Raw genomic sequence first — 115,343 nt, 5'->3', positions numbered from 1 at the left:
GATAGCCGGTTTATTATTACAGTTTATTACTCTGCTTTCCCAGAAAAATATCAGAATATATCACGAGAAAAAAGGCGATACTTTAACCCTTTATGCAGATAACCTGGAGACCTATCCGATGTCATTGGTATTTTCAGGCTCTCCGGAAGTTGAAAATATGAAGATTCCTGTACTCTTTAAAAAGATACAGGTAGTTTCTGCGCAATCCAAAAAGAATACGATAGCTTATTTTGTGGTTGACGATAAGACAAAAGGATGGAAAGTGAAAAAGGTTCCGGGATATGTAATGTACATCGGTGATGTCACACTGAAAAATTATCATAAAGAGTACCAATATGACCTGCCTTTCAGAAAAGGGAAGTCTTTTAACGTCTATCAGGGATATAATGGCAGCTTTTCCCATCAAAATGAAAACTCTGTAGATTTTTCCATGCCGGAAGGAACTGAAATAATTGCTGCCAGGGAAGGAGTAGTGGTAGACTTTGTAAGCCATAATAATAAAGGCTGCCCTACAAGAAACTGCATTGATCAGGCGAATTATATTACCATTTTACATCCGGACGGAACTTTTGCCCAATATTATCATTTAAAGCAAAACGGAATTAAAGTAAATATTGGAGATCAGGTAAAGAAAGGAGATATGATCGGGTTGAGCGGAAATACAGGCTGGAGCAAAGGTCCGCATTTACATTTTGTATGCTACCTTCCCAGAGTAGAAGAAGAGAAATACAGGGAAACCCTAAAGACCCTTTTCAGAACAGGTAATGGAACTAAAGCAGAATTTTTGGTTGAGAAAAAAACGTATTCAAAAGGATATTAAAAAAATACGGGGTTAAGAAACGCAGATAACTCTGATTTTATACATTATATTTTCCGATTTTTGTTTCAATCTTTCAGAAATACTTTGTAAATCATGGAAATAAGAATAGAGACCCCTTCCATTTCATATTTTTCTTCAGAATCTGTGACTGAAAACTATCGTGTTGTTCTATGGAAAGGTTCCGGTGTTTTTTGCGTGGATGATATCAATTATGCCTACTCTGGACATACTATTTTATTTCTTGCTCCTTATCAGAAGCTGAAACTGATTCCGGAAACTGATGAAAATGTCAATGTGCTGTTCTTTCACGGTGATTTTTACTGTATAGAATACCATAAAGAAGAAGTAGCCTGTAACGGTTTGCTTTTCAATAACATCTATTTAAATCCGGGAGTAGCCCTTACAAAAGAAAATTATGAATATATTCTGGAACTTTTTAACCACATCAAAAAAGAAAAATCAGAAAAGCACCCGTTTTCCGAATCCATTATTAAGACCTATATACAGCTGATCCTTGCTATTGGCAGTAAACAGAAAAGCAGTCCCGGGAATGATACGGTATCTCATGATAAACTGCCTAATAAAAATGCTGCTGAATTTCAGAAATTACTGGAGATCCATTTTAAAAGTGAAAAAGAACTTGCATTTTACAGTGATAAACTTAATATAACCAATAACACCCTAAGTAAAGCTGTAAAGAAAGAGTTTTCTAAAACACCTACCCAGCTGATCAATGAAAGAATTATCCTGGAAGCTAAAAAACTTCTTCACCTTACGTATCGCTCCGTAAAAGAAATTGCTTCGGAGCTGGGATTCTCTGATGAATTTTATTTCAGCAGGTATTTCAAAAAAGCAGTGGGGTGTTCTCCCAGGAATTACAGGGAGAAGGTCGGGATTTCCATTGTGGCGAAAATGTCCATGTAATGTCCTCAAATATCTATGGTAAAGCATTCTGTCTATGGATACCTTTGTTAAAAAAAGTAAACATATGCAGAACAATAGAGTATACAATCAGTTATTAAAGCTCGATACGTATTTTTTTAACTTCCTTAGAATTTCAGTTTTTATTGTGATGGCCTGGATTGGCGGGTTAAAAGCATACCAATATGAAGCTGACGGAATTGTACCCTTTGTAGCCAACAGCCCTTTAATGAGTTTTTTCTATAAAAATGCAGGAAATAAAGTATTGAATGAAGATCAGAAACTTGTTTCGGAATATACCCTTTATAAAAATCCGGAAGGGAAAGTGGTAAAGAAAAATATAGACTGGCATAAAGAAAACGGAACATATCGCTTTTCCTATGGTCTGGGAACAGTGATCCTATTGATCGGTACTATGGTTCTGCTGGGTATATGGTTCCCTAAAATAGGAGCTGCGGGAGGTTTGTTAACTTTCTTCATGTCGATGGTAACCCTGTCATTTCTGATCACAACTCCGGAGGTATATGTTCCCAATCTTGGTGGTGATTATCCTACGCCGCAGTATGGATTCCCTTATTTATCAGGTGCCGGGCGTCTGGTGCTGAAAGATATTATCATGATGGCGGGCGGACTGATCCTTTTTTCTGATAGCTTAAAAAAGGTAATTAAACTGTCTGTAGTATAAAATTAACCTTAAAGCTTCTTTTGGCGAATTGTATTTTGTGCTGAATCAGAGAATGGCAATGGAGTGATTTATTCTATATGCACAAGATGAATTAACAAAAATTAATTGTCTTAAAATCGCTCTGAAATTTCTGTATTTCTCAAAAAAACACGACATTTGTACCTCGAAAAATCGCCCGGTATGTTGGGTGAAATTTCAAATAAAAGTTTCAAAAAATAGTGCAGATGAGACCTTTCGTTTCGTTTGCAGAATTAAACAAGTAGATAGATAAGCAAATGAAAATATCAAACAACTGGCTGAAAGACTTTGTAAAAACGGAATTGAAAACTGAAAGAATCGGTGAATTCCTTACAGACATAGGTCTAGAGGTTGAAGGGATAGATAAATTTGAAAGTGTAAGAGGCAGCCTGGAAGGAATTGTTGTAGGTAAAGTTTTAACCTGTGAAAAACATCCGAATGCTGACAAACTGAAGAAGACAACAGTAGACGTAGGAAACGGGAAAGTACTGAACATTGTTTGCGGAGCTCCTAACGTAGAGGCAGGACAGACAGTTCCCGTAGCCGTTGTCGGAACTAAAATCTATGACAAAACCGGAAACTTTTTTGAAATTAAAGAAGCCAAAATCAGAGGGGAGGTTTCCCAGGGGATGATCTGTGCAGAAGATGAGCTTGGTCTTAGCGAAGATCACGGAGGAATTATGGTTTTGGATGAAACCCGATATGAAGTAGGAAAAAACTTTGCAGACTATTTTGAATTAACGAATGATGAGGTTTTTGAAATCGGGCTGACTCCCAACAGGACAGATGCAATGTCTCACTATGGTGTTGCCAGAGATTTACATGCCTATCTTTCTACAAACCAACTGAAATCCCAGTTTAATAAAGTAGCTTCTGAAGCTTTGAATAACGAGGGCTCTCATGATTTCAAACTTGAAATTGAAGATGCTGAATTATGCCCAAGATACATCGGAGCGGTGATTGAAGGAGTGAAAGTAGCAGAATCACCGTCCTGGTTAAAAGACAGGCTGAAAGCGATCGGATTAAGCCCGATCAATAATGTTGTAGATATCACCAACTATATTCTTCACGGTTACGGACAGCCGCTTCATGCTTTTGATGCAGATAAAATTGCAGATAAAAAAGTGAAGGTAGGCGTTGTAAAGCCGGGAACCAAATTCACTACACTGGATGGAGTGGAAAGAACCCTGAATGGTTCTGAGATCATGATTAAAGACGGTAAAGATAACCCGATGTGTATTGCCGGAGTTTTCGGTGGTGAGAATTCAGGAGTATCTGAAACTACCCAGACCGTATTCCTTGAAAGTGCTTACTTTAACCCGGTTGCTGTGAGAAAAGGAGCGAAGGCACACAGCCTGAACACTGATGCTTCTTTCCGTTTTGAAAGAGGAGTAGACCCGAATCTGACAAGAACAGCGATTACTCATGCCATCAAAATGATTCAGGAAATTGCTGAAGGGAAGCTGGTAGGTGAATTACTGGAAGAGTATCCTAAGAAAATTGAAGATAACTATGTGATCCTGAGATTCTCAAAAATCGAACAGATTTTAGGAACAAAGATTCACAGAGAAAAAGTAAAAGAAATATTAAAAGCATTGGAAATTCAGGTGCTGAATGAAATTCCAAATGGTTTTGAAATCTCCGTTCCTGCTTACAGAGCGGATGTAACAAGAGAAATCGACGTTATCGAAGAGATTTTAAGAATCTACGGTTATAACAAGATCGATGCTCCGCAGAAAATTTCATTCACCCCTGTTAAGCTGAGTGCCAACGATCAGGATGAGTTGGAAAACAGTTGGGCAAGAGCTTTGCAAAGCCTTGGTTTCAATGAAGTCATGAACAATTCCCTGACGTCTGTAAAAGATGAAACGGATGCGGTAAAACTGCTGAACCCTTTAAGCGGTGATCTTGCATTCATGAGAAAGTCTTTATTGGAAGGCCTTCTTCAGAATACGGTTTACAATATCAACAGGAAGAATCAGGATATCAAATTCTTTGAATTCGGAAAGATCTACCACAAAAAAGAGAAGTACGAAGAAAGAAAACAGCTGGCTGTCATTGTTTCAGGAAGAGATGTTGCAGAAAACTGGCTTCAGCCTAAATCTGCGGTAAGCTTCTATAACCTGAAAGCATATGTAAAAGTTCTTTTGGAAAGACTTGCTGCAGATTATAAAGAAGTGGCCTTATCTGATGACAGATTCTCTGATGCATTAGCCTATGAAGCAGATGGGAAAACTTTGGTAAGAATCGGAAAAGTAGCGCCTGCTTTACTGAAAGATTTTGATATTGATCAGGACTGCTTCTATGCAGAAATTGAACTGGAATATGCTCAGGAATTACGTTCTAAAAATGAACTGAAGTTCAAAGACATCCCTAAATTCAACAAGATCAGAAGAGACCTTGCTTTACTGATTGATAAAAGCGTCAACTATGAAGACCTTTATCAGACTGCGAAGAAGAATAAATCTCCGTTCATTAAGAATATTAATTTATTCGATGTGTATGAAGGAAAAAATCTTCCTGAGGGCAAAAAGTCTTATGCCATGAGCTTCGAGCTGCTGAACGAAGAGAAAACACTGGAAGAAAAAGAGATCACAGAAGTAATGGATTCCCTGATCAAGTCTTTCCAGAAAGAATTCAACGCTGAGTTGAGATCTTAATATTTGAAAATACATTTCATAAATAAATAGAGACGGACTTTTTTAAGTCCGTTTTTTTGTTTTATTGTTTGTTGTTAGGCTTGGGCTAAAGCCATTGGTATGTTTGTATTTTAAACAAACGGGCTCCCTTCTATTAAGCTCAGGATTATAGCCCGTTCCTGTTGAATGGTATCTCTCTGGGATATTCTCTTTTGGCTTAGTCTATTCCAACTTTGTCACTCCGCAGGAGTTTCAATATATTTTTATAAACCAATTATAGTATAGATTCCTTGCTTTGCTCGGAATGACAAAGGTTTAGTATTAAAATTTTATCGAAGATAAAACCTTGTGTTTTAAACTCTTTGCATATTAACAAATCTGTGTCTTTGCGTTTTCCCATTTACAGGAATAATGATAGCTACTGTTCACAAAAATAGCCTGGAAAAATATTCAAAAAGCAAATGTTAAAGAATAATAAAATTCACTGCATCCCGTTTAAATAATATAAAATCCGTAAATTTGGGTTAATTCAAAAAGAAAAAAATGAAAAAGCTTTTTTTAAGTATATGTACAGCAGCAGTATTGGCTTCGTGTGGTACCATGAGCAGCCCGTCTGCCTCTAAAGTAGGGAAGGCTCAGCCAGCTCTTGTCAATACAAAATGGACACTGGCTGACAATGTAAAAGGAAAAATTCCGACATTAAATATTGAAGGGGAAAAAATCACCGGGAATGCAGGCTGCAACAACTATTTCGGAACGGCTACCATTGATCCTTCTACCGGAGGTTTCTCTGCAGGGCAAATGGGGTCTACGAAAATGATGTGCAACAATATCGGGGTAGAGCAGAACTTTATGGATATGATGGGAAAAGCTAATAAATATGTGATTTCCGGAAATACCTTAGAATTGTATAAAGACAATCTTTTACTATTGAAATTCAATAAATCAGAATAAAAAAACAAAAGGAACTCAATTGAGTTCCTTTTTTATGTTTAGAGTGTTATTAATCTTCCTCTTCTTCGTCGTACTTAGCCAACTCTTCGTCGCACCATTTGAACGCTGCTTCTACTACTTTAGTCGCTTCGTCTGCCATAGTTTCTTCATCATCACCTTCAAGATCATCTAACCACTCAACTTCTTCTTCCTCAACGTTTAAGATAAATCTTGGATATTCTGTATGAACTACAAATAGATCTTCTGGAAATTCCGAATTATCTGCTAATAAAAACTTTGGTAATTTCATTTTTTTAATGTTTTAACTTTCTCAAAGATAAATAAAATTATTGACTTAAAATCAGTTCAAAAACATTTTTGAAACTTTTTCAGCTTTTTTGCTTTCAGAATAATCATAGAACCCTTCACCTGATTTTACACCAAGTTTTCCGGCTGTCACCATGTTTACAAGCAATGGGTTGGGAGCATATTTAGGATTTTTGAATCCGTCATACATTACATTCAGAATGGCAAGACATACATCAAGACCAATAAAATCTGCCAGCTGAAGTGGCCCCATCGGGTGAGCCATTCCTAATTTCATTACCGTATCGATTTCTTCCACACCGGCTACACCGTTATAAAGCGTTTCGATAGATTCATTGATCATCGGCATTAAAATTCTGTTGGCCACGAAACCTGGATAATCATTTACTTCTACCGGAACTTTTCCTAAAGTTTTGCTCATCTCATAGATCGTATCAAAAGTCTCTTTAGAAGTAGAATATCCTTTAATGATCTCTACCAGCTTCATGATAGGAACAGGATTCATAAAGTGCATTCCGATCACCTTGTCTGCTCTTTTGGTAGCAGCAGCAATTTTCGTGATAGAAATAGAAGAAGTATTGGTAGCCAGGATACAACCTGCCGGAGCCAGCTCATCCATCTGTCCGAAGATCTTTAATTTAAGATCCAGATTTTCCGTAGCTGCTTCTACAATAAGATCAGCAGATCCTGCGGCATCATTCAGAGCCGTAAAAGTGGTAATATTTCCTAATGTTTCAGCTTTCTGCTCTTCAGTAAGATTTCCTTTTGCAATGATTCTGTCAAGATTGGTAGTAATGGTTTTCAGCCCTCTGTCTAAAGCTTCCTGTGATACATCTACAAGATTTACTTTGAAACCGCTTTGTGCGAAAGTGTGTGCAATACCGTTCCCCATGGTTCCCGCTCCGATAACAACAATGTTTTTGATCATTTTTCTTTTATTTTTTATAGATAGTTAAATTTTTTGCATTCATAAGATCAGATTGATGTACAATCATCGCCGAATCAAAGTTGATGGCGCCTTTGCTGTCCTGCATCCTGCTGTTATTCTGGTTGGAAATAGTAGCCATCAGCCCCCGCACAAGACGGTTTCTCTGATTGGAAGAAAGATAATCTGTCCCTATATACAAAGCAAATTCACCTTCTTTGCCCAGGCCTCTCTGCTGAAGAATTTCCAGATTTCTGATCCGGTTCTTCTTCCTGAACTCTTTCAGATAGCTGATAACGGGTTTTTCAGATGGCGGACCGCAGCATATGCTTGTGTAGCCGATTTCCAGGTACTTTTGACTTTTCTGTGAAAAGAAAAATGTAAAACAAAATACAGCTGCAGCTGCGATTCCTTTTTTCATAAATGATTGACTCAATTCTATGCGCTAAAATTAAGCTTATTATTTTACTTATTAAAATCTTCCCAAATCAATTTCAAAGATTTATAAACGCTTGTATTCTGTGCAGTCTGATACCTTTGAAAAACCTCCGTGATCCAGGATAATTATTCCTGTTTTACTTCAAAATAATTCAGGTTTACCCCATCATTTTCAAAAATAATTCTGATCTTGTTTTCTCCTTTCCGAAGCTGGATATTTTTAGCAGAAACAGTAGCCCAGTTTTCATTTTTCCCTGTTGGCTTTAATGGGACAGCAGCCAGTAATTTTCCTGAAGCATCCTCCAGTCTTATGGCTGCAGGCTGTAGGCTTGAGTATCTGATGTCAAATGTATACTTCTTATCTGCTTTGGAATGAACCGTATACTGGATCCATTCTCCGGTTTCCGTTTTTCCTACGTAATACTGATTGGTGATCTTATCGTTGCATACATAAATATCAACCCCGTCATTTCTCATCTGCTGGCCGGAATTCCATTCCGATCTTTTAGCAGGATCACTTACCCACAGATTGATAAAATCATTATCCTTATAGGCAGAACCCATTCTTCCCAGATCGTATTCTGATGCAAATACTCTCCCCGGAATCTGGTGATTTTTAAATGGTTTTGAAGAAGCATCCGTCACTTGTCTGAACATGGCATCAATCACATCATTTTTAATTTCTGTATTGCTGAATTTATAGTGGTCTGCAATCTTCATCAGAGCTTTTCTTGCATCTTCTTTTGAAGGTTTTTCACCGCCGTTTTTCCAGTAGTCCAATAGTTTTTCGTATTCGGGAGTTGTTTTTACATTGGCAATTCCGGCAATATTATCAATTTTTTTCATAGGCCAGAACGCATACCCGATATTGTGTTGATCAAGCAGCTGGATGAGCTCTGTAAACCAAACATTGGAATTTTCTCCGGTTTCTCCCAGCCAGATCGGGATATTATGCTTTTTCCTCAGGTCCAGTGCAAACTGTATTGTTGCATCATCATTGTAGTTCCAGTACTTATGAAAGCTGAAAGCCATATTGTTATCCCAGACCGGAGGCAGGCCGTTGTAATTATTTCCCCAGCCATTTCCTTCAATAAAGATCAGGTGCTTCTGATCAACCTCCCGGATTGCAGCGGTGATGTCTTTTTGTAATTTCCACAGAGGAGCATTCGACATTTCGTCTGTTCCGTTTGGGTTTTTACCTGTGAAATTGATATTAGGCTCATTGATGATATCGTAACCGCCAATCCATGGTTCATTTTTATAGCGGTCTGCAAGTTTCTTCCAAAGCGCAACCGTTTTCCTTTGATTTTCTTCACTTTCCCAAAGTGACGGCTTGGTTTTGTCATTATCAGAAATGTTGGCATCATTCCCCTGTCCGCCAGGAGCCGCATGAAGATCCAGGATCAGATAGATTTTGTTGTCTTTACACCATTGAAGTAAATCATCCGTCATTTTAAAGCCTTCTTCCAGCCAGGTATCTTTCCCTTTCACAGGTTCTTTTTCTATAGGAAGCGTATACAGATTATAATGCATGGGAAGTCTGACAGAGTTGAATCCTGCTTTTGCCAGGAAATCGATATCCTGTTTGGTAATTCCGTTTTTCAGATAAGCCTTATAAAATTCCTTCATTCCGTCTTCGCCGATCAGTTCAGCTATTTTCTCCTTGATTTTATACTGTGGGCCTGCAAAATCTGCTGTTTTCAGCATATAGCCTTCCTGAAGCATCCAGCCGCCCAGACCAAGGCCTCTCAGTTGAATATTTTCACCTTTATCATTGACAATTTTTTGACCGGAAGTCTTTAATAATTGTGATGTCCCAAATTGAGACAATAATAATGCGGATAATACAATAGCTCTTTTCATAATTAATCTGATTTAAATGAAGGAAAAAATGGGATTTAATGATAATAAACTGAAACGTCAAAATAAAAGTGTGCATTCAGCCTGTTTATTTTGCCGGAAATCCATTGGGTATGTAAAACAAAATCTTTCAATACTTTGTTGAATTATTCTTCAAATATATCGTTTTTTTGTTTTGAAAAGGGATTTTTAATAATAAATCAATATTGATTAATGAAAAATTTTTATTTTATCGTTGGTTTTAAGGGCGAAGTATGAATTTGGTTAATAAGTCTAAACTTCATTAAAAATGCTATCTCATAACCATTATTCTGATTATAAAATAGCATTGTATGTATTGATGTTTAAAAAACAGTATTTTTAACTGATAAGCTTCATGATTTCCAAGGCTACCTTCAGGGCTTCAGTTCCGTCTTCAAGGGAAACTTCCACATTTTTACCGTTTGTGATGGCATCAGCAAACGAATTTAATTCGTCAAGAATAGCATTGTTAGGCTGAATATTCGGATATTCAAAGAGGATCTGATTCTTTTCACCTTCCGCATTTTCTATGATCATATCAAATGGAGTAGGGTTTTCAGGAGCGTCTTTCATTCTGATCACTTCTGCTTTTTTCTCAAGGAAATCAACCGAAATATAAGCATCTTTCTGGAAGAACCTGCTTTTTCTCATCGCCTTCATAGAGATTCTGGAAGTGGTAAGGTTGGCAACACATCCGTTTTCAAATTCTATCCTTGCATTGGCAATATCCGGAGTCTTGCTTACTACGCAGACGCCGCTTGCATGGATGTTCTTTACTTTAGATTTAGCAATACTTAATAAAATATCAAGATCGTGGATCATCAGGTCCAGCACTACAGAAACGTCCGTTCCGCGAGGATTAAATTCTGCAAGCCTGTGGATTTCAATGAACATGGGATTGCTGATGTATTCCTTAGTCGCAATAAAAGCAGGATTGTATCTTTCTACATGTCCTACCTGTGCTTTGATTCCCTTTTCCTGGCACAAACGAAGAATTTCTTCCGCCTGTTCAAGCGTCTGGGTTACCGGTTTTTCAATAAAGAAATGCAGGCCCTTTTCTATGGCTTTTAAAGCATAATCATAATGATAAATCGTTGGGGTTACGATGTCCAGCATATCGATCTGCTCCAGCAATTCATCAAAATTTTCAAAATATTTATACCCGAATTCGGCTTCTAATTTCTTTCCGTTTTCAACATCTTTATCGTGGAAACCTACAAACTCATACCGATCTGACTGATTAAGAAGTTTTAAGTGTATTTTTCCCAAGTGTCCGGCACCTACCAAACCTGCTTTTAACATAGCTGTATTAAATTTTTGTAAATATAGTGAATGTACATTTATAAAAACACATGACTTTTTACTTGGAGAATCCTGAAATTGATAGGTAAAGCTAAAGTTGCAGATCTATTCGTGCATTAAAGAAATTACAGTAAATTCACGGTCAGAAAAATAACCATGAAAAGAATAATTTCGATGCTACTCATCTTCGTGTTGTGTACTGCAGGATGTTCAGGATTAGGAGAAGGTACTGAACATGAGGTAAAGATAGATCCGTCCAAATGTGAAACGCCTATAGATTTGAAATTTGAATACGGAAATAATCTGTTTTCCTGGAATAATAATAACAGTCAGAATCCAGGCAATTTTGAAGTGCAATATGGGAACCAGGGTTTTTCTTTAGGAAATGGAACCATAGCGGTAACAAACAGCACTTCCTTTAGCATTCCTCTCTATAAAAACAGGAAATATGATTTGTATGTAAGAAAAAATTGCGGTACAGACAATGTAAGAAGCCACTGGGCTGGACCTCTAAGTATTTTGACCACCAATGCAACCCTTTGTGAAACGCCGTACTATGCAAATTATTCAAAAATGACGTCCTCGGCATATGCTTTTACTTTTGAAGCTAAAGTATCATGGGAAAATGACGGAATTTCTATGTATGAAGCGGTCTTAACGACGAGTCCGGTCCCGCCGGTAAACGGAGATTTAACTGCGCCGGGCCATATTTATACAGGATTAAACAAAATGACAACCTATAATTTTTTTGTCAGAAAAAGATGTTCTGATAATTCTGTGAGCAAATTTTACGGGCCTTTAGTCATAAAATGGAACTGACAGGTCGGATAAAGCTTTTACTTTAAATCACTTTATTTTTTGTGGAATAAAGGAAGAAAAGGAACAGGCTTTAGGTTGATCAGTATAGATTGTTTCGTTACTTTTGTAAATCTAATAGCGGTAACCCTAATAACTATTATCTAAATAATGATGCGTGATTCGTTTGTACATAAAGGAAAAAGAAAAAATTTAGTGGAGTATCTCCGATACAGGATCGGGATTTCGGATGAAAATGTACTTTCGGCCATGAATGAAGTTCCGAGACACCTTTTCATCGAAAGTATCTTTGAAGACTTTGCCTATGAGGACAGAGCTTTCCCCATTCTGGCCCATCAGACCATTTCACACCCGTCTACAGTGGCAGAGCAGTCAGAATTGCTAAAAGTAAAAGCAGGTGAAAAAGTATTGGAGATCGGAACGGGCTGTGGGTATCAGACGGCTGTTCTGATGGCCATGAAAGCACATGTATACACCGTGGAAAGACAGAAAGACCTGTTTGATTTCTCAAAAAATAAACTGAGAGAGCTTCATATGTTCCCGAAATTTCAAAGCTTTGGAGATGGCTTTGCCGGGCTTCCCACTTTTGCTCCTTTCGATAAGATTATCGTTACCTGTGGTGCTTCAACATTACCGACTGAATTATTAAAACAATTGAAAGTAGGCGGTATTATGGTCATTCCGTTAGGTCCCACCGATGAGCAGGTTTTATACAGATTCACCAAAGTAGGTCCTACAGAATTTGAAAAAGAAGAATTCGGGGCTTATAAATTTGTTCCGATGTTAGGAAGTACGAATCAATAGGAAATCTGCCTGTCAACGTTTTACTATAAAATTCTGCGGAATTGGCAGGAGAACTGGTCTCAAATATTTTTTAAGATTTTTTGCAATTAAGACATCTGGATTTCGTGTCTTTGTTCCTTCACATATTTTAATGTTTTTTAATAAATTTTTGTTCCGCTTCGGAATGAAAATTGAATTCTTTAAGGAACAGAAACCACTTAAAATCTTATGATTATGGATACGAACAGATTCAAGGCATCACACGATTTTAGTAATCTTCAGAAGAACCTGCACAATAATCCGGGTTATAGTGTAGAAAGCTATTCCCAACAGGTGAAAGATTACATTCAGGACATGAAAAGTAAGAATCAGGAGGCAACAAAACAGGGGTTTATGAGCCATGCACAGAAATCTGCAAAAGAGGTCTGGGATGAAATTCAGGAGATGGCTTCAGAAGCCTGGGAGAAAAACAAACACGATTCAGATGAAAAAAAATAAATTTTTAATATTAAAGTTCAATAACCTTACTTTTGCCGGTAAGGTTATTTATTTTTAAACCAATATTATGATAATGAAAGTTTTTATCAATAAAAAAATACCTGAAACAGGAACAGATATGCTGAAAGAAGCCGGATTACAGATCGTATGGCCGGACCACGAGAACCTTTCATATGAAGAATGGCTGAATTACTGTAAAAATGCAGACGCCATTGTAAGCATTGGAGCTGAATTTAAATACGACCACAGTTTTTTCGAGGCATGTCCGGATATTAAAGCCATAGCTCTGTATTCCGTAGGTTTTGATCATGTGGATATTAAGGAGGCAACTCACAGAGGAATTCCGGTTGGCAATACCCCTGATGTCCTGAGCAAGGCTACTTCCGACGTAGCTTTTCTGTTGATGCAGTCGGTCGCAAGAAGAGCCAGCTATAATTTCCGTAAAGTAAAAGAAGGTCATTGGGGAGCTTTTGATCCCTTACATGCCTTGGGCCAGGAACTTTATGGGAAGACGCTGGGAATTTTCGGATTAGGACGTATTGGCTATGAAATGGCTGAAAAATCAAAGAAAGCTTTTGGTATGGATATCATCTATCATAACCGTCATCAGAATGTACAGGCAGAAAAAGAGCTGGATGCAAAGTATGTCTCTTTTGATCAATTAATTGAGCGTTCCGACGTATTGAGTGTTCATGCCAGCTTTACCCCTGAACAGGAAGGGCTGTTCAATGATTCTGTATTTAAAAGAATGAAAGCCAATGCCATTTTTATCAATACGGCAAGAGGAGGATTTCACCGGCAGACCGATCTTTATGATGCACTGGCAGACGGGCAGATTTGGGGTGCAGGTCTTGATGTAACCAACCCGGAGCCTATGTCTGCAGATGATCCTATTCTGGAGCTTTCAAATGTATGTGTTCTGCCTCATATTGGCTCTGCTACTGTGGAAGCAAGAAATGGGATGGCAAGACTCGCAGCCGGCAATATCATTGCTTTTTCAAAAGGAGAAAAAATGCCGTATTGTGCTAATCCTGAAGTTTATTCCGGGCAGTGATACTATCTTGGAATTATTTTTGTTCTTTATATATCAACTTTAAAACCCAAATGTCATGGCACCGGAAAACAATATTAATGAACAGAACAGAAAACTGGAGCAGATGGATTATAATCCCAATGAAGATATTTTTAAAAAAGAAAAACATATTTCGCTGGACGGAGACGGAAATCCAATTCCGGATGAAGATCTGGATGAGGATAAACTGGATAAAGGCCTGGATATTCCCGGAGCTGATGAAGATGATGATATGGAAGAAATAGGAGAAGAGGATGAAGAAAACAACTATTGGAGTCTCAGCGATAATGAGGACGACCATGAAGAAGAGAATGATGACGTACTGACGTAAATTTTTGAACCGCAAAAGATATGGGCCTTACTGATTTTCAGTAAGGTTTTTTATTGAAGTAGCTATTATTTTATACAGAAAAATTCCTTCCTCCGGAGAGGTGGAAGGAAGGGGTGTCTTTTCAAATATAGGATTAAAAGATGGCCGTTATTCTTTACGTGGCAAAATTCTATAGGAATTGATACTGTACCTGTGTATTTTCTTTCTGCTTTTCACCTTTCATTCCTTTTTGTTGCAGGGATTTTATAATTTGAATATCTTTAAAACTTCAAACATTATTTAAAACATAGAACTTTAAATAGCAATATGACATTCCAAGAACAAATTCAACAGGGGATCCCTCATCAGCTGCCACAGCCTAAACCATACGAAACGAATATCAACCATGCTCCGAAACGCAAAGAGATTTTAGGAGAAGAAGAAAAAAAGCTGGCATTGAAGAATGCTTTACGTTATTTCGATCCCGGATTTCATGCAGAACTGATTCCTGAATTTAAGCAGGAACTGGAAGATTACGGAAGAATCTATATGTACCGTTTCCGTCCGGATTATGAAATGAAGGCAAGACCCATCACCGATTATCCGGGAAAATCCGAACAGGCTAAAGCCATTATGCTGATGATCCAGAACAATCTGGATTATGCCGTAGCACAGCATCCTCATGAATTGATTACTTACGGTGGAAATGGTGCCGTATTCTCCAACTGGGCACAGTACCTGCTGACGATGAAGTACCTTTCTGAAATGAGTGATGAGCAAACGCTGGTAATGTATTCAGGACATCCGATGGGGCTGTTTCCTTCCCATAAAGATGCTCCGAGAGTAGTGGTGACCAATGGGATGATGATTCCCAATTATTCAAAGCCGGACGACTGGGAGAAATTCAATGCGCTTGGAGTAACCCAATACGGTCAGATGACTGCGGGAAGTTATATGTATATCGGCCCGCAGGGAATTGTTCACGGAACAACAATTACCGTTTTAAATGCATTCAGAAAGATTAAAAAAGAACCGAAAGGAGGCCTTTTTGTAACTTCAGGATTAGGAGGAATGAGTGGTGCCCAGCCAAAAGCAGGAAATATTGCAGGCTGTGTTACAGTATGTGCAGAAGTAAATCCGAAAATCACCAGAATCCGCCACGATCAGAAATGGGTGAATGAGATTCATGAAGATCTTGATGCACTGGTAAAGAGAGTAAGAGAGGCACAGGAAAATAAAGAAACGGTTTCTTTGGCTTACCTTGGAAATATTGTTGAGGTTTGGGAGAAATTTGATCAGGAAAATCTGAGAATCGATATAGGTTCAGACCAGACTTCACTTCACAACCCTTGGGCGGGTGGATATTATCCTGTAGGCCAGAGTTTCGAGGAATCTAATAAAATGATGGCTGAAGATCCTGAATTATTTAAAGAGAAAGTTCAGGAAACTTTAAGAAGACACGCCGCAGCAATCAACAGGCATACAGAAAAAGGCACGTATTTCTTTGACTATGGAAACGCTTTCTTACTGGAAGCTTCCAGAGCAGGAGCTGATGTAATGGCAGACAACCCTACATTGGGCAGGGAGTTCAAATATCCAAGTTATGTTCAGGATATTATGGGACCTATGTGTTTTGATTATGGCTTCGGGCCTTTCCGTTGGGTATGTACAGCCGGAACCCCTAAAGATCTGAAGAAAACTGATGATATCGCATGTGCTGTGCTGGAAGAGATGATCAAAAGCTCTCCTGAAGAAATTCAGCAGCAGATGAAAGATAATATTCAGTGGATCAAAGGAGCGCAGGAAAATAAACTTGTAGTTGGTTCACAGGCGAGAATCCTTTACGCGGATGCAGAAGGAAGAATGAAGATTGCAGAAGCTTTCAACAAAGCGATTAAGAACGGAGAAATAGGGCCTGTAGTATTGGGAAGAGACCATCATGATGTGTCGGGTACGGATTCTCCTTACAGGGAAACATCCAATATCTATGACGGGTCAAGATTTACAGCAGATATGGCCATTCACAATGTAATCGGTGACAGTTTCCGTGGGGCTACCTGGGTTTCCATCCACAATGGAGGCGGAGTAGGCTGGGGAGAAGTGATCAACGGAGGTTTCGGAATGCTGCTGGACGGAAGTGATGACGCTGACAGAAGACTGAAGTCTATGCTGTTCTGGGACGTGAACAACGGAATCTCAAGAAGAAGCTGGGCAAGAAATGAAGGTGCTGTCTTTGCAATCAAAAGAGCCATGGAAGCAGAGCCTAATTTAAAGGTAACCCTTCCGAACCTTGTAGATGAAAATTTACTGTAATTTATAAAATCAGCTTTGGCAACGATCAACAAAAAACTGTTTTCACATCTGAACGTAGAGGATAATGATCCTGTATGGGAAAAGTTTGTTGAGGTTGAATTTCCAAAGAAAAATATATTTCCGGACCACAAAGCCTATCTTCTTGAGGATGGGCTTATCCGTAAATATTACCTTCACAATACATCAGACATAGATACTGAGATCTGTGCAGAATTTTACTTTCCCGGGGATATTTTTACCGTTGGTAAAGGCTCTGAAGGTATCTATGAATCAATAAATGAAGGCCTGGCATGGGAAATCACACTGGATGAGGTGAAAAATCTGTTTGCTGTAAACCCGCACTGCCGTTTCGTACAGAATTACTATCTGAGCAGAAAGCTCAATGCGGCCATGAAAAGGGAAATGCTTTTATTGAAAAATACACCCCAGGATTTATATGAATATCTTCTAAAGCATAAACCTCATTATATCCAGAATATCCCATTAAAATACCTGGCTTCCTATATCGGGATTACCCCAATCTCCTTAAGCAGAATCAGAAAGAGGATTCTGTAAGAAACTGGAAGTTGCTAAGACTATTTTATTTTGCTGAGTGAAATGCCTTTGCGAACATCTTTAAAGTATTTAATTCAAAATCACTGCGAGCACTTCGATAAAGAATCTAATAATTAGTTACCTGTAAACTTACCACTTAACAAACAAAAACTTTGCATGGTTTTATAAACGCAAAGCATCCATTTTAAACCTGCATTATTTTAAGTGAGCAAAATGTGACTCGATTTTCAATCGATTTGATGAAGTGTACTTTTACCATTAGCTTAGTCAACGGCTTTTCTGTCATCTTTGCCTGCTCAGAATCTACAGTTAATAAAATAAAATCTTTGCGTTAAAAAAATCCTCACTATTCAATTCAAAGAACAGCAATAGAAACTTAAGACTATAATAACTTCCAAATTCATCTCCCTCACTGAATTAATTAACTTTTGTTTATTGACTGGCCCTTCGTAAGTTTCTTCCTTTGCTGAAAAAAGAATATGGAAATACAGAAATTAAACTGGGCAGGCATTAAGCTTACTTCACAAAATAAAACGATCTTAATTGACGCTGTAGAAGATTTTTCTTATTACAAACCTGTTTTAGGTGATGCTGTTGAGGATGTATTGTTGTTTTCAGATCATGTGCAGGCAGATTATATCCTGTTTACGCATATGCATTTAGACCATTTTGATAAAAGTGTTATCAGGAAGTGTCTGAAAAAGGAGGGTAAACTGATTGTCTATTCCGGTTTGGAAAAAGTGGTACGGAAAATAATAGGAGATGTTGAAATGATCATATTGGATCTGGATGAAACCTTTACGGAAAGCAATATCACCTTCAAGCCTGTATTTGCAATGGATGGAGTGGGAGAGATACAGTCTTCCTGGATTGTGGATGACGGAGAGACAAAGATCTTCCATGGCGGAGATACTATCTGGCACAACCAGTTCTGGAAGCTGGGAAAAGAAAATGAGAATATTGATTATGCATTTTTACCGGTGAATGGCGTGGTCGTCAATTTTGAAATCATAGGCCTGGAATACAGCCCTGTTCCGGCTTCCCTCAATCTGAAAGAAGCTTTTGCTGCGGCTCATTTGCTTCATGCAAAAAAACTGGTTCCTATACATTATGGATTGTTTAAGCATGAGAAATGCTACATTCCGCAGGTGTTTGATGATCAGGATTTGGAAAACGTTTCAAAAGAAGTGGGACAGGAGTATATCGTTTTGAAAGATGGAGCGGTGCTGATAGAATCTAGCAACAATAGAAACGGGCTTTAGCCTGTTTTTTTCTTTTCAGGAAAGTATTTGCACTTCATTATCATTCTGCAGGAACCAATGTTTTTACTGAAAAACTGAGATTCTACGCTACACTTCGTTTCGCTCTGAATGACAAATGGTCTGTACATTTAATTTACATGGTCAACGTACCACTCTTTGCCCCTTTTATGTCATTCCGTAGGAATCTCAACAAATAAAAACCTGCTGTGAGGCAGGTTTTTATTTGTTACATTTCTTCGCTTCTATCTGTATATAGTGTTAATTTGTATTCTATTTGTCCTTGAAATTCATTAGTTAATTCGAATGTTTTCTTTAATTTAAATATTAATTCTTCTAATTGTTTCATGAGATTTCTTTTCGATTTATTTAGATCTGATTGAATATTTGGAAGTTTGATAGTTTCATTATAGAAGCCAATCATTCCATTTATTGCTGAAGGAATATTCTCTTTTAAAGCAGAAACAGATTCGTATGTTCCCTTTAGGCTTTCATAATTATCATTAATATTATCTTTATCAATTAAGCTAAGATACTTTAAACCAACATTAATTGCTTCCTCAAAATTGTCATAAAAATTTGGTGTTTCTAATTTTATTCTATCTGAATAATCATTAATACTTTTTGAAGTACGTTTAAAATATTCAATGACAATAATTTTATTTGGGTTTGGAAGTTTTGATATTCTTGTAATTTCTTCGGCTTTCTTTTGTAAGTCTTCGCCGATTTTTACAGTACTTTCAGAAATATTTGTCAAGGCAATATTTGAATCAGCTAAATAATCTTCTAACTGAAAAATATAATCTAATAAACCAAAATCATCTTTAGTTTCTAGTAATTCATCTTTTTCTTGCAGATTATTCTCTATCCCTACTACTTCTTTTGAAATATTATAATTCGCTTTAGAATTTAAATCATCAATTCTTCTAGGAATATGCATTCTTAAAAGTGTTTTAAGTTCTTCAACAGTATTAAAGTTCCAATATAAAATGTTATTTTCTTTAAGAATTTCTTTAAAATTATTAATTCTGTTTAATTCTTCTATATTGATTTGATCTAATGATAAAGGAGGAACTGTTTTAAAATAAAATAGAATTTGTAGGTTTTCGCCACTTTTAAATCTTTTAACTGCTCTAAGAAACTCTTCTTCTGTTCCTGAATTGGCTACTTCAGTTTTTGTTCCAAATTTTTGCCAAATCATTCCAATAAATATATCGTAGTCATCTCCGATATCTTTATTTATTAAGTCTTGTGTATAGGTTTGAGAAATTCCAGGAGCAGAATGTGTTTCCCATTTTATAAGATCTAAGTTTATAGAATTTTTACTTGCATAGCTTATATTAAGTTCACTAATAATATTATTAATTTCAGTTCGTTCGGTATCTAAATCACTAGGTGAACCTAAAAATATTGAAAATTGAGTGATATTTTTTGCCATATTTCTATTAATATTTTAACTCAAATTTATGGGGCTTAAAAATTAAAACATTACGGAAACCCATAATGATATTTAATAATTTTAATTATAGCCCCAAAACTTCCCAACACCCACCTGTAACCTTCCCAACCCCTCCGAAACTCTAAAACAATATCAAAACAAATCTCCCGAGCCCTCGGTTTGTTAAAAACAAGTATGTTTATGACTTCCCGAGATCTCGGGAAGTCACCTGCAAATTGCGGGAAACCTCTGGAGGAGTCGGGAAGGGTGTTTTAAATTTGTTTGTAACTAAACAACTTTTTTATATATTTGATTGTTATTCATTAAAAATAAAAAACACACAAATGAAAATTGCACTCACTGAACTGAGTACTAAAGATCTTGCGACTTTAGCTCAAAGAATTATTTCCAATGCCCTATCCGGCAAATATCCTGTTATCACAAATCATCCTCTTGTAGGAGCTTTAGGAGCCTCATATGCAGAATATGATAAAGTGTATACCAAACAGATCTACAGTGGAAAAGGAATAGACGTGGCAACAGCAGACCAGGAAAGGGATATAGCCTACAGAAACCTGAAAGCTTTCCTGAACGGTTACAGAAAACTATCATCAGCAAAGAATTATCAGGCCGCAGAAGAGCTGTATACCGTGTTTAAAAGTTTTGGACTAAACATTGACAGGCTGAGTTACTCTTCCCAGACTGCTCAAATGAAAAAACTGATAGAAGAACTGGAAACCCCTGAAAACAAAAAAAAGATAACTCTTCTTGCTTTAGAAAATGCCTTTGCAGAAATGAAAGGCAAGCAGGAAGCTTTTGAAAGTCTGTTTGCAGACCAGGCAGTAGCCAATGCAGATCTTCGGCAGATGACAAGTGCCAGCGCCATCCGTAAGGATCTGGAGAAAAATTTGAAATCTTATTTTAATCTGCTGACAGCCATGAAAGAAGTATCTGGCTGGGAACTTTTTTATAATGATACCAATGAGCTGGTGAAGGCAGCAAAAAACTCTTCGCTAGGGAAGAAAGAGGGTAGTGATACAGCACCGGAAAAATAAGCTGCTGATTTAGTAAACGCAAAGACCTAAGGTTTTAAAAATTTCCAGTGTTCAATTTTATCGGAGATAAAATCTTTGCGCCTTAAAGCGGTATTTCTCTTTATTATTTGCGCCTTTGCGATTTCCAATGATAACATAAAAACTCAGCATATCGCTGAGTTTTTATTATTTCTTCTTAATGGTTTTTATTTCTTCCTGCAATCTTTGGTTTTCCTTTTTCAGAAGTTCTATCAATTCTCTCTGACTTTCCAGAAGGAATTCAGGAACATTACAATAAAGATTACCATTGATATTATTTCCAAAGCCACTACTTCCAGTAACATTATCAAAATGATTAACCTGTTTAGCCTCCTCTTCTTCATAGATTTCCTCTAAAGGAACTTCCAGGAAATGGGCAAGTTTTTCCCATTCTTCTTTTCTTATAGCTACATCTCCGCTTTCTTTTCTGCTGTAGTTAGAGACATCTGTAGCAATGAAATCAGCAACCTGCTGTTGTGTGAAGCCTTTTCTTTTTCTTACGCTGCGTAGTTTTTCTTTTTGCATGACCCGTATTTTCTACAAATATGCAAAATATTACCCAAAAAAAACAATCAATTTTGAAGGGGATATAAATAAAAAAATGGAAATATTTTTATTGGCGTTGGTTATAAGTTATTAGAAATCGCAAAGGGAGCAAACCTCTTTCCAACCTTTTTCATTCCGGAAGCATCTTTATAAGTAAAAAGAGATCCTATGAAAATTATGATACCAAAACCCTGTCATGAGAACTGGGAAAATATGACAGCAGATGAAAGAGGAAAATTCTGCAGGGTGTGTGCTACAACGGTCCACGATTTTACCGCCTCCTCAGACGAAGAACTGATCAATAACTTCAGTTCAGCTCCCGATATATGTGGAAGGTTCCGGGAAGATCAGTTGGGACGAAGTCTGAACTTTCCACTTTCAGGTAAGCTGGCCATAGGGCTGCTGATTGCTGGTGGAGCGTTAGGGACAGTTAATGCACAGGAAGCCAAACCTCAGGAGGTAAAAACTACAGAACTTCCAAGGATAACAGGTAAAGTTGCAGTTGATCAAACCGTTTACAGAAGTGAATCATTCAGGATAGGAGCTTCAGTTTCAAAACCGCCAGAAAGAGCTATGGTTGTGTTGAATGGTAAGAGGGTTTCAGAAGATAAGTTAAGAGCATTACAATCTGAAGATATAAAAACAATCAATACGCTTTCTCCTAAAGATGCAGTACGACAATACGGTAAAGCAGGTAAAAACGGAGCGATTATAGTGACAACCAAAAAGAAAAGATAACCGCATCACCAGAAAACTTTGAGAATTAGAATCAAAACCTGCCGATTGGCAGGTTTTGATATATTACAGGTATTTTTTTTGAAATGATATTTGCTGATTTTTCAGTCTGTTATAAAATAGCTCCGGCGATCGAAGATCGCCGGAGCTGTTAAAATATTTTTTTAAACAAAAACCTATGATTTCACAGCTGCAATTGCCGCTTCATAGTTCGGCTCCTGTGAAATGTCCGGAACCTGTTCTTCATAGATGATTTTTCCTGAAGGATCTATTACCACAACAGCTCTGCTCAGCAGCCCTTTCATGGATGAATCTATCATTTCCACCCCATAGTTCCACCCGAAATCAGATCGGAAATCTGAAAGCATCACTACATTTTTGATCCCTTCTGCACCGCAGAACCTTTTCTGGGCAAATGGTAAATCTTTGGAAATACAAAGTACTACCGTATTGGGAAGGTTGCCCGCTTCTTCATTGAAATGATGCACTGAGGCTGAACAGACGCCCGTATCTACACTGGGAAAGATATTCAGGATGACATATCTGCCTTTGTAGGAATCCAGAGTCTGATCATTCATATTGATATCGGTGAGGGTAAATTTAGGAGCCGGTTTATTGAGTGCCGGCAAGTGCGAATAAGTACGTACAGGTTCTCCCCGCATCAAAACCGTATTGGGGGCTTGGGAATTTTGAGCGAAAGCCGCTGCAGAGAACAATAATAGGGTACTGAAAACTAGTTTTGAAAACATGAAAATTTATTTTTAAACAAAATTATTCTTTTTTCAGGAGCTGGGATTAATTTTTATTTAAATAGAATAAATCTATTAGCAGCCTCTTTCATGCCATCTATTTTACATCTACCTTTATATTATCAAATCCTGATGAACCTTATTACATTAAAAAAAGAAAAATTTATGAGTTCAGAAAATACAGCATCATTTCATGATATCTTTAAAAGCGAAAACGAAATTCCTGAAGAATTCAAGGTTCCGGAAATCCATCAGAAAGTATACCTTCTCAATGGTGAACTGGTAGAATGGAAAGGAGAAACTCAGAATATTTACTCTCCGGTCTGCATTCCTACGGAAAACGGATTGGAGCGGAAATTATTGGGAAGCATTCCGAATATTGGTCCGCAAGAAGCGATGGAAGTTCTGGAAGCATGTGTGAAAGCTTATGACAATGGCCTGGGAGAATGGCCTACAATGTCTGTGGAAGAAAGAATTAAATGCATGCAGAAATTTGTGTATCTGATGATCCAGCAGCGAGATCTGATCATTAAACTGCTGATGTGGGAAATTGGTAAAACACTGGCAGATTCTGCAAAAGAATTTGACCGTACAGTAGATTATATCAACCAGACCATTGATGCTTTAAAAGATCTGGACAGGGAATCCTCCCGTTTCCAGCAGGCGGAAGGTACCATTGCACAGATCAGAAGAGCTCCGCTTGGGGTAGTGCTGAGTATGGGCCCGTTCAATTATCCTTTGAATGAGATTTTTACCACGCTGATCCCTGCACTCATCATGGGAAATACCATTTTGTTTAAACTTCCTAAACATGGGGTATTGGCACATTATCCTTTATTGAATGCCTTCAAAGAAGCTTTTCCGAAGGGAACTGTAAATACGCTGTACGGAAAAGGTTCGGAAATTATCACTCCGATCATGGAAAGCGGAAAAGTGAATGTGCTGGCTTTTATCGGGTCCAGTAAAGTAGCCAACGGATTGAAGAAACTGCATCCGAAAGTAAACCGCTTACGGGCAATCCTGAGCCTGGATGCTAAAAACGCAGCCATTGTCACAAAAAATGCCAATCTGGATGTGGCGGTAAGTGAATGTATTCTGGGGGCACTTTCTTTTAACGGTCAGCGTTGTACAGCTTTGAAACTTATATTTGTACAGAAAGAAATTGCTTTAGAATTTACAGAAAAACTGAGTGCTGCCGTTTCTGCGCTTAAAGGAGGACTGCCATGGGAAAAAGATGTGAAAGTGACTCCGCTTCCGGAAGTGAATAAGCCTCCTTATTTAAAAGAATGTATTGAAGATGCACTGGCGAAAGGAGCCGCAGTACTGAATAAAGACGGAGGATATACAGAAGAATCTTTTGTGTTCCCGGCTGTAGTGTATCCGGTAAACAGTGATATGAAACTGTATCATGAAGAACAGTTCGGCCCGGTGATTCCTGTTGTTCCGTTTGAAGATATTGAAGAACCGATAGACTACCAGGTCAATGCATCTCACGGAATGCAGGTGAGTATTTTCAGTGAAGATCCGCAGGAAGTGGCCAGATTGATCGATCCGTTTGTGAATCTTGTAAGCCGTGTCAATATCAACTGCCAGGCTCAGCGTGGGCCGGATGTATTTCCGTTCACCGGCCGTAAAGACAGTGCAGAAGGTACACTTTCTGTTTTTGATGCGCTCCGTTCATTTTCCATCAGATCTTTGGTGGCTGCAAAGCTGACGGAATCTAATAAAACACTATTGAACACTATTGTCAGAGAACATGATTCCAACTTTTTAAGTACTGATTATATTTTTTAATACCAGTGCATGGTGTATTTAACATAAAATAAAAATCCCTAATAAACTTCTCTGTTTTTTAGGGATTTGTTAACTTGAAGCCTTGAATTTTGATAATTTTTTTACAAATAAAATAATGTTTTTGTAAATATTACTCAAGGATTAGTACCCCATGTCTTCACTGGAAAAAGAATTTTTGGAGAAAATTGAAAAGCATAAAGGTGTTATTTTCAAGATCTCTAAAATGTATATGGATAATAAAGATGATCAGAATGACCTTTATCAGGAGATCATCTATCAGGCCTGGAAATCATACGGTGATTTCCAGAAGAGAAGTGATTTCTCTACATGGTTGTACCGTACTGCCCTCAATACTGCAATTGTCTTTCTGCGAAGCGAAAAAAAACGTAGTTTTATAAGAAATCAGGATATTGATGGATTGAGTACCCCACAGGAACCTTACAATGATACGGATGATAAAAACATGAAACTGATGTTTGATGCGATTCATCAGCTGAGTCCTATTGATAAAGCCCTGATCTTTTTCTTTCTGGAAGATTTTCCCGGGAAAGAAATTGCTGTTCAGCTGGGAATTACTGAGGTGAATGCCAGGGTAAAACTCAAAAGAGCAAAAGAAAAACTAAAGGAGATCATTGTGAAACAACAAAATGCCAACACAAATTAAAACACAATAATGGAGCTAGAAAATTTTAAAGAACTTTGGAATAAAGATACAGGCCAGGAGTTGCCTGAAATTTCCCTGGAAAAACAGCGTGAGATACATTCTCCGCTGCAGATGCTTACCATCAACATGAAAACTGAATTTTGGCTGATGATCGTTACCCTGCCACTGCTTTTAACCAGCTTTCCGTTTGCTTCTGCCGATTCCAATATCAGAACTATATCTACGTTCGTCACCATTCTGACAGTTGCTTTTATGATGTATTTCTATTCCAGATTCCTGAAACTTTATAAATTACTCCGGAAGAACAGTATCAATACGAACTATGATCTGTTTAACCTTAAAACCCAGCTTCTTATATCGAAAGAAATTTACATTTCATACTATATTTCCTATATTCCTTTAGGATTTCTTTTATCGTTGATCAAGATCAGTTTTCATTTTGATATGGAATACAATCTTGCTATTTTCGGAATCAGTCTTCTGATCACATTAGGATTGGTATTTTTTATGATCAGGTACTGGATTTATTATATGTACGGAAGATATATTGATGATGTGGTACGCCTTGTAGATGAACTTAACGGTATTGAACCTAAGGATTCTGATGTCAAAAAGAAAATAACATGGTTTGAGCGGTCTCAGAAATTTTTTATGAACAAATGGGGTGTCAGTGGAAATATCCTGAATACCGTTTTATGGTTTATATCGATGTATTTTTTCATCATTGCTTTCCTTACCCTGATTCTTCTGATCTTCATTATTATCGGCATTAAATTAAACTTCATTGATGCAATTACTTTACAAAGGGCTTTAAACAGATTGAATTGAAATAATCCGGTAATGCATTCCTTCTGAAGATACTGATAGAGATTTCATTTGGAATGGCCTCAGATTCCTTACATTTTGAACTGTCATCGAGGATGGATGATATATACAATATACCGGCAGAAATTTCTGCCGGTTTTTTTTGAAAAAAAAATGTAACATTTTTACTTTTTCTCTACTAACTGTGAAAATATAATGTAAAAATATAGTCTGATTGCAATGTTGTACTATTGGAATTGGCTTTTAAGATAAAATCCCACAAAAATTTATTTCGTACAAATGCTATCCTAAAAATAGTAGAAGTTAAAAACACACGATGAAAGCCTGACAGTATTTCCTGTCGGGTTTTTTATTTTTTGTAATTTCTGTAACAATTTTTCTGAACAGAAACTAACTCTATAGAGTAACAAGTCATGATCTCATTAGAACAAGAGTTTATAAGTAAAATTGAAAAACATAAAGGAATCATCTTTAAGATTTCCAAAATGTACATGGCCGAAAAAGATGACCGCAATGATCTTTTTCAGGAAATTACCTTTCAGCTCTGGAAAGCATATCCCAGCTTCAGAGGTCAAAGTGAATTTTCAACCTGGCTGTACAGAATTGCTTTAAATACTGCCCTGATCTTCCTTAAATCTGAGAAAAGAAGAAGCTTTATTGCCAACGGAGATTTTTCCGGCTATGCACTGGCACAGGAAGACTATGATGATCAGAAAGAAGAACGGCTGACTGAGATGTATCAGGCTATTCATCGGCTTAATCCGATTGATAAAGCTTTCATATTCTATTATCTGGAAGACTTCTCCGGAAAACAGATAGCCGATGAAATGGGAATTTCGGAAGGAAACGCAAGAGTGAAAATGAACCGGGCCAAAAATAAATTAAAAGATATCTTAAGCCAACATAAAAAGTAAAACAACATTTAAATCAGTAATCCAATGAATATCGATGAATTGAAAAATACCTGGAATGAAGATATGACGGAAGAAACTCCGGAAATAAATATAGAGCAGAGAAATAAGATCAACCTTCCCCTTGAAAAAATTCGTAAAAATATGCGTATGGAATTCTGGTGGATCATAGGAATCTTTGTTTTTGCCTTCATTGTCTGTTCTGTTTGCCGGCCTTTTAAACTTCAATTGTATATAACGGTTTTGGTCGCATCCATGCTTATTGTTACCGTCTTCTTTTATAATAAGTTTTTTAAGCTCTACAATGAGATCAGTAATCCTGTTCCCAAAACCTATGATTCGCTGAAAGATCTGATCATGCAACTCAATCTTAATAAACAATATTACCTGTCCTATTATATCAGTTTTGCCCCGTTTCTGGTGTGCGAAATCCTGATTGTGCTTGAGTTTATACCGTGGCGAGAGCCTCTAAGTGAAATTAAAATTGCAGCCATACTCATTGGTACAGTGACCGGAGGACTGTTCCTGTTGTATCTTTCCGGGAAGTTCTGGTTCCATCGCTACTATGGAAGATACATTCAGCATATTGAAGGGCTGCTGGAAGAGTTGAAGAAGTAAACCGGTTTCGGCGGGCTGAAAGCCCGCCGAAACCGGTTGATATCCATAAGCATAATAGAAAAACGGTTGTCCGATCTCTCTAAAGATGCTTATTCTTTATTTTCTTTAGAGATCTCATTCTTTATCCAATCCAGTTGGGGATCTTTTTTGTCAATAATATCCTGCATGGTTTCATGCACAACGATATCAGGCGTTACCCCCTTTTTGGAATCTGAAAAATCAATATTCGGCTGCACAAGAAGCAATCCGATAGGGAAACGGATTTCTGAATTGGGAAGCTTCTGATAAGAATAAAAGCCTGCTACTGTTCCGTCATTTGCACCTCCGGTTTCTTCTCCTACAAGAGTTGCTCTTTTATCATTCTTTAGTTTAGCCGTAATAATAGAAGAGGCAGAAAAACTGCCGCCGTTGATCAGGACAAAAACTTTACCGTGAAAAGCACTTTTGTTGGGCTTTGTAGGCTTATCAGCTTTCATTTTGTAGAAAACCTTACCGTCTTTTTTATACGTGCTGAAAGCCTGGGCAAAAAAGTAACTGGGGTAGGCGATACTTTTAAGAGCATACTCAAAAGGGCCGCTTTTTCTGAAATAATTGGTCCGCAGAGGAATATCTCTGGAGGTAACCTGGGATGGCTTGATCAGGGTAAATGGCTTGTCAGTCAGATAAGAGTACAGATTGTTGATCTCGTACAGGGAACCGCCATAATTGTTCCGTACATCTATAATCAGATACTTTGATTCTGCATTTTTGATCTTCGAAAATGTCTTCTTATAAAACTCGTCCGAATATTCCCTTGAAAAACTTTTTACCTTTATATAAGCTATGGTGCTGTCTTTATCCAGGAATTTAAAACTCCGGTTGTAAGAATTGCTGGCAGCAACATAGTCATTCAGTTTCTTCTCCGCTGTCCTTTTCTGCATTTCCTTATCTTTTTCAAGATCCTTATCTGATTTGGACTCCCGGTTGAGAGTATAGGTATGCTTTTCCCCATTATAAAGAGTGGTAAGTGTTGCCTGACTGGTAAGTCCGTTTTCGGCGGTATAAAAAATAAAAAAAAGGTCCTTTAAAAAATAAGGATGGAAAGTAGTATTATACCCGTCACTGCTGATCAGGCCACGGTATTTTTTGATATAATCCGAAACCGGTACCTGGTTGATGGATAAGATTTCAGTACCGGGTTTTATATTTTCGATAGAATCCGGGTTCTGAACAATATACATTCTGTCACCGTCAACATAATATTGAAAACGGCTGAAAAGTCCCTTTTGATGTTCAAATTTCTTGATTTCCTTTTTAGTGAATTTCTTTCTTGGAATCCTTAAAGAGAGATGCCCTTCACGGATTCCTGCAATTACCGGCTGTAATTTGAAATAAAACTGAAGCGGCGTAAGCGGTTCATTAAGGGTTTGTTTAAGGCTGTCAAACTTGCGTTCCAATTCCTGCTTGGGAATATACCAGTACAATTGAGGGTGCATTTGCTTCAGTTTGGCATAGGCATAGTCTACGTCTTCTTTGAGCTGCTCCGGGGGAATACATGAAGCCCGCTGTTCGTTGTGTCTTTTTATAGATGCACAGGACGAAAGGATAGCGAGAAGAAATATTAACGAATAATTTTTCAATTTACTTTGAGTTTTTAAGCTGCTAAAATAGAAAGTTTTAAATTAACCATCACTTAAATGAATGATAAATTTTCCGAAAGACATGATAAATTTAGTTAAAAAGATGTAGCCCAACCATTCATATTTTCATTTAAAAACAAAAGTCAATACCTTTGAAGTTTATTTTTTGCAAATGATTTACTGGCTTATTACGTGTGTGGTTATTTTAACTGCGACCTTTTTTATTGTAATCAATATGAAAGCGTTCGGGGCCGTGCCTAAGGGTAGGCGGCTGCAGCGTATCAGGCAGTCAGAGCTGTACAGAAAAAAACAGTTCAGGAATATCAGCTATACCCCTTCTATTGCCGAAGGATATAAAATGTCTAAAGTAACCTACGATTTCTTTTTGGGTAAGAAACATCCCTTACTGAAACCTCTTAAAGCCATTCCTTCCGTTCATACAGACCTCAGAAGCATCCCCAAGAATAAGGATGTATTTATCTGGTTAGGTCACTCTTCTTATTACCTTCAGACTGATGGCGTTTCATTTCTGATAGACCCGGTATTGAGTTTATATGGTTCTCCTTTTAAATATTTTAATAAAGCATTCAACGGATCTGATATTTTCAAGCCTGAAGATATTCCGGACCTGGATTATCTGGTGATTACCCATGACCATTTTGACCATCTGGATTATCCTACTGTAAAAGCCATCAGAAACAGGACAGGTGTGGCTGTTGTTCCATTGGGAGTGGGAGCGCATCTGGAAAGGTGGGGATATACAGAAGATCAGCTTATTGAAGAAGAGTGGGGAACAGAAATAAATCTGAAAAATAATATCAGAATCGTTTTTACACCTGCCAGGCATTTTTCAGGAAGAAGAATAAAGCAGAACGATACCCTTTGGACCTCTTATGTCCTGATAACCCCTTCAAAGAAAATTTTTCTGGGTGGAGACAGCGGGTATGATACCCATTTTAAAATGATCGGTGAGAAATATGGTCCTTTTGATTATGCCATTCTTGAAAACGGACAGTATGGGGATGCCTGGAGGTATATTCATGCAATGCCCGAAGATGTTATTCAGGCAGCTGTTGATATTCAGGCAAAGCATATTATTCCCGTACACGCTGCAAAGTTTGCATTGGCCCTCCATCCCTGGAACGAGCCCTTGCAGAAAATAACAGCTTTTGGAAAAGAAAAGGAACTTGATATCCTTACTCCAATGATAGGAGAGGTAGTAGATCTGAATCTGCCGGATCAGCAGTTTACTGTCTGGTGGGAAGACTGATCAGGCGTGCCAGATATCTTTATATCTTCTGGGATGATTTTCAAACTGCTGGCGTACAAAATCACATTCCGGGTCTACAAGCAAATCTTTTTCTTCCGCATAGCGAACAAGCTCGTCCAGAAGCAACTTGGCATATCCTTTCCCTTCACGCTCTTCGTTCAGTTTCGTGTAATATACAATCAGCAATCTTCCGTCAACCTCTATGGACATATAGCCTGCTTTTTCACCATCTATAAGTAACTGCAGTTCGTCCTGGTATGGAGTTACTTTAAACTTTATATTTTCCATAATTACTCAGATTTGGTTGATTAAAAAATATAACAGAGAATACATTCTCCTTTTTAAAATTACGAAATTAATTGATATGAAGTAATAGTTTCCCGGAATCTTAACGAATTTTATAATTATAAAGAGAAAAGATCATTAAACAACTATTACTGATATTCATCCACACCTGATTTGTGAAAATCTTTGATTTCAGCTTATGTAAGCTTTTCTCCGGTTCCATTCCGGCCTTACCGTGAATTTAATTGTTTAAAATAAAGACTTTTGTGACTTTTATGGTTTTGTAAAGCTCAGACGGTCTTAAAAGCAGTTTAAATCTACTTATTGTGTAATTTATCTTAAAGATAATCAGTTGTTTATGATTTTTTAACAAACCTTAGCATTTTTAATTCATCATTGGCACTTTAATTGACTAAACCATCATGTTTAATTTAAAGAGGAATGAAATGAAAAAGTTATTGTTAACTGCATTATTGATCGGGACGTTCAGTATGAGCTATGCCCAGTCAGATTATTATAATGATTACAGAAGGAGTATTTCGGATGTGAACTGGCAAACTGTTGTTGCTGATCTTTTATTGTCTGCCACTCAGGCTAACCAGATTAATGCACTGAACGACAGATACCGTGATTATGATACATGGAACAGGGTATATGTGGTAGATCCGGGAAGATGGAGAAACGACCGCTATTCAGAGCTGGAAAGAATTCTGGGAAGAGAAAAATATATCGTATTTAAAAAGAAATACTACAGAGGACAGAATCCTGTGATTGTATACGGAAGAAATAAAAATGATTATAAGAAATACCGTAAACAACAGGAAAAATATTATAAAGAAAAAGAAAAATACTACAAAAAACAGTATAAGCACGGTCATGGCCACGGTCATGATGACTAAAGAGTAAAACTATTCAATTATATATTCAATTTTTAAGTGACCGGTACAAGTGCCGGTCACTTTTTTTATAATAGTGAATAATAAAATCAGCAAAAACATCTGCATGAATTCTCTGAAAAAAGATTTTTCGAAAAACTCAAATGTTACCTAAACGACTGCAACAAACTTCCATCCTCTCTCTTCCAGCTTCCCTCTTAAACCATCAACTATTTTATCCATTATTTGTTTGAATTTTATAACTTTGATCTATGGAATCAAGCGAATCAGTCAAAAGTTTTTATGAAAGAAATGCTCCTGAGCTCGGTTTTCAGTGTAGCGGGGCTCATGGCATGGGACATTTCAATGTATTTTCCCGGGAATTTTGTTCCCTGATCAGCCCGTACAGCAGGCGCGATTATTATAAAGTTTCTCTGATCATAGGAAAAGGAAAACTTCATTATGCTGACAAATGGATCTGTGTAGACCGTCCGGCACTGCTATTTTCCAATCCTATTATCCCTTACTCGTGGGAAGCTGATGACGAGGATCAGAAAGGCTGGTTTTGCCTTTTTACAGAACAGTTCCTGCATAATGGAAGCCGTCTGGGAAATCTTCAGGATTCTCCGCTCTTTAAAATCGGAGGGACTCCGGTTTTCTTTGTGAATGAAGACCAGCAGAAAATACTTTCTGATATTTATACCAAGATGATGGCTGAGATTCAGTCCGACTATATTCATAAATATGATATGCTGAGGGCTTATCTTCATCTGATGATTCACGAAACCATGAAGATGCAGCCTGCAGAAAGTTTTGAACCTTATCAGAATGCCTCACAAAAGGTCGCGTCGTTGTTTATGGAGCTGCTGGAAAGACAGTTTCCGATCGACAGTCCTGAGGTCTCTTTAAAATTAAAGACTCCGAATGATTATGCACAGAGCCTTTCCATTCATGTCAATTCCCTGAACCGTTCGGTAAAGGAAATGACGGGGAAGACTACAAGCCAGCAGATTGCAGGAAGAATAATTCAGGAAGCCAATGCCTTACTGAAACATACTGACTGGAATATTGCTGAAATTGCTTATGGATTAGGCTTTGAAGAACCTTCTTATTTCACCAATTATTTTAAAAAGCAAACCGGTCAGACGCCCAATGCGCTCCGGGCAAATCTTGTTTGAATTTTATAATTCTTAGTTTGAATTCTATATCGTTGGTGAGTGGCAGGTGTTCTAATTTTGTCTTCAATAATTAAAATCAATACCATCATGAAATTTAGAAAATTAGGAAATACCGGAGAGCTGCTGTCTGCTATTGGTTTAGGATGTATGGGGATGAGCTTTGCTTATGGCCCGGCAGATGAGCAGGAAAGTATCAATACACTACACAGGGCGCTGGATTTAGGAGTTAATTTTTGGGATACTGCAGATATGTATGCCAACGGAGAAAACGAAAAACTGATCTCTAAAGTTCTGGTTCCAAACAGGGATAAGATCTTTATTGCTACCAAATTCGGATTCAGGTTTAAAGACGGTAAAGCAAGCCATAGCGGTGCGCCTGGAACCTATTTTGACGGTTCCCCGGAATGGATCAGGCAGGCTGTAGACTTAAGTCTTCAAAGATTAAAAATAGATACTATCGACCTTTATTACGCACACAGAGTTGACCCGAATGTGCCTGTAGAAGAGACGGTAGGAGCAATGGCAGAACTTGTAAAAGCCGGTAAGGTAAAATATATAGGATTATCTGAAGCATCAGCAGAATCGATCAGAAAAGCCAATAAAATTCATCCCATTAGCGCTTTGCAGTCAGAATACTCAATCCTTACCAAAGATGTGGAAAAGGAAATTCTTCCAACCATCAGGGAATTGGGGATTTCTTTAGTTCCTTATTCACCGTTGGCAAGAGGTCTTTTTGCCAATATCAATGAAGTGCAGAATCTTGGTGACGATGATTTCAGAAAATCATTACCCCGTTACCAGCAGGAATACCTTGAAAACAATACAAAGCTGGCGAATGAAATCAACGAATTTGCGGCTTCAAAAGGCGTAAAAGGAACCCAGCTTGCACTGGCCTGGGTGCTGAATCAGGGAGATGATATTATCCCGATTCCGGGTACCAAGCGAATCAAATACCTGGAAGAAAACATTGCAGCAGTCAATATTGAACTTTCCCAATCAGATCTTGAGACCATTGATGCCATCCTGAAAAAGTATCCGAATGTAGGAGAGCGGTACAATGAAGGCTCCATGAAACTTGTCAATAACTAAAGATACTATACTACTGGGTTCCTGTCTGACGGGAACTCAGTTTTTATTGCGATCAAAAATTACATCGTCATGAACAGAAGAGAACTATTAAAAAACGGATTATTGGCAGGAACATTAAGCATGATTCCTTTTTCCGGCGTGCTGGCTGAAACAAAGACTGTTGCTGAAAAGAATAGGGAAGACCTTTCGGGAGTAAAAAGAATAAAACTCGGAGAGCTGGATCTGTTTATTCTTACCGACGGTTACATTCACGAAGAAGATCTGAATTCATTTGCTCCCAGAGCTACTGTTTCTGAACTGAAAAAAATTCTGAAAGATAACTTCCGTCCGGATACTTATATTGATATGGCTGTCAATATTCTGCTGGTCAAAACAAAAGACAGACTGATCCTGATGGATTCAGGAATGGGAATATTTGCAGATGAAAGAACAGGATTTCTGTTGCAGAGTCTGCAGAAAGCAGGGTTTACCCCTAAAGATATTACCGATGTTTTTATTTCCCACGCCCATCCCGATCATATCGGCGGAATCGTTAATAAACAGAATAAACCTGTTTTTCCTAATGCCTCTGTTTTTATTTCCAGGGTAGAATATGATTTTTGGAGGAATGCTTCCATTAAAGATTTTAATAACAGTGCATTGAAGAAGCACCCGGAGTTTCTTAAACAGATCATTCCTTCCATTCAGAATATTTTGAAAGCCATTGAACCGAAACTGAAATTTTATGATCTGAATAATACGCTTTACAGTCATTTCAGCTTTCAGCTGGCTCCCGGACATACCCCCGGTTTAACGGTCACTACATTATCTTCCGGAACTGAAAAACTGGTATATATTGCAGACCTTATTCACTCGGATGTTATTCTTTTTCCTCATCCTGACTGGGGCTTTTCCGGAGATACAGATCTGGATACCGCAACGGCTTCGAGGAAAAAATTTCTTAAGCAACTGGCAGATTCCAGAACCAGAGCATTGGCGTCCCATTTGCCATGGCCGGGATTAGGTTTTACAAAAATAAAAGATCCGGCGTTTGAATGGGTCGCTGAAAGTTTTATGAATTGAGGTGGCAGGTAAAAGATGTTAGGTAGCAGGAGTTAGATATAAGACAAATAGATAGTGCTAGTAAGAATACCTGTCTTTATTTGTATGGGCGGGTTTGATGGGAGTAAGAGGGGATCAGAATTTGTAACAGGATTAAAGAAATAGGCAATAAAATAGCTTTAGCTAAACTTAAATTAATTCCTTAAAATACAAAAGCTTCCGAAAGAAGCTTTTGTATTATATTAAAAATTATACTTTATATTAAACCCTGTAACGAAGTAAGCTTTCCTTGGGCCGGGATTTACATCGGTATAAACCGAAGCATTATTGTACTGATTATCTGCGTCTGTATCATTGATGCTGTTTCCATAGAATAAGAAGGTGTAATTGATCTGATTGGTCAGGTTGTTTCCTATGACAAAAACATCCAGGTCCCATTTGTTGAAGCTGTGTTTATATCCAATTTTTGAGTTTAAAAGTCCAAAACTTCGTACCTTATTCGTATTGGCAAAGTCGGTGTAGACTCCTCCCATAAAATTATAGGTATTTTGCCAGTAAAGTCCAAAATGGGTTTCAAAATCCAATCCGGCAGATAATTTGGTTTGGGGTACTCCTACGACATTCTTGTTGTCATAAACATTCACTTTTGCAGGTTGCTTATCTTCCTTTAAATACGTGCTGAAATCGGTATATTTAAAATCGTTATAAGTATAATTGAGAAAGGGCTGAATCTTTGAAACAAAAGAGCGGACAGGTTTGTAAGAATATCCTATACTCATTTCCAGTCCTCTGTTTTTTTGATTTCCGGTATTGGCCCAAAACGTATAAGGTGTTTTTTCCGGATTAGACATTGTGGCTCCCAACTGTGTAAGTTTATCTTTAATATTGATACTGAAGAGCGAGAACTGATAATCTATGGAAGTATCTTCAATTAATCCCTGTACACTGAAGTCCCACATTTTTGCTTTCTCTGCAACCAGGTTATCATTGGTCACATTGAGCCCGGCTATAAAAGCAGTGGCAGAAGTAGGAGCATTATACCCTTCACTGTAGCTTAGATTAAATATTTGATTTTTCCATACTTTCTGAAGCGCAAAATGGGGAGTGGCTACTGCTTTAAATTTTTTATCAAAGGACAGGTCTTTTTTATCTATATTGGCTGCAAATAAACCAGGCAGGGCGAGAAGATCTTTTCTGTTATACCCAATCTGACTGATGCTGACCCCGGCAAGCAACATCAGATCCCACGGCTTATAAGTGAACTTTTCAACTGCAAAGTAGTTGTTCTGATGATTGATGTTTTTAAAATAAGATCCGTCAGAAAGAGGTCTCAGAACAGGCGGCTCGGTATTTTTTACACTTTTATACCGGTAATTGGTGATGGTAGACTGTGACTGCTGTATTTCGATTCCAAACTCTGTCTGACTTTTAAAATCATCCCATTCTTTATTGAAATTGAATACAGATCTTAATCCGTAATTAGAAAGGGAAGAAGTTTCGTAAGCTCCTGCAGCAATTCTGTCGCCGGTAGTTCCTGTATAGAATACGGTTGTATGATTTTTTAAGTCGGGGGTGATTTGCCATATATGACCTAATCCTACCCGGGAAGTAACGAATTTTGTCTTGGCACCTCTTCTGATATAAGCGAAATTTCCGTTATCAATTCCATTATAATAATCATCATAGGAGATCTGGCCGGAAACCTGTTCCAGGGAATTTCCATGGGTAGCGAGTAAAGTGATCTTCTGCTTTGAGTTCAGCTTAAACTCTCCGTTGATGTTATAAAAGTTTTTGATGCTTTTACCTTTAGGACGGTATCCGTCGCTTCCAATATGTCCGTAGTTGGCTGTTATGGAATGATTGTCACCTGCATTAGTTACAGATGTTGAACTTTGAAACAATCCGAAAGAACCTGTATTGAACTGCTCAGAGATAGAAGTACCTTTTTTTGTTTCAGGCTGTATGTAAAATCTGACCGCCCCTCCGGAACCTCCTCCGTATAATGTGGCGGCAGGCCCTTTTATAACTTCTATACGGTTAACGAGCCCGAAATTGACATCATCTAAAACGGTAACCCCGTCTGCTCCGGTAAGAGGAATATTGTTGAGGTACATCTTAATTCCCCAATTGTTAAACTTCTGGTCGTTTCCGTATCCTCTCACCACAATCCTCTGTCCGCCCAGTTGGGTTCTTTTTTCTACCTGAACACCGGCCATTGTCCCAAGGCTCTGTTCCATAAATGCAGGATTATTACGGTTTATTTCATAATCAGAAATAACCTCTGTAGACTGTGCGTGCCTTTTAAATTCTTCCCGTTCTTTGGCTACTTTTGCTCTTGCATGAATCTCTATTTCATCAATGCTTTTTTCCTTTTCCTGGGCATGGGCATACCCCATTAATGATAATGAAAGAGTGATAATATAGTTTTTTTTCATCAATCCTACTGTTGAATATTAGAAAGCAGAAAGATAACACCATGTTGACCTTTCTGCTTTTATATAAAAATTTTTAAGAATTATTTTCTGATAATTACCGAAGTGTATACCATACTGCCGTTTTGTAAAGCTTTCAGTACATAATCTCCTTTGCCAAGGTTGTCAATATTGAATTCTTCATCAGATTTAACATTTTTCTTTGTCATAACGAGCCTTCCGGAAGCATCATAGATCTCTATATCCATCGGTTTGCCGTTTTCAAGTTTTACATGAAGAGGTCCTCTGCTTGGATTAGGATACACACGGTTGTTGAGCATATTCCGGTTTGATTCTGAAGTCGCTAAAGTCGTATTGCTGATTCTGGTAGTAAACGCTCCTCTTCCGTAAGTCACCGCAAGAATTGTCTTATCTGATGGACGGTAATCAAAGTGGTTGATTTTAAATTTTCCTAAACCATCGGAATATAAAGCCCATGTAGGAGAAGAAGACTGGAAATCTGCAGTTCCCCATACGCCGTAATAAGTTCCCAGAATCACTTCATTGTTGTCTTCAGGGTTCATAAATATCGCTTTAACAGGAATATCCGGAAGATTCCCTTCTTTAGATACCCAGGTTGTTCCGGCATCAGTAGTATAGAAGACACTGGTCTTATTGAAATTGGAAATTGTAACCATGATCTCACTTTCGGACGCTCCGAGTTTAACATCAGAAATATAACCTCCGAAATTATAATTGATTAATGAAGTTACCGGCGTAGTGTCAGCATTGGTCACCTTATATAATTTTCCGGATGAGAGTCCAATGAAAAGAGTGCTGCTGGCTGTAGTATAAGGAGATACGAGAATATCCGTAACAAATTCACCGGCGGCTACACTGGCAATGGTAAGCTGGGTTCTTGTAAGGCTTAATGGTACACTGGCGAGCCCGCTTACTCTGTTCAGTACAATTGAGGTTGAGCTGGATGCATTGGCATTGCTGTAAGCTATGTCAAGATTTCTGTCTACAGCAAGGGGGTTTATAAACAATCCTGGATCCCTTTGAGCGGAAGCCAAAAGATAATAGCTTCCCTGCGGATTGAAAAGAAAATGGTAATTGTAGACATAAGATGCAATATAGTACTTATTCTGGTCATCGAAGGCCGTATAGGCCCCATCTCCACCATATACATCCGAAGTGTTATAGAAATTATTGGCCAGAGCAACTCCGGAAAGCCTTTTGGTTCCGTTATCCTGAGCCCCTAAAATCATATCTTCATTGGCAAATGTAGAAGAAGGATTTAATGTTCCGTGATAGAATTGAGTTACATTAAACCTTTTATTTCTCATTCCGATAGCTGTAGTACTGGCAAGGTTACTTTTATCCGGAGCAAAGAAAATTCCTCCGTCATTACCCATTACAAACTGGCTTGTGTTTTTTGGGTTGAAAACAAGAGCGTGCTGATCGGCATGCACCAGTGAAATGTTGGTACTTCCCATCACATTGTTGTTGGACCATTTGGTATATTGGGTCCATGTAGCACCTCCATCTGTACTCTTATAAGAATCTACTCCTCCTACATATACATGCTCATCGTTATCGGGATCAGTTTCAATAACCAGGTCATAGAAGGACTGTCCACGGGTAAAGTCATTGTCAGGCTGTGAGGTGTCCACAGGATTCGGCAGTGTAATCCCGGATCCGGCTACATTGGTGGCAATCCATGTAGCACCACCGTCTGTAGTTTTTGCAATTCTTACAGGTTCATTTGTTGCTCCCTGCATCAGGGCATAAGCTTTTAAAGGATTGGTATTGGAAACCTCTACCATAACCCTTGAGCTGTTGTTCCCTACGTTATAGACATTCGTAAAAGTAGCACCATAATCGGTAGATTTGAAAATTCTTCCCCCGGAAGCAGATCCGGTGAAGCGGCTTTGTCTGGTAGCCACCCAGATAGAATTGTCTGCACCTACTTCTATATCCTGGATATCATAACCACGGGTCGCGGTGGAAAGTAAGCTGTTGACCAATGTAAAATTGGTACCATCAGTAGATTTATACAAACCGGCTTCATATAAACCGGCAAACGTACCTGTCTCTCCGAAATAGGTTCCGGCAACTCCGGCATACACTTCTGAAACCCCGTTATTGTTCACTACCTTTATAGCAGGAACATTATACATTCCTCTCTTTACTCCGGAAGTATAGCCGTTTTCCAAATTGAAAACCTGCTGCCAGGTAGCTCCGCCGTTGGTTGTTTTCCAGATGCCCAGTCCACTGAAGTCTCCGGTTTCCACTTCACCTGTTCCCACATAAAAAATCTGCGGGTTATTAGGATCTGAAGTAATGCAGGATACAGTAGTGTTAGACCAGAACCCGTCTACCAGCGTCCATTCAGAATTGGCATCGCTGATATCGTTATTGTACCATAATCCGCCGGAAACTCCACCCGCCCATACTTTTTTACCGGTAGAATCATTCGGGTCAAACATAATGCCTCTTACCCTTCCTCCCACAGCATAAGGACCTCTTTCTACCCAAAGATTGGTGATGCTTTTATTGGCAGTACCTCCTTTTCCTCTGACACCGTTGAATAGCTTAAGATCTGTTTGCGGTTGAAACTTTCCGCTTTCTACGTTTTTTTCAAGCTCTACATAGCGTTGGTTGTTCACTGTTCCTGTTTCAGGATCCATGGTAGCGATAAAATCCTGCAGGTAATATTCATCAGGTGGTTTCTGATGGTGTTCCCTGGCGAATTTTACGTTTTTCTGGTAAGCAGTTGTAATATCCTGAATGTGTTTCAGGTACTTCTTGTTTACTTTAGTGTCTGGATTTTCTTTCCCTTTAGGATGCTGTTGAGCATTAAGATAGAGTGCAGCTACAGTAAGCCCTAGTCCGAAAATTGATTTTAATTTCATAAATGTTTTTTAGATGCGTAAAAATATGACTTTTTATTGTTAAAAAAATATTTATGAAATAGTTTTAAATTTATTGAGGTAAATCTTCCTTTTTTATCTTTTTTTGAGTGTTTTTGTTACGGATTTTTATTTTCTGCCGGATTGTTTTCTTGCTTTTTACGTTTTCAGATACAAGATAGACATTATTCAGATCAGAAGTTTCTCCCGGCATAGGGGATGTAGTTCCATCTTTTTCGTTTATAGTAGGATACTGCGGGTTTTCAGGAAAGTATATTCCCTGCAGATGGGTAATACCATTCTTAGTTTCCTTTTTTAAGACTATTTCGGTATTTCCCGCCAACAGGTATTTGATATCAAGTTGAGGGTTGTCTTTGATTATGATATTGAAAGTTTCTGACCTTGCGCCCTTTACTCCTCCAATACTAAGGGTATAACTTGCTTCCATTACTTTAAAGTACTGGGCCGAAGAACAGCTGCTGAATAAGAGCAATAGTACAATAGAATGAATGACTTTCATATCTGTGTTTTTTTTAATTATAAAAGGAATATACAAAAATGTTTCCAAAATGCTGAAAATAAGATTTTTAAAAATGAAAAACCCCGCCATTGGCGGGGTTTTGTATCATTAATATTGTCTCGGAAATTAGATCCCGTCAATGATTTCATTTAGAACCGTACTTGGTCTCATAGCCTCATACGTCTTATAAGTGTCGGTTTTGTAGTACCCGTCAATATTCTGAGGTTTACCCTGAGCCCCAATTAATTCAGCATTGATGACCTCTTCATTTTCATGCATTGCCTGTGCAACCGGAGCAAACTGAGCAGCCAATTCAGCATCGGCAGTCTGGTTAGCCAGCGCTTCAGCCCAATACATGGCCAGGTAGAAGTGAGAACCTCTGTTATCAATTTGTCCTACTTTTCTTGCAGGAGATTTGTCTGTCGCTAAGAATTTAGCATTTGCCTCATCCAATGCATCAGCCAGAACCTGAGATTTTGTATTGCCCTGAGTCTGTGCCAAATGTTCTAAAGACGCTTGAAGTGCTAGGAATTCTCCCAGAGAATCCCATCTTAAATAACCTTCTTCAAGGAATTGCTCAACGTGTTTCGGAGCAGAACCTCCGGCCCCTGTTTCAAACAGACCACCACCGTTCATCAATGGAACGATAGAAAGCATTTTTGCAGAAGTACCAAGTTCCAGAATAGGGAAAAGGTCAGTAAGATAATCTCTCAATACATTTCCTGAAACTGAGATTGTATCTTTTCCTTCTCTTGCTCTTCTTAAAGTCTCAGTCATAGCATCTTTTACATCAAGAATTCTGATGTCAAGACCTGCAGTATCGTGATCAGCAAGGTATTTTTCTACTTTTTTAATGATTTCTCTGTCGTGAGCTCTTCCTTTATCCAACCAGAAAATAGCAGGAGTATCAGATAATCTGGATCTGTTTACCGCCAGTTTTACCCAATCCTGGATAGGAGCATCTTTAGTCTGACACATTCTGAAGATGTCATCTTTTTCTACTTTCTGAGAAAGAAGAACATTTCCTGCTTCATCCTGAACTTCTACTGTTCCGTCAGCAGACAGTTGGAAAGTTTTGTCGTGAGAACCGTATTCTTCAGCTTTCTGAGCCATCAATCCAACGTTTGGAACAGATCCCATTGTAGTAGGGTCAAGCTTTCCGTGCGCTTTCATATCGTCAATTACAGACTGGTAGAAACCTGCGTAAGAACGGTCAGGGATGATACAAACGGTATCTTCCTCATTTCCGTCTTTGTTCCACATTTTACCTCCGCCTCTTACCAAAGCAGCCATAGACGCGTCAACGATGATGTCAGAAGGTACATGGAAGTTGGTAATTCCTTTATCAGAATTTACCATAGCCACTCTTGGTCCTTCCGCAAGCGCTTTTTCAATATCAGCTTTAATGTCAGCTTCCTGAGCATTTCCTTTGATTTTTTCGAAAAGATCAGCCAGACCGTTATTCGGGTTGATATCTAAAGATTTGAAAGTCTCAGCATATTTAGTGAATACATCTTTGAAGAAAGTTTCTACGATAGCCCCGAAAATAATAGGGTCGGAGATTTTCATCATCGTAGCTTTAAGGTGGGCAGAAAGAAGTACATTTCTTTTCTTAGCTTCCTCGATTGCTTCCTGTACAAATACTTTTAATGCTTTTAAGTTCATTACAGAAGAATCGATCACCTCACCGGCCTGAAGACCTGCAAAGTCTTTCAATACATTTTCAGAACCGTCATTTCCTTTGAATACGATTCTGTATTTTGTAGCATTTTCTAATGTTGTAGAAGTTTCTGTTCCGTAGAAATCACCGTTATTCATGTGAGCTACGTCAGTTTTGCTGTCAGATGCCCAGTCACCCATTCTGTGAGGGTTTGCTTTAGCATAGTTTTTAACAGCTTTCGGAGCACGTCTGTCAGAGTTTCCTTCTCTTAATACAGGGTTTACAGCACTTCCTAATACTTTGGCATACTTCGCTTTGATTGCTTTTTCTTCGTCATTCTTAGGCTCTGCAGGGTAATTGGGAACTGCAAAACCTTTAGCTTGTAATTCAGCAATAGCTGCGTCCAATTGAGGAACAGAAGCCGAAATATTAGGTAATTTAATGATATTGGCATCTGGTTGGGTTGCTAATTCTCCCAATTCAGCCAAAGCATCACCAATTTTCTGGTCATCCTTTAAAAATTCAGGGAAATTAGCTAAAATTCTTCCTGCCAAAGAAATATCCGGAACTGCGATCTCAATATCTGCTGATTTGGTGAAAGCTTTTACAATCGGTAAAAACGAGTGTGTAGCCAGCATTGGAGCTTCATCAGTAAGTGTGTAATAGATTTTTGATTTTTCTGACATTATACTGTTATTTATTATTTGAAATTAAAGTCCCACAAATTTAGTTAAAATTTAAATTTTGGGGTTCATAGAATCGGAGATTTTTCACTTTAAGAATTATTTAACCTTTATTTGAGATGAAAAGCTTTTTGTTTTGATTAAATTTGAAAAACTAAAAAAATAAAATTATGTCCACGACTATCACCTTAAAAGGAAATGAAGTACATACCATAGGAACATTACCGTCAGTAGGAAGCACCGTTAAAGATTTTGCTCTGGTAGATTCCGGATTAAATGTGAAAACACTTGAAACTTTTGAAGGAAAAAAGAAAGTATTCAATATTTTCCCGAGTATTGATACGCCAACGTGTGCCGCTTCTTCCAGAAAATTCAATGAGGAGGCTTCAAAGCTTGAGAATACTGTAGTGATCAACGTTTCTAAAGATCTTCCTTTTGCATTGGGAAGGTTCTGTGCTGCTGAAGGATTGAATAACGTAGAAACCCTTTCAGACTTCAGAAGCAGTTTCGGAGATGATTATGAAGTAACCATTACAGATTCTCCCCTGAAAGGATTGTTGAGCCGTGCAGTAATCGTTACAGATGAAAACAACAAAGTAGTCTATACTGAGCAGGTTTCAGAAATTGCCAACGAACCTAATTACGATGCAGCGCTTGCCGCATTGAATCAATAATAGAAATAATTTTTGTAAAAAAGCCTTGTAAAATTAATTTTTGCAAGGCTTTTTTTGAAACGAACACAATTAAATAATCTACAGATGATGTCAGAAAATTATAAAAGATATGGCGACCTTTTTCAGGTAGATGCTGCACATTTTGAAGAGTTTTATGCATTGCTTAAAGATACCCGTCTTTTAAAATCCGATTTCTTCCTGAAGGAAGGAGAAAAATGCAAATACCTTGGTTTTATCAGGAAAGGCACACTCAGGTGTTTTTACATCAATGATCAGGGGCGTGAAATCAATTTCGGTTTTTATTTCGAAAATGAATTCTTTACCGATTATGAAAGCATACTCTGTGATACCGTATCCAATATGAATATCCAGGCTTTGGAAAACTGTGAAATTTTATTGTTGAGCAAGGAAGACCTTCAGGATTTATACAAAAAAGAAGCTTACTGGCAGCAATTCGGACGCGTGATGAGCGAGAAGATTTATCTGGATGCCAAAAAAAGAATAGACGACCTTCTGTGCTATTCTCCTGAAAACAGGTATTTAAATCTTTTAAAAAAACAACCGGAACTTGTGCAGAAAATAGCCCAGAAACATATTGCCAGCTATCTGGGCGTAACGGAGCAGTCCCTTAGCCGTATCAGAAGCCGCATTGTTTGAAATCAGTAATTGTAGTCTTATGAAGGCTGTAAAGTACAGAATGGACAATACTTCCAAATTCCATCCACCTTAATCATATTTTCTTCATGAAACCAAGTTAATTAACTTAAGTTAACGCCTGCTGAAATTTTAGCCCGTAGCTTTGTTATCAGCAAATTAAAAAAAAATCATCATGGAACAAAAAGATCTGACCATTATTTTGGTACACGGAGCCTGGGGAGACGGCTCACATTGGCAATATGTTATCCCGGCACTGGTAAAAGAGGGATATAAAGTAAGAAGTGTACAGAATCCATTGACTTCATTACAGGATGATATCGATAAGACTAAAGATCTTATTGATGCCCAGGATGGAAAAGTTCTTCTGGTAGGTCACTCCTATGGAGGAGCCGTTATTTCGGGGGCAGGAAATCATGATAAAGTCGCCGGACTGGTTTATATCGCTGCTTTTGCACCTGATGCAGGAGACAGTCTGGGATCTCTTTTGGGAAGAAGAGAATCTCCGGGTGGGGCAAGTATTTATCCGGACAGCAAAGGATTCCTGTGGATCAAATATGACGAATTTCAATCTGCTTTCTGTCAGGATCTTGATGATGAAAAGGCTTTGGTAATGGCATTGTCACAGAAACCTATTCATGGGCAGTGTTTTGGGGATACAGCAGGAGAACCGGCATGGAAGACAAAACCAAGTTGGTATCAGATCTCGGAGAAAGACCGTATGATTCCGGCAGAAACAGAAAAAGAAATGGCAGAACGTCTTCAGCCTAAGAAAATAATTTCCCTGGATGCGGGGCATGCTTCATTGGCATCACATCCTGAAGAAGTTACCAGACTGATTTTAGAAGCGGCTTCTTCATTATAAATTAAAAAATAATTACAGCCAGCCTGTAAAGCCTTGGAAATTTTTGTAATTTCACAAGGCTTTTTTTATGCAATTTTACAATGGTTAAAAGAATTGTAGCCAATATCAAAACAGATGACCTTTCAAAGGCAGATCATTTTTATCATGATATCTTAGGACTTGATGTTCTGATGGATCATGGCTGGATCAAAACATTCGGAAATGATGAGGAAGCAAAAGTCCAGATCAGTTTTGCCGTACAGGGCGGAAGTGATACCGACGTACCTGACCTTTCCATTGAAGTGGATGATGTAGAGGGTATTTATGATCAGATGAAAGCAGCAGGCTTTGAAATATCCTATGATCTTACCAGTGAAGAGTGGGGTGTCCGGCGGTTTTTTGTGAAAGACCCTTTCGGAAAACTCATTAATATACTGTCTCACCTATAAAATCTACTCACGATGAAAGCAGAACGCATTATTCCTATTCTCAGAATCTTTGACTATCAGAAAACAAAAGAATTCTATGTAGACTGGCTGGGGTTTGAAATTATCTGGGAACATTATTTTGATGAAAACACCCCTGTTTATATGGAAGTGAAAAGGGAAAATATTATCTTTCATTTAAGTGAGCATCATGGTGACGGATCTCCGGGAAGCAGAGTGGCAATATGGGGTGAAGGTGTTCCAGCCTATCATAAAGAACTGATTGACAAAAAATACAGATACAACCGTCCTGGACTTGAAAAAACATTCTACGGAGCGGTTTCTTTTACCGTCATTGATCCTTCCGGAAATAGAATTACATTCGAGGAAGAATTTGATGAAGAAAAACATAAAGATTTAGAATTTTTCTCCATTCACTGATCCGGAAATGGTGATTCAGATCATGACTATTTCAGAATATTAAGACTACCTTTGTTCTTTAAATTTAAATATGAAACGTTCAGGAACAGCAGATTTACCGTTGCACTATGGCAAAGTACCGCCATGGCTGTATGAGCGGATGTCTGTTCTCGGGCTTTCCATTATAGAAGTGATCCTGATGGATTATGGTAAGGATGAGGTGCTTCGCCGTCTGGCTGATCCGTTCTGGTTTCAGAGCTTTGGGGCGGTGATGGGTATGGACTGGCATTCTTCAGGAATCACCACCTCTGTGATGGGAGCTTTGAAGCGTTCTGTCAATCCCAATTCACAATCTCTGGGACTTTACATCTGTGGCGGAAAAGGGAAATTCTCCAGGGAAACCCCTTCAGAGCTGATCCGCATTGCAGATCAGACAGGTTTGAACGGGACAGAGCTGGTAAGAGCCAGTAAGCTTTCTGCAAAAGTAGATAATACAGCCATTCAGGACGGCTACCAGCTGTACCTGCACAATTTCATCCTTTCAGATAACGGAAACTGGAGTGTTATCCAGCAGGGGATGCATGATTCCGATGGTACGGCAAGACGGTATCATTGGCACTCTGAACATATAAAATCATTTATTGAAGAACCTCATACCGGAATTAACGGGGTCTCCAGAGGAAAAATCCTGAACCTTACCGATGCCGATGCCTCAGAGAACCGAAAGGGGATTTTGGATATTTCGCATACAGATTCGGCAGAAGTTATGAAAGACTTTTCCAGACTGATCCTGCCTGCGCATCATGATGTACGGGCTTCTGATGTAGATCTGAAACGCCTGGGCGCACTTCTGTACGTGACCCGTGAGCAGCAGCCTCAGAATTTTGAAGACCTGCTGATGCTGGAAGGAGTAGGCCCCAGAACCATGCAGTCATTGGCGCTGGTAAGTGAGGTGATTCACGGAGCTCCGTCAAGGTTTGCTGATCCGGCCCGGTTTTCATTTGCCCATGGCGGTAAAGACGGCCATCCTTTCCCGGTGCCTACCTATACCTATGATGAAAGCATCAGTATTCTCAGAAAAGGGATAGAAAAATCAAAGCTCGGCAATTCCGATAAACTGAATTCATTGAATAAGCTTCACCAGATCATTACCAAGGCAGAAAAAGATTTTACTCCGGATTTTGATATTCAGGAAGTAATTGAAGAAGAAAGACAGAATTCGTGGCGCTTTGGTGGAAAGACAGTGTTTGGTGATGCTCAGAAACCAAGCCCCCCTAAGCCTATTCAATTGTCTTTATTTTAATGAAGATCAATTAATCTCTTTCTAAAGATCTTAACTCCCGCTACCATAATAATTGAAAGGTATCTGCATCGTGATTCTTCTACCGGTTGTAAGGTGGATCTACGATTTGACAGAGTATGTTTTTTCCATAATTAAAACGGCTGTTTAATTATTTGATTTCAATAAGTTGTCATGAATTCAGTAAACTATGTGACATCAATTCACTTTTTAATTATTTTGTTTAATAATTGTTGCTGTTAATTCAATTAAAAATTTTACTTTTAATCACTTAAAAAAAATTGACCTGATGACCCATAAGTCTTTGGAAATATGTTATGATTTTCCATTTTTTATGAAAGAAGAGCTTGATGAAATATTTAAGGCTCATGAGAAAAGATCCTTTCAAAAAGGTGATTTTATTCTGGAAGAAGGGAAAACAGCCAATGAATATTATATTCTGGACAGTGGACTGGCCCGCTCATTCGTTAATGATTTTAACGGAAACGAAGTAACCACTCACTTTTTTGTAGAGAATGAAGTCATTATTGAGGTTTTATCAATGTTTCAGAGAGTGCCGTCTCAGGAAAATATTGTCTGTATCACAGACTGTGAATGCTGGAAACTGGATTATGATACTTTTCAGGAGCTGTTTCATAAGATTCCTAATCTCAGGGAATGGGGAAGAGCCTGGATGTCTAAAGAGCTTTTTGATTACAAGCAGAGATCTGTAGAAATGTTTACCCTTTCAGCCACCAGAAGATATCTGAACCTGCTGGAACAGAAATCAAAAGTCATACAGTTTGCCCCTTTAAAACAAATCGCTTCGTACCTTGGAGTAACAGACACTTCACTGAGCCGTATCCGTAAGGAACTGGTTTCCCATCCCAGAAAAAATTAAATCTTGCCTTATGGCAAGCACGCTTTCATCAGACCTTGGTAATTTTGGATTAAAGTTTAACACTCAAAATTACGAAAATGAAAGCGAATCAAATTTACGTGAACTTTCCGGTGAAAGATGTTCAGAAAACAAAAGAATTCTGGACAAAGCTGGGATTTCCAGTCAATGAACAGTTTTCGGATGACAAGGCTGTCTGCGTTATGATCAATGAGGACAGCATGTATATCATGTTTCTTGTAGAAGAATATTTCCGGTCTTTTATAGACAGGCCGGCTGCTCCTGCCAATACCGCACAGGTTCTGGTTTCTATAGGACTCAACAGCAGGGAGGAAGTAGATCATGTGGTGAATACCGCTCTGGAGAACGGTGCTTATCAACATGAGGAACCTGAAGATTTCGGATGGATGTATCAAAATTCTTTTTGGGATCCGGATGGGCATGGCTGGAATATAACATTTGCAGACCTGTCTCAGATGCCTTCACAGCAATAGACAATAAACAACAGCAAAAAAAATTAATCTTGCCGTATGACAAGTTGATTTTTAAAACCTCTTTATAACTTTGATTCCAAGTTTAACACTAAAAATTTATAATATGAACATCAATCAGATTTATGTCAATTTACCCATAAAAGACGTACAAAAAACCAGAGACTTCTGGACAAAGTTGGGCTTTTCAGTCAATGAGCAGTTTTCAGACGAAAAAGCTATATGTGTAATCATGAAAGAAGATCATATCTACGCTATGTTTCTGAAAGAAGAATTTTTTCAAACCTTTACCAACAGACCTTTTGCGAAAGGAGATACCACGCAGGTACTTCTGGCCATTGGAGTAGACAACCGGGAAGATGTAGACAGGATCATAAATACCGCTATTGAAAACGGAGGTTCAAAGTATAGTGAACCTATGGATCACGGATGGATGTATCAGAGTGCTTTTGCCGATATAGACGGGCATCAGTGGGAAGTGATGCATGCGGATATGTCGAAATTACCAACGGAATAAATCGATCAATATGGAAATACAGTCAAACGAGATCGCATTAGTGAAGCACCAGATAGGTGTTACTTATAAAGTGATTTCTATCAACACAGAAGGTATAACCCATGAAGAATCGATGATTTTTCCTGATGGAGAAGCCAATTGCATGAATTGGGTTTTAGGACATTTAATTTATGTCAGAAATGGTTTTCTGAATATGCTGGATGAACAGGCTGTATGGGACGGAGAATCGTTTTCCGGATACAACAGGGGAGCTGTTCCTCTGGAGAGAAAAAAAGAACTTGTAGATTTTGAAGACCTTAAATCTTATCTGAAACGGTCACAGGATCAATTGGAAGCTAAACTCAATACGCTTGAACGTTTTAATCCGGATCAGGTTAATGATATTGCCACCCTTTGCTTTCATGAAAATTACCACAGCGGGCAGTTAGGCTATATCCGCAGACTGCTGGGGAAATCAGGAGGGATAAAATAAATGAACAGAACATTTCCGGAGGTTGGGAAACTGTAAAAGATTTCTCATCAAAGATCTTCATTACGGCCTTTTATTGCAGGTATTGATGTATTTGTGATGAGAGTCTGCCTGTGCAGCATTCCATTGTACCGAAGATAAAAATCTTTGCAGCTTGGAAACTTATACTTTGCCAATAACCTGCACCTCTGTATTTCCAACCTTTTATTTCTAATATAAAAAAACAACATAATGGACACACCAAAATCAAAAAAAATAGAACTCGTCATTCCGGCCTACAGAATGCATAGCCAAAGCTTTCTGAATGTTCTGGATGGCATTTCCGAAGAAGATGCATTGAAAAGAGTTGAAAACAAAACGAACCATATTGTATGGATGGCAGGAAACTTTATCAATATGCGTTATGGCTTGGGAGCAGTGCTCGGACTGCCGGTTCAGGATCCGTATAATGATCTGTTTTTCCAGGGAAAAGCATTGGATGAAAGTTTTAATTATCCAAGTCTGGCTGATCTGAAGAAAAACTTTCATGAAATATCATCCAGGGTTTATCAAAAACTTTTCGACATCACCGATGAAGAACTGGATGAGATTTTCGAAATCGGAATGAACATTCCTTTTATTAAAGAAACCAAACTCAATTTTGTCGGGATGTGTATTGGCCGTGAAGACTACCTCTGTGGTCAGATAGGCCTGATGCGAAGAATCCTGGATTATCCGGGAATGAAATATGATGTGGACGAAAACCTGAAATATTAACTGATGGATCCTGTAGAAAAAGGCTATAAAAAGGTCAACGGCATTCAGATGTATTATGAGATCTACGGATCTGGAAAGCCGTTGGTGCTGGTTCATGGCGGTGGTTCTTCCTTTTTGTATGATTTTAAAGAAGTCATTGAAAGGCTTCAGGGTAAATTTCAGCTCATAGGAGTCGATCTGCAGAATCATGGCAGGACTGATCACCGGGATATTCCAGAGACGTTTGAACAGGATGCTGATGATGTTGCCGCACTTTTAACCGAACTGGCCATTGATAAAGCATCATTCTGGGGATTCAGCAACGGAGGAAGCACGGTGATGCAGATAGGATACCGGCATCCGGGAATGGTAGAAAAACTCATCGTGGCCTCAGCATTTTATAAGCGGGAAGGGATGATAGATGGTTTTTTCGAAGGGATGATGGATGCCACATTTGAATCCATGCCGGAACCCTTCAAAATTAATTTCCTGAACCTTAATCCTGACTTTTCAAAACTGGAAAATCTCTTTGATAAAGACTGTAAAAGAATGCAGACTTTTGAAGACTGGGAAGATAAGGTGCTGACATCCATACAATCACCAGTATTGTTCATCAGTGGGGATCAGGATGTGATGAAGCCGGAGCATACTGTAGCGATGTGGCGCCTGGTAAAAGATGCCCGGTTAATGATCCTTCCGGCAACCCATGGGATCTATATGATGCCTGACTTCGATGGGAGCATCAGCAAAAACTTAATTGATTTTACAGTCAATGAAGTCGAAAAATTTTTGAACAAATAAAATTCATAATAAGTCAATACCTGTGTCATTCGTGAAATCATTGGTGCCGCTTGTATTGAAAGTCAAACAATAACTTTTTAAAATTAAAAATCATGGCTAAGTTAAATCCGTATTTAAATTTTGATGGAACAGCTGAAGAAGCGTTCAATTTTTACAAATCTGTTTTTGGAGGTGAATTCGCAGGAGAAGTTCATAAAATGGGCAATGCTCCCGGTACAGAAAACCTTTCAGATGAAGAAAAAAACAGAGTAATGCACATTGCATTGCCAATCGGGGGAGACCTTTTGATGGCATCAGACATTGTTCCGGGGTTTGGGCAGACTCTTACCGTAGGAAATAACAACTATGTTTCTATTTTCCCGGATTCCAGAGAAGAAGCAGACAGGCTTTTTAAAGGGCTTTCGGAAGGAGGAAACATAGAAATGCCCATTGAAGATCAGTTCTGGGGAGACTATTTCGGCAGCTTCCAGGATAAATTTGGTGTTCATTGGATGGTGAACTATAATGAAGAATACGCAAAATAATCTTATATTTAACTCAATTATCAGAGAGCTGCCCGCTACGGGCAACTCTTTTGTTCCACTATTAATAAACAGAACTATGGACCCAATTACAATAGACATTACAATTTTAGCACCGGTAGACAAGGTCTGGAATTATTTCAACGAACCGAAACACATCACCAAATGGAACTTTGCCCATGAAAGCTGGCATTGTCCAAGTTCTGAAAATGATCTGAGAACAGGCGGTAAATTCAAAAACAGAATGGAAGCTAAAGACAAAAGTTTTGCATTTGATTTTGAAGGAGTGTATGATGAGGTTGTTCCCCATGAGAAGATAAAATATCATATGGAAGACGGAAGAAAAGTAGAGGTGATTTTTGATAAAATAGACAACAATACGACAAAAGTTACCGAGATCTTTGATCCGGAGAAACAAAATTCTGTGGAAATGCAGCGGGAAGGCTGGTATGCTATTCTCAACAATTTCCATAAGTATGTTGAGAATCATTAAAAATATTTTTTGTAGCCATGATCAATCTAGTTATCATGTCAAAGAGTTTGAATTCCATTTATGCTGTGAGCTACGATGCAGAAGATGACTTTCTTCTGGGAGTCATTGCAATACCCGCAAGAAGAGCCTTGAAAAAGGAAAAAATAGATTCTTTGGAAAAGCTGTCAGACTATTCTGAAAAGGAAATCCTACAGCTGCATGGTTTCGGAAAAAATACAGTGATGAAGCTGAAAGATCATATGAAGGAGCATCAGATGTGTTTTAAAGAAACATAAAAATTATAAGCATAAAATTGTTGCTGTGTCATTGCGAAATAGAGGAATATACCTCTTCAGACGTAAAGACATCAGATCACTTTTGCTTTATATTTTCTTTGACGCATTTTTATTGATATAAAATCAGTGCAGCCCATGTCCTTACGCTAAATGGAGATCAAATATTTTGCAGACGGAATTCAGAAGCGGAATGAAGAGATTCAAATCCAAACATGGTGCAAACTTTTAAGCTTGGCAACAAATAAAAACATACAACTAAACTTTATATTTATGAATAACGATATTTTCCCATGTCTCTGGTATGACGGAGATGCCAAACAATCAGCAGAATTTTACTGTACTGTCTTTGGAGGCGAAATTACTGCAGATACTCCTGTAGTGATGAATATTGACCTTTTCGGACAAAGGCTAATGCTTTTGAACGGTGGCCCGCAGTTTAAAAAGAACGCGTCAGTTTCTTTTATGGTGATCTGTGAAACGGAAGATGAGGTTCAGAAATATTGGGACCGGTTACTTGACGGTGGGATAGCCCTGATGGAGCTTGGTTCTTATTCCTGGAGCAAAAAATATGGCTGGGTACGGGACCGGTATGGAGTGACGTGGCAGCTGTTTCTGGGAGAAAAATCCAGTGATCAGAAAATAGTTCCGACGCTGATGTTTATTCATCAGAATAACGGAAAAGCTAAAGAGGCAATGGAGCTTTATACAAAGATATTCCCTGATTCAAACATCGGAAATATACTCACTTATGGAGCCGGAGGTGAAGGTCATGATATCCAGGAGCCCGCAGAAAATGTGCAGCATGCTCACTTTGTAATCAACAACTACAGTTTATTCTGTATGGATAATTCCTATGATCATCAATTTGATTTTAATGAAGGTATTTCAATGGTTGTGATGACAGATGATCAGAAGCAGACCGATGATTACTGGAATGCGCTTACTGCCGACGGAGGAAGAGAAAGTATGTGCGGCTGGCTGAAAGATAAATATGGCTTTAGCTGGCAGATTGTTCCTAAAAGACTGATTCAGCTGATGAATGATTCTGATCAGGAAAAAGCATATAAAGTTGTGCAGGCGATGATGAAAATGCAGAAAATTATTATTCAGGATTTAGAAGACGCTTATAACTCTTAAAGTCATTTCGGCGTATTGTTTGATGTGATTTAGAGAAAAGATTTGCCTATGAAAACACAGAACAAATCAGACTCTAAGTCAAAAGTCCCTAAGGAAGGGCTGTTTCCGGAAATTATCCGGGACGATTATCAGGGAAGCCGGAAACTGTCAGGCAAAAAAGCTGTCATTTCCGGTGGCGACAGTGGTATAGGGCAGGCGGTAGCCGTCCATTTTGCCAGAGAAGGTGCAGATGTTGCCATTATCTACAAAGAAAGCGATGACGACGCCAGAGAAACCAAAAGACTGGTGGAAAAAGAAGGGCAGGAGTGTCTTCTGATCAAGGGAGATCTTACCCGGAAAGCTTTCAGGACCAAATGTGCAGAAAAGATCAGAAAAGAATGGGAAAACCTTGATATTCTGGTCAATAACGCCGGAATTCATACTTCAAAAAACAGTCTGGAAAAAATCTCTGATGAACAGATTCAGGAAACGTTTGATACCAATATCATTTCCATGATCTCTTTTACCAGAAATATGCTTCCACTCATCCAGAAAGGCGGACGTATCATCTGTACCACGTCGGTTACAGCCTATCGTGGCAGTGATCACCTGATTGATTATGCTGCAACCAAAGGAGCTGTGCTGTCTTTTATCCGTTCCCTGGCCGATAATCTGGCTGAAAAAGGAATTCTCGTCAATGGAATCGCTCCGGGACCTATCTGGACACCGCTGGTAAAGGAAGCTTTTGATGACCTTTCAACTTTCGGGAAAGACACCCCGTTGAAGCGTGCAGGACAACCTTCTGAAGTGGCACCTGCTTATGTATTCCTTGCATCCGGAGATGCCAGCTATATTACAGGAGAAGTCATTCACATCAACGGAGGTGACTTTGTTGGAGGCTAAATATTGGAAATGAGGCAGCAACAAATTCTTTACGCTCAAACCTTCAGATTTTTCATTCAAAAAAATAAACAAAAGACAATATGGAACAGTTATCATATGAAATAGAGATCAATGCAGAACCGGAAAAAGTATGGAGCGTACTCTGGGGAGATATTACGTACAGACAGTGGACAAGGTCTTTCACAGAAGGTTCTTTTTATGAAGGAACACTGGAGGAAAATAATATCATTAAATTTCTTGATCCCAAGAACAATGGAATGTACAGCAGGGTAGAGAAAATAATTCCCAACGAAGAAATAAAATTTCTGCATCTTGGAGAAATTTATGATGGTATCGAAGTTCCCCAGGATTGGGGAGAATCTACAGAAGCTTACTTCCTTGAAGAAAATGAAGAAGGTACATTGCTGAAAACAAAAATTCAGACCCCTGCCGAGTTTAAAGATTTCTTTGAAGAGAAATTTCCCAAAGCCCTGGCGATCATTAAACATCTGTCAGAAAATCAGCTGTAATCAGCAAGAATAATATAAAACCCAAATCAACCACTAAAATTTATGATATGGAAACCTTATCTTATGAAACAGTAATAGATGCTCCCCGGCAAAAGGTCTGGGACATCCTCTGGAGTCCCGAAACCTATAGTGAATGGACCCAGTATTTCGGAGCAGGATCTACCATGAAATCCGATTGGAAAGTAGGAGGGAAAACTTATTTTCTCAATAACCAGGGCGAAGGAATGGTGTCTACCATAGATAGCCTGGATGAACCGAATCAGGTGGTCTTTAAACATTTAGGAATGGTAGATAAAGACGGGAATGAAGATACCCAAAGCAAGGAAGTCATGGAATGGAACGGCTCCTTTGAAAAATATTTTCTAATTGACTTCGACGGGAAAACAAAACTCCATGCTGAAGTACAGGTAGAAAAACAATGGCAGGATCATATGAACACAGGTTTTACCAAAGGATTGATGGTAGTGAAAAGTCTGGCGGAAGGAGTAAGCTTTGATTCAGTATAATTATGAAGTTGCTGATTATTCTTTTCGGGACATTTCTATTGGCCTTGCTGGGAACATTGATCTTTAAGGGAAGCCCTGATTTTTTATTTTCGGGAAATCTCGGGATGGCCGTTTTTATCATCTTCACAGGTTTTTCTCATTTTAAATTCCAGAAAGGAATGGCGATGATGATTCCTGATTTTATTCCGGGTAAAATGTTTTGGGTATATTGTACGGGTCTTATAGAAATCGCTGCAGGAATAGGCCTGATGATACCCTCAATCCGGGAGCTTACAGCCATTCTGCTGATTGTTTTTTATATTCTGGTTTTTGTTGCTAATATCAATTCTTCCAGAAAGAATATTAATATTTTCAAAGCAGATTATACCGGACCCGGAATGAAGTACCTCTACAACGAGAGGATTCCCATGCAGATTATCCTGATTGCCTGGACCTGGTATTTCGGAATTTATTTACACTGAATAAAAGACGGCAGAATATGCTGTCTTTTTTTTTGTTTTAAAATAAACAGAGGAGGATGTAACATTTTGAGCCTTTCAGATGTCTAATGATATAAGAAGGTTTGTTTGACTATTCTAAAACTAAAATTTATTGGTAACTTTACCTTAATCTTAAAAAAACATAAATATGAATTTAAATCGGAAAATTTTCGGTTCAGCTATTATTGTATTGTCTGCTATGATGACCAACGCACAAAGTTCTGCTGCCAAATTACCTGGAGATCCTACTTTACCATCATCCAGGGCCAATCTTGAAAAGCTTATTTCTTACGACAAAGGAAACTTTAAGTACAAAGTTGAAGACTATTTCGCAAGACCAAAAGCTTCAGCCTTTAAAATATCTCCTGACGGGAAATACCTTTCTTACAAAGAAAAAGACCAGGACAAAAAGAATCATGTCTACGTCAAAGATCTGAGTTCCGGAACAGTGACTAAAGCTATTGTGGAAAAAGATGATCTGATCAGAGGTTATGGGTGGCTGAACAAAAAACGGCTTTTTTATACCCAGGATAAGGGAGGAAATGAAAATATTCATTTGTATGCTGCTGATGTGGATGGAGGAAACCAAAAGGATTTAACACCATTTGACGGAGTAAAAGTACAGTCGATCATCCCTGTAAAAGATACTGACTTTGTTGTGGTAACCATGAATAAAAACAATAAGCAGATCTTTGAACCCTTCAAAATCAATTTCATTACCGGGGAAATGACCCAGTTGTATGAAAATAAAGATGTCAACAGTCCTATAAACAGCTATATTTTTGATAAAGATGGAAACCTGAGAGGGTACAGCATTCTTGAAAACGGACTGACAACAAAGACTTATTATAAAGACCTGCAGACAGGAAAATTCAACCTGATCAAGTCTACAGACTGGTCTGATACCTTCAGTATTATAGAATTTAATGACAATTCCAAAAATAAAGATGAAGCTTACGTAGTGACGAATCTGGATAGCGATAAAGCGAGAATTGTACTGTATGACCTTAAGAAAAATACTGTAATTAAAGAGATTTATTCCAATCCTGTATATGATGTAAGCTCAATAAGTACCGCCGGTAAAAACAGAAAATATGAGCTTGACTATATCAGCTATGAAGGAGCTAAAGGAGAAACCGTTCCGGTAAGTAAATTTTATAAGGAAATACATAACCAATTGAAATCTCAGTTTGGAGACAAAGAATTTGGAATTGCTTCTTCAGATGATAATAACAATAAACTTCTTATTATAGTAGGAAGTGATAAACTGTATGGAACTTATTACGAATACGACACCAAAACCAAACAGACCAAGCTACTTTACAATCTGATGCCACAGCTGAAGGAAGAAGATATGGCTGAAATGAGACCAATCGAATTTAAAAGCAGAGACGGATTGACCATCTATGGCTATATCACACTGCCTAAAGCAGCATTGGAAGGGAAAAAAGTCCCTTTAATTGTTAATCCTCACGGTGGTCCGCAGGGAGTCAGAGACGGCTGGGGATTCAATCCTGAAGCCCAGCTGTTTGCAAGCAGGGGGTATGCTACACTTCAGGTCAACTTCAGGATTTCCGGAGGGTATGGTAAATCATTTCAGAAAGCGGGTTATAAGCAAATTGGAAGAAAAGTAATGGATGATGTGGAAGACGGAGTGAAATATGCAATTGAACAGGGGTGGGCAGATAAAGATAAAGTAGCCATCTACGGAGGAAGCCACGGCGGATATGCTACCCTGATGGGGCTGATCAAAACCCCGGATCTCTATACCTGTGGGGTGGATTACGTAGGAGTGTCCAACATTTTTACCTTCTTCGCTTCTTTCCCGGAATACTGGAAACCGTATAAAGAAATGGTAAAGCAGATCTGGTATGATCTTGATAACCCTGAAGAAGCCAGAATTGCGAAGGAAGTCTCACCGGTTTTCCAGATTGACAGGATCAAGAAACCTTTATTTGTGGTGCAGGGAGCCAATGACCCAAGAGTCAATATCAATGAATCTGATCAGATTGTAAAAGCAATGCGTGCCAAGGGCTTTGAAGTTCCTTATCTCGTAAAATATGATGAAGGGCACGGATTTGGAAAAGAACCGAACAGAATTGAGCTTTATAAATCTATGCTTGGTTTCTTTGCAGAGAATTTTAATAAGTAAAATATAATTAAATACTATTTGAACGGAGGACTTAGGTCTTCCGTTTTTTTATTATGACTAGGTGTGTTTAGATTCCTGCGGAATGACACAATTGTAATGATCGTTTATCCATACGGCTTGTCATTCCGTAGAATCTCATATGAAGTTAAAGAATCGATAGAAAAGGTCTTTATCATTGATACTCTTAGCCCCGATAGCAGCGGTTACCCCGTAGCATGAGCGGGATAGCGGGAGGGAAAGGTTTGGAAGAGCCTTGCGTGAGGAGTATGAGCGGATAGCGGGAAAAAGCTCCCGGAAAAAAATGAGCAATAAGCAATAAATAAAATAAATAATGAGCTGCTGATGCAGAAACAGGTGAAATAAAAACCCGATAGATACAAGAAAAATTGAATTTCCAGAAAAATATTTTAAATTTAATAAAGTAAAACCAAAAGTATAGCCGTCATAGCAATATGGAGGTTGTCGAAAAAATAACAATGCCACAGAAAGAGAAAGAAAGCATCATCTCGCAGACCGTTTCCAACTACGGTGGAAAGCTGATGTCCTATATTCGTCCGAAAGTGAAAAATACGGAGGATGCAGAAGACATTCTGCAGGAAGTGTGGTATCAGTTCAGCAGTCTTACGAATCTTTCCGAGATCGTAAATATTGGAGGCTGGCTGTACAGGGTGACGGCAAATAAAATCACAGACCGTTACCGCAAAAAGAAAACAGAAAATCTTGAAGACTTTGTCTATGAAGATGAAGACGGCAGTTTTTCCATCAAGGATATTTTATTGATGGATGAAAGTGCAGGCCCTGAAGTGAAGATGTTTCAGGATGAGATCTGGAAAAAACTGTTTGAAGCGCTTGATGAACTTCCCGAAAAACAAAGGCTGGTCTACGTAGAAAATGAACTGAACGACAAAACCCTCCAGGAGATCGCCGATGAACAGGGAGAAAACATCAAAACCATCATCAGCAGAAAAAATTATGCTGTGAAGCATCTGAGAAACAGACTGAGAAAGTTATACGAAGATTTAAAAAGTTAGAAAAAGAAATTATGAATCATAAACACAAAAAAGGCTGGATTTTTCTATTACTGTGTCCGCCACTGATCCTGTTGGCCGTTACATGGATTGTCATGTCACTCTGGAACTGTCTGCTTCCTGAAATTTTAGGGGTAAAACCTATTACATTCTGGCAGGCTATGGGAATCCTGATCCTGAGTAAAATTCTTTTCGGAGGTTTTCATTTCGGAAAAGGAATGAGAGACTTCAAGGAAAGGAAAATGAGAGAGAAAATGGCAGGCCTGTCTCCTGAGGAAAGAGAAAAATTCAAGGAAGTCTGGAGAAACAAATGCTCCGGAGGGTTCTTCAACAGAAATAACGAATAATTTAAAAATTGTAAAGAAGTAGTAAAGTAAAATTTAAATTCATTCGTCTATATAAAAAACAAGAAGTAGTAAAATTTAAAATTTTGAAAAAATGAAAAATTCAGCATTAAAAGGAGCTCTTGGAGCACTAGCCGTTGTGGGTGTAGCCTTAATCGCTAAAAAAGCCGCCCAGAGAAAAAGATTTATCAAAGGTATTTTTGATGAATACGGAATCAAAGAAAAATCCCCTTTCGGACTGGCCGATAAGATCAGAGAAATGAATGATGAAGAGTATCAGGAACTGAAAGGGAAATTCAAAAAAGAATTCCATTCAAAATGCTGCAGAAGAGATAATACCTGCGAGGCATAAAAAGTAAAAGACTAAATTGAAATTGTTTAATTCGGGTTCGGGAAGCGAAGCTTCCCGAACCCGAATTTTTTTATTTAAAAACCACTGTCACAGTAATTTTTAACGCTACATTTGTCTTTAGTTATTAAAAAGCAATGCAGAAGAAATGAAATTAAGGAATACTTTTATTACAGTACTGTCGTTTTTCTCGATCATCGTTTACGGACAGAATTCTCAGCAAAAACAGTATCTATTCTTTTTACACAATAAATTCTTAGAAGACCATTCCTTAGAGGAGTTGCATCCTAAATATGGTATTGCCGAGTATGAAACGATACTCAGTAAACTGAAAGACCGGAATACGGTTGTTATTTCCGAAAAAAGGAAAGCCGGTACAGATCCCGCCATCTATGCTGGAAAAGTGAAGAAACAGATTGACAGTCTGATGAAAAAGGGAATCAAAGCTGGAAATATTACTGTTGTTGGGACTTCGCAGGGCGGTTATATTGCACAGTATGTGTCTTATTATGAGAAGAATCCGCAATTGAAGTTTGTATTTATCGGTGCTACTTTTAAAGATGATTCTCTGGAAAAAGACAAAAACTTCAGATTGTACGGAAGAATTCTTTCCATTACTGAAAAGTCGGATGATGGCCATGTTCCACTGTCGCAGGAGCAGCGGTTTATAAGGTCTGATATTAAAGAATTTAAAGAAATAGAGCTTAATACAGGTTTAAATCATGGTTTTCTTTTCAAAGCCCTCAACGATTGGATTATTCCCGCTAAAGATTGGGCCTCCCGGAATTAGGTAATAGCTCTCTGTAATGCTGATCAGAGATATCTTGCTATGTTCAGAATCACACGCGGGCCTTTGAAATAGCTGTTTCATTTTTAGAGGAATACAATTGTACCGAAGACAAAATCTTATGCCTTAATGCATAAAGTTGGCGGAAATTCAGATCCCTTTCGCTTCCGGCCATCAGCTCGTAAACTATATCGGGATTGCTTCATCTTTGATTTGTAATGAAATTGACATCCGTTTTTACAATAAAATTTTACTGTAAAGATCAAACACAAAGAAAAATAAATCCTTAATTTTGTACTGCTCAATGAAAGATTATTACTATTTTCTCGGTATATCCCAGGATGCTTCAGAAGAAGACATCAAAAAAGCATATCGGAAGCTTTCTTTAAAATACCATCCTGATAAAAATGAAAACGATGACTTTTTTGCAGACCGTTTCCGTGAGATCCAGGAAGCCTATGAAACATTGAGTGATCCTGTCAGAAGACGCAGCTATGATCAGAATTTAGAAAATCATCAGAAAAGTTTCAGGTACAATATTCCACCTGCTATAAAGACATTTACAGCCAATAAAATTCATGCAAAAAAAGGAGAGGAGATTATCATCAGCTGGCAGACGAGCAATGCTGATGTAGTAAAAGTATTGCCTTTCGGACTGGAAAAGCCTTACGGAGAAAGGACGTTTAAGATCACAGAGTTTAAAGACGGAAAATTCCAGCTTCTGCTTCATGTAACCAATTCTTTATTACACAAAACCGTGGTTCAGGGAATTACCATTACAGAGGTCTTTGAAAATGATGCTGAAAAATTCAAAAACACAGTGGAAGAAATGTTTAAGCCACAACCGAGAACAGTAGTGAACAAATACGGTCAGCCCAAAATTATGATGCTGTTCTGGGGAATACTTATATTGGCGCTTGCCCTATATTTTCTGATCAGGAATTTCAGCTGATTACGCCATTTTCTTCCTTCCGGGACATTTTTTACATCTTTTCCCTTTCTTAAATTTTTTACAGCAGGATTTCTTTTCACAGAACATCTCTTCATTGTTGAATGCGTATGCAGGAGCTAAAGGTGGAACCTTAAATGGGACTATCATATTCATACTGCAAATATATTAATTTAGAATAAATATAATTAAAAAATTTTCATAAAATAATATACTCAATAGTAAGCGGTTGAGTCAAAAGTTGGGGTATCCTGAAGAGAAACAAGGTCTGCTACGGCATATCTGCTAAAATTGTACTGAAAAAAACAGGTCTGAAAACCAGACCTGAACTTGTTATCTGAATGAATACGAAGTCGTAAACTGTAGCCTGAAGGCATCACCTTTTATCCCTTCAGCATTCTGGGTCCTTGCATAATTTCCTTCCACGTCCAGCCTAAGATTTTTACCGGCCTGATAGATAATATTGATGGCAGCATTCTGAAAACGCTTCATAAGGCCATTCCCGGGTACCGGATTTGAACCCACCTGTGAATAACTGTAATAAGCGACCGAGCTCCATTGGGGAGCCCACCAGTGTTCCCAGATTCCCAGAATATTAAAAAGACTTAAAGTTTCAGCCCTGTTACGCTGAGGATCAAAAACGGCGTCATACCCTTCACCGCTTAAAACGATATTATTTCTTGCATATCCTTTTCCAAAGGAAGTCTGAAGCCTGATATTGGTATTGCTGTTAATATATTTTCTAAGCGAAAGAACACCTCCGAATCCCAATTTCGTATGGCTTTCATCTGAGTTTTCATAATCAACAGATGATAGAACACCTGCTATTTTAATATAATCCTTTGTACCATGGCAATATGAGGCTGTTAGAACCGGCATCATGTTTTTCCTTTTCCATTCAGGATGGCTGTCCGGTATGGTCATGCTTACTGTTCCCGGGTCTTCCAATGAAAAAGATAAGACCTGCTGATCAGAAAGCTGTTCGGTATAACGCAGCTGTACAGACCGCAGAAACATAGCTCCGTTTGCCCCGTTGAAATCAAATATATTAGGGAAAATTTCAACATCACTGAAATTGCTCCATGTTTGGCCTATCAGCCATTTTTTCCATTGTACATACGCATGCCTGAGTCTTGGGTTGGTCGTTCCATCCGGACCGTAAAAATCAATTTCTGCATAAACAGAAGCCGGAGAATCTCCGTTAGATTCAATCTCCTTTAAGCCTAAACCGATCTGTGACTGTTTGATACTGATATAGCCGGATCTCGAATTACGCTGCGGAATTACAATGGAAGGGGCAACAATGCCATCCTTAGAACCCATTTCCTGAAAGTCAAGCATCATATCTGTCTGTAAAAACCCCTGCAAATAAACGGACCACTTTCTACCTGTGGAATCAGGTTCTGTATTAGCAATAGTAATCTGTGCATAAGTCCTTGCCTGGAATAATGCCAACGCAATAGTAAACGTCGGCACGATCTGCGCGTTTTTTATTTTTCTCGTCATTTGTGTGTTTTTTATTTATATACTATCGTTCGTTCATCTGCAATTGAATTTATCAATATTGAGTTTCATATTTTATTATGATCAGAGGTTTTTCTGCTGTCAGTACATGAAACCTCTACGAATGTACAAATGCTGCAGGAAATCGTTTAAGTTTAAAAAAACATACTTTTAATTCTGATATGGAAGACGGAAACCCTGGAATTGATCTGAATTTATAGTTAATATCCTTTGAAACTGCGCTTTTATAAAATTAAATTCAGTGAATAATGAGATGATTATTTTTACTTTTTTAACATAGGGAATGTTTACTCCCTTGTTTAAACTTTTTTAAGAAGGCAGCGTGATGATTTCTCTCTTGTGCAGTCATTTAAAAAATCGTAATTTTACGAACCTTTTTTACAAACAAAATCTAATAAATAAAAATGAATACAGAACAGTTTGTGAGCCGTCACATTTCCCTTAATGAAGCCGATAAACAGGCGATGTTGGAAAAACTTGGCGTTTCTAGTATTGAAGAGTTAATTTCTCAGACCATTCCTTCTTCTATCCGCTTAGAAAAAGATCTTGAGATCTCAGAACCGCTTTCGGAATACGAAATGCTGAATCATTCAAAAGAATTGGCGTCAAAGAATACAGATTATACAAGCTATATCGGTTTCGGGTACCACAATACACTTTTACCTTCAGCCATCCAAAGGAATATCTTTGAAAACCCTAGCTGGTATACGGCATATACACCGTATCAGGCAGAAATTGCACAGGGAAGACTTGAAGCTCTTCTTAATTTCCAGACTGTAGTATGTGATCTTACAGGTTTTGCACTGGCCAATGCATCTTTGCTGGACGAATCTACTGCTGCTGCTGAAGCAATGCATATGTTCTTCAACAACAGATCTAAAGACCAGAAAAAAGCAGGTGCCAATAAGTTCTTCATTTCTGACCTTGTTCTTCCTCAGACAGTTTCTGTACTGAAAACTAAAGCGGAAGGATTGGAAATCGAGATCGTAATAGGTGATCATAAAACACACCAGTTTGACGGTTCTTATTATGGGGTTTTATTACAATATCCAGGTAAAAACGGAATCGTTTTAGACTATACGGAAGATATCGTAGAATATAAAAAACTGGATCTTCAGGTAGCTGTTGCGTGTGACCCAATGGCATTGGTAAAGCTGAAATCTCCTGCTGAGATGGGCGCTGACTGTGCTGTAGGTACTTCACAGAGATTCGGTATTCCATTAGGATACGGAGGACCTCACGCTGCATTCTTTGCTTGTAAAGAAGATTATAAGAGAGATATTCCGGGAAGAATCATCGGGGTTTCTCAGGATATGTACGGGAAACGTGCATTGAGAATGGCTTTACAGACAAGAGAACAGCATATCAAGAGAGAGAAAGCGACTTCCAATATCTGTACAGCTCAGGTTCTTTTAGCAGTAATGGCAGGAATGTACGCTGTTTACCATGGGCCAAAAGGATTAAACTATATAGCTGATCAGATCCACTTTAAAGCAAACGCTTTGAAAGGAGGTCTTAAAGCTTTAGGATATCAGGTGGTAGAAGAGCCGATCTTCGACACCGTAAAAATGACAATGTCTGAAGAAGAGAAAGGAAGACTGATGAGAATGATGCAGGATCACAGACTTAACCTTAACTACTTTACAGAAGGTGTAGTAAGTGTTGCAATCAACGAAAGCACAACATTGGAGAAACTGAATTATCTGATGGCTTCTTTTGCTCAGTTCAAAGACAAGCAGACCTTCAAACTGGAAATCAAAGAAGGATACAGCATTCCGGAAGAAAACTTAAGAAAAGACGAAATTCTTACAGAATCAGTATTCAACAAATACCATACGGAGACAGAATTGATGCGTTACATCAAGCGTCTTGAGAGAAAAGATCTATCTTTGACGCACTCAATGATCTCTTTAGGATCCTGTACCATGAAACTGAATGCAGCTACGCAAATGTTGCCGCTTTCATGGGCCGATTGGGGTAGTGTACACCCATTCGTACCGGTAGACCAGGCTGGTGGATATCAGCAGATGATTGCAGAGCTTGAAAAAGACCTTGCGACAATCACTGGTTTTGCAGGAACTTCTTTACAGCCCAACTCTGGTGCCCAGGGAGAATATGCAGGATTGATGGTGATCAGAGAATATCACATTTCAAGAGGAGATCACCACAGAAACGTGGTATTGATCCCTCAATCTGCACACGGAACCAACCCGGCTTCTGCAGCAATGGCAGGAATGAAGATTGTGGTGGTTAAAAACCTTGAGAACGGAGAAATCGATTTCGAAGATCTTAAAGCGAAAACAGAATTGCATTCAGAGAACTTATCTGCTGTAATGATCACATATCCGTCTACTTACGGATTCTTTGATGCCAACATTAAAGAAATTACAAACCTTATCCATGAACATGGAGGTCAGGTATATATGGATGGTGCCAATATGAACGCTCAGGTAGGATTTACAAGTCCTGGAAACATCGGAGCAGACGTTTGCCACCTTAACCTTCACAAAACGTTCGCTATTCCTCACGGAGGTGGAGGTCCCGGAGTAGGTCCTATCTGTGTTGCGAAACACCTGGTACCGTTCCTTCCTTCTAACGCCAATATCAGAATCGGAGCCAAAGAAGCTATTGACGGTATTTCTGCTGCACCGTACGGTTCAGGGTTGATCCTTAATATTTCTTATGCTTACATCAAGATGCTGGGAACAGACGGTCTTAAAAAAGCTACAGGACATGCGATCATGAACGCTAACTACCTTAAAGAAATCTTAGCAGAACACTTCCCGATCTTATATTCAAATGAAAACGGAAGAGTAGCACACGAGTGTATCGTAGATTTCCGTCAGTTCAAATCTTTAGGAATTGAAGTGGCTGATGTAGCGAAGAGACTGATGGATTATGGTTTCCATGCTCCTACCGTTTCTTTCCCGGTTGCAGGAACATTGATGATTGAGCCTACTGAATCTGAAAGCAAGGCTGAAATCGATCGTTTTGCAGAAGCATTGATCTCTATCAAAAAAGAAATTGATGAAATTGCAAACGGAGAAGCTGATCCGGTAAACAACGTATTGAAAAACGCTCCTCATACAGAACAGTTGGTTATCTCTGATTCTTGGGATAAACCATACAGCAGAGAAAAAGCTGCTTATCCATTAGAGTGGGTAAGAGACCACAAATTCTTTGCTTCCGTATCCAGAGTAGACGAAGCTTACGGAGACAGAAACTTAGTATGTACCTGTGAGCCGATTGAAGCTTATATGTAATTAAAAGTTTTTTTAACAATAACAAATCCCTTTCAGAAATGAGAGGGATTTTGTTTTTATAGTCATTACGAGCAAAGCGAAGCAATCTCTTTAACGCAAAATTCGCAAAGATTTGGACTGCTAACTGATTATAGCGTTCGCAAAGGCGTTCCACTCAGCAAAGCTTAAACGATGTGTTTTTTCAGCAAATTGCGAGACTTGTACTGTCATTGTCATTGCGAGCGTAGCGAAGCAATCTCAAAGCAGCGATGATTGTTCTATTTCGTTTTGATTAATTCTTCAAGTCTGGTCATCATATCATCCTTTTCCTTCAGCATTCTTTCGTAAAGTGCGATTTTCTCTTCATGTATTTTGAGAATGGTTTCTATAGGATTGAATACAGGATTAGTATTATGTGCATTGAATATTGAACCATTATCTAAAGAAAAAGTATTAGCGATAATATTTACAGCTTGTTCTTCATCAAAATTCTGAAATGCTTCCACAGGAATTTTTAAAACTTCAGAGATTTTTTGAAGAAGCGGATCTTCAATCGTTTCTTTCTGTTCCAATAATGGGATTTTTCTTCTGATTCCAGTCATCACCTAACTCCAGTGCCAAAGCTTCCTGTTTGATGCCTAGCACTTCTCTGAATCTTTACGTTTCTTCCCTGATCTGTCTTTTGTTCCATTTGTGGTTTTTAAGCTTATATGAATGGTTATGATGATTTAAGATAGAAAATTGTAGCGGATATTAAGAGGTGAAGCTGAAGATTTGTGCCAAATTCTTTTTGATGAAAACAAAATCACCTCCCAAAACTGAGAAGTGATTTGTAATTTTTATTTTATTTCTGTTATCTTCTTTTATAGCTGTAGGCCACTAATATGGCTACACCCATCGTAAGAACGGTTATCATTGAAATCGTTTCAATGGAGATTCCACTTTTCATCTGTGTGTTTTCTTTTTCACATGAATAAAAGAATAATACTGTCATCAAAAGACAGCCCTGGAGTAATTTTTTAATCATACAATGTATTTGTTTGGTTACTAAAGTTTTACTATCAAAAACTATACCGGATTTGTAGACTAAAAAATACGGGCTATTTACGGTTTTTCAATATTGTTTTTTTTCTTCATCCCAGTAGTAGCTGTCCGGATAGATTCTTGCTCCAAAAACAGCAGTTCCCACCCGTACAATGGTAGCGCCCTCTTCAATAGCTGTTTCCAGATCGCCGCTCATCCCCATAGAAAGTTCGGTCATTTCAACATTAGGAATGTTTTCCCCGATGATTTCCTGCTGCAGGTTTTTCAGAATCTTAAAGCATTTCCTTACTTTTTCTGTTTCTGCACTGAAAAGGCCGATGGTCATTAACCCTTTTATTTTTAATGTTGGAAATGTTGAGACTTTCCGGATAAATTCAATGGCATCAGCGGGATCAATACCAAACTTACTTTCTTCATTTGAAGTGTTCACCTGAATTAAAACCTCTATCATCCTGTTTTCGGCAGAAAGTCTCTGATGTAACTTTTCAGCTAAATCCAACCGGTCAAGAGACTGAACGCAGGTGACGTTGTATTTCAGGGTATCTTTCACTTTGTTGGTCTGCAGGTGCCCGATGAAGTGATTTTCATGAGGGATATCTTTTAAAGCTTCATATTTCTCCTTCAGTTCCTGTACTTTATTTTCAGCAATTAAGGTCTGTCCGTGATCTAAAGCGATTTTGATCCGTTCAGCAGAAACCGTTTTGGTGGCCAGCAACAGTTTTACTTCTCCGGTATTTCTTCCGGATTTTTCACAGGCACTCTTTATCCGGTCATTGATGGTAGCCAGATTGTGGAGGATATCTTCTTTCATGGCTGAATTATTGGTCTGGATTCCAGTTGTTTGATCAAAGCAGCCTTTACAGCCGTTAAAGCATGGTCCTTTGCTTCCGCAAACGAAACAGAGTACTTTCTTTCAATTGTTCTCATATCCTCAGGAAAGCGGTTCAGCAATTGATCATAGAAAGTGTCAAGAAATTCATCAGAAGGCATTTTATAATTGATCTTCAGCTGAAAACGTCTCAATAAAGCAGTATCTATGATTTCCGGGTGATTGGTAGCGCAGAGCAAAAGGGCATTTTCAGGATAATAATCAATCAGCTGAATAAGGGTGTTGACCAGTCTCCGCATTTCTCCTACATCTTTGTCATCACTTCCCCTCGCTTTTCCGATCTGGTCCAGTTCGTCAAGAAAAAGTACAGATCTCTCTCTCGCGGCTTTATCAAAGATCATTTTAATATTCTGGGAAGTTTCCCCGATCCTGGATGAAACAATATTGCTCAGATTCAGAATAATGATGTTTTTTCCTAAAGCATTGGCAACGGCTTTTGCCGTCATTGTCTTCCCGCAGCCTGAACTTCCCTGAAGCAGAATCTTATTGTTGACCGGCAGCCCGTATTCCTGAAGCTCCCTGATATAAGTATGTTCTTTGATAAGCTGTATAAGCTGATCCCTGTTATCTGTATCGAGAAATACTTCATTCAGGTTGACCGGTTCTTTATCCTGAATAATAAGGTTGTATAAATTCATGATGATTGAATGATTCTTGAATAGACAAAGATAAAGCTTTATTGTATGCTGTAATATATCCTGAATGAGAATAAAAAGGTAGGCCAGCAGGGGAGATGTGACAATGAATAATAAGTACTGGGGGAATAAGTAATGATGCAATAGAACTTCTTTATTGCAGTATTTTAAAATCAATGGTTGAATAAAAAAGAAAAGCCGGACAACTGCCCGGCTTGACTCATTTGGATATTAAAATTTGTTATGAAACTAAGATCTTTTTGTTATGTTTTTGGGCCCTTTTACCCTGTGAGTAAAAGAGCAGGTCTGACTGATCAGAGCAAAAACATAAAACAATATAATGAGTATAGTTTTGCTATAGGCTTATGTAATTTAAGAATTAGTTTCTTTCTCTTCTTGCTGTTGTAAAATATGAAGCGAATACGATCACACATGTTGCAATACCGATGTAAGTTACCATTTTGTTTTATTTTTAATTATTTGACTTTATTTTATCAATCTTTCAATTGCAATATTACAGCTTTCAAATCACGTGCCAAAACAAAACACCATGATGTATATCAGTGTGTTATGTAGTAATTATTTAATTTTTGTATGATTTTTTGTTTACAATAAGTTAATGTGTTATTGTGAATTTATTAATATATTTATTGATTTGTCTGTAAAATAATGAGGAAATGGTAAGGCTTTCATAGCTTCTATATTGGAGTTGATAAAACAAAAAATAAATAATGCTCAGCATAATACCTTTATGTGATGCATTTTTATAAACTTAAACAGGGAAGAGAGAAGGAGTTTTTATGTTAAGAAAACTTATTTTTTGACTTTAAATTTTTCGGATAAGGACTTTTGCCAAAGTCAGGTTTTATGACAGTATCCTCTCTTTTTAATGTCAGAAAACGGAATAAGGTGACAGATAAGATCATTGAACACTGACAGCAGCTTTAAAGTACTGGAATGCTTTTAGTATTTTTGTACAAAGAATGAATTATGGGACGCAGTTATATTTTCCTTGCCTTAGCAATTATATTTGAAATCATAGCAACCACTTTTCTGAAGAAATCCGAAGAGTTTTCAAAACTGTGGCCATCTGTGATAACGGTAATAGGATATGCCTGTGCATTTTATTTTCTGAGCCTGACGCTCCGCCACATTCCGGTAGGAATTACCTATGCCATCTGGTCAGGAGTGGGCATTGTGTTTATCACCATGATCGGGATTATTGCTTTCAGGCAGGTTCCGGATCTGCCGGCCATTATCGGAATTGCACTGATTGTCATTGGAGTGATTATCATCAATGTTTTTTCAAAGATGGGTACGCACTAAGCGATAATATCCTGAGTAGTCTGAAGCTGCTTCCAGTGTTGGGACCTGTTTTTGTATAAAAAGAATTTTCCCAGTTTATACTTGAACTGTAAATATCCACGGAACTCAATACCGTCAAAAAGGGTATAAGGAATATCCGGGTCTTCCTGTAACGCCTGTCTGATCGCTTCACTGAAGACGGTAGGACCTGTAGTGGCATGTATATCATTGGGATAACGATGATTTTCTATATTATCAAGCATCAGTTCCAGTACTTTCTTTAAAAACGGATGGCCTTTCGTAAAGATAAGTGCCCACTGAACATATAAATTTTCATGTCTTTCCCTGCTGATGACCGCCTGGTCGCTTTCCTTTATCAGTTGTCTCAGAGGTTGGGTTATCGTACTGTCAATATCCAGGTAGATTCCTCCCTTTTTATACAGGATGGCATATCTGAAAAAATCAGCTTTGGCCGCACCGATGGTCAGCTTATGGTAGTTTTTAATGTATCGGGGTGGAAACTCTTCGGAGATAAACTTCTCAATATCGTTGTCATCGTAGAAAAAATAAAGATATTCAGGATTCTTTCTTTTCATATTCCAGATATGAAATCTTGTAATCAATGGAAGCTTTTTTGTTTTAAAGGTCTGAAATATTTGTTTGGGTACAGCCATTATCTTAATTTTTGTAAATTCTTATCATAAAACCCGGAATCATTCATCAGTTATCTGCATGCGAGGTAATAAGATTTTTCATATAGAGAACCCCTGAATTTGTGTTTTTCTAAAGTTTTGATTGTCTTTTTTGAAAATGGTTAAAAGCCGAAAGGATAAATTTTAATTTTTTTTTAATCTTTTTATTGAGGTGTTGTGGTAGTAAATTCGTAATATGTGAAAATTCAAACTGAAACCAAAACAAAACTCTTTTTCCGGTATTATTTTATTCACCTTTTTAAAGGATTGTAAGAATTTCTGACATTGAAATAAAATGAAGGTTGATAGGTTCCTTTCCTTGGTATAATTTATTTTTCAGGATCTATTTAATGGCGTTAAAGACAATATCTCCGGCAGTACGGATAGTTTCTTAATATTCACCTGGAATTTATTGTAAAGGCTGAATGATCGATTGAAAAAAGCTGAAAGTGAAAATCCTGTCATAGAAGATGTCCAGGCTGTTTTCAATAATACAGTCAGTGTAAAGGGCAGTGTCTGTAATAAAATTTTCTTCTACAAATACAAACCATAATTCTGCAAGTCCGTTTCGCCTTTTGAATTCTTCAGCATCATTACAGTCCGGAAAAGAAGTATTTTTAAGATCATAAAAAACAATACCTTTTTTTATTCCGTGGTGGTCTATAATATTAATAGGATGGCGGATGTAGCTCAGTACTTTGATTTCCGGATCAAAACACTCTATAAAATGATGAAGGTCGATGAGCTGTATTACTTTTTCTTCTTGCTGTGATGCTGTCATAAAAAAACATTCTGAAGTTATTTCTTTGGTTAATTCCTGAAAGACTGCTAATTCCATATGCATTGATTAAACAATGCAAAGAAAGGCTGAATTGGGCTGCCGGAATCTGTTTTTATACCAAACCCGCTGTATTTTATACAAAATCAGAGAAGCATAATTGGTATAATAAAAGAGAGGTTTTGTATAATATTATGATAAGAACCTTTAGTATTGCCTATTTTTGCCAAGATAAAACCCTACTGATCATATGAAGTACAGTTCCTGGAAATTTAAAGAGACAGCAGTAATGGATTTTCTGGTAGAAGGGAAGTATACCTTCCGGAGGCATTTGCTGTTTCTGGTATTCTTTTTCTTTTTGCTGTACAGTTCCAGATTCTGGCACGGATATTCAGGGATCTACCAGTATTATGTTCTGCTCTTTGTATACACTATCCTGATTGCCATGGTGTACATTAATATTTATGTGCTGGTTCCCCGGTTTTTCTTTAAGACAAAATACATTACTTACCTGGTATTGCTTGTTTTGATGGGAGTGGTCGGACTTAATATTATCGGATATGGTTTTAAGCTTTTTTTTGTTGATTTTAAGGTTGGAGCAGAGCATAAAGGAGAAAAGGGAGGAATCTATGAAGGAGTACTGATGTGTATTCCTATCATCCTTACAACAACAACCATAAAACTTTTGCAGAAGTGGATCAGCGATAATAAAAAAATCAACGAACTGAACAATCTTACACTGAATATGGAGCTGAATGAGCTCAGAAACCAGATCAATCCTCATTTTCTGTTTAATATGCTGAACAATGTGAAGGCGCTGATCCGGACAGATCCGGCAAAAGCTTCGGTGGTGATTGTGAAATTATCCGAATTTCTCAGGTATCAGCTGTACGAAAACAGTGAAGAAAAAACCTTACTGACTTCAGAAATCGATTTTCTGTCCAATTTTTTAAACCTTGAAAAGATAAGACGCGACCAGTTTTCATTTGATATCATTACCCACCTGGATAAAAGAGCGCTGAACAGTACTTTTATTCCCCCGAATTTATTTACTACTTTCGTTGAAAATGCCGTAAAGCACAGTGTAGATATCAGTGGGGAAGGATCTTATGTGAAAATAGAGATCAATATTGAAAATAAGCGGCTTCATTTCGTCTGTATCAATTCCAGGCATGCCGGCTATACGGTTCCGGATAAGAAAAACAGCGGCCTTGGGCTTGCCAATATTACCCGGCGACTGGAACTGCTTTATAATGATACCTTTGAACTGGATATACAGTCAGGAGATAAAGAATATATCGTCAACTTAAAAATTCCCGTGTGATGAATTGTATAATAATAGATGATGAGCCTTTAGCAAGGGCTGAAATGAGATCACTGATCGAAGAGAATGCAAAAATTGATATTCTGGGTGAATTTTCAAATGCACCCTCTGCACTTGAGTTTTTGAAGCATAACGAAGCAGATCTCATTTTCCTCGATATCGAAATGCCAATGGTGACCGGCCTTGAGTTTGCAGAAATGCTTCCCAAGAAATCCCTGATTATTTTTACAACAGCCTATGCTCAATATGCCTTGAAAAGCTATGAACTGGAAGCGGTAGATTACCTGCTGAAGCCTATTGATCCTCAGAGGCTGGAGAAAGCTATTGATAAAGCAGTACTATATACCGGGCTTTTAGCCAAAGATACAGTAAAAAATACGGTAGAATCCAATACAGCAGATTTCCTATTCATTAAAGCGGAAAGAAGGTTTTATAAAATCAGCTTTTCAGATATCAAATTTATAGAAGGGCTTAAAGACTATGTCGTTATCCATACCCGGCAGCAGAAGCTGATCACTGCGATGAACCTGAAAACCATTCATCAGAAAATTTCCGGCGAAACCTTTATCAGGGTAAGTAAATCATACGTTGTGAATGGTGATTATATTGATTCATTTGATAATCATAATATCTATATAGAAGACTCCGAAATTCCGCTCGGTGAAGTTTACAGAGCAGACTTTTTCACAAAATTTGCCGGAGGTCTCCTGAACTCAGACTGATATCTTATAAATAATGAGTAATAAGCAATAAGTAATAGGGAACGGATCAGGTATTTAATAAAGTTTCTGGTCTTTTTCACAATAGAAGCTTCTTCTTTTTCCTTTACCCGTTTGTTTTTTGATCAGTTTTTGCCCACAGACCGGGCATATTGACCGGGTGTGAGCCAGCCAGTGCTTTTTCAGAACAAATTCCCTTTTCCATTTCAGAAAGTCAAAACTGTAATTTCTGGCTTCGGCAATGAGTTCTTTTCGCTTTTTGGCGGGAAGATTTCCCAGAAGACTTTCCGGCTGAACCCCGATTCTGAAAAGCACTTCATTTTTAATGATATTCCCTACGCCGGAAAATATATTCTGATCCATCAGGGCGTCACAAACCATCATTTTGGGATGGGATCTGAGCTTCTGTTCAGCTTTTTCAGGATTCCACTGATCGCTCATGACATCCGCTTCCCAATCGATAGAAGATAGAAACTCAGGTTCAACGGCTTTGACAGAGCAGGTGTAAAAATACATTCCGCCTTTTGGGAAAATAAGCGACAGACGCAGGCTTTTATCAGGCTTGGTCTGTTCATCAATACTGTAAGAGCCAAACATTAATAAATGAATCCTGATCGCAGCATTTTCAAAAACAAGATAAGTCTGTTTCCCAAAAGTACGGACCTCAAGCAAAGTCTGACCCACGAATGGCTCTTTGTCAAATTGGGCATTACCTGAAGCTTCTGTTACCTGCTGACCAACAAAAGGCTGCAGGTTTTCTTTCATTAAAATAATAGATGGACCTTCAGGCATAGCATTTTTCTTTACGGTAGAAGTTCAAATACCGTTCCGTAAATCATGCGCCGGAATGCTGGTTATGATCTTATTTTTTTCTTCCTACAAATCGTATAACAGAGCCGGTTCCGTTATGAAACAGTCCTTCATGAAGTTCAATTTCAGTTTCCATCAGCTCTATGACATCATAATCCGGAAAATCAGCTTTGATTTCTTCGATGGAGAATAATGAGCCAATATCTTTAGGACCGCCAACCTTTTCGTTTTTGGCAATATACGCAAGGTGCTTCTTACTGAAAGCTTCAAAGATAACAAGACCGCCTCTGCGCAAATACTGATGAAGCATTTGGTGTATGGAAGATTTTACATCAGCAGGAAAATGAGCATAAATAAGCGCAATAGCGTCAAACTGTTCATTCTCATAATGCAAAGCAGACAGTTCTCCTACATTATAATCTATAGCTACCTGATGTTGCCCGGCAAGCTGTAATGCTTTTCTTTGTCCGTTTGTACTGATATCAAAAGCAGAAACTTTCCATCCTTTTGTAGCGGCAAAAACAGCATTCCGCCCTTCACCTTCGGCGGGAAACAGGATACAACCCGGCGGGATTTTTTCCAGCTGCTGTTTCAGATAGTGATTCGGTTCTGTTCCGTAAGCAAACTGTTCGCTGTTGTATCTTTCATCCCATCTGTTGAGCCATGTATTATCTGTCATTTCAAAAAAGTTTAATCATGTTTTTAGCACGATCAAATGTAAACTATTTTCATCTGTTTTCTGATGATGAAAAAGCATTGATGATGATAGATTTTTTAAATGACAGACAGGATTGAAGCAGGGCGGAGAGTAATGATAACTATTAAAGACGTCAGACACAGAATCATTCATACTTTCGGACTTCAATAACTTCCTTCTTCCAACTCCCGGCTTTCTTCCCAATAGCCCGACTCTCCACTAATAAAAATCTCAATACTATTCCATACAATTAAAATTTGGAGTAATTTTGAAAAATGATGAATTTAAACCAGATTTTCACCAATCAACGTACAGGGAACAATCCACATACCAAAGCTTCAAGAACTGATTTTCAGAGGGATTTCGACAGAATTATCTTCTCTTCCGCATTCAGAAGACTGCAGAACAAAACCCAGGTTTTTCCTCTTCCGGGAAGTGTATTTGTGCACAACAGGCTGACGCATTCTTTGGAAGTATCTTCTGTGGGAAGAAGTTTAGGAAGTATTATCGGTGAATTTATTGCTGAGGATTTTAACAGTGAACTTACTGAAGATTCAAAGAATTTTTATTTATATAATTTAGGAAATGTAATTGCTGCTGCATGTCTCTGTCACGATGTAGGAAATCCGGCTTTCGGACATTCCGGGGAAGATGCCATTGCAAGCTATTTTGAAAGGAATGAAAAAGACCTGAAATCAAAATTCAATGAAAAGGAGTGGGCGGATCTTGTGAATTTTGAAGGAAATGCCAATGCGATCAGAGTCCTTGCTCAGCAGCAGCAGGGGAAAGATGCAGGTGGTATTCAGCTTACTTTTTCTACCCTGGCAAGCATCGCCAAATATCCGTGTGAAGCGGTTGCCAAGAAAAAAGGAATTATCCACAGGAAGAAATTCGGTTTTTTCCAGAATGAAAAAGAGATATTCCTTGAAATCGCTAAAGGAACCCAACTAATTGCTGAAAATGAAGAACCTTATATCTTCAAAAGACATCCGTTTGTATGGTTGGTAGAAGCCGCTGACGATATCTGCTATAATATTATTGATATGGAAGATGCCCACAGGTTAGGAATTGTATCTACTTCCGACTGTGAAAACCTTTTCTTCGAGCTGGTGAAATCAGAAAGCAATGATATAGACCGTGTGAAAAGCAAACTGGCTTCCATCTCCAATGAAAATGAAAAGATTTCTTATCTGAGGGCAAAAGCGATCAATGCCCTGATCAATAAATCGCTGGAGATTTACAAGCAGAATTTTGAAACCATCCTGGAAGGAAATCTGGATAAAGGACTTCTGGATATTTATAAATCTGAAAATAATGCTTTGCAGGACATAGAATCGTTTTCCATTGAAAAGATTTACAATCATAAAGCCGTTGTAGAAATTGAGAATGCCGGTTACAATGTAATGTATGAATTGCTGGATCATTTTATTCCTTCCATTCTTAAACCTGAAGAGGAAAGAAAGTCTTATGATAAAAAAGCATTGAAACTATTGCCAAGGCAGTTTGTGTATGATAATGGAACAGATTACCAGAAAGTTCTGGGGATCATTGATTTTGTTTCAGGAATGACAGATAACTACGCCACGGATCTCTACAGAAAGATCAAAGGAATCGATATCGGAATGACAGTGTAATGCCGGAGAGCAGGAAATGAAAAAAAGCATGGTGTTATTGATGTTTGGCAGCTCCTTTCTTCAAGTCCTGAATTTCCTTACAAAAACAGAATACCCCGGTTCAAATATTATTTCTATCTTTATCAGTAACAATACTAAAAACTGAACTATGGGGATTTATCTGGCGCCCGTTATCATCTTCGGGCTTATCATTCTATTCGCTTCTTTCTTTGTGGTAAAGCAGGAAACGGCAGCTATTATTGAACGCTTTGGGAAATTTCAGGCAGTAAAGCATTCAGGGCTTCATCTGAAGCTTCCGATCATTGATCAGATTGCCAAAAGACTCAATCTGAGAATCCAGCAGCTCGATGTAATGATCGATACCAAAACACTGGATAACGTTTTCATCAAAATGAAAATTTCAGTACAGTATCAGGTGATCAGAAACCAGGTTGGAGATGCCTATTACCGTTTGGAAAATCCGGAAAATCAGATCACTTCTTTTGTATTCGATGTGGTGCGTGCAGAAGTGCCGAAGCTGAAACTGGATGATGTCTTTGTAAGAAAGGACGATATTGCGGTAGCAGTGAAAAGTGAATTGCAGGAAGCCATGAACAGCTACGGATATGATATTATCAAAGCATTGGTAACCGATATTGATCCGGATGAGCAGGTGAAACATGCGATGAACAGGATCAATGCTGCCGAAAGAGAAAAAACAGCTGCAGAATATGAGTCTGAAGCCCAAAGGATCAGAATTGTAGCAGTGGCAAAAGCAGAAGCGGAATCCAAGAAACTACAGGGGCAGGGGATTGCCGACCAAAGAAGGGAAATTGCCAAAGGACTTGAAGAATCTGTAAGGATGCTGAATAATGTGGATATCAATTCGCATGAAGCTTCTGCGCTTATTGTGGTGACCCAGCATTATGATACTTTACACTCTGTGGGAGCCAGCAACAGAAGTAATCTTGTACTTCTTCCCAACTCACCTACGGCAGCAAGCGGAATGCTGAATGATCTGGTGGTCGCCATGACAACCGCCAATACTGTAGGGGAAGCCACCAAAGGAAAATACCCGGATCCGCCTGAAAAAGCAACAGGATATTGAGGATAAAATCTGTTTGTTGTCAGACAGTAGCTTCGGGCTTAGAACTTTCTAATCATAAAAAAACGCTTCAGAATTTTCTGAAGCGTTTTTTATTTATTTCTTTGTCTTAGAAACCTGTTCTACCAATGTGTATTTTATTGAAGATGCATCTGCCGGCGGATTGGCGATCTTTTCTGTTTTCACTTTCAATACATACTCATATCCGGGCTCATAAGTAAATCCTTCGATATTGCTGTAGAAATTCTCCCAGCTGTCAGAAGCTTTTTCTTTCACCTGCATGCACTTCATACGGCCTGCACCTGCTGAGCAGTCTACAGTCTGTGCACCTATAATAAGTGTTTTTTCACTGGCAGCAGCAGTATCTTTTTTCGTTTTGGAAACCTGTTTTACCAGAGTATACTTTATAGAAGAACCGTCAGCCGGCGGATTGGCAATTTTTTCTGTTTTTACTTTTAATACATATTCATATCCAGGTTCGTAAGTAAACCCTTCGATGTTGGTATAGAAATTCGTCCAGTCTCCTGAAGCCGTTTCTTTTACCTGCAGACATTTCATAGGAGCTACCCCTGTACAGTCTGCTGTTTGCGGTCCTATGATGAAAGTTTTTTCATCAGCAGCGGAAGCCCCGGCAGTAGTTGTACATTGCGTCATTGCGAATAATGCTAATGCGGGAACTGACCCTTTTAGAATTGTTGCGATCATTTTCATAAACCTTATTTTTTGAACCATACCTCGCAATTACCATGCCGAAGTTGGATTTTAAAAAATTTGTAGTACTTCTGCTATTGCTTTTTAGTTTTTTAATCGCTTATTTTGAGAATCTTAATGATCATAACCAAAACACTTAATTCTTAATTACATATGGATCATCAAATTCAAAGTGAAAACTACAGGATTCAGAAACCTGAAATATGGGCAGGATATATTGAAGATCAGGAAATTATCAATAAAATAAAAGATTCCGAATTTGCCAGAAAACAAACCGATGAAGGCAGAGATCACTGCTATTTTTTAGATAAGAAATATTATACCAGCAATACCGAAAACAGTGAATATGTCTGTATGGCCTACACGCTGAATGAACCGGGCAATCTTGAGCGGGCTTCTGCTTCAGATATTATTGTGGAAGAAAATGAAGTCTATCAGATTCACAGGATCAGTGTTTTGAGGGACGGAGTACTGATTGATAAGATTCCGGACACGAAAATCAAAGTCCTGGACAGTGAAAATCAAAGCAGCGGCGGGGTTTTAAGCAGCAATAAAAAAATCAATATTACGATCAAAGATCTCAGGCTGTATGATGTGTTGGTTTTAGAGGATTCCAGGATCAAGGTTTTTACAGACCGTGATTTTCTCAGAAAGGAATTTTCAAAGTATGTATGGGTAAGTCCTGATAATTACTGGAGCTATGGAAGCTTTAAGTTTTCCTTTATTAATGAACGGGAGCAGACGATCGCTTATAAAAAAGCATTTTTCCGGGATGAAGAAGGAAATGTGCTTGATCCCGAAATTAATTATCTCAGGAAAGGGGAGCGATTTGTGATCGAAGAAGAAAACTATGTCAACCCTGTAGATTCCGGGCGTGAAATTTTTCCATTTGTAGATTTTGCTACAGAGGCTGAATGGAAAGAACTTTCCAATTATATTGTTCCTTTTTATGAGGAAGTTTTCAATGCCTCTTCATTAAAAAGCTTTGCCCCGAATCTTGTTGAACAGCTGGATGCAATCACGGATCTGGACGATAAGCTTCAGTTTGCCATAGAATATGTTCAGAATCATATCTATTATGTATTTAATGCTGATGAAATGAACGGACATAAGCCGCAAGCACCATCTGTGACTTACGAAAACAAACAGGGGGATTGTAAGGCAAAATCTGTTTTATTGAAAGTGATCCTCGATTATATCGGGGTAGATGCTTCAGTAGTACTGGTAAACTACAATGCAGATTATTATATAAAATATTATCTTCCGTCCCTGCTGAGCTTCAATCATGTGGTTGTAAAAGTAATTTACAAGGGTGAAGAACACTTTATAGATGCTACCATCCGGGATGAATTCGGGCTGATTGAAAATAGGGGTTTTACATATTTTATGCATTATCTGGAGGTGAAACCGGATCAGGAATTGCAGATCAGAAAGCCTTATAAATACAGCTATTTCTGTATTGATGAGAAAGTGGATTTTACTGTGCAGGGCAATGCCGGGCAGCTGAAGCTGACTACAGTCTGTAAAGGTAACAGGGCCAATGCTATGAGACGGTATTTTAAAAGTACCAACAAAAGAGAGATCATAGACAGCTGGAACAACTTCCTCTTTTATTGTCTTAATTATTCCAATGACCGGAATGGAACGGACCTGAGAAATGTATTCAGGGATGCGGCAATTGATATCTTGAGTGATGATAAAAAACTGAATGAGTTTAAGCTGCAATATACAGCCACTGTTGAAAATCCTTATTATTCAGATCCTCAGAATAACCGTTTTCTGATGTATTTTGACAGGAACCTTGTCAAGGAAAATGTAAGGGATTTTATGCATAAAGACATTCCTTTCTGGCATAATTTCGACAGCCAGAAATATGAAATTAATCTGTATACAGATCAAAAAATAGATACGGATGAAAAGTACACCGTTCAGGAAAGTACAATCGCAAATCCATATTTTGATTATAAAAGCCGTAAGAAAATTACTAAGAACGGTGCCAGTGTGTATATCGAATTCAATCCCCTGGTGAATGTTGAGATTCCGCAGAATGAGTTTGAAAAATTCAGGGCCGATCATCATATTGTAGCCGACAGTAATTTCGGACTGGGAATTGATATTATAGAGCCGGGATTGATGAACAGGCTTAAATTCAGTTTTAAAAAGAAATTTAAGTAGGCGATAAGATCGGGAAATTTCTTTCTGATTATTTGGGGTTGCGGCGGCGGAGCCGCCGCAACCCCAAATAATCAGAACTTAGTGCAAAACAGATATATAGGGATTAGATAAAGAATCTGAAAATATAAAAAACAACAGTACAAATAACAAGAAGAAATGATGATAAAAATGATAGGTTCCACAGCTATTCTTTTGGCTTTTTCAGCTTTTATGAGTGCACAGAAACTGAAGAAAGAAGATGTTACAGGCTTCTGGAAACTTAAGGAATCAGGATCTTATGAAAATAAAACGAGAGTAAAAAAAGACTTTGACAACTGCCTTTTAATGAGAAATTATACATTAAGGGATGATGGTTTTGCCATTTACAACTATATTGAAGGCAGTACGGGAAACTGTCTGCCGTCTGAGCCGAGACTCAGTCTGTGGAAAATTGTTGACAACAGAATTCAGTTTTATATAGGCAAGGATACGATTATTGAAGAGGTAATGGTTTCTTTTAATAAAGATAATACCATGACTTTTTCAAGTTATATTCCAACGCCGGTGAAAGACAAGGATCCAAAGCTTGAAAAGGTACTGAATATGATCCATTATGATGTTCTTGAAAAGCAGTATTAGAAAAAGATGCCTGCCTTTTCCTGTGTCTGAAGAGAAAGAAGATAGAATAAGCGGTTGTTTCACTGATACCTGATTTGCGGGAAAAATATAATTGCCACGCTTACACGTTAAAAATCTGTGTATGCGTGGCAAAATTATTTCTCAGCAGACTGATTCTGGGGAGCAGTTTCTCTAAACTTCTGCTTACCGGTAAGTAATTCAAAAAACAGCCTGAAATCTGAAATTAAAGACCATAAAGGGTATTTGAAAGTTGCCGGTTTATTTCTTTCGATCACGGCATGGCTGAACCACGCAAATCCGTAACCGAAAATAGGAATATACCATAAAAATCTCTCTTTTCCTGAGCTGATAACATATCCTATAACGAAAAACACGAGCAGGGTTCCGATAAAGTGGAAAATACGGGTCCCTGTTTTGCTGTGTTCGGTAAGATAAAACTGATAAAACTCCCGGTATGTTTTAATTCTTTCAGACATGGCGGTTTAGTTTATTGATTATATTGGTGTTATAGCAATAATTCTGCCGATTTTTCAGATCAGTTTCAAAAAACCGGATATTGTCCGGGTTACAGAAGTAAGGTAAAAAAAGAATAAAAGAAAAAGGCAAAATGACAATCAGCCTCTTTACAGAGTTACCTTTTGTCATTTTGCCTTTCCGCAGTTTTGCTGCTTAGCTGTTTTTTATTTATTTGCTCTTTAATTCTTTTCCAAGCTTACTGTTTTTATATCCGTAGCAGAAGTAGATAACCATTCCGATAAGGAACCACATTCCAAACCAGAACCAGTTTTCATGGCTCATTCCGGTAAGAAGATATAAACATGAGCTTAAACCGATCAATGGGATCAATGAAAGATTTTTCACAAATGTCACAACACACATGATCAGGTTGATCAGGATAAAGAAGAAGATAGATGCTCTGAATTCACCTTCTTTAGGATCTGACCAGTCCATCAGGTTTTGGAAGAATTCCGGCTGCCAGTAATAAAATGCAATTAAGCTCCCTATAAAAATAACAGGGAAAATAATCTTACCATTTACATAAGGAAGGTGAAATCTGCCTTTTATTTTTTCTTTGGCAGGAAGAACAAGCACTCCCGCACATACCAGTACGAATGCGAAAATTGTCCCGATGCTGGTAAAATCAAGGATGAATGTTTTATCTGTAAACAGGATAGGAATTCCTACTACAATTCCGGTAACGATTGTTGCGTAAGAAGGTGTTTTGTATTTAGGATGTATCTTCTGAAATCGCTGCGGCATCAGTCCGTCACGGCTCATAGCGTACCATATTCTTGGCTGTCCCATCTGGAAAACCAGTAATACGGTAGTGATGGCAACAATAGCTACAAAAGAAACGATCAGTTCCATCCAGGCTACATTGGCGTTCGTTTTTTCAAATATGAAGGAAAGAGGATCTCCCACACCGTCAAACTTTTTATAATCTACCATCCCTGTCAGAACCAAAGTAAGAGCGATATAAATCACTGTACATAAAACAAGGGAAATAATCATTCCTTTCGGTAATGTCTTCTGCGGATCTTTTGTTTCCTCAGAAAGTACACTTAACGCATCAAAGCCGATATACGCAAAGAACACTCCTGAAACAGCACTCATTACCCCTGCAAAACCATTAGGCATAAAGGATGGCATTCCCGTTGCAGGACTTACCGGTGTCCAGTTATCTGTATTGATGTAGGCAAAACCTACCAGAATAACCAGGATAATCACACCAAGCTTCAGGATTACCAGAGAATTGTTGAAGTTTTTACTTTCTTTTACTCCCACATAACAAAGCCATGTAATCAGGCCATTGATGACCAAAGCTGGGATATCAACAATAAATTTTAAGCTTCCTATCAGTGGGGCCGTATTCCAGGCATTCAGCAATTCTTTATTTTCGGAGCCGTACTGAACCGCTTTTCTGGCTTCTGTATAGCTGCACGTGAGATAATCGGGGATATGCATTCCGAGACGTCCCAGAAAGCTGGTGAAATAATCAGACCATGAGAAGGCGACATAAATATTTCCGAAAGAATATTCCATGATCAGGGCCCATCCGATGATCCAGGCAATCAATTCCCCAAAACTGGCGTAGGCATAAGTGTAAGCGGAACCTGCAGTGGGAATTCGGCTGGCAAATTCAGCGTAGCATAAGGCTGTAAAACCACAGGCAAAACCGCAGATCAAATATAGAAGGATAACACCGGGGCCACCTCTGAAAACGGCTTCACCTAAACTGCTGAAACTCCCAGCTCCAATAATAGCCGCAATACCAAAAAATACGATGTCCCATACACCTAAGACCCTTAAAAGTCCCGTTGAAGTATCTGTATCCGAATAGATTTTTCTTCTAAAAAGTTGACTCATTCAATAACTATATTTGATTTGAAAAAAAGCAAATGTAATGATTTTTTATTTTGATGTTAACAGTCGTTAACAATATTTAAGTAAAAATGACAGATCAAATAGGTTAATCCTTATAAACAGGTATTTCCACATAGCTGTCATTATACCATTTTATTTCCAGTGGTTCCCCGGCATCCTGTACCGTTTCATCACTTACATCTTTTCCGGTTCCGTAGTTGATCTGCCAGTTAGGATTTTTATTGACTCCTACCAGTAACAGAAGCTTACTTCCTTTTTCTATCTTTTTACTTATGAAATACGAATTATCAACCGGAATCTGTTCCATGGCACCAGGCTTCAGAAGCTGGCGTACCTCGTTGTTCTTGGCATAGCTGGCTCTTACGATATGGGTTGACAGCAGAAATGACTTCCCGTCCGGCTGAACCTGGTAGAGCGAAGTATCGGTATCAAAATCTTTTTTGTTGATGGAAACATTAAAAATTCCCGTAAGATTTCCGCTGATGATTATATCTTTATCCAGAACTTCACTTTCAAATGCAAGTGAGCCGGTCATTTTTATACTGTCTTTTTTGCTGATTTTATAATAAATGTCCTTCTGATCCCTGTTTTTCAGATCAACAGTTTGTGTTGTAAAATTTGGGGTGCCGGGTTTATTAAATACTGATGCGGCGTTTTTACGGTCCTGGAGATAGAATTTAAGGGTTGAGGTATGCATTTTGCCCAGATCGGGAACATGTTTCCATGTATTGGTGTTCATGACCTGGAAATTTATTTTATCTTTTAAAATATCCGGTTTCTTACCATCCTTAAGGATATAATCAAACCAGGAAAAGGCAAGATCATCAATGCTTATTCTGGCTACTGGATCAATAGGGGTACCATTGAGGTAAGTAAACCCGAAATTTTGTGCTCCTCCGTGATTATAAGGCCCTATTACCAGATAATGGTTTGCATTTTTATTATACTGATGATGTTTCTTAAAATAATATAAGGCACCGATCTGATCATCATCATAATACCCGGTCGTTGTTAAGATCGGAATATTGATTTTAGAAAAATCCTCTTTATACGGAACCATTTTTTGCCAATATTGGTCATATCCCGGATGATCCAGCCACCGCTGGAATATTTTGCTGGGTTTACCGCTTATCGTATCCAAAGATCTGAATGCTTTACCGCTCTTATACCATTTTGTATTGATGGAATCCCATTTTGCAGCATTGGCAAAGTCGGCTTCATCGGTAAACTTATTATTAGTGACATATTGAATCCATTGAAGCATATAGCTCATGAAAATATTATTCTGAGCCGGATAATCAATCCCGATTCCTACGGCAACCTGCGGTACGATCGTTTTTAATGCAGGATGAAGTTTCTTTACGGCTGCCCATTGGCTGAACCCAAGATAACTGCCACCGATCATTCCAACTTTCCCATTGCTCCATGGCTGTTTGCTTACCCAATCTATTACCTCATAGATATCCTGTGATTCATGTTCAAAAGGATCGTTTTCATCATTGCTGTTTCTCTTCCCTCTGGTATTCACTACGGCGCCCACATAATTGTAGACTGCGGCTCTTTTTCCAAAAAAATCATCTATGGGTCCTGCGTAGATATTGCTGGTAAAAATAACAGGAAGCGGAGATTTATTCTCTTTTTTTCTGACAATGGTGATGGTCAGGGTATTTCCGTTTTTTGTTTTAAGATCTTTTGTCTCCATAATAAACCTTTCCTGATCTTTTGAGGCCAGCAGCTGCATCACCTGAGGTTTGATGCCCGAATAAGTTTTATAGTTTAAATAGCTTTTGCATAAAGCCAGGGCCGATCTGTAATCAATACTGTCTTTTCCTTTTTGTTTTTCCAGTGCTTTTTTCAGCTGTTTTCTAGACTCTATTACATTTCCGTCAACGGCAAGGCCTATTCTCGGGATCAGTTTATCCGGAAGACTCTCATATTTTTTGTTAAATGCTGCCTGCAGTGCTTTGGGAAAAGAGATCTTTCTCTCTGCTTCAGCCAGTTTTGCCATGCTGTACAGTTCGTAGCCCAGAAATCTGTAACCTGCCATATTATGGTCTGCAAACTGATTACGGTTTTCAGAAAGGGTAGTCAGAGATTTTTTATAATCTTTCGTTACGATCTGCAGACGGAAAAGAGCATCAGAAAGGTCTACATCATTTTTGGGCTTATTTTTCTCCGATTGCAGAAGAGGAATCACTTGTGAGGCCAGAGCCGGCATCTGTTTTTCCAGAATAAGTGAATCAGTTACAGCGGTTTGTGGGAAATACAATTTTTGAGCCTGTGCCAGGTTTACAAAAATTAATGCTAAAAGTATCTTAAATTTCATGGAATAGGGTGTTTATGGTATGTTTTTAGCTGCTGTTCAAAAAGAATCAGGTCAAAATATATTTTTGATAACTGTTTTATAAAATTGTTTACATTTTATCAGACTAAAGTAAGAAATTTTATCATGCGGCAGTGAAATCTTTTCATTGTTGTGAGATCTGTAATTTCAAGACATTAAATCTGTTAAAACTTGCTTAAACAATAAGTTTTTAATATTTTCGTTAACTTATTTAGACTAATTTTCTTATATCGGGAAGAATGAAATCAAAAAAAATACTCTTAGCGGCTGCAGTGATCTATTTCGGAATCTCCGAGGCTCAACAGTCCCAATATTTTACACAGAAAGAAAATTACAGATTCAATCTAGCTGAAAATCTTTACCAGACCAAGATATACAACGCCTCCCAATACGAATACGCAAGACAATATTTCTACAACCAGAATTTGTCCCGTTCGAAAAAGGAGGCGGCTCAGTTTTTTGATAATGTGATAGGGGTTATCCTTCAGAAAAATCATGCTGAAGAAGGGCTGACGGCTTTCATGAAAGAATATCCGAATTCCGCTTATTTTGCTCAGGCCAATTTACCGCTTGCAGATTATTATCTGGCTAAAAAAGATTTTGACAAAGCATTGGAAACTTTGAAAAAAGTTAATCAGTATCAGCTTTCAAAAGAAGAAAATACCCAGTATATCCTGAAGCTGGGCTATGCCAAATTCATGACCGGTGATTCAAAAGGGGCAACGGATGCATTGGAAGAAGCTTATAAAACAGCTGACCAGTCCCAGAAAGGAGATATTGCCTACATGCTGGGGCATTTGTATTACAGCAACGGGCAGAATGATAAAGCTTTCCAGTATTTTGATTCTGTAAAAGATCAGGATAAATTTTCTAAGCTGGTCCGTCCTTATTATGTACAGATGTACTATAACGATAAGAACTATGACAAGGCTATCTCAGAAGGAAATGCCTTACTCAACGAAAATATTTCAGATTCTTATAAGGCAGAAGTACATAAGATCATCGGGGAGAGTTATTTTATGAAAAATGATTATACCTCTGCCTATCCACACTTGAAAGATTATCTGAGCGTACAGCAGAATCCGTCAGAAAATGACCTTTATGAAATGGGGTTTGTGGCTGCTCAGTTAAAAAAATATGATGAAGCGGTTTCTTATTACAACCAGCTTCTGAACAGCAATTCAGCTTTGGCACAGAATGCTTACTATCAGCTGGGAAATGCTTATCTGGCAGTGGATAAAAAACAGGAAGCTCTTTCTGCATTCCGGTCTTCTTACCAGATGGATTATGATGCAAAAGTGAAAAAGCTGGCTCACGAGCAATATGCTAAATTAAGCTATGATATCGGAAACCCGTTTGAAAGCCCTTCAGCGGTTATTCAGAGCTATATTAACGACAATCAGAATGCTGCCAATGCTTCAGAAATGAGATCGCTGCTGGTAAAATCATATCTGTATTCAGGAAACTATAAAGAAACCCTGAATGCCATCGACAGGCTGCAGAGCTCAACTCCTGATATCAATAAAGTGGATCAGGAAGTTTCTTATTTATTGGGAACAGAAGAGTTTAACAAAGGAAATTATGATGAAGCAGAGAAGTATTTCTTAAGAAGTCTTGCTTTCAACATCAATAAAGAATTTAACAGCAGGGCCCTGTACTGGCTGGCACAGGTATATTACCAGAAAGGCAATTACCCGTCTGCGATTGTACGTTATGAGAAACTTCTTAATGAAAGCTTCCCGGAGAAACAGCAGCTGCCTTATGATTTAGGATATGCCTATTTTAAATCCAAGAAATTTGATCAGGCTGCTATATATTTCAAACAATACCTGGCCAATCCGAAACCTGAATTTAAAAATGATGCAGAACTTCGGCTGGCAGACATTCATTATGCCAATAATGATCTGAATGAAGCGATAGCCATCTACGATAAGAATGAAGATTCAACGGATTATACGCTTTACCAGAAAGCAATGGCTTTAGGATTCAAAGGAGATACCCAGGCTAAGATTACCAATCTGAAAAACCTTTTATCAAAATATCCGGATTCCGAATATTACGATGACGCACAGTATGAAATAGGAACTGCCTATGCAGCTCAGGATGATTTTGCGAACTCCAATGATTATTTTGGTAAAGTTATTAAAGGATCTTCTGATAAAGACCTTATCGCCAATGCATCTATTTACACGGCTCAGAATTATATAGACCAGAATCAGAATGATAAAGCGCTTTCTGAATTGAAATCTCTGGGAGAACAGTATAAAAATACAGCCTATGCCCAGAAGATCGTTCAGGCAGCAAAACCGCTCTTTACGAAAAACGGGGATGTTTCAGGATATGAAGCTTTCGCCAGAAATATAGGAGTGAATGTAGATGCTTCTGAAATTGATGAAATCAACCTGTCTACAGGAAAACAATATTTTGCGAAGAAAGATTATAAGAATGCCATTTCTTATTATGAGAAGTACCTGACTCAAAATCCTACAGGTGAAGGATTGTACCAGGCGAAGTATGAATTAGGAGAAAGTTATTACCAGACCAATAATTCAACTAAAGCTTTACTTGTGCTTCAGGAAGTTGCTGGAATTCAGAACGATTACCAGGATGATGCAAAAACACGTTTAGCTCAGATCTTCATTGCACAGGGGAATACTGCTGAAGCGAAAAAGTATCTGGAGGATATCAAAAATTCTTCCAATATCAGCATTAAGAATTATGCAAATGTTGAACTGATGAAACTGTATGCAGATGAAAAGAATTTCTCTGAAGCTGAAAAATTAGCCAATGCAGTTATTGCCAATTCCAAGAACTCTGCTGCTGTGATTGAAACGGCAAAAGTGATCAAAGCAAGAAGTCTGATGAACTCAGGAAAGGATAAAGATGCACAGACGGCTTATACTTCTCTTGAAAAATCATCCAATACCTCGGTAGCTGCAGAAGCATTATATGCAAAAGCTTATTACCAGAACAAAGGAAAAGCTTTTAAATCTTCGAACGAAACGATCTTTAAGCTTGCCAACAATTATGCATCTGAAGACTATTGGGGGGCAAAAGCCCTGGTATTGATGGCGAAAAACTATATCGGGCTGAAGGACAATTACCAGGCAAGTTATACCTGTGATCAGATCATTGCGAATTATAAGGACTTCCCTGAGATCGTTGCTGAGGCAAAAGAGGTTAAAAAGCAGATAAAAAAGTAAAAATGTAGTATCCTATTCGTGTAAATAGTTATTGGTACTTTTTATATGAATATATTAATACACTCATAGTAATGAACAGAAAAATTCAATTATTATCCATATTATTTTTAGGAATTTCGTCGGTGGCGTTTTCCCAGATCAAGGAGGAAAAACTGGTTCTTAACAAAAAAAGAGAGCCGGAAGTGAAGAAGATCGAGAAGAAGAAAACTTCCGTAGAAACCATTAAGAACTATCCGCCGGAAGAGAAATCCCAGAATCCTGTGAAATACACGATCACGGATGTTCCGGCAGTTTCAGATTTCAAAACATCAACCATTCAGGGAGAAGATGTGGCTCCGAAGTTTGACGGAACAGCCCAGAATAACTATGTCCAGTTCGGAATGGGGAACTATGGGAAGATCCTGCTTGACGGAAACATTTCCAAGACCCTTGAAAATAAGTTTGAAGTAGGAGGAGACGTGCATGTACTTTCCACAAATGGTCTTAAAAAAGAATATGACTGGAACTCCAAGCAGACTTCAGCTACATTCGGTGCTTTCCTTAATTCGTATGGAGAAAAAGGGAAATTCAATATCAACGCTGAATATGGACTGAATAACTATAACTATTACGGGATCTATGCGATGACACCTTCAGCAGATGTTGACCTGAAGCAGAAAGTGAATCAGTTTAAGGTGAACGGATATTATGACTTCTATTCCAATGAAATTCTGAATGATGTAAGAGTAAAATCATCATTCCTCAAAGACCACTTTGATGCGCAGGAAAACCAGGTTTCCATTCTGGCTAATTTATCAAAACATGCTGTGGAGCTAGGAAAATCAGGAATCAATCTGAACGCTGACCTTGGAGTAGGATTGGAAGCCGTAAAGACAGATTTTGCAATCAGAGACAAGAATTCTGCTAACTTCTTCAATACCAGCCTTACTCCGAAAGTAACTTTCAGAAAAGGAGATTCTTATTTGATGTTAGGTTCTTCATTCTCTTTCCTGAATGCCAAAAATTCGAACAACCTGATGGCTGAACAGCTGAAAAACAATAAAACCTATTGGTTCCCGCAGGCTGAATTCCAGTTTGCTGCAGCAAAAGAATTTAAGTTCTATGGTGGGGTAGACGGCGGTCTGAAGCTCAATACGTACGGTGACCTTTTACAGGCCAATCCATTTGTGCTTTCTGACCAGTATTTAAAGCCAACAGAGACGAAATATCATTTTTATGTAGGATTGAGAGGAGATATTGATGAAACATTCAAATACGACTTCTCTGCAGGTTTCGGAAAGATGAGAGATATTATGTTCTTCAAAGCCAACAATATTTTTGATGACGTATATACACTGAACCGTTCTGCCTATAATTTCGCCAATACTTTTTCTGCGGTATATGATGACGGAAATGTGAGCGATATCAAAGGAAGTGTGCAGTATTTCCCATTGGAAAACTTAATCATCGATGGAGAATTGAGGTTCACCAAGTACAATCTGAAGAATTACGAGAATATTTATAACGTTCCTTTACTGAATGCAAGTATTGGAGCAAAATATACAATGCTGGACAAGAAATTATTGTTAGGGTTCAAAGGAATTTTTGCAAGTGACAGAACAACAAACTCTTATACCATCGAAGGTGTGGCAAATCCGGGGATGATTTTCCAGTCTACGGAGAACACCAATGATAAAGTTGGGGGATATGCTGATTTAAATTTATCCGCAGAGTATAAAATTCACAAAAATTTCAGTATTTTCGCACTCGGAAATAATCTTCTGAGCTCAAAATACCAGACGTACAAAGGATATAAAGTCCTGGGTGCACAGATTCTGGGAGGAGTGAAGATCACTTTCTAAATCATTCATCATCATGAATACGGCTGCATAGTTTAATGGATAGAACTTCGGATTTCGGCTCCGACAGTGAGGGTTCGAATCCTTCTGCGGTCACAAAAGCTCCTTTTTAGGAGCTTTTTTTGTTTATATTCCCCGTTTGTACCTCTCAATATGCGTATCAGAAAATAACCATCTGATCTAAGGTGCGGATAGAAAATGAACAAACAGAATTTCCCGATATCCTTTGCTTACAAAAAACAGATGCCTCAACGTAGTTATTTTAGTTGATGATTGGTATCCGCTTTTTTCTTATTTTAGCCAATAAAGGGATGCCTGATTTAATAAGGAAAGTCATTGTTTTTTGTAAATGAATTTTTATTATGGAATTACTCGAATACTTACAAAAAGGAGCCGGTCTTTCAACCGAAAAGGCACATATTGTTGATGAGATTTTTGATTATATAGAATTACCAAAAGGGTATCAGTTATTGAATGAAGGTAAACAATCAAAAAAAATATTTTACGTTGAAAAAGGGATGATGCGTTTATATTATCTTAAAGACGGCAAGGATATTACCCACGATTTCTTTGATGAAACTAAATTTTATGCACCTATTGAAAACATATTTCTAAATCAGCCCTATCCATATTATCTTGAAATGTTGGAAAACGGGACAATCAGAACAGCAGACTTTATGAAAGTAGAAAAAATTATGGAAACTGACACCGCTCTGCAACGGTTTTCCAGGCATGTTCTGGTGGGAACCATTAAACGGCTTGCCGAGCAGCTTTATTCTATTCAGTTTCAGTCTGCACAAGAACGTTACCAGCTATTGATCAAAAGGCATCCGAATATTCTTCTTCGTTCCTCACTTGGGCATATTGCCTCCTACCTGGGGATTACCCAATCTACATTAAGCGTAATCAGAGGCGAAAAATCCAGGTAATTTTTTCTAAGGCTTCGTCATTTTTTTAGATATCGAAAAAATTCCCCCGAAAATGTTGCTGAACTTTGCTGTATAAAAAGCAAGGTAATGCAAAAAGATAAAATAAACGACTCCAGAGCATATGATATTATAGTATGCGGTTTAGGTCCCGTTGGGCTGCTTACCTGCAATACATTAGGTTCGCGTGGATACCGGGTTTTAGGTATTGACAGATTTGAAAAAGTATTTAGTTTCCCGAGAGCCATTCATATGGATGAAGAAATTGTACGCATCGTACAGTCTGTGGGTTTACTGGATGAATTGCTGCCAAAACTGAAACCTGCCAGCGGTTTGGAACTTGTTGATGAAAAATTCAATGTACTGTTCCGGGCTAAAAGTGTTTTCCCGGGAGGTTTTTCTTCTGATCATTTTTTGTTTCTGCAGCCCGAACTGGAAACTATTTTAAGGAATGGCTGCAAACGCTTTTCCAATGTAAATCTTATTTATAAGGACATTACTGATTTTGAACAAAACAATGATGGAGTAACCGTTTTTTCAAATACCGAAAGGCTTGCATCTGCAAAATACATGATCGCCTGCGATGGTGCCAACAGTTTCACCCGAAACAAATTAGGCATTGGCCTGAACAATTTAAGATTTGATAAAGACATTTTGAAAATAGATGCACTGGAATTGAGTCCCGGGCCAGATCAGTATAACACTGTTCAAAAAATCTGCAGCCACAGGAAACCCTGGGTAAGGATGAACGGTGTAGGCAATCACAAACGCTGGGAATTGAATTATACCAATGGCCTGAGCAAAGAAGAAATTCAAAAACCGGAAAAAATCAAGCAGCTTTTGTATGAAATAGGGGTAGAAACTAAAAACCTGCAAATTCAGCATGGCGTATTGTATTCTGTAAAAAGTGTTTTGGCAAAAGAATGGCAGCACGGAAATATCATTTTGGCAGGCGATGCTGCACACACTACACCTCCTTACACCGGACAGGGGATGGCAGCAGGTTTCAGGGATGTAATGAACTTCACTTGGAAATTGGATGCTGTTCTTCGAAAGCAGTGGCCTGATACTATCCTCAAAACTTATCAGACTGAAAGGTATCAGCATGTAAAATTTCATATCCGATTGGCAATTTTGGTAGGCTGGATTTTTACGACACGGCTTTGGATCATATTGAAAGTGCTGTCAAAAGTCCCGTTGCTTAATGGCTTGCTGCTCAATTTTCATCTACCGAAGAATCCGTTGGGAAAGGGCTTCTGGGGTACAGGAAAGGCGAAGCGTTATCAGTTTCCGCAAGTAAAAATTAACCAGAACAGTTATTCCGATACGCTTTTGGCGAATAAATGGACATTGGTAGCGATCGGTAAAAGCAGGGAACCACATCTTGCTGACCTTTGCGAAAAAATAAAATTGAAATATGTAGTGTTTGACAACGAGCCTTACGCTGAAGAGTTACGGAAATGGGCGGAGAGAAAAGCACAGTATTTTATTGTGCGCCCCGATCTGTACGTATTCTCATCAGGTAACAATGCTGAAAAACTGTGCAGGGAATTTCAACTGAAAATGGAAAATATATCATCAACACCAATAAAAAAGATATGATCACTTCAATCACATACAGCATTGCTTTCATTTTTGGTTTGGCAATGATCAGTAAGTTGGTGGGCAAATCAAAGCCTACTTTTCAAAAGGCAGGTTACAGCATGGGATTTATGTATGTAGTTGCCGTTTTGCAGGCCACGCTTACAGCAGGTTTATTTACACCATACGCCTTGTGGTCAGCTATTGGTTTGTTGCTTATTATGGCGGGTGTCTTTTATACTTTAATTAAAATAAAAGAAAGCTGGCAGAGCTATATACTGGCTGTTTTGACCACTGTTTTATTGGTTGCATTAGTCAGCTTATCAGTAATCAAACAGATTAATAAAATATGAATATAGCAAACAGAAAAGATGTTCGGGAATTTGAGCAGAAGCCATTGCCTGATTTGCCAGACAGCACTTACGAAGCGGTTGCCCGAAGTGCCACGAAATTTCCGAATCGTGTCGCATTAAAGTTTTTCCTGCAGGGCACTAAGTTCAGACATTCGGCAGAGTGGACATACAAAGAAGTACTCAAAAAAATTAATGCCACAGCCAATATGTTCCGTGATTTAGGTATTGGAGATACCGATGTCGTTTCCTACATTTTACCTAATTCTCCCGAAACCGTTTTTACGTTTTTCGGTGCAGAAACCGCAGGCATTGTGAACGCAATAAATCCGCTGTTGCAACCTTCGCAAATGGCAGAGACTATGAATGCAGCAGGCACAAAAGTTTTGGTTACACTGTCACCATTCCCTAAAACCGATATCTGGGAAAAAGTATCGGGCATTTTTGCCGATGTTCCCACTTTGCAAACGGTGATCACCGTAAACCTTACCCAATACCTTGATTTCATTCCAAAAATAGCTGTACAGCTCACAGCCAAAAAGCCCAAAACGTCGCACAGCATCCGTCTTTTGGATTTTCACAAAACGGTCAACCAGTATCCGGAAGATCATCTTTCTTTTCAGCGTACTATTTCGCCTGATACTATTGCTTCTTACTTTCACACAGGCGGCACAACAGGTAAACCGAAAATAGCACAGCATACCCACCGCAACGAGATTGCCAATGCATGGTCACTTATGAATTGGGCTGATTTAACAGGCTATAAAACACTTCTTTGTGGTTTGCCCTGGTTTCACGTTAACGGCGTTATTGTTACGGGCATCGCGCCGCTTTTAAGTGGTGGCTGCATTTTGTTGGCAACACCGTCAGGCTATCGGGGTGAAGGCGTTATCAGAAACTTCTGGAAAATTGTAGAACATTACAAAATTTCCTTTTTCAGTTCCGTACCTACCGTCCTGCAGATGATACTGGAGACACCAATACAGAAGGAAGACATTAGCAGCCTGGAGTATGCTTTGTGTGGTGCGGCTCCTTTGCCGGTTAAATTGTTCAACGATTTTGAAGCAAGCACCGGAATAAAGATTATTGAAGGCTACGGGTTCACAGAGGGTGCCTGCGCTAATTCTGCCAATCCTGCTTTCGGAAAGCGCAAAGTAGGGTCCATTGGTCTGGCATTGCCACACCACCAAATGAAAATTGTGGTTCTGGAGGAAAAAACAGGACAATATATCCGTGATGCCGAAACATATGAAATCGGGATCATTGTCTGCAAAGGAATCAACATTTTCCCTGGCTACAAAGAAGCCCAACACAACGAAAATATATGGGTAAATGACGGAAAAGAGGTATGGTATAACACAGGTGATACAGGTAAACAAGACGCAGAGGGCTATTTTTGGATAACAGGCCGTAAAAAAGAGCTGATCATTCGTGGCGGGCACAACATTGACCCAAAGGCCATTGAAGAACCATTGGCTCAACATCCGGCTGTTGCAATGGTCGCAGCTATCGGCAGCCCCGATAAGCGGGTGGGCGAAATGCCTGTTGCCTTTGTACAGCTCAAACCCAATCAGCAGGTTTCAGCAGAAGAACTGAAAACTTTCGCACAGGAAAATATTGCGGAAAAAGCAGCAATACCAAAAGAAATTTTTATCGTAGAAACCATTCCGCTTACTGCGGTAGGTAAAATTTTCAAGCCTGAGCTTACACAAATTGAAATAAAAAGAGTGTTCAGCAACGAATTGAGATCTGTCAGCGAAATCGAACACTTTGAAATCAACGTAGACCAGACACCTCAATGGGGTATGGTGGCACACATTACCGCAACGGGAAAAAATCCTGGGATCATTGCCGAAAAGGTAAAGGAAGCTTTAGGAAATTATACTGTTAAATATCAATTAAAGTAAATTATTATGGGAATATCAATCGTAAAATACAAAAAAAACGGCATCGCTTTGTGGGGTGTTCTATCTGGTGAAAAAATTTCACAATTCATAGCACAGCCTTCTACTTTACGGGATCTCATCGAAACCCCGGACGCCTATTTGTCTGACGAAAATCTGGAAAAGGAAACATTTGATTTTCAACAGGTAGAAATCCTTGCACCGGTTTCGGGTCCGTTACGAGTGCTTTGCCAGGGCGTAAATTATGCTTCGCACCGCAAAGAATCAGGTTTGAGTGACAAATCGAGCGGAAATGTAATGTTTACAAAAGATTCAAGTTCCATTACAGGAGCTTTGAGTCCCGTGATCAGGCCCAAGGACTGCCAGTGTTTGGATTATGAAGTGGAGTTAGGCTTAATCATCAGAAAAGACATTACTCAACCCGTAAAAATCACTGAAGCCAATTTACACGAATACATTGCAGGTCTTGTGCTGGCCAACGATTTTTCAGCAAGAGACCTGCAATACAAAGACGATTACGCACAGTGGTATAAAGGCAAAAGCTGCCGCACCTTATTGCCTTTGGGGCCTGTTTTTTATCTGCTGGACAAAGAAGATTTCAATTACCTGAACAGTCTTACCATTCAGCTTTGGGTAAACGACCAGCTCCGCCAGGAAGCCAATACTTCTCAACTTATTTTCAAACCGGCCGAAACACTTACTGAGATTTCAGAATTTCAGGACCTGTCCGCAGGTGATCTGCTTTTGACAGGTACACCTGGAGGAGTTGTAATAAAAGCTCCGGGGAAGTTCCTGCAGGGAATTGCAACGTGGCTGCTGAGCAATGAAAAAAAAGTAAATGTGCTTCGTAAAAAGAAAGCTGATTACCTGCAAGACAATGACATCGTAAAGACAAAGATTTATTCGGCTGACGGCAAAATTGATTTAGGCACACAACTCAACAAAATTATTTCTTATGGTTTCTAAATTACAGCACCATGTTTTTTATGTAGAAGATCTGAAGCGTTCAAAAGATTTTTACATGCAGTTATTCGACCTGCAGTTTTCAGCACTCAATCATCCTGACAGCAGTGCCGCAATGAAAATTTCAAAACAGGAAATGCACTTTTTCAGTTTCGGTTTTTACCACCATGATATCTGTATGGTCAAACACCACAAATTAAAAATGGATAATCATTCTATGTTGCATTATTCAATGGCGGTACGTGATAAAGACGGCTTTGAAAAGATACAGCAACGGGCCGAAGCCATGAGCATTCCGCTGCGAAAAGGCAGAATGTTGAAATCGGCACAAATGCAGCCCGGTTGGCAGGCGTTCTGTTTTCAGGATCCTGACAAACACTGGATAGAAATTTTATGGAAACCTTAAATACAAAGAAGATGATACAAAATGCATACATACCACCCAATGTTATTTCGCCATTTAAGCAGAAGATTGCGTTTCTGCTGCGTAAAAAATGGGTAAGAGAATTAGTGCTGTTGCCAGGCACTATTACCGGAAAACGGTTTTCCAATAAAACTGCTGATTATGGTGTGTTTAAACCGTCACTGATTTCACATTTAGACCAGCTTTCAATATATGTGCAAAGTATCGATGACAGTCGGAAATGGTACAATGATCTTGTGGGATTAAGCACAAGCCGGATAACTGAAACAGAACCGCATCCATTCAAAGAAGGATATACTATCCGATGCTGTTATATGAGTGCTGATGAACACGAAGAATGTCTGGTGCTGATTGAGGAACGGAACGGGCAGGGGGAAATTACAGTTCCTTCGGGAATGAGCTTTTTTCATTTTGCATTTGAAGTAAGTGGAAACCGTTTTGAAGATGTGGCAAACTTTGAAAAGCAAGTCAGGGCAAAAGGATATATACCTAATTACGGAACAGTAACCCACAATGATAAACCACCCATGGGGGATGGTGAAACAGGCGGTAATACTGCTGTTTATTTCTATGATCCTGATTGGAACAATGTAGAGTTCTGCGGAACGATGGATACGATTGAGAATTATAAAAGGAAAAAATAATTTTCAGCCGGAAGTGTTTTTTTAGATATCTAAAAAAGTCACAGGAAATAAAGATTCATCTTTGTAATATCAATTACAATTAAAAAAATAAAAATGAAAAAACTTATTGCATTCGTATTCTCCATGTTTTTTGCTGCCCTTGCTTTTGCCCAATCTGCAAAAGATGATTTTACAGGAAAATGGAAAACCGAAGATGGTGTTACGATCACCATTTCCAATAATAAAGGAAAATTTTCCGGTGTAGATCCCAAAGGACGTCCCACGCTTTATAATGTTCGTTTTGAAAAAAATGAATGGAAAGGTAATGTGGAGAATCATGAGACAGGGCAGAAAGGAAACTGTGAACTTTACCTGGAAGGGAAAAAGCTGAAAATAGTAGCGCATAAAGGTATATTTTCTAAAACCTTTTATTGGGTAAAACAGTAAACATTAAGGTCATTTATTTTAATTAATTTTATTTATCTCTAATTCAATGGATATGAATATCAAACAACTCACACAGGATGCAGCATTAAAGCTGAAATTGTATTTAGCCACACTTGGTGAACCGCTGGATAAAGCACACGAAGTAACCAGTGCGGGGGATGCCGGTTTGCGTAGTGGAGAACTCTCTGAATTGACTATTATCACAGATTTGAAACCTGACGGGGCCAGAAATCTGCGGCTGATTTTTGAAACGCTGAAAGGAAATCTTACAGGTGCCAGAAAAGTGGGTACACTGCACGATATGCGTTTTGTGTTTTTGGAAAATGACACCAAGCTGCTTTTCTGCACTTGCTATGATGGCGATTGGGATACCTATATCAATGACTTTGCTACCAAAATACCGGAGATGATGGATTTGATTTTTGGAAATATTGAAGGATGGCCCGGTATAAAATCACCTGCTGTAAAGGAATTTATTTTGAGTAAACAAATAACAGCCTCAGCCTGGTTTGTAAGTCATCCGAACCTTACTGTTGCTGATACCACACGTTTGGAGAAGATAGGTACAGGTCTGAATAAGCTTTTGGAATTATAAACTTAAGACACTAGAGAGCATCTTTCCTTCGTTTCTGTTGCTGTTTGGAACCAATCGGTCCCATTGGCTACGTTCAAATGGAAAGACTGAAGGCATACCAGATTTTGTCAGAAGTAAGGCCTCGGCTTAAGAAACGGAAAGAACCCCAGACACTGAAAAGAACTTTTTGGGTAACGTTTTAAATGTGCTAAACAATAGTGTCGTTCAGGATCAAATATTTAACATCAGTAACAGATCATAAACAATAATAAAAATAAAACTGTATGAGGAAAATAATTTCATTTATGCATATATCGCTTGACGGTTTTGTAGCAGGACCGAACGGAGAAATGAACTGGATTCACGTTGATGAAGAAATTTTTGATCATGTTGGCAAACGGATAAGCGAAACTGACACTGCATTATATGGACGGGTTACTTATCAGATGATGGAAGCTTACTGGCCAAATGCAGGAGATAAACCGAATGCATCCCAACACGATATCAATCACTCAAAGTGGTATAACAACGCTCACAAGATTGTTTTATCAACAACAATGAACGGTGCAGGTTTGACAAATACGACTATTATCGGTGATAACATTTCCAACGAAATAAATAAAATAAAACAGGTGACAGGGAGTGAGATACTGGTTTTCGGTAGCCCGAAAGCAACACATTCACTTATTCAACAGAATTTAATTGACGGTTACTGGTTATTTGTAAATCCGATTATTCTTGGACAGGGCATTCCATTGTTTACAGGCATCAAAGACAAAATAAATTTAAAACTCTTGTCTACCAGGCAATTTGCTTCGGGGGTAACTGAACTTAATTACAATCTTTTAAAGAAATAATTTGATATGGAAAAGAAAATAGAAAAAGCAGACAGAACGCATCCTGCTTTTGAAAATAAAAATGCCGACCCTTTTTACAACATCGTCATGGAAGGTTTGACAGGCGAAGTTGACGGAGAACATTTCTGGGATGCCGTAGCGGAAGATGCTGTATTTGAGTTTCTATATAATTTTGAGGGATTTCCAAACAAGCTTGAAGGGCGTAAAGCTTATATGGACTGGTTCAGCGGATACGGCAATATCCTGCATTCTGCTGATGGCCTGCGGGTGTATAAATCTGCAGATCCTGCTCATGTAATTATTTTGGAATATGCAGTACACGGTCATGTTCCTTCAACAAAAAAAGCATATGACAACCGCTTTTGTTCCATCGTAACGATTAAAGACAGAAAAATAATTCATTGGCGCGATTATATGGACTCTCTTGCAGTTGTGCTTTCAAGCTCGCCTGACTAATAACAAGCTGGCGAAGAAAAACCAGTTCATATGATATTGCCAAAACTTCAATATTAATTATCTTATGTTTTTAAAAAATTTATTTAAACGCACCGCTGAAAAAATAGAGCTGCAGGATATTCAGGCCATTATTTTGCGTGAGAGACCTTTGCCTTATCATGGGGTCAATGTTTTCCTGGAAATTCTGGATACTGCTTCTGCCAAAGCATTTTTGAAAGAAATACTACCTTATGTCACCAATGCAAAAAATTGGTGGGATAATGATGATGCATGGCTTTCAATTGCCTTTACCTATGAGGGGCTAAAGAAACTTGGACTTCCGCAGTCTACTATTGAAAGCTTTCCGGAAGCTTTTAAAAAAGGTATGGCTGCCCGTAGCGAAAAACTAATGGATATTAATGAGAACGCCCCCGAAAAATGGGATTCTGTTTTTAAAGCAACCAATAATCATATTGCCGTTTCCATTGTTGCAAAAAATCTGGATGATCTGAACTCCAAAAAAGCACTTGCTCTTCAAATACTGGAAAAGCACCAAGGTGTTAAACTGTGTTTTCAGGCAGATTTTGATACCCCTATAGAAGGGAATTTCAATCATTTTGGTTTTCGTGATGGGATCAGTAACCCGGAAATTGAAGGCAGCGGGGCAGAGCAGTTAAATTCTAAAGAACGGCCTATAAAGGCAGGTGAATTTATATTAGGTTATGCCAACGAAGCTGGTAACCATTATCCAATGCCGCAGCCATTTGAATTTGCCAGAAATGGTACTTTCGTCATTTTTAGAAAATACCACAGCCACGTTGCTTCATTCAATAAATATTTAAGTGAACAGGCTAAATCGAAAGATGAGCAGGAATTGTTAGCTGCTAAAATGATAGGCAGATGGCGTAGTGGTGCTCCTTTAAATAGATGCCCGTTTAAAGACGATGCTGCATTGGGCGCAGATGTTACAAAAAATAATGATTTTGATTTCAGCAATGACCAAAGTGGTAAGCTAGTACCTTATTCAAGTCATATGCGGCGTATGAATCCCCGTAACAGTAAGATGGCTGTGATGTCGGATGTGAACCTGCACCGTATTATACGCAAAGGTGTGGGTTATGGACCTGCATTGCCCAAGGACAGTATTAAAGATGATGGTAAGGAACGGGGACTTTATTTTATAGCGTTTAGTGCAAAAGCTATGGAAACGCTTGAATTTTTACAAAAGGAATGGGTGAACAACGGCAATTTTGTCAGCCTCAAAAATGAAAGAGATCCTATGATAGGGCTCAACGAAGGTAAAGGTACTTTTACAATGCCCAGCGATCCTTTACCTAAACGCTTTGTTGGAATGCCGACTTTTAATATTTTAAAGGGTGGGATGTATTTATTTATGCCGGGCATCAATGCTATAAAATGGATGAGTGAGGTATAGGTGATAAAACTCTTACCTGATACTTGATTTTAACTTCTGAGATCACTCAACATACTCTTGTTACCGGATGTTATCCTTTAAAAAAGCAAGACTTCCTTCAGCAAGTTCCCGGGCATCATGAGTGGATTTCTGCCATAATGAAACCTTTTCCTGCATTCCGGGAATTGAGGAACTGAAATTTTCAAGAACCAGATTTCCTTCAAAATGGATTGCTTTCAATGCAGAGAAAAATTCTTCCCAATTCACAGTACCTTCTCCGGGCATACCCCGGTGAGATTCTGTAATATGAATATGCTTCAGCATTTTTCCGGATTTAATTATCGGATCATAAAAATTATTTTCCTCAATATTCATATGAAAGGTATCGAGGTGAAGGAAAAGGTTGTTTTTGCCTGTTTTTTTAATAAGCTCAAGGACATTTTCTGCGGTGTTGCAAACATAGGATTCATAGCGGTTAATAGGTTCTATAGCGATATCTATATTCCTGATTCGGGCATAATCCGATACATTACACCATACTTCAGTTATAATGTCTTTTTCGTTTTCTGTGAGTGGTTTTCCGGTAAAGACGCCAATTCCGCTGTGCAGTACTCCGGCCAGCAGATTGGTTTCAAGCTCATCAACCTTATCAATTGCTTTTTTGATGAGGTTTTCTGCTGCTTCAGGATAAAAAGCAATATGGGCATCTTTGGGAAGATTCAGCGAGCATACAGCTTCCAGGTGATGTTCTTTCAGCTGTTTTTTTACGGTAGCAGCATCAAAATCCATAGAATTCGGCAACAGTATTTCGATAAGGTCAAACCCGGCCTGTGCCGTTTTTTCTATAGCATATTTTCCTGATTCTGCATTCCATAGCGGAGTGATCCAGGAGAGCAGGGAAGCCCCTAATTTTATATTCTTCATATTTTTCTTTATTTTAAATTAAAAAATCTCTTTGAACAGTAATTCCCTGCTGATGCATAGAAATAAGATACACAAGGTTAAGAAAAGCTTTTGTTTTCATTGGGATTATTTGAATGTTCTGGGCTTATAGAATTTTAATGCAAACAATAAAATAACCACATAGCATAGAATCGGAAGGAGATAGGCATGGGCAATATCTTTTTCAGCAATTTTACCCATGATCGGAGGGAAAACAGCGCCTCCGAACATGGCCATAACCAGGAATGATGATGCCTGCTGAACTCTTGATCCTAATCTTTTAAGTCCAAGGCTGAAAATAGTGGGATACATTACACTCAGAAACAGGTTGAGCAAAATAAGACTTATAAATGATGCCCATCCGAAACTCTGGGAAATAATCAGGCACAGAATGACATTACAGCTGGTAAAGATAGCCAGCAGCTTGTTGGGAGCGATGAATCTCATCAGAAAGGTTCCGATAAATCTTCCGATCATCATCATGGCCATACTCAGTGAAAAATAATAGGACGCCTGTATTTCGGGAAGATGCATCTTTTCCACACCGTAATTGATAAAATAAGCCCACGTCCCGCCCTGGGCGGCAATATTGAAAAACTGGGCAATGACTGCAAAGATAAAATGCCTCTGCTTATAAAGCGGCGCCTCCGGATCAGATGTGGTCTGGTCTTCTCCTTTTTCACTTTCTGTAATGACATCTTCTGCATGGGGATCTTTGAGGTCCGGTACTCTGATAAAGCTGAAAATAATGGTAATCGCCAGAATTACAATACCAATCCATGTATAAAGATTTTTTACTGAATCCAGAGACCCCGTTCCGGAATCAGGTGCCCCGAAAATGAAATACCCACCCAACAGAGGACCGATAATGGCCCCTAAACCATTAAATGACTGGGCGAAATTGACCCGTTGGTCACTCGTTCTTTCATCACCGAGGGCTGCTACAAAAGGGTGGGCCACCGTTTCAAGCGTTGCCATTCCCATTGCGAGAACAAAAAGGGCCAATCTGAAAAAATCAAATGAAGAAGTATCGGCTGCCGGAATAAACAGAAAAGATCCCAGTGCAAATAATGAAAGCCCTAATATAACCCCCAGTTTATAACCGAACCTTTTCATAAAAAGACCTGCAGGAATCCCCATAAGTGCGTAAGCCCCAAAAATGGAAAGCTGTACCAGTCCGGATTTGGATTTCGAAATGTGGAGAACATTCTGAAAATGCTTATTCAATACATCACCCATGGTAAGCGCAATAGCCCAGAAGAAAAATAATGAAGTTACAAAAGACAGAATGATATAGTACTTTTTATCTGTAAATTTTGGAGTATTCATATAGTATGTTTTAAGAGATTGTACAGCTGTTTTTTTCTCTGAATGCCCTGAATTCCTCATAAGTATAATCCGGACATGCACCTGGTTTTGAGGTGATAAAAGCACCCAGTGACGTTGCCTGCCTCATAATCTCTTCCGGGGAGCTTCCCTGAATCCTTTTAGACAGGAACCCGGCCAGAAAAGAATCTCCGCTTCCTACAGTGTCCGCAATATCAATATGAACTGCCGGAAAATTATAGGCAGTCTTACCCACAAAATATCTGGCTCCTTTACTTCCTTTGGTCAGAACAATTTCATTCAGGTTAAAATAAGCCTGTAGATGTCTGATGCCGGTCTCTTCATCTATATATTCTTCGCCGAGGTATTCAAGAATTGTTCTGAGTTCTGCCTTATTCATCTTCACAAGATCCGCTTTGTGTAATAATTTTTTAATGAATTCAAAATTGATAAAAGGCGGGCGGAAATTGACATCAAATACCCTGAACTTTGAATATTCCAGAAGTTCAAGCAATGTATTTTGTGATACTTCATTTCTTGTGATCAGACTTCCGAAAACAAAAGCTTCTGAATTTTCAATCAATTCCCTGTGTTCAGGCAGAGGCTGAATATAATCCCAGGCTACTTCCTGTACAATTTCGTACACAGCTTCTCCATGCTCATCAAAATCAGCAAGCACTGTTCCTGTGGCTTTTTCATGGTCTACCTGTATGAATTCTGTTGTTATTCCCCAATCCTGAATCTGGCTGAGAAGACGGTGGCCTAATTCATCATTTCCAATTCTGCTGAGCATTTTGGTATTGAGCCCCATCTTGAAAAGATTATAGGCAACATTAAACGGAGCTCCACCAGCCCTGGATCCGCTTGGGAAGATGTCCCAAAGAACCTCTCCAAAGCAAACGACATTGTTCATTTTATTAGTAATCATATTTAGTTAAACGTTTAAGTTAATATTTAAAAAAAATGTTTCAGTTAAAGTTGATTATTTTAAAGACGCTCTGGAAACCAGTTTTGCGGATAATGTGACCCTTTTTCCGGTTGCTGTATAATCATGGATCTGGGCGTCCAGCAGCTTGATAGCCTCTTCAGCCATTTCTTCAATAGGCTGTTGGATGTAGGTGATCTCTGTGGGGAAAAGGTTATAGGCATCTGTTTCATCAAATGCTACTACAGAAACCTGTTCCGGAACACTGATATTATTTTTGACAATATAGGAAAGACCTGCTACTGCAAGCTTATTACTTGAAAAATAGAGGGCTGTATTGTCAGGGGCATTCCCCAACTTGCTTTCAAGCTGTGAATGGACTTCCCGGGTTATATTTTCTAATCCTACCAGCAGATAGTGCATTTCAACCGTTTTACCGGAAGCTCCTACTGCCTTTTCAAAACCATGCTGGCGGTCTAACAGATGTGGAAGCTCAGTCTCATAACCTATATAGATGATCTTATCAAAATCCTTATTCAGCAGTAAGCCGGCTGTACTTTCTGCTATTTCCTGATTATTAATTGTAATTCCGGGGACAGCCACTCCTTTAAGATACCTGTCAATGGTTACAATAGGGTATTTAATATTGATGAGGTTTTCAAGGGTATTTTCAGATCCTGAAACGGGGGCAACGATCATTCCGTCTACCTGCTGTTGTGAAAAGAGTTCTGTAAGTTTTTTAAACTTTTCGGCATTTTCATCAGAGCTGCCGATGATTAGGGTATAACCAAGTTTTAAGGCTTTATCTTCAAGATTTCTCGCTATATGAGAATAGAAATCATTGGAGATGTCTGCAACAATAAGCCCAAGAAGCTTTGTTTTGTTTGTTTTAAGGCTTTTTGCTATCTTATTGGGAGTATAGTTAATCGTTTCAGCAATTTTAAAAATTTTTTTCCGGGTCTCCTCACTGATGCGCTGTCCTTCCTTTCTGTTGAGAACATAAGATACTGTGGCTACGGAAACTCCTGCCAGTTTAGCAATATCTTTTATGGAAGACCTTTTCATATTATTTTTTAAACCACAAAAATATCTCATAAAATCGTAAAAAAACAATAGCGTGGTTTTTTTTGGTGGTTTCAGAAAAAAGTGTAATTTAGCAAAATTTTTAAATTATTTTAATATATTGATATTCAGTAAATTGTGTTAATTTAATAATTATAGTATTAATAAATTGTTAAGTTGTTATACGGTCATTATTAATTTTGGTTAAACGTTTATCCTATAATTTTTTTAAATTGATATATTTATTTTATTTTCGGATTTATTATTGATCCTAAACTTTATTTAATTTTAAATCAACAATGAAAACTTTTTTAACCATTATCTTTATTTCAGCAGCTACAGTATTATCTGCACAGACAGGAATAAATACTGATCAGCCTAAGGCGACCCTTGATATTACAGCCAAAAAAGAAGCTTTAACGATCGACGGGCTTCTTCCGCCAAGGCTTACCCGTGAGGAGCTTACGGCAAAGGGCAACACATTGTACGGTGCAGAACAGGACGGAACCATCATCTACATTACCAATGCTTCCGGAGGTGATAAACAGGGCCAGAGAGAATTTATAGAGAGTAAAGGGCTTTATATTTTTGATGCCGAAGCTGCCAATAATCAGGGCAGATGGATGTGCTTATATTGTTATGGGGTTTTATAAGACACAGGAAGACCTTCCAGTACTGAAAAATATTTGACTATAAACCCAATGGTTTGGCTAAACCTTTAAAAATAGTTCATTAATCAATACCATTCTTTTTAGACCTGCGATCAATAAATAAAGTCTACCTTGTGTAACATCAAGGTAGACTCTTTTGGTATAAGTGAATTCTTATTTCGGATATACTGATGCAATAAACTGCTTGTCGGTAGGAGATAAGACTGTATTATTTCCAACACTGAATCCGTTGGTGGTCAGAGTTGAACTGATGCTGTAATGCATGATTGATAGCTTATCATAAGCACTATACTGGGTCTGTGAGGTAGAATATTTTGCAAAAAGGTTATTATCTACCTGGGCCTGGGTCCAGTAATTGGGATAACCTGCATAGTAAGCATATACTTTTGGTTTGTCCCACGGGATCGCTGCTAAAGGATGCTGATGCTCATGGATCATCCCAAGCGCATGTCCGAACTCATGAATAGTGGTTCTGCTGAATTCCGCATCACTTGTTGAGTCATTAAACCAGCCGAAATTCATGGTTTCTTTATTGGAAGCTATGCTGAGGGCATCTTTCCCGATATATGAATAAGATCCTGCGTTGGGAGTGAAGGTAACACGGATCTGTGCTGTTCCACTGGTAATAAAGTTAAAAGTGATGTTGGCATATTGAGACCATTCCTTCGCATACTGCATTACTTTGTTGCGTACCTTGGTAGTACCTCCATTAAGGCTCACTGTAATGACGCTGCCGTTAGGCCATTTCTTACTGGTAATCACAGCGCCCTTTGAACCTGTTCCGGGTATTTTATCTTCACCGGGAAGGTAAACATCTTTACACATTTGTGTTTTTTCAAAGCCTGCAGGAATATCTGCTGTGGGGATGGCCAATAATTCTGAGAGTGATGACTGTTCCTGTGGGATCTCTATGCTGTCATTTGTACTATTGCACGATACGATAGCCACTGAAATAAATGATCCTAATAAGATCTTCTTGTGTAATTCCATGATATTGGTGTTTATGATGATTAATATTTTTTACAATAATAAAAAAATAAATTTATCTATTAAGTGTGAATTAAATTTATGATAAAAAAACTTATTTTCTCTCTTTTGCATTTATAAATTTAACTCAGAGGATATCTACACAGGTACTACACCTGGTTGTTATGTCCTTCTATAAAGGAATCTTGCCGGCATGAAATTGTAGATTTGAATAGTTCAGATTGTAATATTAGCCTCATTATTTGTCGGTTAAAGTTAATTGTAAGGCTTTATGAATGTCATATTTATTTTAATAACTTCTTTTTTCTTAAGTTTTTTCAATAAAAATTAAATTTCTGTGAACTGATTTTGAATCTGTCCTGTGATTACGGCTTTGAATTTTACCGGAATTCTTGCCATGATTATTCTATTATAGTATATAAATAAACAATTTCAGTCTGAAAAAGGAATAAAAAATATAATTTTCATTTATTTTTAATTTATTGTATTTCAGATGTTTATATTGTTTTTAGTAGGCTGGTTGTAATTGAATTTAAATCCATTGCTATATAAGAAGTGAAAATAATTTCAAATAAAAGTATATTTATAAACTATTATAAGTATATTTGTTTACTAATTTGTTTGATATGAATTTTGATCTTATAAAAGCAGTTGTGGAACTCGTTCAGCAATTTATGGAGCAGAATGAAGAGAAAGCTTTGTATAGTAATGATCTTCAGGGGTTCACAGAATGGATCAATGCTTCCTGTAAAGATAATTCCGGACCTGAAGATCCGTCCTGGATAGGGAAAGATGCAGGAAGAAGTTCCGACAGTATCATCAATACTTTACTGGTACGGATGGGAAGATATGCCAAAACATACTCCCGGTCAATAGGTAATTCCGTTTTTTCAAGCCAGGATGATTTTATATACCTGATCAGTCTGAAAATGATGGGGCCCATGACAAAAATGGAACTTATAAGACGTAATGTGCATGAAAAATCTTCAGGCATACTTGTCATCAACCGTCTGATACATCATGGATGGGCAGAACAGGCGGTTTGTCTGCAAGATAGAAGAACGAAACATATTCAAATAACGGAGAAGGGGCTTGCTGTACTGGAAGAGCATATGGGTGAGATCCGTAAAGCCTCAAAGGTAGTTGTAGGGAACCTGAACCATTCTGAACAGATGCTCCTCATTGCCATACTCTCTAAAATGGATGAATTTCATGATTCTTTTTACCGGATGAATCTGGAGGCGGGTAATCTGCTCGATATTGTGTATAAAAAACTGAACTGATACTATAAAAGTTACCGGTTATAACTACTAAATAAATAACAATGAATACTGGAAGGTTAAGAAAGAGAATTGCAGTAATAGGTTCCGGATTTTCCGGACTGTCAGCTGCTGCCTATGCTGCGAAATCCGGAAATGAAGTGCATGTATTTGAAAAACACCATCAGCCTGGTGGGCGTGCAAGACAGTTTAAAACAGATCAGGGATATATTTTTGATATGGGCCCAAGCTGGTATTGGATGCCTGATATTATCGAAGGCTTTTTCTCAGATTTTGACTGTAAGGCCTCCGACTTTTTTGATCTGGTTTCTCTGGATCCCCAGTTTGAGATGGTTTTTTCAGAAGAAAAGGTTTCTGTTCCGGAGAAAAATGAAGACATCCGTGAGCTGTTTGAGGAGATAGAACCCGGAGCAGCCAGACAGTATGATAAATTTATGAAATCTGCCCGGTTTAAATATGAAGTGGGAATGAAGGACTTTGTGACAAAACCCTGTTATAACTGGCTTGAATTCGCTTCTTTAAAAATTGCGGGCAGTGCGTTGAAGCTTGATCTTTTAAGTGATTTCAGAAAGTATGTCTCAGGTTATTTTACAGATCCGAAACTCAGATCACTGATGGAATTTCCTGTTATATTTCTCGGGGCTTCTCCCCGGCAGATTCCTGCGCTGTACAGCCTTATGAATTACGGAGGCTATGTTTTGGGAACAAAATATCCGATGGGAGGTTTTTATCAGCTTGTTCTCGCCATGAAAGACGTAGCAGAAAAACAGGGCGTAACTTTTCATTTTAACCATGACGTGCAAAAAATCAATACAGAAAACGGAAAGGCAGCTTCCATAACAGTCAATGGCGAAGACTATGAGTTTGATGCAGTCATTGCTTCGTCAGATTACCATCATACGGAAACCTTAATTCCCAAATCACTCAGAAACTATAAAGAAGCCTATTGGAAAACAAGAACCTTTGCCCCTTCATGTCTTATTTATTATCTCGGGATCAAAGGAGAAATTCCCCGTTTAAAACATCATACCCTGTTTTTCGAGAATGAGCTTGACAATCATATAGACTGTATTTATAAAAATAAAAAATGGCCCTCTAAACCGCTTTTTTATTCGTGTTGCCCTTCCAAGACAGATCCGGATGTAGCACCTGAAGGCTGTGAAAATCTTTTTCTTCTGTTACCGCTGGCACCGGGAATATATGATGATGAGCCTGTAAGAGAAAAATATCTGGTAGAAATGCTTGAAAGAATTGAAAAACATACCGGTGAAACTGATCTTATTTCCAGAATTGAATACAAAAGAAGCTATTGCGTAAGTGATTTTATTTCCGACTACAATGCTTATCAGGGGAATGCCTACGGACTCTCCAATACATTATCGCAGACAGCGGTTTTAAAACCCAAAATAAGAAACAGGAAGATCGCAAATCTTTTTTATACGGGACAATTAACGGTTCCGGGTCCCGGAGTTCCTCCATCGGTTATTTCAGGGAAAATTGTGGCAGCTGAAGTGAGTAAATTAAAATAAAATAATATGAAAAAATTGTTTGATGAATTGTCTTACGAGGTCAGTAAGTACACTACTCAAAAATACAGCACCAGTTTTTCATTGGGAATACTGGCATTGAAGCCCTCCATCAGACCTGCTGTATATGCTGTCTACGGCTATGTGCGCCTTGCAGATGAGATTGTAGATAGTTTTCATGGTTATGATAAAGAGAAACTTCTGAAGAGATTAAAGGCAGAAACCTATGAGGCGCTGGAAGATGGTATATCACTTAATCCTATTTTACATTCATTCCAGGAAACCGTTCGCCGGTATGATATTGATATCCGGTTGATTAATCAGTTTTTACACAGCATGGAGATGGACCTTCATGCAATAGATTACAATTCAGAATTGTACAGGGAGTATATCTACGGTTCTGCGGAAGTGGTAGGCCTGATGTGTCTGCAGATATTTACAGAAGGCAATAAACAGCAGTATGAGAAGCTGAAGCCGTACGCTATGAAGCTGGGATCTGCATTTCAGAAAGTTAATTTTTTACGGGACCTGAAAGATGACTTTCAGATTCTGGGCCGTACTTATTTTCCGTCCCTGAATATGTCTGTCTTTGACAACACAGTGAAAGTCTGTATTGAAAAAGAAATTGAAGAAGAATTTAAAGAAGCGTTACAGGGAATTAAAAAACTGCCGGGCTCATCTGTTTTCGGGGTGTACCTGGCCTACAGGTATTACCTTTCCCTGTTTGAAAAAATAAAGAGAACAAGTTCTCAGAATATATTGCAGCAAAGAATCAGAATTGCCAATTCCCAGAAGCTACTGGTGGCATTCAAAAGCTATATCCGTTACAAATCTGCTTATTTCTGACAGCTGAATTCCGGTTTAAAAATGATTTTTTGTAACGTTTAATGATCAGTTAAAAAATAAATGATGTACAGATTATACAGGGAACAGCAGCTGAACTGCACCATTGAAGAAGCATGGGAGTTTTTCTCATCCCCACACAACTTATCGGAAATAACCCCGGAAAGTATGAATTTTGTGGTTCTTTCAGAGATCCGGGACCAGCCCATTTTTAAAGGAATGGAGATAGATTATACCGTCTCTCCCTTATTGGGAATTCCACTGAGGTGGAAGACCGTTATCAGTCAGGTAGAAGAGTATAAAAGTTTTACAGACTTTCAGAAAGAAGGCCCGTACAGGCACTGGAATCATTTTCATGAATTTATTCCCAATGAGGATGGTGTGCTCATGAAAGACACCGTAGATTATGAGCTTCCGATGGGGATTTTGGGTAAAGTGGCGCATCAGCTATTCGTAAAAGAGAAACTCAAAAGCATCTTCGATTTCAGGTACAGGGTTTTGAATGACCTTTTTAACCATAAGCACAATTAAAATGAATGTTCTGATCGTTTTAGGCGTATTTATTTCCATGGAAGGAGCTACCTGGCTGATCCACCGCTATATTATGCATGGCTTTCTGTGGATTCTGCATCGGGATCATCATGATCACAGCCATGACGGGAAACTTGAAAGAAATGACCTGTTCTTTTTCATCTTTGCAAGTCCGGCTATTGCTTTATTATACATTGGGGTAAAGCAGGAATTCAGCTATTGGTTTTATATCGGGCTGGGAATTAGTCTTTACGGGATGGCTTACTTCTTTGTGCATGACATTTTTATTCATCAGAGAGCAAAAGTTTTTACCAAAACAAAAAATCCGTATTTCCTTGCGATCAGGCGTGCGCATAAACAGCATCATAAACACCTGGGGAAAGAAGATGGAGAGTGCTTCGGCTTTTTATGGGTTCCAGTTAAATATTTTAAAATGTATTTCAATAAAAAATGATGCCTTATACTTACATACTGATTAACTTTTTCACGGTCATTATCTGCTTTTTGGCCTCTTTTGACGGGAGGGTACAATTTAATAAGCTTTTCGGAAAATTTCTGCTGTCGTCCACTATTGTGGCGGTTCCTTTTATCATCTGGGACATCTGGTTTACGGCAAAAGGCGTATGGTGGTTTGATCTCAGCTATACCTTAGGATTTAAAATAGCGGGGCTTCCTGTTGAAGAGTGGCTGTTCTTTTACTGTATTCCTTTCGCCTGTGTTTTTACATACTATTGTCTGGAGAAATTCTTTACTCTGGACTGGATGAGTGCTTTAAATAATCTTATTGTATTTACAGCAGTTATTGTTCTTAGTGTGACGGGTCTTCTTTATTATGAAAGGATATATACTTTGCTTACAGTGATCGTAACGGTACTCACACTTTGCTATCTGCATTTTATCGCTAAAAAAGACTGGATAGGAAAGGCCAGCTTTGTATATCTTCTACTGATGCCCGGTTTCTTTGCAGTCAACGGAATTCTGACAGGATCCCTGATCCCTTCACCGGTTGTGAATTACAACCCTGATGATTTTTTGGGGATAAGAATGGGAACCATCCCTATTGAAGATGCTGTTTATGGTTACAGCCAGTTTTTATTAAATATTTATTTCTTTAAAAAAATAACTGAAAATGAAAAATAGAATAATTCTTCTTATATGGTTAATAGGTTTCGGTTTATTAAATGGCCTGGTATCATGTTCTTCCATGCCTGAGAAAGCAAAGCCCGTCAATCCTTTTGATATCAATAAATATTTGGGGACGTGGTATGAAATAGCAAGATTCGATTATCGTTTTGAAAAAGATCTTGATAATGCAATGGCACAATACAGTCTTAATGATGACGGAAGTGTCAATGTAGTCAACAGCGGATATAATTTTAAAAAGAACAAATGGGTTTCTGTAAACGGTAAGGCCAAATTCAGGGGAGACAAAGACACTGCAGCGCTGAAAGTAAGTTTTTTCGGGCCTTTTTATGCCGGATATAACGTTGTGGCGCTGGAAGATTACAGATATGCTCTGGTAGCCGGAAAAAATACAGATTACATTTGGATTCTTTCGCGTGAAAAAGAAATTCCTGAAAATATAAAACAAAGCTTTATCAGGAAAGCCCAGGAGATCGGTTATGATACATCTGGGCTTATCTGGGTAAAGCAGGATAAAAAAAGCCCGTTCGGCCAATAGATTATATTAACTTAAAATCAGAAAAAATGCTCAAAATACAAGCACAATCAAAAATACCTACAGACTATGGGATATTCACCGTATATGCATTTTCGGAAAATGAAGAAGACTGGAGCCCTCATTTGGTTTGGGTAGCTGATAATACAGATTTTGATAAAGCGGTAAATGTACGTTTTCATTCAGAATGTATTACGGGGGAAGTTTTTCACTCCAAAAAATGTGAATGCGGTCAGCAGCTGGATGCCGCCATGAAGTATATGTCTGAAAACGGAGGTGTCATTATCTATCTCCGTCAGGAAGGAAGAAATATCGGGATCATCAATAAACTCCGGGCCTATGAACTTCAGGAGAAGGGCTGGGATACTGTTGAAGCCAACCTGAAACTGGGGTTGCCGGCAGACGGAAGAAACTTTGATGTGGCTGTTGAAATGCTCGGTATTCTAAAAATCAGAGAAGTTAACCTTCTGACCAATAATCCGGAAAAGATTAAATCTATAGAAAATAGTACAATTATTCTCAACAGCAGAATTCCTCTGGAAATTGATTCCAATGAAGTGAATGAAAGCTATCTTGTCAAGAAAAAACACTATTTTGGGCATCTTTTGGAAAAGATATAATGTCTTTCCTGAGCATAATACCTTTTTATTTTAAACTTAAATCCAGACCTCATGGAAAAAATACTGCTTACCGGCGCTACCGGATATATTGGCAAAAGAATGATAAGTGTCATTGCCGCACAAGGATATAAAGTAGTATGCTGCTGCAGGGATGTCAATCGGTTTGATGTCAATATGGGTATTGATAATACACTCATTGAAGTGGTTGAGGTTGACTTCCTGAAACCGGAAACATTGAAGAATATTCCTGAAGATATTACGGGAGCCTATTATTTAATGCATTCCATGAGTACTGCCAATGACTATGAAGATGCGGAAAAGCAATGCGCCCGTAATTTCTCTGAATATATTGAAAAAACACAGTGTAAACATATCGTATATCTTTCCGGTCTGGTGAATGAAACACAATTGTCGAAGCATTTGAGTTCACGGTACCAGGTAGAGAAAATCCTTATGGAAAGTAAAGTTCCTGTTACTGTTCTACGGGCAGGTATTATCATAGGCTCAGGAAGCGCTTCTTTTGAAATTATAAGAGATCTTGTTGAAAAACTCCCTGTAATGATAGCCCCCAAATGGCTTTATACAAAATGCCAGCCGATAGGAATTGCCAACGTCCTGGATTTTCTGATTTTCGTTTTGTTTAAAGAACAGGCTTATCAGAAAAACTTTGATATCGGATGTGATGATGTCCTTACCTATAAGGATATGCTGCTGAAATTTGCAGAGGTAAGAGGACTGAAGAGAACTGTTTTTACACTTCCGGTCATGACTCCGAAACTTTCTTCCTACTG

Annotated in this window: 115 protein-coding genes, 1 tRNA gene and 1 pseudogene (2 of these 117 cut by a window edge); 84 read left to right on the top strand and 33 right to left on the bottom strand. The window is 38.4% G+C overall.

The window, feature by feature from the left end; translation table 11 throughout:
- From BBI00_RS23720 to BBI00_RS08475, 5 genes are all read left to right on the top strand, one after another.
- A protein-coding gene (locus tag BBI00_RS23720) for a M23 family metallopeptidase (RefSeq protein ID WP_065398355.1) crosses the window boundary here: on the top strand, positions 1-820 show its 3' portion. The gene continues 14 nt to the left of window position 1, outside the view; only the last 820 of its 834 coding nucleotides appear in the window; its start codon lies beyond the left edge, outside the window; the stop codon is at positions 818-820.
- 93 nt (positions 821-913) lie between these two features.
- Positions 914-1,744, top strand: a complete 831-nt coding sequence (locus BBI00_RS08490) for an AraC family transcriptional regulator (protein WP_065398354.1) — start codon at positions 914-916, stop codon at positions 1,742-1,744.
- Between the two features lie 64 nt (positions 1,745-1,808).
- Positions 1,809-2,426 (top strand): DUF417 family protein, encoded by a 618-nt coding sequence (locus tag BBI00_RS08485; protein WP_065399676.1) that lies wholly within the window; start codon positions 1,809-1,811, stop codon positions 2,424-2,426.
- Positions 2,427-2,701: 275 nt separating this feature from the next.
- Positions 2,702-5,104 carry a phenylalanine--tRNA ligase subunit beta gene (gene pheT / locus BBI00_RS08480; protein WP_065398353.1) on the top strand — a complete coding sequence of 801 codons (2,403 nt, stop codon included), beginning with the start codon at positions 2,702-2,704 and terminating at the stop codon, positions 5,102-5,104.
- A 522-nt stretch (positions 5,105-5,626) separates the two neighbouring features.
- A complete protein-coding gene (locus BBI00_RS08475) occupies positions 5,627-6,037 on the top strand; it encodes an META domain-containing protein (protein WP_065398352.1) in 411 nt (136 codons plus the stop codon).
- Between the two features lie 49 nt (positions 6,038-6,086).
- Here the strand turns inward: BBI00_RS08475 and BBI00_RS08470 are convergent, their stop codons facing one another.
- From BBI00_RS08470 to BBI00_RS08450, 5 genes are all read right to left on the bottom strand, one after another.
- Entirely contained in the window at positions 6,087-6,326 is a 240-nt protein-coding gene (locus BBI00_RS08470) for a hypothetical protein (RefSeq protein WP_002977986.1), read from the bottom strand.
- A gap of 51 nt (positions 6,327-6,377) precedes the next feature.
- Complete coding sequence (locus BBI00_RS08465; protein ID WP_185116322.1) at positions 6,378-7,268, bottom strand: 3-hydroxybutyryl-CoA dehydrogenase; 891 nt, start codon at positions 7,266-7,268, stop codon at positions 6,378-6,380.
- Positions 7,269-7,278: 10 nt separating this feature from the next.
- Positions 7,279-7,689: a hypothetical protein gene (locus BBI00_RS08460; protein WP_065398350.1), complete on the bottom strand. Its 411-nt coding sequence runs from the start codon at positions 7,687-7,689 to the stop codon at positions 7,279-7,281.
- Positions 7,690-7,832: 143 nt separating this feature from the next.
- On the bottom strand, positions 7,833-9,569 hold the full coding sequence (locus tag BBI00_RS08455; protein WP_065398349.1) for a cellulase family glycosylhydrolase: 1,737 nt from the start codon (positions 9,567-9,569) through the stop codon (positions 7,833-7,835).
- Between the two features lie 357 nt (positions 9,570-9,926).
- Complete coding sequence (locus BBI00_RS08450) at positions 9,927-10,889, bottom strand: Gfo/Idh/MocA family protein (protein ID WP_065398348.1); 963 nt, start codon at positions 10,887-10,889, stop codon at positions 9,927-9,929.
- Positions 10,890-11,045: 156 nt separating this feature from the next.
- On the opposite strand from BBI00_RS08450, the gene BBI00_RS08445 reads away from it, so the two are divergent.
- From BBI00_RS08445 to BBI00_RS08410, 8 genes are all read left to right on the top strand, one after another.
- Positions 11,046-11,708: a hypothetical protein gene (locus BBI00_RS08445; RefSeq protein ID WP_123902241.1), complete on the top strand. Its 663-nt coding sequence runs from the start codon at positions 11,046-11,048 to the stop codon at positions 11,706-11,708.
- A 150-nt stretch (positions 11,709-11,858) separates the two neighbouring features.
- Positions 11,859-12,509 carry a protein-L-isoaspartate(D-aspartate) O-methyltransferase gene (locus BBI00_RS08440; protein WP_065399675.1) on the top strand — a complete coding sequence of 217 codons (651 nt, stop codon included), beginning with the start codon at positions 11,859-11,861 and terminating at the stop codon, positions 12,507-12,509.
- A gap of 213 nt (positions 12,510-12,722) precedes the next feature.
- Entirely contained in the window at positions 12,723-12,986 is a 264-nt protein-coding gene (locus BBI00_RS08435) for a prevent-host-death protein (RefSeq protein WP_065399674.1), read from the top strand.
- A 67-nt stretch (positions 12,987-13,053) separates the two neighbouring features.
- Complete coding sequence (locus tag BBI00_RS08430; RefSeq protein ID WP_228394739.1) at positions 13,054-14,040, top strand: 2-hydroxyacid dehydrogenase; 987 nt, start codon at positions 13,054-13,056, stop codon at positions 14,038-14,040.
- A gap of 55 nt (positions 14,041-14,095) precedes the next feature.
- Positions 14,096-14,389 carry a hypothetical protein gene (locus BBI00_RS08425; RefSeq protein WP_065398345.1) on the top strand — a complete coding sequence of 98 codons (294 nt, stop codon included), beginning with the start codon at positions 14,096-14,098 and terminating at the stop codon, positions 14,387-14,389.
- A gap of 306 nt (positions 14,390-14,695) precedes the next feature.
- The gene (locus BBI00_RS08420) at positions 14,696-16,681 is read left to right on the top strand and encodes a urocanate hydratase (RefSeq protein ID WP_065398344.1); all 1,986 of its coding nucleotides are present in this window, start codon (positions 14,696-14,698) and stop codon (positions 16,679-16,681) included.
- Between the two features lie 15 nt (positions 16,682-16,696).
- Positions 16,697-17,236, top strand: coding sequence for a Crp/Fnr family transcriptional regulator (locus tag BBI00_RS08415; RefSeq protein WP_065398343.1), 540 nt, complete (start codon positions 16,697-16,699; stop codon positions 17,234-17,236).
- A gap of 479 nt (positions 17,237-17,715) precedes the next feature.
- Entirely contained in the window at positions 17,716-18,498 is a 783-nt protein-coding gene (locus BBI00_RS08410) for an MBL fold metallo-hydrolase (RefSeq protein ID WP_065398342.1), read from the top strand.
- A 226-nt stretch (positions 18,499-18,724) separates the two neighbouring features.
- Here the strand turns inward: BBI00_RS08410 and BBI00_RS08405 are convergent, their stop codons facing one another.
- Complete coding sequence (locus tag BBI00_RS08405; protein WP_065398341.1) at positions 18,725-19,933, bottom strand: DUF4062 domain-containing protein; 1,209 nt, start codon at positions 19,931-19,933, stop codon at positions 18,725-18,727.
- Between the two features lie 344 nt (positions 19,934-20,277).
- Here BBI00_RS08405 and BBI00_RS08400 point away from each other — a divergent pair, with 344 nt between their 5' ends.
- The gene (locus BBI00_RS08400) at positions 20,278-20,988 is read left to right on the top strand and encodes a DUF6261 family protein (RefSeq protein ID WP_065398340.1); all 711 of its coding nucleotides are present in this window, start codon (positions 20,278-20,280) and stop codon (positions 20,986-20,988) included.
- A 165-nt stretch (positions 20,989-21,153) separates the two neighbouring features.
- Here BBI00_RS08400 and BBI00_RS08395 read toward each other — a convergent pair whose 3' ends face one another.
- Positions 21,154-21,531, bottom strand: a complete 378-nt coding sequence (locus BBI00_RS08395) for a helix-turn-helix domain-containing protein (RefSeq protein ID WP_065398339.1) — start codon at positions 21,529-21,531, stop codon at positions 21,154-21,156.
- Positions 21,532-21,720: 189 nt separating this feature from the next.
- Here BBI00_RS08395 and BBI00_RS08390 point away from each other — a divergent pair, with 189 nt between their 5' ends.
- Positions 21,721-22,290 carry a hypothetical protein gene (locus BBI00_RS08390; RefSeq protein ID WP_065398338.1) on the top strand — a complete coding sequence of 190 codons (570 nt, stop codon included), beginning with the start codon at positions 21,721-21,723 and terminating at the stop codon, positions 22,288-22,290.
- A gap of 173 nt (positions 22,291-22,463) precedes the next feature.
- Here BBI00_RS08390 and tpx (BBI00_RS08385) read toward each other — a convergent pair whose 3' ends face one another.
- Entirely contained in the window at positions 22,464-23,036 is a 573-nt protein-coding gene (gene tpx / locus BBI00_RS08385; protein WP_083988457.1) for a thiol peroxidase, read from the bottom strand.
- A 165-nt stretch (positions 23,037-23,201) separates the two neighbouring features.
- Between tpx (BBI00_RS08385) and BBI00_RS08380 the strand changes: the two genes are divergently transcribed.
- The 5 genes from BBI00_RS08380 to BBI00_RS08360 all read left to right on the top strand — a co-directional run bounded on the left by BBI00_RS08380 (position 23,202) and on the right by BBI00_RS08360 (position 27,848).
- Positions 23,202-24,830, top strand: coding sequence for an NADP-dependent glyceraldehyde-3-phosphate dehydrogenase (locus BBI00_RS08380; RefSeq protein ID WP_065399672.1), 1,629 nt, complete (start codon positions 23,202-23,204; stop codon positions 24,828-24,830).
- Positions 24,831-24,981: 151 nt separating this feature from the next.
- Positions 24,982-25,494 carry an RNA polymerase sigma factor gene (locus BBI00_RS08375; RefSeq protein WP_065398337.1) on the top strand — a complete coding sequence of 171 codons (513 nt, stop codon included), beginning with the start codon at positions 24,982-24,984 and terminating at the stop codon, positions 25,492-25,494.
- A gap of 9 nt (positions 25,495-25,503) precedes the next feature.
- Positions 25,504-26,322 (top strand): hypothetical protein, encoded by an 819-nt coding sequence (locus tag BBI00_RS08370; RefSeq protein WP_065398336.1) that lies wholly within the window; start codon positions 25,504-25,506, stop codon positions 26,320-26,322.
- Between the two features lie 410 nt (positions 26,323-26,732).
- The gene (locus BBI00_RS08365) at positions 26,733-27,233 is read left to right on the top strand and encodes an RNA polymerase sigma factor (RefSeq protein ID WP_185116317.1); all 501 of its coding nucleotides are present in this window, start codon (positions 26,733-26,735) and stop codon (positions 27,231-27,233) included.
- 24 nt (positions 27,234-27,257) lie between these two features.
- The gene (locus tag BBI00_RS08360; protein ID WP_065398335.1) at positions 27,258-27,848 is read left to right on the top strand and encodes a hypothetical protein; all 591 of its coding nucleotides are present in this window, start codon (positions 27,258-27,260) and stop codon (positions 27,846-27,848) included.
- 89 nt (positions 27,849-27,937) lie between these two features.
- Here the strand turns inward: BBI00_RS08360 and BBI00_RS08355 are convergent, their stop codons facing one another.
- Entirely contained in the window at positions 27,938-29,467 is a 1,530-nt protein-coding gene (locus tag BBI00_RS08355; protein ID WP_065398334.1) for a S41 family peptidase, read from the bottom strand.
- A gap of 235 nt (positions 29,468-29,702) precedes the next feature.
- On the opposite strand from BBI00_RS08355, the gene BBI00_RS08350 reads away from it, so the two are divergent.
- On the top strand, positions 29,703-30,737 hold the full coding sequence (locus BBI00_RS08350; protein ID WP_228394738.1) for an MBL fold metallo-hydrolase: 1,035 nt from the start codon (positions 29,703-29,705) through the stop codon (positions 30,735-30,737).
- Here the strand turns inward: BBI00_RS08350 and BBI00_RS08345 are convergent, their stop codons facing one another.
- Entirely contained in the window at positions 30,738-31,025 is a 288-nt protein-coding gene (locus tag BBI00_RS08345) for a GNAT family N-acetyltransferase (RefSeq protein ID WP_065398332.1), read from the bottom strand.
- A 443-nt stretch (positions 31,026-31,468) separates the two neighbouring features.
- Here BBI00_RS08345 and BBI00_RS08340 point away from each other — a divergent pair, with 443 nt between their 5' ends.
- The 4 genes from BBI00_RS08340 to BBI00_RS08325 all read left to right on the top strand — a co-directional run bounded on the left by BBI00_RS08340 (position 31,469) and on the right by BBI00_RS08325 (position 35,226).
- The gene (locus BBI00_RS08340) at positions 31,469-31,921 is read left to right on the top strand and encodes a hypothetical protein (protein WP_065399670.1); all 453 of its coding nucleotides are present in this window, start codon (positions 31,469-31,471) and stop codon (positions 31,919-31,921) included.
- 248 nt (positions 31,922-32,169) lie between these two features.
- A complete protein-coding gene (locus BBI00_RS08335) occupies positions 32,170-33,075 on the top strand; it encodes a helix-turn-helix domain-containing protein (protein WP_065398331.1) in 906 nt (301 codons plus the stop codon).
- An 87-nt stretch (positions 33,076-33,162) separates the two neighbouring features.
- Complete coding sequence (locus tag BBI00_RS08330; RefSeq protein ID WP_065398330.1) at positions 33,163-34,164, top strand: aldo/keto reductase; 1,002 nt, start codon at positions 33,163-33,165, stop codon at positions 34,162-34,164.
- A 69-nt stretch (positions 34,165-34,233) separates the two neighbouring features.
- Positions 34,234-35,226, top strand: coding sequence for an MBL fold metallo-hydrolase (locus BBI00_RS08325; protein WP_065398329.1), 993 nt, complete (start codon positions 34,234-34,236; stop codon positions 35,224-35,226).
- A gap of 221 nt (positions 35,227-35,447) precedes the next feature.
- On the opposite strand, the gene BBI00_RS08320 is transcribed toward BBI00_RS08325, so the two are convergent.
- The 4 genes from BBI00_RS08320 to BBI00_RS08305 all read right to left on the bottom strand — a co-directional run bounded on the left by BBI00_RS08320 (position 35,448) and on the right by BBI00_RS08305 (position 43,397).
- The gene (locus tag BBI00_RS08320; protein ID WP_065398328.1) at positions 35,448-37,640 is read right to left on the bottom strand and encodes a TonB-dependent receptor; all 2,193 of its coding nucleotides are present in this window, start codon (positions 37,638-37,640) and stop codon (positions 35,448-35,450) included.
- An 80-nt stretch (positions 37,641-37,720) separates the two neighbouring features.
- The gene (locus tag BBI00_RS08315) at positions 37,721-40,534 is read right to left on the bottom strand and encodes a T9SS type A sorting domain-containing protein (protein WP_065398327.1); all 2,814 of its coding nucleotides are present in this window, start codon (positions 40,532-40,534) and stop codon (positions 37,721-37,723) included.
- 70 nt (positions 40,535-40,604) lie between these two features.
- Complete coding sequence (locus BBI00_RS08310) at positions 40,605-41,051, bottom strand: hypothetical protein (protein WP_123902240.1); 447 nt, start codon at positions 41,049-41,051, stop codon at positions 40,605-40,607.
- Between the two features lie 126 nt (positions 41,052-41,177).
- Positions 41,178-43,397 carry an NADP-dependent isocitrate dehydrogenase gene (locus BBI00_RS08305; RefSeq protein WP_065398325.1) on the bottom strand — a complete coding sequence of 740 codons (2,220 nt, stop codon included), beginning with the start codon at positions 43,395-43,397 and terminating at the stop codon, positions 41,178-41,180.
- Between the two features lie 167 nt (positions 43,398-43,564).
- On the opposite strand from BBI00_RS08305, the gene tpx (BBI00_RS08300) reads away from it, so the two are divergent.
- The 26 genes from tpx (BBI00_RS08300) to BBI00_RS08175 all read left to right on the top strand — a co-directional run bounded on the left by tpx (BBI00_RS08300) (position 43,565) and on the right by BBI00_RS08175 (position 62,015).
- Positions 43,565-44,068, top strand: coding sequence for a thiol peroxidase (gene tpx / locus BBI00_RS08300; RefSeq protein ID WP_065398324.1), 504 nt, complete (start codon positions 43,565-43,567; stop codon positions 44,066-44,068).
- 84 nt (positions 44,069-44,152) lie between these two features.
- Positions 44,153-44,725, top strand: coding sequence for a Crp/Fnr family transcriptional regulator (locus BBI00_RS08295; RefSeq protein WP_083988456.1), 573 nt, complete (start codon positions 44,153-44,155; stop codon positions 44,723-44,725).
- Between the two features lie 172 nt (positions 44,726-44,897).
- The gene (locus tag BBI00_RS08290; RefSeq protein WP_065398322.1) at positions 44,898-45,587 is read left to right on the top strand and encodes an alpha/beta hydrolase; all 690 of its coding nucleotides are present in this window, start codon (positions 44,898-44,900) and stop codon (positions 45,585-45,587) included.
- Between the two features lie 80 nt (positions 45,588-45,667).
- Positions 45,668-46,015: a VOC family protein gene (locus BBI00_RS08285; RefSeq protein ID WP_065398321.1), complete on the top strand. Its 348-nt coding sequence runs from the start codon at positions 45,668-45,670 to the stop codon at positions 46,013-46,015.
- Between the two features lie 12 nt (positions 46,016-46,027).
- Complete coding sequence (locus BBI00_RS08280; RefSeq protein ID WP_065398320.1) at positions 46,028-46,432, top strand: glyoxalase superfamily protein; 405 nt, start codon at positions 46,028-46,030, stop codon at positions 46,430-46,432.
- A gap of 70 nt (positions 46,433-46,502) precedes the next feature.
- A complete protein-coding gene (locus BBI00_RS08275) occupies positions 46,503-47,714 on the top strand; it encodes a DUF763 domain-containing protein (protein WP_065398319.1) in 1,212 nt (403 codons plus the stop codon).
- Between the two features lie 286 nt (positions 47,715-48,000).
- A complete protein-coding gene (locus BBI00_RS08270) occupies positions 48,001-48,591 on the top strand; it encodes a Crp/Fnr family transcriptional regulator (RefSeq protein ID WP_065398318.1) in 591 nt (196 codons plus the stop codon).
- Between the two features lie 77 nt (positions 48,592-48,668).
- Positions 48,669-49,082 (top strand): VOC family protein, encoded by a 414-nt coding sequence (locus BBI00_RS08265; protein WP_065398317.1) that lies wholly within the window; start codon positions 48,669-48,671, stop codon positions 49,080-49,082.
- A 103-nt stretch (positions 49,083-49,185) separates the two neighbouring features.
- Positions 49,186-49,596 carry a VOC family protein gene (locus BBI00_RS08260; protein ID WP_065398316.1) on the top strand — a complete coding sequence of 137 codons (411 nt, stop codon included), beginning with the start codon at positions 49,186-49,188 and terminating at the stop codon, positions 49,594-49,596.
- A 10-nt stretch (positions 49,597-49,606) separates the two neighbouring features.
- Complete coding sequence (locus tag BBI00_RS08255; protein WP_065398315.1) at positions 49,607-50,068, top strand: DinB family protein; 462 nt, start codon at positions 49,607-49,609, stop codon at positions 50,066-50,068.
- 228 nt (positions 50,069-50,296) lie between these two features.
- Positions 50,297-50,821: a DinB family protein gene (locus BBI00_RS08250; protein ID WP_065398314.1), complete on the top strand. Its 525-nt coding sequence runs from the start codon at positions 50,297-50,299 to the stop codon at positions 50,819-50,821.
- A gap of 3 nt (positions 50,822-50,824) precedes the next feature.
- Positions 50,825-51,601 (top strand): alpha/beta fold hydrolase, encoded by a 777-nt coding sequence (locus tag BBI00_RS08245; RefSeq protein WP_065398313.1) that lies wholly within the window; start codon positions 50,825-50,827, stop codon positions 51,599-51,601.
- A gap of 92 nt (positions 51,602-51,693) precedes the next feature.
- A complete protein-coding gene (locus BBI00_RS08240; protein WP_065398312.1) occupies positions 51,694-52,125 on the top strand; it encodes a VOC family protein in 432 nt (143 codons plus the stop codon).
- 76 nt (positions 52,126-52,201) lie between these two features.
- Positions 52,202-52,615, top strand: a complete 414-nt coding sequence (locus tag BBI00_RS08235; protein ID WP_065398311.1) for an SRPBCC family protein — start codon at positions 52,202-52,204, stop codon at positions 52,613-52,615.
- 35 nt (positions 52,616-52,650) lie between these two features.
- The gene (locus BBI00_RS08230) at positions 52,651-52,890 is read left to right on the top strand and encodes a DNA-directed RNA polymerase subunit alpha C-terminal domain-containing protein (protein WP_228394737.1); all 240 of its coding nucleotides are present in this window, start codon (positions 52,651-52,653) and stop codon (positions 52,888-52,890) included.
- A 270-nt stretch (positions 52,891-53,160) separates the two neighbouring features.
- Positions 53,161-54,027, top strand: a complete 867-nt coding sequence (locus BBI00_RS08225) for a VOC family protein (protein ID WP_065399669.1) — start codon at positions 53,161-53,163, stop codon at positions 54,025-54,027.
- A 48-nt stretch (positions 54,028-54,075) separates the two neighbouring features.
- The gene (locus BBI00_RS08220; RefSeq protein WP_065398309.1) at positions 54,076-54,909 is read left to right on the top strand and encodes an SDR family oxidoreductase; all 834 of its coding nucleotides are present in this window, start codon (positions 54,076-54,078) and stop codon (positions 54,907-54,909) included.
- Positions 54,910-54,989: 80 nt separating this feature from the next.
- Positions 54,990-55,418, top strand: a complete 429-nt coding sequence (locus tag BBI00_RS08215) for an SRPBCC family protein (RefSeq protein ID WP_065398308.1) — start codon at positions 54,990-54,992, stop codon at positions 55,416-55,418.
- A 47-nt stretch (positions 55,419-55,465) separates the two neighbouring features.
- Positions 55,466-55,924 (top strand): SRPBCC family protein, encoded by a 459-nt coding sequence (locus BBI00_RS08210; RefSeq protein WP_065398307.1) that lies wholly within the window; start codon positions 55,466-55,468, stop codon positions 55,922-55,924.
- Positions 55,925-55,926: 2 nt separating this feature from the next.
- Positions 55,927-56,385 (top strand): DoxX family protein, encoded by a 459-nt coding sequence (locus BBI00_RS08205; protein ID WP_065398306.1) that lies wholly within the window; start codon positions 55,927-55,929, stop codon positions 56,383-56,385.
- 166 nt (positions 56,386-56,551) lie between these two features.
- Entirely contained in the window at positions 56,552-58,555 is a 2,004-nt protein-coding gene (locus BBI00_RS08200) for a S9 family peptidase (protein WP_065398305.1), read from the top strand.
- Between the two features lie 452 nt (positions 58,556-59,007).
- Positions 59,008-59,586, top strand: coding sequence for an RNA polymerase sigma factor (locus tag BBI00_RS08195; RefSeq protein ID WP_065398304.1), 579 nt, complete (start codon positions 59,008-59,010; stop codon positions 59,584-59,586).
- An 11-nt stretch (positions 59,587-59,597) separates the two neighbouring features.
- Positions 59,598-59,930 (top strand): hypothetical protein, encoded by a 333-nt coding sequence (locus BBI00_RS08190; protein ID WP_065398303.1) that lies wholly within the window; start codon positions 59,598-59,600, stop codon positions 59,928-59,930.
- A 91-nt stretch (positions 59,931-60,021) separates the two neighbouring features.
- Complete coding sequence (locus BBI00_RS08185) at positions 60,022-60,279, top strand: hypothetical protein (RefSeq protein ID WP_065398302.1); 258 nt, start codon at positions 60,022-60,024, stop codon at positions 60,277-60,279.
- Positions 60,280-60,424: 145 nt separating this feature from the next.
- Entirely contained in the window at positions 60,425-61,066 is a 642-nt protein-coding gene (locus BBI00_RS08180; RefSeq protein ID WP_065398301.1) for an alpha/beta hydrolase family protein, read from the top strand.
- A 301-nt stretch (positions 61,067-61,367) separates the two neighbouring features.
- A complete protein-coding gene (locus tag BBI00_RS08175; protein WP_065398300.1) occupies positions 61,368-62,015 on the top strand; it encodes a J domain-containing protein in 648 nt (215 codons plus the stop codon).
- On the opposite strand, the gene BBI00_RS23280 is transcribed toward BBI00_RS08175, so the two are convergent.
- Both BBI00_RS23280 and BBI00_RS08170 read right to left on the bottom strand, forming a co-directional pair.
- Positions 62,016-62,168 carry a hypothetical protein gene (locus BBI00_RS23280; RefSeq protein WP_165602504.1) on the bottom strand — a complete coding sequence of 51 codons (153 nt, stop codon included), beginning with the start codon at positions 62,166-62,168 and terminating at the stop codon, positions 62,016-62,018.
- A 177-nt stretch (positions 62,169-62,345) separates the two neighbouring features.
- Positions 62,346-63,518, bottom strand: a complete 1,173-nt coding sequence (locus BBI00_RS08170; RefSeq protein WP_065398299.1) for a DcaP family trimeric outer membrane transporter — start codon at positions 63,516-63,518, stop codon at positions 62,346-62,348.
- A gap of 422 nt (positions 63,519-63,940) precedes the next feature.
- On the opposite strand from BBI00_RS08170, the gene gcvP reads away from it, so the two are divergent.
- Complete coding sequence (gcvP, locus tag BBI00_RS08165) at positions 63,941-66,799, top strand: aminomethyl-transferring glycine dehydrogenase (protein ID WP_065398298.1); 2,859 nt, start codon at positions 63,941-63,943, stop codon at positions 66,797-66,799.
- Positions 66,800-67,056: 257 nt separating this feature from the next.
- Here gcvP and BBI00_RS08160 read toward each other — a convergent pair.
- The 4 genes and pseudogenes from BBI00_RS08160 to BBI00_RS08150 all read right to left on the bottom strand — a co-directional run bounded on the left by BBI00_RS08160 (position 67,057) and on the right by BBI00_RS08150 (position 69,349).
- Positions 67,057-67,469 (bottom strand): annotated as a pseudogene (locus tag BBI00_RS08160) (XRE family transcriptional regulator).
- A 162-nt stretch (positions 67,470-67,631) separates the two neighbouring features.
- Entirely contained in the window at positions 67,632-67,805 is a 174-nt protein-coding gene (locus BBI00_RS23275) for a hypothetical protein (protein WP_165602503.1), read from the bottom strand.
- A gap of 87 nt (positions 67,806-67,892) precedes the next feature.
- Entirely contained in the window at positions 67,893-68,633 is a 741-nt protein-coding gene (locus tag BBI00_RS08155) for a YggS family pyridoxal phosphate-dependent enzyme (protein ID WP_065398297.1), read from the bottom strand.
- Positions 68,630-69,349 (bottom strand): AAA family ATPase, encoded by a 720-nt coding sequence (locus BBI00_RS08150; RefSeq protein ID WP_065398296.1) that lies wholly within the window; start codon positions 69,347-69,349, stop codon positions 68,630-68,632. Before BBI00_RS08150 ends, BBI00_RS08155 begins: the two co-directional genes overlap by 4 nt.
- Positions 69,350-70,336: 987 nt before the next feature.
- Between BBI00_RS08150 and BBI00_RS08145 the strand changes: the two genes are divergently transcribed.
- On the top strand, positions 70,337-70,672 hold the full coding sequence (locus BBI00_RS08145; RefSeq protein ID WP_065398295.1) for a DMT family transporter: 336 nt from the start codon (positions 70,337-70,339) through the stop codon (positions 70,670-70,672).
- Here the strand turns inward: BBI00_RS08145 and BBI00_RS08140 are convergent.
- Both BBI00_RS08140 and BBI00_RS08135 read right to left on the bottom strand, forming a co-directional pair.
- Entirely contained in the window at positions 70,669-71,325 is a 657-nt protein-coding gene (locus tag BBI00_RS08140; RefSeq protein ID WP_065398294.1) for a glycosyltransferase family 32 protein, read from the bottom strand. The two genes, BBI00_RS08145 and BBI00_RS08140, sit on opposite strands and share 4 nt — an antisense overlap.
- A gap of 427 nt (positions 71,326-71,752) precedes the next feature.
- Positions 71,753-72,181 carry a hypothetical protein gene (locus tag BBI00_RS08135; protein WP_065398293.1) on the bottom strand — a complete coding sequence of 143 codons (429 nt, stop codon included), beginning with the start codon at positions 72,179-72,181 and terminating at the stop codon, positions 71,753-71,755.
- A gap of 190 nt (positions 72,182-72,371) precedes the next feature.
- Between BBI00_RS08135 and BBI00_RS08130 the strand changes: the two genes are divergently transcribed.
- Together BBI00_RS08130 and BBI00_RS08125 are read left to right on the top strand one after the other, a co-directional pair.
- Positions 72,372-73,445: a sensor histidine kinase gene (locus BBI00_RS08130; protein WP_065398292.1), complete on the top strand. Its 1,074-nt coding sequence runs from the start codon at positions 72,372-72,374 to the stop codon at positions 73,443-73,445.
- Complete coding sequence (locus tag BBI00_RS08125) at positions 73,445-74,167, top strand: LytR/AlgR family response regulator transcription factor (protein WP_065398291.1); 723 nt, start codon at positions 73,445-73,447, stop codon at positions 74,165-74,167. The genes BBI00_RS08130 and BBI00_RS08125 overlap by 1 nt, the downstream gene beginning before the upstream one ends.
- Positions 74,168-74,221: 54 nt before the next feature.
- On the opposite strand, the gene BBI00_RS08120 is transcribed toward BBI00_RS08125, so the two are convergent.
- On the bottom strand, positions 74,222-74,956 hold the full coding sequence (locus tag BBI00_RS08120) for a DNA-formamidopyrimidine glycosylase family protein (RefSeq protein WP_065398290.1): 735 nt from the start codon (positions 74,954-74,956) through the stop codon (positions 74,222-74,224).
- Between the two features lie 70 nt (positions 74,957-75,026).
- Positions 75,027-75,653: a class I SAM-dependent methyltransferase gene (locus BBI00_RS08115; RefSeq protein WP_065398289.1), complete on the bottom strand. Its 627-nt coding sequence runs from the start codon at positions 75,651-75,653 to the stop codon at positions 75,027-75,029.
- 296 nt (positions 75,654-75,949) lie between these two features.
- Between BBI00_RS08115 and BBI00_RS08110 the strand changes: the two genes are divergently transcribed.
- Positions 75,950-77,305 (top strand): deoxyguanosinetriphosphate triphosphohydrolase, encoded by a 1,356-nt coding sequence (locus BBI00_RS08110; RefSeq protein WP_065399668.1) that lies wholly within the window; start codon positions 75,950-75,952, stop codon positions 77,303-77,305.
- Between the two features lie 148 nt (positions 77,306-77,453).
- A complete protein-coding gene (locus BBI00_RS08105) occupies positions 77,454-78,392 on the top strand; it encodes an SPFH domain-containing protein (RefSeq protein ID WP_065398288.1) in 939 nt (312 codons plus the stop codon).
- Positions 78,393-78,485: 93 nt separating this feature from the next.
- Here the strand turns inward: BBI00_RS08105 and BBI00_RS23550 are convergent, their stop codons facing one another.
- On the bottom strand, positions 78,486-79,100 hold the full coding sequence (locus BBI00_RS23550) for a DUF4377 domain-containing protein (RefSeq protein ID WP_083988455.1): 615 nt from the start codon (positions 79,098-79,100) through the stop codon (positions 78,486-78,488).
- Between the two features lie 153 nt (positions 79,101-79,253).
- On the opposite strand from BBI00_RS23550, the gene BBI00_RS08095 reads away from it, so the two are divergent.
- Positions 79,254-81,275 carry a DUF3857 domain-containing protein gene (locus tag BBI00_RS08095; RefSeq protein WP_065398287.1) on the top strand — a complete coding sequence of 674 codons (2,022 nt, stop codon included), beginning with the start codon at positions 79,254-79,256 and terminating at the stop codon, positions 81,273-81,275.
- Positions 81,276-81,431: 156 nt separating this feature from the next.
- Positions 81,432-81,893 (top strand): lipocalin-like domain-containing protein, encoded by a 462-nt coding sequence (locus BBI00_RS08090; protein WP_083988454.1) that lies wholly within the window; start codon positions 81,432-81,434, stop codon positions 81,891-81,893.
- A 134-nt stretch (positions 81,894-82,027) separates the two neighbouring features.
- Here BBI00_RS08090 and BBI00_RS08085 read toward each other — a convergent pair whose 3' ends face one another.
- The 3 genes from BBI00_RS08085 to BBI00_RS08075 form a co-directional block, all read right to left on the bottom strand.
- Complete coding sequence (locus BBI00_RS08085) at positions 82,028-82,369, bottom strand: DUF962 domain-containing protein (protein WP_065398286.1); 342 nt, start codon at positions 82,367-82,369, stop codon at positions 82,028-82,030.
- Positions 82,370-82,577: 208 nt separating this feature from the next.
- On the bottom strand, positions 82,578-84,260 hold the full coding sequence (locus BBI00_RS08080) for an APC family permease (RefSeq protein WP_065398285.1): 1,683 nt from the start codon (positions 84,258-84,260) through the stop codon (positions 82,578-82,580).
- Between the two features lie 103 nt (positions 84,261-84,363).
- A complete protein-coding gene (locus BBI00_RS08075; RefSeq protein WP_065398284.1) occupies positions 84,364-86,604 on the bottom strand; it encodes a CocE/NonD family hydrolase in 2,241 nt (746 codons plus the stop codon).
- A gap of 257 nt (positions 86,605-86,861) precedes the next feature.
- On the opposite strand from BBI00_RS08075, the gene BBI00_RS08070 reads away from it, so the two are divergent.
- The 15 genes from BBI00_RS08070 to BBI00_RS08000 all read left to right on the top strand — a co-directional run bounded on the left by BBI00_RS08070 (position 86,862) and on the right by BBI00_RS08000 (position 102,182).
- Positions 86,862-89,825 carry a tetratricopeptide repeat protein gene (locus BBI00_RS08070; protein ID WP_065398283.1) on the top strand — a complete coding sequence of 988 codons (2,964 nt, stop codon included), beginning with the start codon at positions 86,862-86,864 and terminating at the stop codon, positions 89,823-89,825.
- Between the two features lie 71 nt (positions 89,826-89,896).
- Positions 89,897-91,666: a TonB-dependent receptor gene (locus BBI00_RS08065; protein ID WP_065398282.1), complete on the top strand. Its 1,770-nt coding sequence runs from the start codon at positions 89,897-89,899 to the stop codon at positions 91,664-91,666.
- 21 nt (positions 91,667-91,687) lie between these two features.
- Positions 91,688-91,759: transfer RNA gene (locus tag BBI00_RS08060), tRNA-Arg, on the top strand.
- A gap of 266 nt (positions 91,760-92,025) precedes the next feature.
- Positions 92,026-92,592, top strand: a complete 567-nt coding sequence (locus BBI00_RS08055; protein WP_065398281.1) for a Crp/Fnr family transcriptional regulator — start codon at positions 92,026-92,028, stop codon at positions 92,590-92,592.
- 87 nt (positions 92,593-92,679) lie between these two features.
- The gene (locus BBI00_RS08050) at positions 92,680-94,191 is read left to right on the top strand and encodes an FAD-dependent monooxygenase (protein ID WP_065398280.1); all 1,512 of its coding nucleotides are present in this window, start codon (positions 92,680-92,682) and stop codon (positions 94,189-94,191) included.
- Positions 94,188-94,523, top strand: a complete 336-nt coding sequence (locus BBI00_RS08045; RefSeq protein WP_123902239.1) for a DoxX family protein — start codon at positions 94,188-94,190, stop codon at positions 94,521-94,523. Before BBI00_RS08050 ends, BBI00_RS08045 begins: the two co-directional genes overlap by 4 nt.
- Positions 94,520-96,427 (top strand): acyl-CoA synthetase, encoded by a 1,908-nt coding sequence (locus tag BBI00_RS08040; protein WP_065398278.1) that lies wholly within the window; start codon positions 94,520-94,522, stop codon positions 96,425-96,427. The genes BBI00_RS08045 and BBI00_RS08040 overlap by 4 nt, the downstream gene beginning before the upstream one ends.
- 6 nt (positions 96,428-96,433) lie before the next feature.
- Entirely contained in the window at positions 96,434-97,390 is a 957-nt protein-coding gene (locus tag BBI00_RS08035; protein WP_065398277.1) for a fumarylacetoacetate hydrolase family protein, read from the top strand.
- Entirely contained in the window at positions 97,380-97,793 is a 414-nt protein-coding gene (locus tag BBI00_RS08030; RefSeq protein WP_065398276.1) for a VOC family protein, read from the top strand. The genes BBI00_RS08035 and BBI00_RS08030 overlap by 11 nt, the downstream gene beginning before the upstream one ends.
- An 11-nt stretch (positions 97,794-97,804) precedes the next feature.
- Positions 97,805-98,455: a VOC family protein gene (locus tag BBI00_RS08025; protein ID WP_065399666.1), complete on the top strand. Its 651-nt coding sequence runs from the start codon at positions 97,805-97,807 to the stop codon at positions 98,453-98,455.
- 93 nt (positions 98,456-98,548) lie between these two features.
- A complete protein-coding gene (locus BBI00_RS08020; protein WP_065398275.1) occupies positions 98,549-98,881 on the top strand; it encodes a DUF2147 domain-containing protein in 333 nt (110 codons plus the stop codon).
- 52 nt (positions 98,882-98,933) lie between these two features.
- Positions 98,934-99,476, top strand: a complete 543-nt coding sequence (locus tag BBI00_RS08015; protein ID WP_228394736.1) for a hypothetical protein — start codon at positions 98,934-98,936, stop codon at positions 99,474-99,476.
- A gap of 263 nt (positions 99,477-99,739) precedes the next feature.
- A complete protein-coding gene (locus BBI00_RS08010) occupies positions 99,740-100,312 on the top strand; it encodes a dihydrofolate reductase family protein (protein ID WP_065398273.1) in 573 nt (190 codons plus the stop codon).
- A gap of 6 nt (positions 100,313-100,318) precedes the next feature.
- Positions 100,319-100,768 (top strand): nuclear transport factor 2 family protein, encoded by a 450-nt coding sequence (locus BBI00_RS08005; RefSeq protein WP_065398272.1) that lies wholly within the window; start codon positions 100,319-100,321, stop codon positions 100,766-100,768.
- Positions 100,769-100,832: 64 nt separating this feature from the next.
- A complete protein-coding gene (locus BBI00_RS08000; protein WP_065398271.1) occupies positions 100,833-102,182 on the top strand; it encodes a Dyp-type peroxidase in 1,350 nt (449 codons plus the stop codon).
- Positions 102,183-102,242: 60 nt separating this feature from the next.
- Here BBI00_RS08000 and BBI00_RS07995 read toward each other — a convergent pair whose 3' ends face one another.
- The 4 genes from BBI00_RS07995 to BBI00_RS07980 all read right to left on the bottom strand — a co-directional run bounded on the left by BBI00_RS07995 (position 102,243) and on the right by BBI00_RS07980 (position 106,419).
- Positions 102,243-103,085, bottom strand: coding sequence for a sugar phosphate isomerase/epimerase family protein (locus BBI00_RS07995; RefSeq protein WP_065398270.1), 843 nt, complete (start codon positions 103,083-103,085; stop codon positions 102,243-102,245).
- Positions 103,086-103,190: 105 nt separating this feature from the next.
- Positions 103,191-104,432 carry an L-fucose:H+ symporter permease gene (gene fucP / locus BBI00_RS07990; RefSeq protein WP_123902238.1) on the bottom strand — a complete coding sequence of 414 codons (1,242 nt, stop codon included), beginning with the start codon at positions 104,430-104,432 and terminating at the stop codon, positions 103,191-103,193.
- Positions 104,433-104,442: 10 nt separating this feature from the next.
- Positions 104,443-105,357 carry a carbohydrate kinase family protein gene (locus BBI00_RS07985; RefSeq protein WP_065398268.1) on the bottom strand — a complete coding sequence of 305 codons (915 nt, stop codon included), beginning with the start codon at positions 105,355-105,357 and terminating at the stop codon, positions 104,443-104,445.
- 54 nt (positions 105,358-105,411) lie between these two features.
- Positions 105,412-106,419 (bottom strand): LacI family DNA-binding transcriptional regulator, encoded by a 1,008-nt coding sequence (locus BBI00_RS07980; protein ID WP_065398267.1) that lies wholly within the window; start codon positions 106,417-106,419, stop codon positions 105,412-105,414.
- A gap of 296 nt (positions 106,420-106,715) precedes the next feature.
- On the opposite strand from BBI00_RS07980, the gene BBI00_RS07975 reads away from it, so the two are divergent.
- Positions 106,716-107,069, top strand: coding sequence for a hypothetical protein (locus BBI00_RS07975; RefSeq protein WP_065398266.1), 354 nt, complete (start codon positions 106,716-106,718; stop codon positions 107,067-107,069).
- A gap of 171 nt (positions 107,070-107,240) precedes the next feature.
- Here the strand turns inward: BBI00_RS07975 and BBI00_RS07970 are convergent, their stop codons facing one another.
- Positions 107,241-108,077 carry a M12 family metallopeptidase gene (locus BBI00_RS07970; RefSeq protein ID WP_065398265.1) on the bottom strand — a complete coding sequence of 279 codons (837 nt, stop codon included), beginning with the start codon at positions 108,075-108,077 and terminating at the stop codon, positions 107,241-107,243.
- Positions 108,078-108,700: 623 nt separating this feature from the next.
- On the opposite strand from BBI00_RS07970, the gene BBI00_RS07965 reads away from it, so the two are divergent.
- The 9 genes in view from BBI00_RS07965 to BBI00_RS07925 are tightly spaced (at most 60 nt apart) and all read left to right on the top strand, a layout consistent with a single transcriptional unit that may run on beyond the window.
- Positions 108,701-109,357, top strand: a complete 657-nt coding sequence (locus BBI00_RS07965) for a MarR family winged helix-turn-helix transcriptional regulator (protein ID WP_065398264.1) — start codon at positions 108,701-108,703, stop codon at positions 109,355-109,357.
- A gap of 41 nt (positions 109,358-109,398) precedes the next feature.
- Entirely contained in the window at positions 109,399-110,883 is a 1,485-nt protein-coding gene (locus BBI00_RS07960; RefSeq protein WP_065398263.1) for a phytoene desaturase family protein, read from the top strand.
- Positions 110,884-110,889: 6 nt separating this feature from the next.
- Positions 110,890-111,726 (top strand): phytoene/squalene synthase family protein, encoded by an 837-nt coding sequence (locus BBI00_RS07955; protein WP_065398262.1) that lies wholly within the window; start codon positions 110,890-110,892, stop codon positions 111,724-111,726.
- 60 nt (positions 111,727-111,786) lie between these two features.
- Positions 111,787-112,254, top strand: a complete 468-nt coding sequence (locus BBI00_RS07950; RefSeq protein WP_065398261.1) for an SRPBCC family protein — start codon at positions 111,787-111,789, stop codon at positions 112,252-112,254.
- Position 112,255: 1 nt separating this feature from the next.
- Positions 112,256-112,708 carry a sterol desaturase family protein gene (locus BBI00_RS07945; RefSeq protein ID WP_065398260.1) on the top strand — a complete coding sequence of 151 codons (453 nt, stop codon included), beginning with the start codon at positions 112,256-112,258 and terminating at the stop codon, positions 112,706-112,708.
- A complete protein-coding gene (locus BBI00_RS07940) occupies positions 112,705-113,394 on the top strand; it encodes a lycopene cyclase domain-containing protein (protein WP_065398259.1) in 690 nt (229 codons plus the stop codon). Before BBI00_RS07945 ends, BBI00_RS07940 begins: the two co-directional genes overlap by 4 nt.
- The gene (locus tag BBI00_RS07935; protein ID WP_065398258.1) at positions 113,384-113,935 is read left to right on the top strand and encodes a lipocalin family protein; all 552 of its coding nucleotides are present in this window, start codon (positions 113,384-113,386) and stop codon (positions 113,933-113,935) included. Before BBI00_RS07940 ends, BBI00_RS07935 begins: the two co-directional genes overlap by 11 nt.
- A 26-nt stretch (positions 113,936-113,961) precedes the next feature.
- Entirely contained in the window at positions 113,962-114,552 is a 591-nt protein-coding gene (gene ribA / locus BBI00_RS07930) for a GTP cyclohydrolase II (protein ID WP_065398257.1), read from the top strand.
- Positions 114,553-114,603: 51 nt separating this feature from the next.
- A protein-coding gene (locus BBI00_RS07925; RefSeq protein ID WP_065398256.1) for an SDR family oxidoreductase crosses the window boundary here: on the top strand, positions 114,604-115,343 show its 5' portion. It continues 694 nt past the right edge of the window; only the first 740 of its 1,434 coding nucleotides appear in the window; the start codon lies at positions 114,604-114,606; the stop codon falls past the right edge of the window.

The organism is Chryseobacterium arthrosphaerae, assembly GCF_001684965.1.
Classification (GTDB): domain Bacteria; phylum Bacteroidota; class Bacteroidia; order Flavobacteriales; family Weeksellaceae; genus Chryseobacterium; species Chryseobacterium arthrosphaerae.
This window is presented reverse-complemented; position numbering and strand designations above follow the sequence as displayed.

Coding starts and splice junctions, on each gene's coding strand:
- BBI00_RS08490 (WP_065398354.1), top strand. CDS start 914: ATGGAAATAAGAATAGAGACCCCTTCCATTTCATATTTTTCTTCAGAA.
- BBI00_RS08485 (WP_065399676.1), top strand. CDS start 1,809: ATGCAGAACAATAGAGTATACAATCAGTTATTAAAGCTCGATACGTAT.
- pheT (WP_065398353.1), top strand. CDS start 2,702: ATGAAAATATCAAACAACTGGCTGAAAGACTTTGTAAAAACGGAATTG.
- BBI00_RS08475 (WP_065398352.1), top strand. CDS start 5,627: ATGAAAAAGCTTTTTTTAAGTATATGTACAGCAGCAGTATTGGCTTCG.
- BBI00_RS08470 (WP_002977986.1), bottom strand. CDS start 6,326: ATGAAATTACCAAAGTTTTTATTAGCAGATAATTCGGAATTTCCAGAA.
- BBI00_RS08460 (WP_065398350.1), bottom strand. CDS start 7,689: ATGAAAAAAGGAATCGCAGCTGCAGCTGTATTTTGTTTTACATTTTTC.
- BBI00_RS08455 (WP_065398349.1), bottom strand. CDS start 9,569: ATGAAAAGAGCTATTGTATTATCCGCATTATTATTGTCTCAATTTGGG.
- BBI00_RS08450 (WP_065398348.1), bottom strand. CDS start 10,889: ATGTTAAAAGCAGGTTTGGTAGGTGCCGGACACTTGGGAAAAATACAC.
- BBI00_RS08445 (WP_123902241.1), top strand. CDS start 11,046: ATGAAAAGAATAATTTCGATGCTACTCATCTTCGTGTTGTGTACTGCA.
- BBI00_RS08440 (WP_065399675.1), top strand. CDS start 11,859: ATGCGTGATTCGTTTGTACATAAAGGAAAAAGAAAAAATTTAGTGGAG.
- BBI00_RS08435 (WP_065399674.1), top strand. CDS start 12,723: ATGGATACGAACAGATTCAAGGCATCACACGATTTTAGTAATCTTCAG.
- BBI00_RS08430 (WP_228394739.1), top strand. CDS start 13,054: ATGATAATGAAAGTTTTTATCAATAAAAAAATACCTGAAACAGGAACA.
- BBI00_RS08425 (WP_065398345.1), top strand. CDS start 14,096: ATGGCACCGGAAAACAATATTAATGAACAGAACAGAAAACTGGAGCAG.
- BBI00_RS08420 (WP_065398344.1), top strand. CDS start 14,696: ATGACATTCCAAGAACAAATTCAACAGGGGATCCCTCATCAGCTGCCA.
- BBI00_RS08410 (WP_065398342.1), top strand. CDS start 17,716: ATGGAAATACAGAAATTAAACTGGGCAGGCATTAAGCTTACTTCACAA.
- BBI00_RS08405 (WP_065398341.1), bottom strand. CDS start 19,933: ATGGCAAAAAATATCACTCAATTTTCAATATTTTTAGGTTCACCTAGT.
- BBI00_RS08400 (WP_065398340.1), top strand. CDS start 20,278: ATGAAAATTGCACTCACTGAACTGAGTACTAAAGATCTTGCGACTTTA.
- BBI00_RS08395 (WP_065398339.1), bottom strand. CDS start 21,531: ATGCAAAAAGAAAAACTACGCAGCGTAAGAAAAAGAAAAGGCTTCACA.
- BBI00_RS08390 (WP_065398338.1), top strand. CDS start 21,721: ATGAAAATTATGATACCAAAACCCTGTCATGAGAACTGGGAAAATATG.
- tpx (WP_083988457.1), bottom strand. CDS start 23,036: ATGTTTTCAAAACTAGTTTTCAGTACCCTATTATTGTTCTCTGCAGCG.
- BBI00_RS08380 (WP_065399672.1), top strand. CDS start 23,202: ATGAGTTCAGAAAATACAGCATCATTTCATGATATCTTTAAAAGCGAA.
- BBI00_RS08375 (WP_065398337.1), top strand. CDS start 24,982: ATGTCTTCACTGGAAAAAGAATTTTTGGAGAAAATTGAAAAGCATAAA.
- BBI00_RS08370 (WP_065398336.1), top strand. CDS start 25,504: ATGGAGCTAGAAAATTTTAAAGAACTTTGGAATAAAGATACAGGCCAG.
- BBI00_RS08365 (WP_185116317.1), top strand. CDS start 26,733: ATGATCTCATTAGAACAAGAGTTTATAAGTAAAATTGAAAAACATAAA.
- BBI00_RS08360 (WP_065398335.1), top strand. CDS start 27,258: ATGAATATCGATGAATTGAAAAATACCTGGAATGAAGATATGACGGAA.
- BBI00_RS08350 (WP_228394738.1), top strand. CDS start 29,703: ATGAAAGCGTTCGGGGCCGTGCCTAAGGGTAGGCGGCTGCAGCGTATC.
- BBI00_RS08345 (WP_065398332.1), bottom strand. CDS start 31,025: ATGGAAAATATAAAGTTTAAAGTAACTCCATACCAGGACGAACTGCAG.
- BBI00_RS08340 (WP_065399670.1), top strand. CDS start 31,469: ATGAAAAAGTTATTGTTAACTGCATTATTGATCGGGACGTTCAGTATG.
- BBI00_RS08335 (WP_065398331.1), top strand. CDS start 32,170: ATGGAATCAAGCGAATCAGTCAAAAGTTTTTATGAAAGAAATGCTCCT.
- BBI00_RS08330 (WP_065398330.1), top strand. CDS start 33,163: ATGAAATTTAGAAAATTAGGAAATACCGGAGAGCTGCTGTCTGCTATT.
- BBI00_RS08325 (WP_065398329.1), top strand. CDS start 34,234: ATGAACAGAAGAGAACTATTAAAAAACGGATTATTGGCAGGAACATTA.
- BBI00_RS08320 (WP_065398328.1), bottom strand. CDS start 37,640: ATGAAAAAAAACTATATTATCACTCTTTCATTATCATTAATGGGGTAT.
- BBI00_RS08315 (WP_065398327.1), bottom strand. CDS start 40,534: ATGAAATTAAAATCAATTTTCGGACTAGGGCTTACTGTAGCTGCACTC.
- BBI00_RS08310 (WP_123902240.1), bottom strand. CDS start 41,051: ATGAAAGTCATTCATTCTATTGTACTATTGCTCTTATTCAGCAGCTGT.
- BBI00_RS08305 (WP_065398325.1), bottom strand. CDS start 43,397: ATGTCAGAAAAATCAAAAATCTATTACACACTTACTGATGAAGCTCCA.
- tpx (WP_065398324.1), top strand. CDS start 43,565: ATGTCCACGACTATCACCTTAAAAGGAAATGAAGTACATACCATAGGA.
- BBI00_RS08295 (WP_083988456.1), top strand. CDS start 44,153: ATGATGTCAGAAAATTATAAAAGATATGGCGACCTTTTTCAGGTAGAT.
- BBI00_RS08290 (WP_065398322.1), top strand. CDS start 44,898: ATGGAACAAAAAGATCTGACCATTATTTTGGTACACGGAGCCTGGGGA.
- BBI00_RS08285 (WP_065398321.1), top strand. CDS start 45,668: ATGGTTAAAAGAATTGTAGCCAATATCAAAACAGATGACCTTTCAAAG.
- BBI00_RS08280 (WP_065398320.1), top strand. CDS start 46,028: ATGAAAGCAGAACGCATTATTCCTATTCTCAGAATCTTTGACTATCAG.
- BBI00_RS08275 (WP_065398319.1), top strand. CDS start 46,503: ATGAAACGTTCAGGAACAGCAGATTTACCGTTGCACTATGGCAAAGTA.
- BBI00_RS08270 (WP_065398318.1), top strand. CDS start 48,001: ATGACCCATAAGTCTTTGGAAATATGTTATGATTTTCCATTTTTTATG.
- BBI00_RS08265 (WP_065398317.1), top strand. CDS start 48,669: ATGAAAGCGAATCAAATTTACGTGAACTTTCCGGTGAAAGATGTTCAG.
- BBI00_RS08260 (WP_065398316.1), top strand. CDS start 49,186: ATGAACATCAATCAGATTTATGTCAATTTACCCATAAAAGACGTACAA.
- BBI00_RS08255 (WP_065398315.1), top strand. CDS start 49,607: ATGGAAATACAGTCAAACGAGATCGCATTAGTGAAGCACCAGATAGGT.
- BBI00_RS08250 (WP_065398314.1), top strand. CDS start 50,297: ATGGACACACCAAAATCAAAAAAAATAGAACTCGTCATTCCGGCCTAC.
- BBI00_RS08245 (WP_065398313.1), top strand. CDS start 50,825: ATGGATCCTGTAGAAAAAGGCTATAAAAAGGTCAACGGCATTCAGATG.
- BBI00_RS08240 (WP_065398312.1), top strand. CDS start 51,694: ATGGCTAAGTTAAATCCGTATTTAAATTTTGATGGAACAGCTGAAGAA.
- BBI00_RS08235 (WP_065398311.1), top strand. CDS start 52,202: ATGGACCCAATTACAATAGACATTACAATTTTAGCACCGGTAGACAAG.
- BBI00_RS08230 (WP_228394737.1), top strand. CDS start 52,651: ATGTCAAAGAGTTTGAATTCCATTTATGCTGTGAGCTACGATGCAGAA.
- BBI00_RS08225 (WP_065399669.1), top strand. CDS start 53,161: ATGAATAACGATATTTTCCCATGTCTCTGGTATGACGGAGATGCCAAA.
- BBI00_RS08220 (WP_065398309.1), top strand. CDS start 54,076: ATGAAAACACAGAACAAATCAGACTCTAAGTCAAAAGTCCCTAAGGAA.
- BBI00_RS08215 (WP_065398308.1), top strand. CDS start 54,990: ATGGAACAGTTATCATATGAAATAGAGATCAATGCAGAACCGGAAAAA.
- BBI00_RS08210 (WP_065398307.1), top strand. CDS start 55,466: ATGGAAACCTTATCTTATGAAACAGTAATAGATGCTCCCCGGCAAAAG.
- BBI00_RS08205 (WP_065398306.1), top strand. CDS start 55,927: ATGAAGTTGCTGATTATTCTTTTCGGGACATTTCTATTGGCCTTGCTG.
- BBI00_RS08200 (WP_065398305.1), top strand. CDS start 56,552: ATGAATTTAAATCGGAAAATTTTCGGTTCAGCTATTATTGTATTGTCT.
- BBI00_RS08195 (WP_065398304.1), top strand. CDS start 59,008: ATGGAGGTTGTCGAAAAAATAACAATGCCACAGAAAGAGAAAGAAAGC.
- BBI00_RS08190 (WP_065398303.1), top strand. CDS start 59,598: ATGAATCATAAACACAAAAAAGGCTGGATTTTTCTATTACTGTGTCCG.
- BBI00_RS08185 (WP_065398302.1), top strand. CDS start 60,022: ATGAAAAATTCAGCATTAAAAGGAGCTCTTGGAGCACTAGCCGTTGTG.
- BBI00_RS08180 (WP_065398301.1), top strand. CDS start 60,425: ATGAAATTAAGGAATACTTTTATTACAGTACTGTCGTTTTTCTCGATC.
- BBI00_RS08175 (WP_065398300.1), top strand. CDS start 61,368: ATGAAAGATTATTACTATTTTCTCGGTATATCCCAGGATGCTTCAGAA.
- BBI00_RS23280 (WP_165602504.1), bottom strand. CDS start 62,168: ATGAATATGATAGTCCCATTTAAGGTTCCACCTTTAGCTCCTGCATAC.
- BBI00_RS08170 (WP_065398299.1), bottom strand. CDS start 63,518: ATGACGAGAAAAATAAAAAACGCGCAGATCGTGCCGACGTTTACTATT.
- gcvP (WP_065398298.1), top strand. CDS start 63,941: ATGAATACAGAACAGTTTGTGAGCCGTCACATTTCCCTTAATGAAGCC.
- BBI00_RS23275 (WP_165602503.1), bottom strand. CDS start 67,805: ATGATTAAAAAATTACTCCAGGGCTGTCTTTTGATGACAGTATTATTC.
- BBI00_RS08155 (WP_065398297.1), bottom strand. CDS start 68,633: ATGAAAGAAGATATCCTCCACAATCTGGCTACCATCAATGACCGGATA.
- BBI00_RS08150 (WP_065398296.1), bottom strand. CDS start 69,349: ATGAATTTATACAACCTTATTATTCAGGATAAAGAACCGGTCAACCTG.
- BBI00_RS08145 (WP_065398295.1), top strand. CDS start 70,337: ATGGGACGCAGTTATATTTTCCTTGCCTTAGCAATTATATTTGAAATC.
- BBI00_RS08140 (WP_065398294.1), bottom strand. CDS start 71,325: ATGGCTGTACCCAAACAAATATTTCAGACCTTTAAAACAAAAAAGCTT.
- BBI00_RS08135 (WP_065398293.1), bottom strand. CDS start 72,181: ATGGAATTAGCAGTCTTTCAGGAATTAACCAAAGAAATAACTTCAGAA.
- BBI00_RS08130 (WP_065398292.1), top strand. CDS start 72,372: ATGAAGTACAGTTCCTGGAAATTTAAAGAGACAGCAGTAATGGATTTT.
- BBI00_RS08125 (WP_065398291.1), top strand. CDS start 73,445: ATGAATTGTATAATAATAGATGATGAGCCTTTAGCAAGGGCTGAAATG.
- BBI00_RS08120 (WP_065398290.1), bottom strand. CDS start 74,956: ATGCCTGAAGGTCCATCTATTATTTTAATGAAAGAAAACCTGCAGCCT.
- BBI00_RS08115 (WP_065398289.1), bottom strand. CDS start 75,653: ATGACAGATAATACATGGCTCAACAGATGGGATGAAAGATACAACAGC.
- BBI00_RS08110 (WP_065399668.1), top strand. CDS start 75,950: ATGAATTTAAACCAGATTTTCACCAATCAACGTACAGGGAACAATCCA.
- BBI00_RS08105 (WP_065398288.1), top strand. CDS start 77,454: ATGGGGATTTATCTGGCGCCCGTTATCATCTTCGGGCTTATCATTCTA.
- BBI00_RS23550 (WP_083988455.1), bottom strand. CDS start 79,100: ATGAAAATGATCGCAACAATTCTAAAAGGGTCAGTTCCCGCATTAGCA.
- BBI00_RS08095 (WP_065398287.1), top strand. CDS start 79,254: ATGGATCATCAAATTCAAAGTGAAAACTACAGGATTCAGAAACCTGAA.
- BBI00_RS08090 (WP_083988454.1), top strand. CDS start 81,432: ATGATGATAAAAATGATAGGTTCCACAGCTATTCTTTTGGCTTTTTCA.
- BBI00_RS08085 (WP_065398286.1), bottom strand. CDS start 82,369: ATGTCTGAAAGAATTAAAACATACCGGGAGTTTTATCAGTTTTATCTT.
- BBI00_RS08080 (WP_065398285.1), bottom strand. CDS start 84,260: ATGAGTCAACTTTTTAGAAGAAAAATCTATTCGGATACAGATACTTCA.
- BBI00_RS08075 (WP_065398284.1), bottom strand. CDS start 86,604: ATGAAATTTAAGATACTTTTAGCATTAATTTTTGTAAACCTGGCACAG.
- BBI00_RS08070 (WP_065398283.1), top strand. CDS start 86,862: ATGAAATCAAAAAAAATACTCTTAGCGGCTGCAGTGATCTATTTCGGA.
- BBI00_RS08065 (WP_065398282.1), top strand. CDS start 89,897: ATGAACAGAAAAATTCAATTATTATCCATATTATTTTTAGGAATTTCG.
- BBI00_RS08055 (WP_065398281.1), top strand. CDS start 92,026: ATGGAATTACTCGAATACTTACAAAAAGGAGCCGGTCTTTCAACCGAA.
- BBI00_RS08050 (WP_065398280.1), top strand. CDS start 92,680: ATGCAAAAAGATAAAATAAACGACTCCAGAGCATATGATATTATAGTA.
- BBI00_RS08045 (WP_123902239.1), top strand. CDS start 94,188: ATGATCACTTCAATCACATACAGCATTGCTTTCATTTTTGGTTTGGCA.
- BBI00_RS08040 (WP_065398278.1), top strand. CDS start 94,520: ATGAATATAGCAAACAGAAAAGATGTTCGGGAATTTGAGCAGAAGCCA.
- BBI00_RS08035 (WP_065398277.1), top strand. CDS start 96,434: ATGGGAATATCAATCGTAAAATACAAAAAAAACGGCATCGCTTTGTGG.
- BBI00_RS08030 (WP_065398276.1), top strand. CDS start 97,380: ATGGTTTCTAAATTACAGCACCATGTTTTTTATGTAGAAGATCTGAAG.
- BBI00_RS08025 (WP_065399666.1), top strand. CDS start 97,805: ATGATACAAAATGCATACATACCACCCAATGTTATTTCGCCATTTAAG.
- BBI00_RS08020 (WP_065398275.1), top strand. CDS start 98,549: ATGAAAAAACTTATTGCATTCGTATTCTCCATGTTTTTTGCTGCCCTT.
- BBI00_RS08015 (WP_228394736.1), top strand. CDS start 98,934: ATGAATATCAAACAACTCACACAGGATGCAGCATTAAAGCTGAAATTG.
- BBI00_RS08010 (WP_065398273.1), top strand. CDS start 99,740: ATGAGGAAAATAATTTCATTTATGCATATATCGCTTGACGGTTTTGTA.
- BBI00_RS08005 (WP_065398272.1), top strand. CDS start 100,319: ATGGAAAAGAAAATAGAAAAAGCAGACAGAACGCATCCTGCTTTTGAA.
- BBI00_RS08000 (WP_065398271.1), top strand. CDS start 100,833: ATGTTTTTAAAAAATTTATTTAAACGCACCGCTGAAAAAATAGAGCTG.
- BBI00_RS07995 (WP_065398270.1), bottom strand. CDS start 103,085: ATGAAGAATATAAAATTAGGGGCTTCCCTGCTCTCCTGGATCACTCCG.
- fucP (WP_123902238.1), bottom strand. CDS start 104,432: ATGAATACTCCAAAATTTACAGATAAAAAGTACTATATCATTCTGTCT.
- BBI00_RS07985 (WP_065398268.1), bottom strand. CDS start 105,357: ATGATTACTAATAAAATGAACAATGTCGTTTGCTTTGGAGAGGTTCTT.
- BBI00_RS07980 (WP_065398267.1), bottom strand. CDS start 106,419: ATGAAAAGGTCTTCCATAAAAGATATTGCTAAACTGGCAGGAGTTTCC.
- BBI00_RS07975 (WP_065398266.1), top strand. CDS start 106,716: ATGAAAACTTTTTTAACCATTATCTTTATTTCAGCAGCTACAGTATTA.
- BBI00_RS07970 (WP_065398265.1), bottom strand. CDS start 108,077: ATGGAATTACACAAGAAGATCTTATTAGGATCATTTATTTCAGTGGCT.
- BBI00_RS07965 (WP_065398264.1), top strand. CDS start 108,701: ATGAATTTTGATCTTATAAAAGCAGTTGTGGAACTCGTTCAGCAATTT.
- BBI00_RS07960 (WP_065398263.1), top strand. CDS start 109,399: ATGAATACTGGAAGGTTAAGAAAGAGAATTGCAGTAATAGGTTCCGGA.
- BBI00_RS07955 (WP_065398262.1), top strand. CDS start 110,890: ATGAAAAAATTGTTTGATGAATTGTCTTACGAGGTCAGTAAGTACACT.
- BBI00_RS07950 (WP_065398261.1), top strand. CDS start 111,787: ATGATGTACAGATTATACAGGGAACAGCAGCTGAACTGCACCATTGAA.
- BBI00_RS07945 (WP_065398260.1), top strand. CDS start 112,256: ATGAATGTTCTGATCGTTTTAGGCGTATTTATTTCCATGGAAGGAGCT.
- BBI00_RS07940 (WP_065398259.1), top strand. CDS start 112,705: ATGATGCCTTATACTTACATACTGATTAACTTTTTCACGGTCATTATC.
- BBI00_RS07935 (WP_065398258.1), top strand. CDS start 113,384: ATGAAAAATAGAATAATTCTTCTTATATGGTTAATAGGTTTCGGTTTA.
- ribA (WP_065398257.1), top strand. CDS start 113,962: ATGCTCAAAATACAAGCACAATCAAAAATACCTACAGACTATGGGATA.